This window comes from Acinetobacter sp. AR_0276 (assembly GCF_003000705.1).
Lineage (GTDB): Bacteria > Pseudomonadota > Gammaproteobacteria > Pseudomonadales > Moraxellaceae > Acinetobacter > Acinetobacter nosocomialis.
In genome coordinates this window covers 1-115,343 of sequence record NZ_PSQO01000001.1, presented here as the reverse complement: position 1 = coordinate 115,343, position 115,343 = coordinate 1, and the positions used below count along the sequence as shown (strand labels likewise).

At 41.0% G+C, this 115,343-nt stretch carries 104 protein-coding genes, 29 pseudogenes and 3 other annotated features; of the genes and pseudogenes, 60 read left to right on the top strand and 73 right to left on the bottom strand.

Annotation, left to right across the window (positions count from 1 at the left end):
* The first annotated feature begins 84 nt into the window (after positions 1-84).
* The 3 genes and pseudogenes from CSB87_RS00680 to CSB87_RS00670 form a co-directional block, all read left to right on the top strand.
* Positions 85-788 (top strand): annotated as a pseudogene (locus CSB87_RS00680) (IS6 family transposase).
* Positions 789-1,114: 326 nt separating this feature from the next.
* The gene (locus CSB87_RS00675; RefSeq protein ID WP_004704328.1) at positions 1,115-1,315 is read left to right on the top strand and encodes a hypothetical protein; all 201 of its coding nucleotides are present in this window, start codon (positions 1,115-1,117) and stop codon (positions 1,313-1,315) included.
* Positions 1,275-1,382 (top strand): annotated as a pseudogene (locus CSB87_RS00670) (IS5/IS1182 family transposase); the annotation flags it as partial. The gene CSB87_RS00675 and the pseudogene CSB87_RS00670, both read left to right, overlap by 41 nt.
* Positions 1,383-1,408: 26 nt before the next feature.
* Here CSB87_RS00670 and CSB87_RS00665 read toward each other — a convergent pair.
* The 3 genes from CSB87_RS00665 to CSB87_RS00655 form a co-directional block, all read right to left on the bottom strand.
* Complete coding sequence (locus CSB87_RS00665; RefSeq protein WP_004704329.1) at positions 1,409-2,107, bottom strand: hypothetical protein; 699 nt, start codon at positions 2,105-2,107, stop codon at positions 1,409-1,411.
* 903 nt (positions 2,108-3,010) lie between these two features.
* On the bottom strand, positions 3,011-3,910 hold the full coding sequence (locus tag CSB87_RS00660; RefSeq protein WP_004704331.1) for a ParB/RepB/Spo0J family partition protein: 900 nt from the start codon (positions 3,908-3,910) through the stop codon (positions 3,011-3,013).
* Positions 3,911-3,928: 18 nt separating this feature from the next.
* Positions 3,929-4,714 carry a ParA family protein gene (locus CSB87_RS00655; RefSeq protein WP_005137482.1) on the bottom strand — a complete coding sequence of 262 codons (786 nt, stop codon included), beginning with the start codon at positions 4,712-4,714 and terminating at the stop codon, positions 3,929-3,931.
* A 903-nt stretch (positions 4,715-5,617) separates the two neighbouring features.
* Between CSB87_RS00655 and CSB87_RS00645 the strand changes: the two genes are divergently transcribed.
* The 7 genes and pseudogenes from CSB87_RS00645 to CSB87_RS00615 all read left to right on the top strand — a co-directional run.
* Positions 5,618-6,787, top strand: a complete 1,170-nt coding sequence (locus CSB87_RS00645; RefSeq protein ID WP_031953664.1) for a replication initiation protein — start codon at positions 5,618-5,620, stop codon at positions 6,785-6,787.
* Between the two features lie 238 nt (positions 6,788-7,025).
* Positions 7,026-7,746 (top strand): annotated as a pseudogene (locus CSB87_RS00640) (N-6 DNA methylase); the annotation flags it as partial.
* Positions 7,747-7,914: 168 nt separating this feature from the next.
* Complete coding sequence (locus CSB87_RS00635) at positions 7,915-8,379, top strand: hypothetical protein (protein ID WP_171063680.1); 465 nt, start codon at positions 7,915-7,917, stop codon at positions 8,377-8,379.
* A 12-nt stretch (positions 8,380-8,391) separates the two neighbouring features.
* On the top strand, positions 8,392-10,731 hold the full coding sequence (locus CSB87_RS00630) for a hypothetical protein (protein ID WP_004704345.1): 2,340 nt from the start codon (positions 8,392-8,394) through the stop codon (positions 10,729-10,731).
* A 4-nt stretch (positions 10,732-10,735) separates the two neighbouring features.
* On the top strand, positions 10,736-13,936 hold the full coding sequence (locus CSB87_RS00625; RefSeq protein WP_031953662.1) for a site-specific integrase: 3,201 nt from the start codon (positions 10,736-10,738) through the stop codon (positions 13,934-13,936).
* 182 nt (positions 13,937-14,118) lie between these two features.
* Positions 14,119-14,376, top strand: a pseudogene (locus CSB87_RS00620) (transposase); the annotation flags it as partial.
* An 89-nt stretch (positions 14,377-14,465) separates the two neighbouring features.
* Positions 14,466-14,992, top strand: a pseudogene (locus CSB87_RS00615) (transposase); the annotation flags it as partial.
* Positions 14,741-14,857 (top strand) — a sequence feature (AL1L pseudoknot). (Overlaps the previous pseudogene by 117 nt.)
* Here CSB87_RS00615 and CSB87_RS00610 read toward each other — a convergent pair.
* Positions 14,985-16,143: pseudogene (locus CSB87_RS00610) on the bottom strand (IS3 family transposase). The pseudogenes CSB87_RS00615 and CSB87_RS00610 sit on opposite strands and share 8 nt — an antisense overlap.
* 68 nt (positions 16,144-16,211) lie before the next feature.
* Between CSB87_RS00610 and CSB87_RS20220 the strand changes: the two are divergent.
* Positions 16,212-16,283 (top strand): annotated as a pseudogene (locus CSB87_RS20220) (IS3 family transposase); the annotation flags it as partial.
* A pseudogene (locus CSB87_RS00605) lies at positions 16,278-16,611 on the top strand (transposase); the annotation flags it as partial. The pseudogenes CSB87_RS20220 and CSB87_RS00605, both read left to right, overlap by 6 nt.
* 196 nt (positions 16,612-16,807) lie before the next feature.
* Here the strand turns inward: CSB87_RS00605 and CSB87_RS00600 are convergent.
* The 3 genes from CSB87_RS00600 to CSB87_RS00590 all read right to left on the bottom strand — a co-directional run bounded on the left by CSB87_RS00600 (position 16,808) and on the right by CSB87_RS00590 (position 18,384).
* Entirely contained in the window at positions 16,808-17,209 is a 402-nt protein-coding gene (locus CSB87_RS00600; protein ID WP_004704357.1) for a helix-turn-helix domain-containing protein, read from the bottom strand.
* A 1-nt stretch (position 17,210) separates the two neighbouring features.
* Positions 17,211-17,501: a type II toxin-antitoxin system HigB family toxin gene (locus CSB87_RS00595; protein WP_004704358.1), complete on the bottom strand. Its 291-nt coding sequence runs from the start codon at positions 17,499-17,501 to the stop codon at positions 17,211-17,213.
* Positions 17,502-17,679: 178 nt separating this feature from the next.
* Complete coding sequence (locus CSB87_RS00590; protein ID WP_031953658.1) at positions 17,680-18,384, bottom strand: IS6 family transposase; 705 nt, start codon at positions 18,382-18,384, stop codon at positions 17,680-17,682.
* A gap of 64 nt (positions 18,385-18,448) precedes the next feature.
* Between CSB87_RS00590 and CSB87_RS00585 the strand changes: the two are divergent.
* The 4 genes and pseudogenes from CSB87_RS00585 to CSB87_RS19940 all read left to right on the top strand — a co-directional run.
* Positions 18,449-18,712: pseudogene (locus CSB87_RS00585) on the top strand (integrase core domain-containing protein); the annotation flags it as partial.
* A gap of 34 nt (positions 18,713-18,746) precedes the next feature.
* A pseudogene (locus CSB87_RS00580) lies at positions 18,747-19,067 on the top strand (GIY-YIG nuclease family protein); the annotation flags it as partial.
* Positions 19,068-19,140: 73 nt separating this feature from the next.
* Positions 19,141-19,551, top strand: coding sequence for a transposase family protein (locus tag CSB87_RS00575; RefSeq protein ID WP_000551741.1), 411 nt, complete (start codon positions 19,141-19,143; stop codon positions 19,549-19,551).
* Positions 19,499-19,969: an IS5/IS1182 family transposase gene (locus tag CSB87_RS19940; RefSeq protein ID WP_005134503.1), complete on the top strand. Its 471-nt coding sequence runs from the start codon at positions 19,499-19,501 to the stop codon at positions 19,967-19,969. The genes CSB87_RS00575 and CSB87_RS19940 overlap by 53 nt, the downstream gene beginning before the upstream one ends.
* A gap of 217 nt (positions 19,970-20,186) precedes the next feature.
* Here the strand turns inward: CSB87_RS19940 and CSB87_RS00565 are convergent, their stop codons facing one another.
* Positions 20,187-20,837 carry a CynX/NimT family MFS transporter gene (locus CSB87_RS00565; protein ID WP_223155745.1) on the bottom strand — a complete coding sequence of 217 codons (651 nt, stop codon included), beginning with the start codon at positions 20,835-20,837 and terminating at the stop codon, positions 20,187-20,189.
* 88 nt (positions 20,838-20,925) lie between these two features.
* Between CSB87_RS00565 and CSB87_RS00560 the strand changes: the two genes are divergently transcribed.
* The 3 genes and pseudogenes from CSB87_RS00560 to CSB87_RS00545 all read left to right on the top strand — a co-directional run bounded on the left by CSB87_RS00560 (position 20,926) and on the right by CSB87_RS00545 (position 25,803).
* Positions 20,926-22,134 carry an IS256 family transposase gene (locus CSB87_RS00560; protein WP_031953649.1) on the top strand — a complete coding sequence of 403 codons (1,209 nt, stop codon included), beginning with the start codon at positions 20,926-20,928 and terminating at the stop codon, positions 22,132-22,134.
* A gap of 40 nt (positions 22,135-22,174) precedes the next feature.
* Positions 22,175-24,841: an excinuclease ABC subunit UvrA gene (locus tag CSB87_RS00555; RefSeq protein ID WP_025469209.1), complete on the top strand. Its 2,667-nt coding sequence runs from the start codon at positions 22,175-22,177 to the stop codon at positions 24,839-24,841.
* Positions 24,842-25,002: 161 nt separating this feature from the next.
* Positions 25,003-25,803 (top strand): annotated as a pseudogene (locus CSB87_RS00545) (IS5 family transposase).
* 9 nt (positions 25,804-25,812) lie between these two features.
* On the opposite strand, the gene CSB87_RS00540 reads toward CSB87_RS00545, so the two are convergent.
* The gene (locus CSB87_RS00540) at positions 25,813-26,328 is read right to left on the bottom strand and encodes an IS630 family transposase (RefSeq protein WP_031953551.1); all 516 of its coding nucleotides are present in this window, start codon (positions 26,326-26,328) and stop codon (positions 25,813-25,815) included.
* Positions 26,325-26,651 (bottom strand): IS630 transposase-related protein, encoded by a 327-nt coding sequence (locus tag CSB87_RS00535; protein WP_004703692.1) that lies wholly within the window; start codon positions 26,649-26,651, stop codon positions 26,325-26,327. Before CSB87_RS00535 ends, CSB87_RS00540 begins: the two co-directional genes overlap by 4 nt.
* Positions 26,652-26,687: 36 nt before the next feature.
* On the opposite strand from CSB87_RS00535, the pseudogene CSB87_RS00530 reads away from it, so the two are divergent.
* A pseudogene (locus tag CSB87_RS00530) lies at positions 26,688-26,828 on the top strand (IS5/IS1182 family transposase); the annotation flags it as partial.
* Positions 26,829-26,961: 133 nt separating this feature from the next.
* On the opposite strand, the gene CSB87_RS00525 reads toward CSB87_RS00530, so the two are convergent.
* From CSB87_RS00525 to CSB87_RS00505, 4 genes and pseudogenes are all read right to left on the bottom strand, one after another.
* Entirely contained in the window at positions 26,962-28,125 is a 1,164-nt protein-coding gene (locus CSB87_RS00525) for a zinc-dependent alcohol dehydrogenase (RefSeq protein WP_001202406.1), read from the bottom strand.
* 1,650 nt (positions 28,126-29,775) lie between these two features.
* Positions 29,776-30,480 carry an IS6 family transposase gene (locus CSB87_RS00515; RefSeq protein WP_004704254.1) on the bottom strand — a complete coding sequence of 235 codons (705 nt, stop codon included), beginning with the start codon at positions 30,478-30,480 and terminating at the stop codon, positions 29,776-29,778.
* Positions 30,413-31,030 (bottom strand): annotated as a pseudogene (locus CSB87_RS00510) (cation:proton antiporter). Before CSB87_RS00510 ends, CSB87_RS00515 begins: the two are co-directional and overlap by 68 nt.
* 39 nt (positions 31,031-31,069) lie before the next feature.
* Positions 31,070-32,289: pseudogene (locus CSB87_RS00505) on the bottom strand (IS3 family transposase).
* Positions 31,898-32,014, bottom strand: a sequence feature (AL1L pseudoknot). Its footprint overlaps the pseudogene before it by 117 nt.
* Positions 32,290-32,364: 75 nt before the next feature.
* On the opposite strand from CSB87_RS00505, the pseudogene CSB87_RS00495 reads away from it, so the two are divergent.
* The 6 genes and pseudogenes from CSB87_RS00495 to CSB87_RS00470 all read left to right on the top strand — a co-directional run.
* Positions 32,365-32,589, top strand: a pseudogene (locus CSB87_RS00495) (IS1 family transposase); the annotation flags it as partial.
* A gap of 14 nt (positions 32,590-32,603) precedes the next feature.
* Positions 32,604-32,754 (top strand): annotated as a pseudogene (locus CSB87_RS20215) (RNA-guided endonuclease TnpB family protein); the annotation flags it as partial.
* 268 nt (positions 32,755-33,022) lie between these two features.
* On the top strand, positions 33,023-33,298 hold the full coding sequence (locus tag CSB87_RS00485; protein WP_001133624.1) for a metal/formaldehyde-sensitive transcriptional repressor: 276 nt from the start codon (positions 33,023-33,025) through the stop codon (positions 33,296-33,298).
* Positions 33,299-33,319: 21 nt separating this feature from the next.
* Complete coding sequence (locus CSB87_RS00480) at positions 33,320-34,432, top strand: S-(hydroxymethyl)glutathione dehydrogenase/class III alcohol dehydrogenase (protein WP_000842147.1); 1,113 nt, start codon at positions 33,320-33,322, stop codon at positions 34,430-34,432.
* A gap of 228 nt (positions 34,433-34,660) precedes the next feature.
* Complete coding sequence (gene fghA, locus CSB87_RS00475; RefSeq protein ID WP_031953638.1) at positions 34,661-35,500, top strand: S-formylglutathione hydrolase; 840 nt, start codon at positions 34,661-34,663, stop codon at positions 35,498-35,500.
* A gap of 323 nt (positions 35,501-35,823) precedes the next feature.
* Positions 35,824-36,126, top strand: a complete 303-nt coding sequence (locus tag CSB87_RS00470; protein ID WP_031953631.1) for a putative quinol monooxygenase — start codon at positions 35,824-35,826, stop codon at positions 36,124-36,126.
* Positions 36,127-36,211: 85 nt separating this feature from the next.
* On the opposite strand, the pseudogene CSB87_RS20005 reads toward CSB87_RS00470, so the two are convergent.
* A pseudogene (locus CSB87_RS20005) lies at positions 36,212-36,537 on the bottom strand (IS3 family transposase); the annotation flags it as partial.
* A gap of 183 nt (positions 36,538-36,720) precedes the next feature.
* On the opposite strand from CSB87_RS20005, the gene CSB87_RS00465 reads away from it, so the two are divergent.
* From CSB87_RS00465 to CSB87_RS00455, 3 genes are all read left to right on the top strand, one after another.
* Positions 36,721-37,878: an iron-containing alcohol dehydrogenase gene (locus tag CSB87_RS00465; RefSeq protein ID WP_004704243.1), complete on the top strand. Its 1,158-nt coding sequence runs from the start codon at positions 36,721-36,723 to the stop codon at positions 37,876-37,878.
* Positions 37,879-37,962: 84 nt separating this feature from the next.
* Positions 37,963-38,640, top strand: coding sequence for a type 1 glutamine amidotransferase domain-containing protein (locus CSB87_RS00460; protein WP_000699624.1), 678 nt, complete (start codon positions 37,963-37,965; stop codon positions 38,638-38,640).
* 200 nt (positions 38,641-38,840) lie between these two features.
* Positions 38,841-39,968 (top strand): alkene reductase, encoded by a 1,128-nt coding sequence (locus tag CSB87_RS00455; RefSeq protein WP_000655271.1) that lies wholly within the window; start codon positions 38,841-38,843, stop codon positions 39,966-39,968.
* An 83-nt stretch (positions 39,969-40,051) separates the two neighbouring features.
* Here the strand turns inward: CSB87_RS00455 and CSB87_RS00450 are convergent, their stop codons facing one another.
* Positions 40,052-40,282, bottom strand: coding sequence for a hypothetical protein (locus tag CSB87_RS00450; protein ID WP_001087973.1), 231 nt, complete (start codon positions 40,280-40,282; stop codon positions 40,052-40,054).
* 104 nt (positions 40,283-40,386) lie between these two features.
* Positions 40,387-40,995, bottom strand: a complete 609-nt coding sequence (locus tag CSB87_RS00445) for a TetR/AcrR family transcriptional regulator (RefSeq protein ID WP_000804053.1) — start codon at positions 40,993-40,995, stop codon at positions 40,387-40,389.
* 143 nt (positions 40,996-41,138) lie between these two features.
* Here CSB87_RS00445 and CSB87_RS00440 point away from each other — a divergent pair, with 143 nt between their 5' ends.
* From CSB87_RS00440 to CSB87_RS00425, 4 genes are all read left to right on the top strand, one after another.
* Positions 41,139-42,158 carry an NADP-dependent oxidoreductase gene (locus CSB87_RS00440; protein ID WP_000859511.1) on the top strand — a complete coding sequence of 340 codons (1,020 nt, stop codon included), beginning with the start codon at positions 41,139-41,141 and terminating at the stop codon, positions 42,156-42,158.
* Between the two features lie 16 nt (positions 42,159-42,174).
* Complete coding sequence (locus CSB87_RS00435; RefSeq protein WP_000593330.1) at positions 42,175-42,813, top strand: glutathione S-transferase family protein; 639 nt, start codon at positions 42,175-42,177, stop codon at positions 42,811-42,813.
* Between the two features lie 401 nt (positions 42,814-43,214).
* Complete coding sequence (locus CSB87_RS00430) at positions 43,215-43,913, top strand: MBL fold metallo-hydrolase (RefSeq protein ID WP_228131601.1); 699 nt, start codon at positions 43,215-43,217, stop codon at positions 43,911-43,913.
* A 48-nt stretch (positions 43,914-43,961) separates the two neighbouring features.
* Positions 43,962-44,840, top strand: a complete 879-nt coding sequence (locus tag CSB87_RS00425) for a DMT family transporter (protein WP_031953629.1) — start codon at positions 43,962-43,964, stop codon at positions 44,838-44,840.
* Positions 44,841-44,949: 109 nt separating this feature from the next.
* On the opposite strand, the gene CSB87_RS00420 is transcribed toward CSB87_RS00425, so the two are convergent.
* Complete coding sequence (locus CSB87_RS00420) at positions 44,950-45,882, bottom strand: IS5-like element ISAba13 family transposase (RefSeq protein WP_032051938.1); 933 nt, start codon at positions 45,880-45,882, stop codon at positions 44,950-44,952.
* 186 nt (positions 45,883-46,068) lie between these two features.
* A pseudogene (locus CSB87_RS00410) lies at positions 46,069-46,416 on the bottom strand (IS630 transposase-related protein).
* A 59-nt stretch (positions 46,417-46,475) separates the two neighbouring features.
* Between CSB87_RS00410 and CSB87_RS20145 the strand changes: the two are divergent.
* From CSB87_RS20145 to CSB87_RS00390, 4 genes and pseudogenes are all read left to right on the top strand, one after another.
* Positions 46,476-46,807: pseudogene (locus CSB87_RS20145) on the top strand (GGDEF domain-containing protein).
* Between the two features lie 5 nt (positions 46,808-46,812).
* Positions 46,813-47,202 (top strand): annotated as a pseudogene (locus CSB87_RS20140) (phosphate-starvation-inducible PsiE family protein); the annotation flags it as partial.
* 27 nt (positions 47,203-47,229) lie between these two features.
* Positions 47,230-47,665 (top strand): annotated as a pseudogene (locus tag CSB87_RS20135) (M48 family metalloprotease); the annotation flags it as partial.
* Positions 47,666-47,684: 19 nt separating this feature from the next.
* A complete protein-coding gene (locus CSB87_RS00390; protein WP_000221973.1) occupies positions 47,685-48,836 on the top strand; it encodes a S1C family serine protease in 1,152 nt (383 codons plus the stop codon).
* 581 nt (positions 48,837-49,417) lie between these two features.
* Here CSB87_RS00390 and CSB87_RS00385 read toward each other — a convergent pair.
* Positions 49,418-49,546: pseudogene (locus CSB87_RS00385) on the bottom strand (IS5/IS1182 family transposase); the annotation flags it as partial.
* A gap of 116 nt (positions 49,547-49,662) precedes the next feature.
* Here CSB87_RS00385 and CSB87_RS00380 point away from each other — a divergent pair.
* Both CSB87_RS00380 and CSB87_RS00375 read left to right on the top strand, forming a co-directional pair.
* Positions 49,663-50,595, top strand: coding sequence for an IS5 family transposase (locus tag CSB87_RS00380; protein WP_002122868.1), 933 nt, complete (start codon positions 49,663-49,665; stop codon positions 50,593-50,595).
* Between the two features lie 63 nt (positions 50,596-50,658).
* The gene (locus CSB87_RS00375) at positions 50,659-50,913 is read left to right on the top strand and encodes a hypothetical protein (protein ID WP_033856686.1); all 255 of its coding nucleotides are present in this window, start codon (positions 50,659-50,661) and stop codon (positions 50,911-50,913) included.
* Here CSB87_RS00375 and CSB87_RS00370 read toward each other — a convergent pair.
* The 3 genes and pseudogenes from CSB87_RS00370 to CSB87_RS19990 all read right to left on the bottom strand — a co-directional run.
* A pseudogene (locus CSB87_RS00370) lies at positions 50,881-51,426 on the bottom strand (IS5-like element ISAba13 family transposase); the annotation flags it as partial. The gene CSB87_RS00375 and the pseudogene CSB87_RS00370 overlap by 33 nt on opposite strands.
* Positions 51,354-51,560: an AAA family ATPase gene (locus CSB87_RS00365; protein WP_235824376.1), complete on the bottom strand. Its 207-nt coding sequence runs from the start codon at positions 51,558-51,560 to the stop codon at positions 51,354-51,356. The pseudogene CSB87_RS00370 and the gene CSB87_RS00365, both read right to left, overlap by 73 nt.
* Positions 51,561-51,613: 53 nt before the next feature.
* On the bottom strand, positions 51,614-51,742 hold the full coding sequence (locus tag CSB87_RS19990; protein WP_002123981.1) for an AAA family ATPase: 129 nt from the start codon (positions 51,740-51,742) through the stop codon (positions 51,614-51,616).
* A gap of 187 nt (positions 51,743-51,929) precedes the next feature.
* Here CSB87_RS19990 and CSB87_RS00360 point away from each other — a divergent pair, with 187 nt between their 5' ends.
* From CSB87_RS00360 to CSB87_RS00345, 4 genes are all read left to right on the top strand, one after another.
* Positions 51,930-52,250 (top strand): type II toxin-antitoxin system Phd/YefM family antitoxin, encoded by a 321-nt coding sequence (locus CSB87_RS00360; RefSeq protein WP_004704395.1) that lies wholly within the window; start codon positions 51,930-51,932, stop codon positions 52,248-52,250.
* 276 nt (positions 52,251-52,526) lie between these two features.
* The gene (locus CSB87_RS00355; protein WP_079270855.1) at positions 52,527-52,700 is read left to right on the top strand and encodes a type II toxin-antitoxin system RelE/ParE family toxin; all 174 of its coding nucleotides are present in this window, start codon (positions 52,527-52,529) and stop codon (positions 52,698-52,700) included.
* A complete protein-coding gene (locus CSB87_RS00350; protein WP_004739252.1) occupies positions 52,697-53,629 on the top strand; it encodes an IS5-like element ISAba13 family transposase in 933 nt (310 codons plus the stop codon). The genes CSB87_RS00355 and CSB87_RS00350 overlap by 4 nt, the downstream gene beginning before the upstream one ends.
* A 132-nt stretch (positions 53,630-53,761) precedes the next feature.
* Positions 53,762-53,989: a hypothetical protein gene (locus CSB87_RS00345; protein WP_025469214.1), complete on the top strand. Its 228-nt coding sequence runs from the start codon at positions 53,762-53,764 to the stop codon at positions 53,987-53,989.
* A 109-nt stretch (positions 53,990-54,098) separates the two neighbouring features.
* Here the strand turns inward: CSB87_RS00345 and CSB87_RS00340 are convergent, their stop codons facing one another.
* The 13 genes and pseudogenes from CSB87_RS00340 to CSB87_RS00280 all read right to left on the bottom strand — a co-directional run bounded on the left by CSB87_RS00340 (position 54,099) and on the right by CSB87_RS00280 (position 64,190).
* A complete protein-coding gene (locus CSB87_RS00340; RefSeq protein WP_000069471.1) occupies positions 54,099-54,308 on the bottom strand; it encodes a hypothetical protein in 210 nt (69 codons plus the stop codon).
* Entirely contained in the window at positions 54,301-54,603 is a 303-nt protein-coding gene (locus CSB87_RS00335) for a helix-turn-helix domain-containing protein (protein ID WP_001140619.1), read from the bottom strand. Before CSB87_RS00335 ends, CSB87_RS00340 begins: the two co-directional genes overlap by 8 nt.
* Positions 54,596-54,952, bottom strand: a complete 357-nt coding sequence (locus CSB87_RS00330; RefSeq protein WP_000269903.1) for a type II toxin-antitoxin system RelE/ParE family toxin — start codon at positions 54,950-54,952, stop codon at positions 54,596-54,598. Before CSB87_RS00330 ends, CSB87_RS00335 begins: the two co-directional genes overlap by 8 nt.
* Positions 54,953-55,502: 550 nt before the next feature.
* Positions 55,503-56,828: pseudogene (locus CSB87_RS00325) on the bottom strand (ISNCY family transposase).
* A 129-nt stretch (positions 56,829-56,957) separates the two neighbouring features.
* On the bottom strand, positions 56,958-57,848 hold the full coding sequence (locus tag CSB87_RS00320; RefSeq protein WP_031953705.1) for a metal-dependent hydrolase: 891 nt from the start codon (positions 57,846-57,848) through the stop codon (positions 56,958-56,960).
* Between the two features lie 50 nt (positions 57,849-57,898).
* Complete coding sequence (locus tag CSB87_RS00315) at positions 57,899-58,282, bottom strand: cupin domain-containing protein (protein WP_004704382.1); 384 nt, start codon at positions 58,280-58,282, stop codon at positions 57,899-57,901.
* Positions 58,283-58,359: 77 nt separating this feature from the next.
* Positions 58,360-59,661 carry an MSMEG_0569 family flavin-dependent oxidoreductase gene (locus CSB87_RS00310; RefSeq protein ID WP_004704381.1) on the bottom strand — a complete coding sequence of 434 codons (1,302 nt, stop codon included), beginning with the start codon at positions 59,659-59,661 and terminating at the stop codon, positions 58,360-58,362.
* 10 nt (positions 59,662-59,671) lie between these two features.
* On the bottom strand, positions 59,672-59,962 hold the full coding sequence (locus CSB87_RS00305) for an MSMEG_0570 family nitrogen starvation response protein (protein ID WP_004704380.1): 291 nt from the start codon (positions 59,960-59,962) through the stop codon (positions 59,672-59,674).
* Entirely contained in the window at positions 59,955-61,001 is a 1,047-nt protein-coding gene (locus CSB87_RS00300; protein WP_004704379.1) for a sll0787 family AIR synthase-like protein, read from the bottom strand. Before CSB87_RS00300 ends, CSB87_RS00305 begins: the two co-directional genes overlap by 8 nt.
* Positions 61,001-61,564 carry an MSMEG_0567/Sll0786 family nitrogen starvation N-acetyltransferase gene (locus CSB87_RS00295; protein ID WP_004704378.1) on the bottom strand — a complete coding sequence of 188 codons (564 nt, stop codon included), beginning with the start codon at positions 61,562-61,564 and terminating at the stop codon, positions 61,001-61,003. Before CSB87_RS00295 ends, CSB87_RS00300 begins: the two co-directional genes overlap by 1 nt.
* 10 nt (positions 61,565-61,574) lie before the next feature.
* A complete protein-coding gene (locus tag CSB87_RS00290; RefSeq protein ID WP_004704377.1) occupies positions 61,575-62,654 on the bottom strand; it encodes an MSMEG_0568 family radical SAM protein in 1,080 nt (359 codons plus the stop codon).
* A 36-nt stretch (positions 62,655-62,690) separates the two neighbouring features.
* Entirely contained in the window at positions 62,691-63,683 is a 993-nt protein-coding gene (locus CSB87_RS00285; RefSeq protein ID WP_005137459.1) for a Nit6803 family nitrilase, read from the bottom strand.
* Positions 63,684-63,707: 24 nt separating this feature from the next.
* Positions 63,708-64,190 (bottom strand): MSMEG_0572/Sll0783 family nitrogen starvation response protein, encoded by a 483-nt coding sequence (locus CSB87_RS00280; RefSeq protein WP_004704375.1) that lies wholly within the window; start codon positions 64,188-64,190, stop codon positions 63,708-63,710.
* Between the two features lie 216 nt (positions 64,191-64,406).
* Here CSB87_RS00280 and CSB87_RS00275 point away from each other — a divergent pair, with 216 nt between their 5' ends.
* Positions 64,407-66,344, top strand: a complete 1,938-nt coding sequence (locus CSB87_RS00275) for a sigma 54-interacting transcriptional regulator (RefSeq protein WP_031953700.1) — start codon at positions 64,407-64,409, stop codon at positions 66,342-66,344.
* Between the two features lie 761 nt (positions 66,345-67,105).
* Here the strand turns inward: CSB87_RS00275 and CSB87_RS00270 are convergent.
* Complete coding sequence (locus CSB87_RS00270; protein ID WP_031953658.1) at positions 67,106-67,810, bottom strand: IS6 family transposase; 705 nt, start codon at positions 67,808-67,810, stop codon at positions 67,106-67,108.
* A gap of 405 nt (positions 67,811-68,215) precedes the next feature.
* On the opposite strand from CSB87_RS00270, the gene CSB87_RS00265 reads away from it, so the two are divergent.
* On the top strand, positions 68,216-69,451 hold the full coding sequence (locus tag CSB87_RS00265; protein WP_031953699.1) for an ATP-binding protein: 1,236 nt from the start codon (positions 68,216-68,218) through the stop codon (positions 69,449-69,451).
* Between the two features lie 45 nt (positions 69,452-69,496).
* Entirely contained in the window at positions 69,497-70,201 is a 705-nt protein-coding gene (locus CSB87_RS00260) for an IS6 family transposase (RefSeq protein ID WP_031953658.1), read from the top strand.
* 52 nt (positions 70,202-70,253) lie between these two features.
* Here CSB87_RS00260 and CSB87_RS00255 read toward each other — a convergent pair.
* Together CSB87_RS00255 and CSB87_RS00250 are read right to left on the bottom strand one after the other, a co-directional pair.
* Positions 70,254-71,215, bottom strand: a pseudogene (locus CSB87_RS00255) (IS3-like element ISAba19 family transposase); the annotation flags it as partial.
* Positions 70,824-70,940, bottom strand: a sequence feature (AL1L pseudoknot). Its footprint overlaps the pseudogene before it by 117 nt.
* Positions 71,184-71,774 (bottom strand): hypothetical protein, encoded by a 591-nt coding sequence (locus CSB87_RS00250; RefSeq protein WP_079377875.1) that lies wholly within the window; start codon positions 71,772-71,774, stop codon positions 71,184-71,186. The gene CSB87_RS00250 and the pseudogene CSB87_RS00255, both read right to left, overlap by 32 nt.
* A gap of 191 nt (positions 71,775-71,965) precedes the next feature.
* Here CSB87_RS00250 and CSB87_RS00245 point away from each other — a divergent pair, with 191 nt between their 5' ends.
* The 5 genes from CSB87_RS00245 to CSB87_RS00225 all read left to right on the top strand — a co-directional run bounded on the left by CSB87_RS00245 (position 71,966) and on the right by CSB87_RS00225 (position 73,882).
* Positions 71,966-72,268: a type II toxin-antitoxin system RelE/ParE family toxin gene (locus CSB87_RS00245; protein WP_000286963.1), complete on the top strand. Its 303-nt coding sequence runs from the start codon at positions 71,966-71,968 to the stop codon at positions 72,266-72,268.
* Entirely contained in the window at positions 72,269-72,550 is a 282-nt protein-coding gene (locus CSB87_RS00240; protein ID WP_000985610.1) for an addiction module antidote protein, read from the top strand.
* Between the two features lie 107 nt (positions 72,551-72,657).
* Positions 72,658-73,185, top strand: coding sequence for a plasmid pRiA4b ORF-3 family protein (locus tag CSB87_RS00235; RefSeq protein ID WP_002124964.1), 528 nt, complete (start codon positions 72,658-72,660; stop codon positions 73,183-73,185).
* Between the two features lie 108 nt (positions 73,186-73,293).
* A complete protein-coding gene (locus CSB87_RS00230; protein WP_004647749.1) occupies positions 73,294-73,590 on the top strand; it encodes a type II toxin-antitoxin system RelE/ParE family toxin in 297 nt (98 codons plus the stop codon).
* A gap of 1 nt (position 73,591) precedes the next feature.
* Positions 73,592-73,882: an addiction module antidote protein gene (locus CSB87_RS00225; protein WP_031953691.1), complete on the top strand. Its 291-nt coding sequence runs from the start codon at positions 73,592-73,594 to the stop codon at positions 73,880-73,882.
* Between the two features lie 95 nt (positions 73,883-73,977).
* Here the strand turns inward: CSB87_RS00225 and CSB87_RS20210 are convergent, their stop codons facing one another.
* A complete protein-coding gene (locus CSB87_RS20210) occupies positions 73,978-74,238 on the bottom strand; it encodes a helix-turn-helix transcriptional regulator (protein ID WP_079377198.1) in 261 nt (86 codons plus the stop codon).
* A 264-nt stretch (positions 74,239-74,502) separates the two neighbouring features.
* Between CSB87_RS20210 and CSB87_RS00215 the strand changes: the two are divergent.
* Positions 74,503-75,198: pseudogene (locus CSB87_RS00215) on the top strand (IS256 family transposase); the annotation flags it as partial.
* Here the strand turns inward: CSB87_RS00215 and CSB87_RS00210 are convergent.
* The gene (locus tag CSB87_RS00210; protein ID WP_031953687.1) at positions 75,155-75,613 is read right to left on the bottom strand and encodes a hypothetical protein; all 459 of its coding nucleotides are present in this window, start codon (positions 75,611-75,613) and stop codon (positions 75,155-75,157) included. The pseudogene CSB87_RS00215 and the gene CSB87_RS00210 sit on opposite strands and share 44 nt — an antisense overlap.
* 41 nt (positions 75,614-75,654) lie before the next feature.
* Here CSB87_RS00210 and CSB87_RS00200 point away from each other — a divergent pair, with 41 nt between their 5' ends.
* Positions 75,655-76,587 carry an IS5-like element ISAba13 family transposase gene (locus CSB87_RS00200; protein WP_031953685.1) on the top strand — a complete coding sequence of 311 codons (933 nt, stop codon included), beginning with the start codon at positions 75,655-75,657 and terminating at the stop codon, positions 76,585-76,587.
* Positions 76,588-76,616: 29 nt separating this feature from the next.
* On the opposite strand, the gene CSB87_RS00195 is transcribed toward CSB87_RS00200, so the two are convergent.
* The 6 genes and pseudogenes from CSB87_RS00195 to CSB87_RS00170 form a co-directional block, all read right to left on the bottom strand.
* A complete protein-coding gene (locus CSB87_RS00195; RefSeq protein ID WP_223155715.1) occupies positions 76,617-77,009 on the bottom strand; it encodes a hypothetical protein in 393 nt (130 codons plus the stop codon).
* A 379-nt stretch (positions 77,010-77,388) separates the two neighbouring features.
* Positions 77,389-77,484: pseudogene (locus tag CSB87_RS19925) on the bottom strand (DNA-binding protein); the annotation flags it as partial.
* Positions 77,482-77,652 (bottom strand): annotated as a pseudogene (locus tag CSB87_RS00185) (IS3 family transposase); the annotation flags it as partial. The pseudogenes CSB87_RS19925 and CSB87_RS00185, both read right to left, overlap by 3 nt.
* A 201-nt stretch (positions 77,653-77,853) precedes the next feature.
* A pseudogene (locus CSB87_RS19920) lies at positions 77,854-78,138 on the bottom strand (putative quinol monooxygenase).
* A gap of 20 nt (positions 78,139-78,158) precedes the next feature.
* Complete coding sequence (locus CSB87_RS00175; RefSeq protein WP_000649019.1) at positions 78,159-79,157, bottom strand: zinc-binding alcohol dehydrogenase family protein; 999 nt, start codon at positions 79,155-79,157, stop codon at positions 78,159-78,161.
* A gap of 70 nt (positions 79,158-79,227) precedes the next feature.
* Positions 79,228-79,968 (bottom strand): SDR family oxidoreductase, encoded by a 741-nt coding sequence (locus tag CSB87_RS00170; RefSeq protein WP_031953684.1) that lies wholly within the window; start codon positions 79,966-79,968, stop codon positions 79,228-79,230.
* A 135-nt stretch (positions 79,969-80,103) separates the two neighbouring features.
* On the opposite strand from CSB87_RS00170, the gene CSB87_RS00165 reads away from it, so the two are divergent.
* Positions 80,104-81,003 (top strand): LysR family transcriptional regulator, encoded by a 900-nt coding sequence (locus CSB87_RS00165; protein WP_021511106.1) that lies wholly within the window; start codon positions 80,104-80,106, stop codon positions 81,001-81,003.
* Between the two features lie 50 nt (positions 81,004-81,053).
* Here the strand turns inward: CSB87_RS00165 and CSB87_RS00160 are convergent, their stop codons facing one another.
* The 10 genes from CSB87_RS00160 to glnT all read right to left on the bottom strand — a co-directional run bounded on the left by CSB87_RS00160 (position 81,054) and on the right by glnT (position 91,898).
* On the bottom strand, positions 81,054-82,070 hold the full coding sequence (locus CSB87_RS00160; protein ID WP_031953682.1) for a zinc-dependent alcohol dehydrogenase family protein: 1,017 nt from the start codon (positions 82,068-82,070) through the stop codon (positions 81,054-81,056).
* Positions 82,060-83,055, bottom strand: a complete 996-nt coding sequence (locus tag CSB87_RS00155) for a zinc-dependent alcohol dehydrogenase family protein (protein ID WP_006582121.1) — start codon at positions 83,053-83,055, stop codon at positions 82,060-82,062. The genes CSB87_RS00160 and CSB87_RS00155 overlap by 11 nt, the downstream gene beginning before the upstream one ends.
* A gap of 329 nt (positions 83,056-83,384) precedes the next feature.
* Complete coding sequence (locus tag CSB87_RS00150; protein ID WP_079282246.1) at positions 83,385-84,287, bottom strand: IS481 family transposase; 903 nt, start codon at positions 84,285-84,287, stop codon at positions 83,385-83,387.
* A 60-nt stretch (positions 84,288-84,347) separates the two neighbouring features.
* Positions 84,348-84,563 carry a hypothetical protein gene (locus CSB87_RS00145; RefSeq protein WP_004704274.1) on the bottom strand — a complete coding sequence of 72 codons (216 nt, stop codon included), beginning with the start codon at positions 84,561-84,563 and terminating at the stop codon, positions 84,348-84,350.
* A 371-nt stretch (positions 84,564-84,934) separates the two neighbouring features.
* The gene (locus CSB87_RS00140; RefSeq protein ID WP_004704276.1) at positions 84,935-85,144 is read right to left on the bottom strand and encodes a hypothetical protein; all 210 of its coding nucleotides are present in this window, start codon (positions 85,142-85,144) and stop codon (positions 84,935-84,937) included.
* Positions 85,145-85,197: 53 nt separating this feature from the next.
* A complete protein-coding gene (locus CSB87_RS00135) occupies positions 85,198-86,397 on the bottom strand; it encodes a tyrosine-type recombinase/integrase (RefSeq protein ID WP_031953678.1) in 1,200 nt (399 codons plus the stop codon).
* 1,001 nt (positions 86,398-87,398) lie between these two features.
* Complete coding sequence (locus CSB87_RS00130; protein WP_004704280.1) at positions 87,399-88,733, bottom strand: FMN-binding glutamate synthase family protein; 1,335 nt, start codon at positions 88,731-88,733, stop codon at positions 87,399-87,401.
* Positions 88,734-88,760: 27 nt separating this feature from the next.
* Positions 88,761-89,486 (bottom strand): hypothetical protein, encoded by a 726-nt coding sequence (locus CSB87_RS00125; RefSeq protein WP_004704281.1) that lies wholly within the window; start codon positions 89,484-89,486, stop codon positions 88,761-88,763.
* Positions 89,487-89,519: 33 nt separating this feature from the next.
* A complete protein-coding gene (locus CSB87_RS00120; RefSeq protein ID WP_004704283.1) occupies positions 89,520-90,434 on the bottom strand; it encodes a class II glutamine amidotransferase in 915 nt (304 codons plus the stop codon).
* Positions 90,435-90,500: 66 nt separating this feature from the next.
* Positions 90,501-91,898, bottom strand: a complete 1,398-nt coding sequence (gene glnT, locus CSB87_RS00115) for a type III glutamate--ammonia ligase (protein WP_004704285.1) — start codon at positions 91,896-91,898, stop codon at positions 90,501-90,503.
* 294 nt (positions 91,899-92,192) lie between these two features.
* On the opposite strand from glnT, the gene CSB87_RS00110 reads away from it, so the two are divergent.
* The 4 genes from CSB87_RS00110 to CSB87_RS00095 all read left to right on the top strand — a co-directional run bounded on the left by CSB87_RS00110 (position 92,193) and on the right by CSB87_RS00095 (position 97,423).
* A complete protein-coding gene (locus CSB87_RS00110; protein WP_004704287.1) occupies positions 92,193-92,792 on the top strand; it encodes a helix-turn-helix domain-containing protein in 600 nt (199 codons plus the stop codon).
* 304 nt (positions 92,793-93,096) lie between these two features.
* Positions 93,097-94,410 carry an ammonium transporter gene (locus tag CSB87_RS00105; protein WP_004704288.1) on the top strand — a complete coding sequence of 438 codons (1,314 nt, stop codon included), beginning with the start codon at positions 93,097-93,099 and terminating at the stop codon, positions 94,408-94,410.
* Between the two features lie 414 nt (positions 94,411-94,824).
* Positions 94,825-96,138 carry an ammonium transporter gene (locus tag CSB87_RS00100; protein ID WP_004704289.1) on the top strand — a complete coding sequence of 438 codons (1,314 nt, stop codon included), beginning with the start codon at positions 94,825-94,827 and terminating at the stop codon, positions 96,136-96,138.
* Between the two features lie 133 nt (positions 96,139-96,271).
* Positions 96,272-97,423: an IS4-like element ISAbe18 family transposase gene (locus tag CSB87_RS00095; RefSeq protein WP_004704290.1), complete on the top strand. Its 1,152-nt coding sequence runs from the start codon at positions 96,272-96,274 to the stop codon at positions 97,421-97,423.
* A 620-nt stretch (positions 97,424-98,043) separates the two neighbouring features.
* On the opposite strand, the gene CSB87_RS00090 is transcribed toward CSB87_RS00095, so the two are convergent.
* The 8 genes from CSB87_RS00090 to CSB87_RS00055 all read right to left on the bottom strand — a co-directional run bounded on the left by CSB87_RS00090 (position 98,044) and on the right by CSB87_RS00055 (position 105,963).
* The gene (locus CSB87_RS00090) at positions 98,044-98,709 is read right to left on the bottom strand and encodes a sarcosine oxidase subunit gamma (RefSeq protein ID WP_004704291.1); all 666 of its coding nucleotides are present in this window, start codon (positions 98,707-98,709) and stop codon (positions 98,044-98,046) included.
* A 2-nt stretch (positions 98,710-98,711) separates the two neighbouring features.
* Positions 98,712-101,624 (bottom strand): glycine cleavage T C-terminal barrel domain-containing protein, encoded by a 2,913-nt coding sequence (locus CSB87_RS00085; protein ID WP_004704292.1) that lies wholly within the window; start codon positions 101,622-101,624, stop codon positions 98,712-98,714.
* Positions 101,621-101,956, bottom strand: coding sequence for a sarcosine oxidase subunit delta (locus CSB87_RS00080; protein WP_004704293.1), 336 nt, complete (start codon positions 101,954-101,956; stop codon positions 101,621-101,623). Before CSB87_RS00080 ends, CSB87_RS00085 begins: the two co-directional genes overlap by 4 nt.
* An 11-nt stretch (positions 101,957-101,967) precedes the next feature.
* Positions 101,968-103,206, bottom strand: a complete 1,239-nt coding sequence (locus CSB87_RS00075) for an FAD-dependent oxidoreductase (protein ID WP_004704294.1) — start codon at positions 103,204-103,206, stop codon at positions 101,968-101,970.
* Positions 103,207-103,244: 38 nt separating this feature from the next.
* Complete coding sequence (folD, locus tag CSB87_RS00070) at positions 103,245-104,144, bottom strand: bifunctional methylenetetrahydrofolate dehydrogenase/methenyltetrahydrofolate cyclohydrolase FolD (RefSeq protein ID WP_004704295.1); 900 nt, start codon at positions 104,142-104,144, stop codon at positions 103,245-103,247.
* Positions 104,141-105,007 (bottom strand): formyltetrahydrofolate deformylase, encoded by an 867-nt coding sequence (gene purU, locus CSB87_RS00065; protein ID WP_004704296.1) that lies wholly within the window; start codon positions 105,005-105,007, stop codon positions 104,141-104,143. The genes folD and purU (CSB87_RS00065) overlap by 4 nt, the downstream gene beginning before the upstream one ends.
* Before the next feature lie 231 nt (positions 105,008-105,238).
* Positions 105,239-105,472, bottom strand: a complete 234-nt coding sequence (locus CSB87_RS00060; RefSeq protein ID WP_004704298.1) for a hypothetical protein — start codon at positions 105,470-105,472, stop codon at positions 105,239-105,241.
* Positions 105,473-105,642: 170 nt separating this feature from the next.
* Positions 105,643-105,963, bottom strand: a complete 321-nt coding sequence (locus tag CSB87_RS00055; protein ID WP_031953676.1) for a DMT family transporter — start codon at positions 105,961-105,963, stop codon at positions 105,643-105,645.
* A gap of 254 nt (positions 105,964-106,217) precedes the next feature.
* Here CSB87_RS00055 and purU (CSB87_RS00050) point away from each other — a divergent pair, with 254 nt between their 5' ends.
* Positions 106,218-107,084, top strand: a complete 867-nt coding sequence (purU, locus tag CSB87_RS00050; RefSeq protein WP_004704301.1) for a formyltetrahydrofolate deformylase — start codon at positions 106,218-106,220, stop codon at positions 107,082-107,084.
* Positions 107,085-107,270: 186 nt separating this feature from the next.
* The gene (locus tag CSB87_RS00045) at positions 107,271-107,609 is read left to right on the top strand and encodes a P-II family nitrogen regulator (RefSeq protein ID WP_004704302.1); all 339 of its coding nucleotides are present in this window, start codon (positions 107,271-107,273) and stop codon (positions 107,607-107,609) included.
* Between the two features lie 436 nt (positions 107,610-108,045).
* On the opposite strand, the gene CSB87_RS00040 is transcribed toward CSB87_RS00045, so the two are convergent.
* From CSB87_RS00040 to CSB87_RS00005, 8 genes are all read right to left on the bottom strand, one after another.
* On the bottom strand, positions 108,046-109,176 hold the full coding sequence (locus CSB87_RS00040) for an aminomethyltransferase family protein (protein ID WP_004704305.1): 1,131 nt from the start codon (positions 109,174-109,176) through the stop codon (positions 108,046-108,048).
* 62 nt (positions 109,177-109,238) lie between these two features.
* Positions 109,239-110,267, bottom strand: a complete 1,029-nt coding sequence (locus CSB87_RS00035; protein ID WP_031953674.1) for a heme-dependent oxidative N-demethylase family protein — start codon at positions 110,265-110,267, stop codon at positions 109,239-109,241.
* Between the two features lie 15 nt (positions 110,268-110,282).
* A complete protein-coding gene (locus CSB87_RS00030) occupies positions 110,283-111,227 on the bottom strand; it encodes a PDR/VanB family oxidoreductase (protein WP_031953670.1) in 945 nt (314 codons plus the stop codon).
* Positions 111,224-111,763 carry a dimethylamine monooxygenase subunit DmmA family protein gene (locus tag CSB87_RS00025; RefSeq protein ID WP_004704312.1) on the bottom strand — a complete coding sequence of 180 codons (540 nt, stop codon included), beginning with the start codon at positions 111,761-111,763 and terminating at the stop codon, positions 111,224-111,226. Before CSB87_RS00025 ends, CSB87_RS00030 begins: the two co-directional genes overlap by 4 nt.
* A 240-nt stretch (positions 111,764-112,003) precedes the next feature.
* On the bottom strand, positions 112,004-113,368 hold the full coding sequence (locus CSB87_RS00020) for an NAD(P)-binding domain-containing protein (protein ID WP_004704315.1): 1,365 nt from the start codon (positions 113,366-113,368) through the stop codon (positions 112,004-112,006).
* A 147-nt stretch (positions 113,369-113,515) separates the two neighbouring features.
* The gene (locus tag CSB87_RS00015; RefSeq protein WP_004704317.1) at positions 113,516-114,295 is read right to left on the bottom strand and encodes a PAS domain-containing protein; all 780 of its coding nucleotides are present in this window, start codon (positions 114,293-114,295) and stop codon (positions 113,516-113,518) included.
* 25 nt (positions 114,296-114,320) lie between these two features.
* Positions 114,321-115,037, bottom strand: a complete 717-nt coding sequence (locus CSB87_RS00010; RefSeq protein ID WP_004704319.1) for a response regulator — start codon at positions 115,035-115,037, stop codon at positions 114,321-114,323.
* 1 nt (position 115,038) lies between these two features.
* Positions 115,039-115,343 (bottom strand): ATP-binding protein (locus CSB87_RS00005; RefSeq protein ID WP_265735302.1); only part of this gene is annotated, 305 nt, incomplete at its 5' end.

The window sequence follows — 115,343 nt, the reverse complement described above, 5'->3', positions numbered from 1 at the left end:
CGTTTAAAAGCTTTCGATACTGGCACTGTTGCAAATAGGCTGACATGATAAGCTAAATATCTTATTTATTTCGAGATACAGCAGATGAATCCCTTCCACGGTCGGCACTTTCAAGGTGAAATCATTCTTTGGGCTGTTCGTTGGTATTGTAATATGGCATCAGCTATCGTGAACTTCAAGAAATGCTCGCTGAACGAGGCATAAATGTGGATCACAGTACAATTTATCGTTGGGTTCAGCGTTATGCTCCAGAAATGGAAAAACGGTTACGCTGGTATTGGCGTAATCCTACAGATTTACATTCATGGCATATGGATGAGACTTATATCAAAGTGAAGGGGCGATGGACTTACCTGTATCGTGCAGTTGATCAACGGGGTCATACGATTGACTTTTACCTTTCCGCTAGACGGAACAGTAAATCAGCCTATAGTTTTCTAGGAAAGTTCTTCAATACGGTGAAAAAATGGCAAATTCCACGGGTCATCAATACAGATAAAGCAGCGACCTATGGCCATGCTTTATCACGATTAAAGCGAGAAGGAAAATGTCCAGTAGATATTGAGCACAGGCAGATTAAGTATAAAAATAATGTCATTGAATGTGATCATGGTAAGTTAAAGCGAATCATCAGGGCCACATTAGGATTCAAATCTATGAAGACTGCTTATGCCACAATTAAAGGTATTGAAGTCATGCGTGCACTACGTAAAGGACAAGCATCGTCATTTTATTATGGTCAGCCTCAGGGTGAAGTGTGTCTAATCAACAGGGTTTTCGGTCTCTAAGCACTTTTTAAAGGGAACATCATCGACTCAAATCACTATTTGCAACAGTGCCGCTAGCTCCTTACCCATCTATCTAAGCCACCTGATTTTTGTTTCCACGTTTTTTTAACCAGGGACTAAACACACCAGATAATGGCTTGCACAACGCCCCTGCTTCTAAAGCCTTTTTTCTATGTAAAAGGTGGCATTATGCGTAATTTAAGCATTAGTTTCTTTCAGCTTAGGCTATTTCCAGCAATCTAGTGAATGAAAACAATCATTTTGGCACCCATTTTGCTTAATCAGTATTACGTTTTATAAAAATTGTAATATTGAGGGGCAACACTATGGGTTACGTTGCACGTGAACTCAGTCAAAGAAATAAACTACTGTTTGGCTTGGGGTCTTTTTTAATACCGGTCTTGATTTGGTGTGCAGTCAGCTATTTACCTTTTATCTGGCATCCACAAGTCCAAATTGCCGATTCAGGCAGCGTGAACTATTTACAGGCTCAAACATTTCCGTGCTATTGCAACTCGATTCGATAAACTAGCACGCAATTATAAATCTATGATCCGTATAGCCTGCATATTTATTTGGTGCAAAGCCAAATGAGGACACCCCCTAGTAGACTACTTTTTTTATTTCAGCAATGCGGGCTTAATTTCAGGTAAAACTTCAGACCATCGGTTTGCAAAAGTTTTTTCATTCGAGTCAAAAAATTTCTTATAATCTTCTTCAGAGATTAAAAGTCGTATCTCTTTTTTTAAACCTCTTTTCCCTTTTTCAACTTTTAACAGTTCTTTTTGTTCTACTTCGGGAATTAAGGCTAATGTTTTAAAAATTAATTGCCGCGCCTTATCGGCTTGATCTCTTTTCGAAATAGGACTGTAACTATTCTTATTTTTAGAATCTATATCTCTTTTTAATTTAAAAATATTTCTAGAATGAATTCTAAACATAGAAAAATTATTTAAGAAATTAATCCATTCTCGTAATGTTTTTATACTTTTAAAATCATAATTATCTAAACTTTCTAAAAAATCTTTGCTCTCAATAGGCCCAAATTTATTTGGTTCAAATTTAATAATATTTTTATCATTTTTTAAATCATTTTTAATTGTGATTAGTGTATTCACATACTGAGCTACTAACTCATATTCTGAACATGCATGTAATTCATCGTTATCTGATACACAACTAAGCAGTAATTGAATTGCTGATAATATGGGTAAAGAACCATTCAAAGTTTTAGCTTCCAAAATTTGCTTAACATGAGTAGAAGCAAAAAATTCAGGAGGTACGTATTCATGTAAAAATGGGAATAAATGTGTTGTCATTTTTGCTACCTATTTGCTACCTTTTTTGTTTTAATTAAAAAACCCCTTACGATTAATACACGTAAGGGGTTGTTTTATATGGTAGGCCCAGACGTTACTATACTTTTGACTTAAATCATTGTTTTATATTATGTCAACGGCATTAAAACCTCATCCCCCCTTTTTGTTTGTCTGCATATTGGCAAATAGCATCCAGATCTTTCTGAAGAGAATTGGCCACGATATTTGGCAAACAGAGTCGAAGAAAGTTCACAGACCGAGGCCTGATGGACTTGACGGCATTCATCACGGATAAATTTTTTCAATATGTGCTGTTCAGTGATCTCACTTCGTTGCAGGGTTTTCAGCATGAGGCGAAATGACGAATTTTTTAAGACCACAACAGGAGGAAATAGAATAATTTTTTGTTCTAAAAGTTTTTGATTATAGAGTTTTTTTAAATTTTAATGGATGGATATTGCGATCCAAATAGTAGGTTTACTAAATGAACGATTATCCAAACTGAATTTCCTCATTCTCTTTTCACCCCACATAAACAGCTGAGTGATCACCCTAGGTCTGTAAACTAAAAAAACACTTAACACTATCGAAGGAGTATTTTTAAGCAATTTCAGGCTCTAAAAGTTGAGCTATAGAATGAATCAGAGTCAAATTAAAGCAGATTATGCATCGTGAAATCAGTGTTTATCTTTGACTTTTAAACAGTCAATTTAAATCTTGATGATTCTTTTTTACTACTTAACGTTTTGTTGTTTCTGCTTTATTAAGACGTGTCATTAATTAAGCCATATCAGGATTGAGTCAATAATTATTTAGTTTGAGTACTGCTTGTCGTGATTGAGGCGGAAATTGTTCATGACTTAATGAGAAAAAGGTGTAGCAAATTGCTACACTTTTTTTCTATTACTGATTTAGCATTTTTTTCAACAGGTTTTCCAGCTCCTGTAAGTTTTGATCATCAAATTCACTTATCTTTAATGACACTTTTAAAGTATTGTGATCAAACTTGATATTGCCGGCGACTTTCCCATCATATTCAATTTTATGCACAATTGACGTTTTAATGGGTTGTTTGGTTTCTTTCGATTTGAGAATTTTTTCTGCCAAGACTGCCAGTTTTGTTTGCTCTACTTCTTTTTTCAGTAATTTCGCCCAGGCTTCTAGCAGTGCTTTTTTAGCATTGCTGTAATTTTCTTCATAATCAGAGAGAAACTTTTTGACTGCTGTTGCGGCAGTTCGCGCCAGCAATGCAGGTTGTTGCTCTAAATCTTCAATCAGCTCTTGAGGTAATTTTTCGAAAGATAAATATTTATACATATCTTCCCGGTTCATGCCTAAGGATTTTGCAAGTTTTTGCTTGTTCTTTTTTAGTTTCTCATCCAGTGAACTTAAACCCACATAAATTTCATAATCAGTTAAGTCTTCCCGTTTTAAGTTTTCCGCTAGCGTTAACAATGCTACTTCTTCATCAGATGCATCAATGACAATTACTTCAATGGTGTTTTTATTGAGAATTTGATGCGCTTTCAAGCGTCTTTCACCAGCGATTAATTCATATTTGTCCTGGATCCGCCGCACTGCAATTGGTTGTAACAAGCCAATTTCTTCAATCGATGCCGCCAAGTCTTCTATATCTTGTGGATTAAATATTTTTCTTGGCTGATTTGGACTTGGCTGGATATCTGTAATTTGTACATTACGACGCAATTCTTTCACATCATTAACATGCTCTTGCTGAGCTTGTTGATGCTTTTGAGTATTTTGCTGTAAACGTTGTGCCAGCAATTCTTTTGTACTTACCATAATATTCTCAGCAGGCTTTTATTCAACACGATTGATGATTTCTTTGGCTAAATCTTGGAAAGCTTTACGAACTTTAGCGTTTTTATCTACACTGAATAAAGGCTGTTGTAAAATTGCGGCCTGATTCACTTTAGTACTCATAGGAATGGTGGTTTTTAACAGTTCACCGACTTGGCTTAAAGCTTCATCTCTAATCAATTTACAGACGTTTTGACGTTCATCATGTTTAATCAACAATGCGCCTAAAAGTTTTAACTCAGGATTGACCCGTCTGATTTTACTTAAATGGTTAATCAAGTCAGTTACTCCATACAAGCCATATTGTGAACCTGACTCAATTGGTACCATCACATGGGTAGAGGCTGCCAATGCATTACTGGTGAGCAGTTTTAGGCTTGGAGGACAGTCAATCAGAATGAAGTCATATAATCCTTTTAATAATTCTAACTTATTGGAGAGTTCTTCAGATGGTCTTGGGGCATCATCTTTGAGTTGATCTTCAGCTTTACCTAAATTGAGTGAACCATAAATTAAAGAAACGTTTTTGAAATTGGTTTCTTCTTCCAGAGAATCTGATAATAGGCTTAAATCACCCAACAGTAACTCAGCAGAGGTGGTTTCCACTTCACTTGGATGTCTTGATCCAATATGTAAGCTTGCATTGGCCTGAGGATCTAAATCTATCACCAATACTTTATTACCCAAGTCGGCTAGTTCGGATGCCAGATGAACGACTGTGGTTGTTTTTCCACAACCACCTTTATGATTTGCCACCGCAATGATTTTAGTTGACCGAGTTGTCATAATTATCCTCACTTGAGTTATTGTAATATAAAGAACTTTGTAGCAAGTTGCTACACCTTGTTGAGCTTAGTTTGAAGTTATAATCTGAATCTGGATAAAAAACAAACACATTGGTTTTTTTATAAAATATAGCTAGCTAATTATAATTAGTATTAATTAATATAATTAGTTAATTATAATTAAAGCACTTTTTTATTTTTTAAAATCAATATCTTATCGATTTAAAAGTGGAAGGTTTGTCACCGAAAAGTGGAAGGTTTGTCACCGAAAAGTGGAAGGTTTGTCACTGAAAGGTGGAAGACTTGTCACTGAAAGGTGGAAGGTCTGTCACTGAAAGGTGGAAGGTTTGTCACTATGGTGGAAGGTTTGTCACGGGTTTAAAAAAAAACTTAAATTTATCTTACAAAATTATTTAAATTCAATATTTTAATCTGTTGATAAGTTGAATTATTTAACCTTAAAGGTGGAAAGCTTGTCATTTTGATATTTTTATCCTGTGGATAAACTGTTTGTTGCTAATTTCATCAAGGTGACTGTACATTTTCACTTCTGGACTGGCTAAAAGTGGAAGCTTTGTCACTATTAAGGTGTATTTTTTATTATTCTTTCCACTTTATTACAGGGCTTAATGGTTTTTTTCCCTTTTTAGCTGACTTAAGAATCTCTGAAAAATATTAAAAGTGGAAGCTTTGTCATTAAAAAGTGAATTTTTAATATGGCTTTCCACTTCATGTTTAAAAAGTGTTTTAAATGGCAAAACAGAGTGACAAGCTTTCCACTCTTAGCTTGGGATGTAAGAGTTTCTTGGCCAAGGATCGGTTTGCCTGAGTTAAAATGGTGGATAATTTGCATGAGATTGCACTTTTGTGTATAACATGTAGAAAATAACTTTTTTTTCCACCTATGAACAAGCTGAATGAACAAGAAGAAATAGAATACTTACCGTATTGTATTGGCAATATTCGACATAATGGCGTGGTCAGTACCAGCAATCGCCTGATCCGACCGATCGAACTGTCATCCAATGAGTACAAAGCATTACTTTATGCGATGGCAGTGGCCAACTATGGTGAAAAAAATAATCAAGATCGTGAAATTACCGAGCAAACCTATATTTATTTGCATAAAGATGATCTAGGCGAATTGCTGGGTCTGGATAAAAAGAATTCCATTAATGTCGCGATTGACCGGATCTATAAAGAACTATCCTCTCGGGTGGCCCATTTTGTCATTGAAGAACCCGTAGATGAAAGCAAGCGCAAGGTTAAAAAAGTCCATTCAGTAGTCCCGATTATTCGAGAACTGCGTTGGGAAGATGATGCTAAAAATGCCTTGCAGATTCGTTTTACCAGTGAAGTGCTGCCTTATTTTACTCGTCTGGCAAGCGGCAATTTTACTACTTACCAATTAAAGGATTTATTTGCTTTAGACTCGGTAACCAGTATGAGCTTGTATTCCTACTTTATTAAAAACGAATTCAAATATGCCAATCAAGACTGCTATGAAGTTGAACTATCACTAGAAAATATTAAGGCACTTACCGACATTGGCGAAAAAAAATATGATCGCTGGGTAGACTTCAGGCGTTATGTGCTGGATAAGATTATTGAAGAAATTAATCAAAGAACCAGCCTTAAACTCGAATATGACACCATCAAGAAAGGCCGTCCTGTGGTGGGTGTGCGCTTTAAAATTGTGAATGGACATACTGAGGCGGTGATCCCACACAGCAACGAAAAGACCCAGATCTACCTGGATGTCGATTTTGATGATAATGCTATTGTGAAAGAGCTTGGGGCAAAGTTCGATCTGACAGTCCGTTCTTGGTATATCTATGCCAATGATCCGAATTATAAACAGTTCAGCAAATGGTTTAAGCCCGAAGGCTGCTTAACCGATTCTCAGGCCAACGTGATTGTAAACGATATTATGTTCCAAATGGATTTTGCTGTGGCGGGTGCTTCCATGAGTGACTTCAAGAAAGAGATGAAATATAAACTGAAAAATGATCCTGATTTCGTTCAGCAAAATCGCGCGCGTTTGAATGAGATTTTTGGTAAAGAAATTATTTAAAAAGTGTAGCAACTTACTACAGCTTTTATGTATGACTATGCTTTAAAATGGATTTTTTCATCAGCGCTGATTTAAAGCATGTAGCAACTTGCTACATTTCTTATCCGGGACCGGATTTAATGCAATATTTGAAAAAGTACAATCGCAGTGACAAATAAAGTCCCATCACTCTGGAAGTTTTTGATCATCAAACTAAACTATACTTATGATTATAAAAAAATAGACTGATGGATTCTGCATGACCCTGGTGTCACTGCAACAGCTACAAAAACAACTTTGGAATATTGCCAATATGTTGCGTAGCAGCATGGTGGTAAACGAATTTCGAGATGACATCTTGGTTGTTATTTTCTTTAAATACCTGTCAGAAAGCGGTGAACTTTGCCGATGAGCTGTTAGCCGGTGAAGATGTTATATCCTTGAGCTGGATGAAAACAATCTTGAGCATGTGACATAATCGAAGAAATTAAAAAGAACACTATTTGAAGAAGCGTGCTATGCCTTAACCCTAAAACAACTATTTTATAGCCTTGTGCATCGTGGCTGTAGGGCATTCATTCTGGATGATTTACTGCACCCTTAAGTCAATTAAACAAAGTAATCTGGGCACTGATTCTGCCGATGACTTTCCCACCTATTTGAAGACCCAGGATCTGAACTTTACTAAACTCGGCAATAATACCAGTAACCGTAATTAACTGGTGGTAAAAGTTCTCAGTCATTGAGATGATATTGATTTTGATATTTTCAATTCCGAAGCTGATGTAGTGGGGTATGTCCACGAATACCGGATTGGCGAGTCTGCTTCCGGTGCTGGAAAGAAACCCGGCGAGTTCTATACCCCGCAAAAAGTGTCAACCTTATCGTCCAAGATGGTCACCCAAGGTAAAGAGCGCTTACTTCTCGTGTATGACCCGACCTGCGGTTCAGGTTACTTGCTGCTGTGGGTGAAGAATGAAGGTAATAACAGAAAACTAAAAAAAAGTGGAAGAATATTTGAAATTTAGATCAACTTTAATAAGAAAAACCTATGTATTTGTTGATAATTGTAATTTTAAGAAGATTTGATTGATTAATTAAATGAATTTTCATATACAAAGATATGCTCATTTTTTATATCGATAAAAATGTTAAAATTTGACTATTTAGTAAAAAATATAGAGATTTTTATGGGGCAATTTATAATGCCCTTTTGCTTTGGTCGAAAAAATGTTCAACTTGAGATAGTAAAAATCAACTCAGAATTACTGAAAATCAAAAAGATTAAACAGAGTCAGAAAGCCGTAGTACAAGCAAAGTTCAAAGCAATCTACGTCAAAATTTGGCAAAAAATCTTGCTATTGATGCAAACGGAGCCTGGCTTACGTGTGCATTCTAATTATGTTGCAATCTTACAGTTGATACATAATCTTGATGATTTTATCGAAAAATCACAGCAACACTTGTGCTTTGAAAGGAAAGCTCAGAAAGAGCTGGATGCTAAATTTTTTGCTCGATTTTTTAAGCTAACAAAGAATTCAATAAAAGATCAACTTTTACAAAATTGTTCAGATCGTAATGAATTTAGACAATGCAATGTGATAAAAAATTAAGCGAAAATGAATATGCCGAAGATTGACGCAGAAGAGCACTTTTTAGATTTAGCAGAAAAATTCCAAAAAGATTATTGTCTGTTACGTGATCTTGTTGTGAATACACAATTTATTGATCTATCAGATGATTTGTATAAAGAAGTCTACGCGCTATACAAATTAGCACAACAAATTTATAGCTATATATCAGGCTCCAGACAGATCGGTAAGTATTCTTTTTTGGCTGCTTTGAGTTATTTTTCATGTCCGAATATTAGTAATACTCAAGAGTTGTCGTCTGTACGTTATTTGATTTTGCAAGCGAGTTTTTTAACATATCGGCAGTATCAAGAATTTGCAAAAATTGATAAAGCTGAGAATAAGCAAAAACATGTTTGTGATCTCTTTCGCTATGTATCACGATATGTTCTGGATTCTAATCATGCTGAATTATTTCAAGAATGCAGTGAGCTACTAAATCGCTATGTCATGTACGAACGTAACTTGAAAAAGGAGGATCGTAATCAACTTTTTAATATTAAAGATTTCAAACAAGTACAAGCCATAGAGTATTTATCGGCTCTATTAATAATTTTTAAAAGACTTGATGATCGTCGTGTTGTTCATCGTCAGCGTAAGTCAAAAAAAAGTAAAGTTTTGCAATGGCCGACGAAAAATGAACTCAAAAAATTTCGTGAAATTAAAACGGGTAAGCAAGTAGATATTGGACATAACGCAAAGATCAGTATTTATGATGCCGCTCTTCACAAAGATGAAGAGGGTGAAGTTGATCTATTAGATCCTGAAATGGAGTTTTATTCAGAAGATGAAAAGTCTAAAAATTTAAATTATATACTCAGCGATAATGCGACGCATCTAATGCGGCATCGCCAGCGCCGTCATGCTCCTTTTGTTACAAATCCACATTATTTGGCGCCAGATATACTGAAGCAAATTGTTTATGTGTTGAGAACCGAGTTATCCGGGCACTGGAGGGATGCTGCAATCGCTGCAGCATGTTTATTGTCACTTTTGACGGGATTATCACCCGTCGCACTGATGGATTTTAACGAGCTTATTCAAGATGGAATTTTGATCCAAAATGGTTCAAGTAGACGTCGCGAATATTTACTCAAATTAAATCTTAAAATTACAGAGCAGAAGATTAAGAGCTTAAATCATGTGCGGTGGAATGAAGTGATGACACATCAACTACATTTACCTTCTGCTTGGTTTGACTATATAGAACAAGCATCGAATCCACTAATTTCATCAACACACATTAATACGAAACTTAAGAATTGGCTTGATAATCGGTTTGTAGGTTCGATCACTGTAGAAAAACTGCAGGCTCAATTATATTTTCATATATATTATGAAACATATAATGAATATCTTGCTCATGTAATTGCTGGGCGGGATAGTCAGCATCACATGCCTGGTATCTATTATGGCGGGCTACCGAAAACTCAACTCAGTAGCACATATCTAGCCTTTTTAGAAAAAGCACTTACACCACATTCCACACATTTTACTGAAGACACGGCTGAACTAAAAATATTGCAACAACAATTCAAAGTGCAATCTGCATTATCTATAGGAAGGATAGGGAGCCAACTGGCACTTGAACCCAATTTTGTGAAAGAGCAATTCCATATTTTACATAGACATTGTCACGAAAACATCCAAGAAGATAAGCACATTATTAATCAACTTAATGCATATGCGTGTTGGATGTGGCATATCAGTTTGTTGAGTTTGGCAAGTCGGCCTAAAAAAAACCTGTTGGGGAATTTGGATGATTATTGTGTTGAGCTCAAGCTTTTATATGTGAATGATAAAAAAAATAGTAAAGCAAGAAAAGATGGTCGTTTTATCCCTTTATCTGATTTTTTCATAAAAACACTGCAAAATTACACTGCCTTTTTAGAACAAATTATTGAAGCGTACGGTTCATTTTTTAGACAAGTCTTTGCAAAGAAGAAGATAACTGTAAATGATCTTTTTGGTAAGGTCATTTTTAGTAAAGATATCTTGCCGATAACTGTCAAAGAATGGCAGAGCAGGAAAATTAAGTTAATCCCTTTATCGAGAAAATGGGTGAATTCATATATGCAAGGAGTCTTTCCAAAGAATATGTATTCGAATTGGTTACGTCATTTTGACATGAACTTTTTGATGCATGAGCAGCAAGAGGGTAAACCAGCATTAGCTTTTCACTTAATTCAGGCCCTGTATGGTCATGACCAACGTGACCGAGAGGCTTTTCATCCGCATTCTTCACTTATCCCGAATGTCTATGTACAGCAAGCCCGCCAGCAATTGCAAGATAATGTCAAATCTTTATCGATTAAACACTTAGAGCGAAAATAGTTGTATGCAAAAAATCAAAGAACTAATAAAACCACAACTAGATGATCTATTTGTTGATATTCATAAAATGGTGAAAAAGTCGCTAGATAGACAGCCTTCTCCACCTGAAGTATTGACGAAAGAAATGCAGCAAAAACTTGATCAGCAGATCGCTGAAAAATGGCATGACATTAAAGATAGTGTTGATTGTTTGAGTCAAAAGTTGAGCCGAGACGAACAATCAAAACTGATGCAATTTACTGAAGATGAATTTAATAAAAGAAGGAAGCAATTCAACCAGAATGTAGATAAAAAATCATACAGAATTAAGCTAAATCCACATACTAAACGGATCGTACTGCCTAGAAAAATTGAGAGTACAGAGTCACGGTTAGAACAGGGGCATCTACATATCCATGTACTTAAGGAATTAAGGCAGTATTGGCAAGATTCATTTGAATATTGGAATGAACCAAAGTACTTATGGGGAAATTTATGCTTAAGTTTTATATATATTTCAGGCTGTGCAGATGAACAGCATTTGATTGCTATTCAGAAGCAATTGCAGGAGGCCATTGAGCTTGGTACAGATCTGAATTGTTTTCGGTTATACCATTCGGACTACAAAAAAATCACTAATCCATTGTTACTACATTATCGTGTTGAAAACTCTCAATATGGCAACGATGTAGAACAGGGAAAGTTGTACCAATGGAAACATGTTTTTTTAAACCCATATGCGCAGTTCATTTTGCAATATTTAAAAAAGTTGAAAGCTACTCAGAAAGAATTTTGTCTGCAACATTCAGTTGAAGATTGTATTTTAGAAAGCTTGAGTAAGATAGGCAGGAAAAAAAGTCTTGGGGATCTGCAATATCAAATTAAACGCCGTGGATTTCGTGCATTTAATGATGTGCAAATGGTACTCGAATTTAATCCAAACCTCAGCATAGATATATTTTTGAGTAATGTGCTTCAGCAAGAGATTAATACTGTCGCTTTAAGGCCATCCGAATTTAGATTGCTGTGGAATAATGATTACAATCAAGTCACAGAATCAGATAATCGCCCTATTCATTTTGAACAAGAGCAGTTACTTCCTGAAGTTCCGACTGTTCAAAGCAAATTACAAACGATTCCGTATGAGTTGATGTTGTTTGGTCAAAAGAAACGTAAAGGTCAAAAAGTTGAGCGTTTAGATAAAAAGAGGAATAAAGAAGAACGCACGCTACGTTTTTGGCAAGAAACTAGAAGGGTGTTAGAGGAGAAGATAGTTGATGCTAATACGGAGGAAAAGTCTTTAATTGATGCTCAACTACGCTTAATTCACTGGTTAATGCATTTAAAAAAACGAGGGCTTCAATTATCAACTATTGAAAGCTACTTAGGATCGTTTGGCAAAGAATTTATATTTGAGATTTGGCTCAATAAATTAGATTTAAAGCAACAATCCATAGATGACTATGAGGATTTATATCGGCAGCTATTGAAATACAGCAGTGAACGTGATGAAAAAGCAGTTCAACGAGATTCGGTGAAAGGAAAAACCTCTCGTAAGATGCACCAAAGCGCAGAATACCGTTTTGGTCGCCTAAAAGATTTTCATCAATTCTGTATAGAGAATTATGATGCTCCAGGGGTATTGGTGTTACAGAATTCAAGTTTTAAGCATTTACAAATTTGCAATGCACGGCTAGTGAGTCCTTTGCTATTTGGCAAATTATTGGAAAAACTAGAAAATTTAAGTCAAGAGCCAACGGCATCAGAGTGGGTCGATCATCTGAGTTGTTTAAAGCTGATGTATTTACTAAGTTATAGAACTGGACTTCGATTAAATGAAGTTCGTTGTCTTAAAATACAAGATATTATTTGCCCAGAGCTACTTTATAAAGAAAAAGAAAATACAGTTTTTAATAATATCACGCTTCATATCCAAGACAATTCATATCGCCGTCTGAAAACGCGAAGTGCGAATCGTCAAATACCATTGAAAATTGCATTGTCAGAACATGAGTTTTTAGTAGTACAACGTTACATACAACATCGTTATGAGCAATATTTGGTTAATCAGCAGGATGATCTACTTTTTAGTGTGAATCATCGTGTATTAACTGATCAATGTATCAGCAAAATTACAGTAGATTTGTTTAGTCAAATATTAGGTATGCATCATGGCTTTAGTTTTCATACATTACGCCACAGTGCTGCTAACTATCTAGCAATAACTTTGCTCGGTTCAAAAGAAATGATCAAGACCTACACAGATTGTCCTTGGGTAAAAGCAAAAAAGATGAGGGATTTATTGTTTGGTATGAAAGCACGTGCTCAAGAAGAGATTATTCAACATAAATGGCAGGTGCTCGCCTCTTGGATGGGGCATAGCAGTATTGAGCAAACGGCTTCAAATTACCTTCATGTTTTGGATTTATTAGCAGTCGATCGAATTTATAATTCGCCGTGTATCATTTCAAAAAAAGTATTAGAACAGTGTTTTAGTCCAGTGAAGTCAAGTACAGACTACATAAACCTAAATCGTTATACTCAGCAGCAGAAATGGTTTAATTCTTATCAGCAAACACAGCCAGTTCCGATGGCTGGCCGACAAGAAAAGAAGTTTAGTATAGAGAAGAGTACTCTGACACCTTTTCAACGTTTGATAAGTTTTAGAGAAGGTCGTTTAAGCGAAGATACCCAAGCTCAAGAATGGATGCAACGATGTCAATGGATGAGCACTAAATGGATGGATCGCCAAAAATTTAATTTAAAAACGAATTATGTTTATAGTAAGAATTTAGAAGAGAGTTGGTTTGATGAACTTTACGAAAAGGCTAAAAAACTGACTCGTCCAGATGAAATAATTCCTCTCCTTGATTTTCATTATAAAGATGATAGGCAGCAAGATGCACTGAAAGAAAAGAACATGGTTAAGGCGCTTAAAATATTATTATTATTTGGAAAACTGCGTAAGAATTTTCTACATTTTCAATGCCGAATGAAAGGTGATGAGCAACAAATTGTTAATTTTATTACTGGTATAGAGCCAATGTTAGGAGATCATCTATATTTAGAAAAACAAAACTACCCAGTTAATTTGGATGCTCCTGAGCGAACCGTTAAATTTAGTTTTCAAAGAGTTGTCGGCTCTAACAAAAAAAATGTTACTCCGCTGGTTATATTTAATTTAATGTTAAAAATGATGCAAAAAGATGAACTCTGGATCAAATAGCCTAAGCATCTTAAAAAGGGGAAATTTAAAAGCTTTAGCATGACAGTTTCGTCACTGGATTTTAAACAATAGTGTAAATTGGTAAATCGCTGAGCTAAAGTGTTGTAGTCCGGTAATCCCCCCCAAAAATAATCGAGTTTAAAAGTAGAAAATCCAATAAACTTGATTTAAGGAGATTTTCTATGAAAACATCTAAGTATTCAGACAGCCTAATCATGAATATTTTGAAGCAAGCTGAAGCAGGAACCCCCATACCGAACTTTTGCCGCGAACATGGTATGAGCTCTGCTACATTCTACAAGTGGAAGTCCAAACATGGCAGTATGGATCTTTCAATGATGACGCGACCTAAAGAACTTGAGGCTGAAAATGTCCGTTTAAAACGCATGTATGCTGATGAGCGGCTCAAGTCAGACATCTTGCAAGATGCGCTTTTAAAAAGTTGAACCGTACCGCGGGTTTGTCTGAGAGTCAATATTCTGAGATGAGAAGCATTGCTTCGTAAGACGTAGCGAAGCGTAGTGTCCCGATGACAAAATTAAAATATACCCCTGAAATCAGAGAAAGAGCGGTTCAATTATTGATTGAATCTGAAAAAGATTATCCATCGAATTGGGCTGCGATCACCGCTATTGCTCCCAAGATAGGTTGTACTCCTGAAACACTACGTGTTTGGTATCAAAAATATTTAGATAAACAAAATCCAGTTAAAGTACAGCAGCTTTCAGACCAAGAACGTATCAAACAACTCGAACGCGAAAATAAAGAACTGCAACGCGCCAATGAGATTCTACGTAAAGCAGCCGCTTTTTTCGCCCAGGCGGAGCTCGACCGCCCACACAAATAATGGTGGATTTCATCCATAACAATAAAGACTTATATGGTGTTGATGGGATTTGTAGAATTTTACCGATCGCACCTTCAACCTATTACCGGACTCTAGATCTCTGCGAAAATCCAGAACATCGAGCAAAGCGAGATTTACATGACTTGCATCATGCTGAGGAGATTAAACGAATTTGGAAGGAAAGTTCAGGTCGGTATGATCCTAGACAGTATCGTGGACAACCGATCCCTCTAAATTCTTGAAATATTTCTGTTCAAAGGCTTCTGGGCTTAACCAATCGTTTGCAGAATGCCTTCTGACCCGATTGTAATAAATCTCTATATAGTCAAACAAGACAGCATTCGCCTCTTTTCGAGTAGCGAACACACTGCCATGTATCACATGACCTTTCAATGTATGGAAGAAGCTTTCGGTCACTGCATTATCCCAACAGTTTCCCCTGCGTGACATACTTTGAATACAGTTATTCGTTAATAATAGCGCCCTAAAATCACGACTACAGTACTGTGAGCCTTGATCCGAATGGACCATGACGACCATTGGATAACCCTGACGAGCCATTGCATAATTAAATGCATCACACACCAATTGACGATCTATTCGATGGCTAGTTTGCCAACCGACTATACGACGACTAAATAGATCTAACATCACACATAAATACAACCAACCTTGCTTGGTACGGATATAAGTAATATCTGTTGTCCACACCTTATTCGGCTGAGTGACTGAAAATTGGCGATCCAACAGATTTGGTGCTGTAGGCAAACGATGGTTTGAATCAGTCGTATGCTTGTATTTACGCGAAATCCTGCTACGTAAACCAAGCTTTTTAAGCATTCTTCCAACGGTTCGTTCGCTCATGCTGTAACCTAAATCATGCATGTCATATACCATGACGGTGCACCGAATCGTGCATGATGCTGCCAATATACGGCTTTTAAATCCTTATATTTCTGCGCTGTATAGGCCTGACGTTTTCGCCAGGTATAATAGCCTGAAGTGCTGACACCCAGGCATTTACAGGCAGAAGACACGGTGACTTCATCCACATCCAGATCTTGAATTACCGTGTACTTTTCTTGGCATGATCTGTTAGAAAGTACACATGCGCTTTTTTTAAGATGTCATTGGCTTCCCTGAGCTGTTTGACTTCTTTCTCTAATTCCAAGATCCGCTGTTGTTCTGGTGAAAGTTGACGTTTGCTTGAACCCACTGGATTGGCTTCACGAATCCATTTTTCTAAGGTTGAATAACCCACACCTAATTTCTGGGCGATTGCAGCGATAGGCTCGTGTGAGTTTGAAAGTGCATAATCAATTGCTTGCTGTTTAAATTCAGGATTGAAGCGTTTAGCCATTTCGATCTCCAAAGATTAAAGTTACGTTATCTTTAGAGGGAAGTGCTGTCCATTATTTTGGCTAGGATCAGTATGGTGTACGTAAAGTCTGGCAAAAACTGAAACGTGAAGGCTATATTGTTGCACGTTGTACAGTTGCACCTGATTTAATATCAACATTAGATTTAAAAGAGACAAAAGTGGTGTGCGCAGATAAAGGCTATGATTCAGAACCACTGCGTGAACAGATCAGGAAAACAGGGACTAAAGCGAATATACCAAAGAAAACGAATAGCCAATCGAACAATGACCATATGGACTGGTATTTATATAAAATCAGGCATTTAGTTGAAAATATGTTTTGTAGATTAAAGCAATTTAGAGGAATAGCTACTTGATATGACAAGCTCAAAAGAAATTATCAAAGTTCTGTTACTTTAACCTGTATATTTTTATGGCTACCTTTATAGGGTTAATTATGAACAGTAAATGTCAACAGACCCTAATTTATCAAAAAAAATATTTGGCTATGAATTAAAGGCTACTTAATCGTATAGATTTATTAATGAAAAGAATATATTAGGACTTACGCACTATCACTTATAGATTCTCTGGGCTTTGTTGCACAAAGATTTGAAAGGCAAAGAACCCCTAATTGAGCCAAATTTCCTGATCCATCTCTCTTTTAGAAAAACGTATCTGCCGATACATTAAACCGCTCAGACAATGCCTTAATATGACGAATATTCAGTTGGCGTTTACCACTTAAAATCTCAGAAATCACTGATTGGGTTGCAACCTCTGTTAAGTCAGACTGACCTAAACCATGTTGCTCCATCAGAAAAGCCAAAGCAGCACGACCATCCCTTTTAGGTATAGGAAGATGCTCATTTTCATAATCAGAAACCAAATCACCAAGCTGATGAATAAGCCCCATTAAAGGATGGGACTCGTCATCACCAACAGTATCTAAAAGTTCATCTAAAGCTTCAACAAGTGTATGAAAGTCGTCTTCATTTTCTGGCTTGCTGAGCAATGGTGCAACGTAGTGCCAGTGGTCTACGGCCTGTTTAATCATCGCGTTCATACTAACCTTCCTTCCAATGACCTTTGTCATATTCTTTATGGGACAAGACATCACGGATATACACACGTTTTGCTTGATACATCACGACTGCAATAAGTCGGATCTTGTTCCCGCCAATATCGAATACATGGAGCTTTCCAACTTTATCGACCGCTGGAAAGAGATGTTTCATCTCAGCAAAATCTTTCAGATCGTTTGCCTTTATGGTTCGATACCAACCATCTAATGCCGTTTCAGCCTGTGGCCACTTTTGCATTGCTTCTATAATTCGAGCGTGGGTGATCACATGCATAACATTTTATCGCATTTTGCTATAAATCAAGTATAAACCATTTATCGCATTTTGCAATATTGAAGGGCTAGGATGAATAAAGCCACACGGAGCTTTATTCATTATCAGAATGCACTTAATCTGATGGGCACTGTTGCAAATAGAAATTTGAGTCGATGAAGTTCCCTTTAAAAAGTGCTTAGAGACCGAAAACCCTGTTGATTAGACACACTTCACCCAGAGGCTGACCATAATAAAATGATGAAGCTTGTCCTTTACGCAGTGCACGCATGACTTCAATCCCTTTAATTGTGGCATAAGCCGTTTTCATAGATTTGAATCCTAACGTGGCCCTGATGATCCGCTTTAACTTACCATGATCACATTCGATCACGTTATTTTTGTACTTAACCTGCCTGTGCTCAATGTCTGGTGGACATTTTCCTTCCTGTTTTAACCGTAATAAAGCACCTCCATATGTGGGTGCTTTATCCGTATTGATCACTTGTGGAATTTGCCACTTTTTCACATTATTTAAGATTTTTTCAAGAAAACAATATGCTGATTTGGTATTACGTCTAGAAGAAAGATAAAAATCAATCGTATAGCCACGTTGATCGACTGCACGATACAGATAAGACCATTGTCCATTTACTTTTACATAAGTTTCATCAATATGCCATGAGCTCAGATCTGTAGGATTACGCCAATACCAGCGTAAGCGTTTTTCTATTTCAGGGGCGTAGCGCTGAACCCAGCGGTAAATAGTCGTGTGATCAACATTCACACCACGTTCGGCAAGCATTTCCTGAAGTTCACGATAGCTGATGCCATATTTACAATACCAGCGCACAGCCCAAAGAATGATTTCGCCCTGAAAATGTCGACCATGGAAAGGATTCATATGCTGCACCTTTAGCTAAAACAGTCTTCAGCTTACCATTCGTGGTTATTTGCAACAGTGCCCAGCAAATTTACGAGCATCAGTCGGTACAACGGGTGATTCATACGATAATGCTCTGGCTGAAACGGTGAATGGCTTATACAAAACAGAGGTGATTGAATATTTAAAAGCAGATTGGCAAGGTTTAGCAGATGTACAACTTGCGACACTAAACTGGGTAGATTGGTTCAATAAAAAGCGTGTACACAGTGCACTGGGTTATGTATCGCCTTTTGAGTTTGAAGCAATGTACTATGATAAGATTAACCCGTTAGGTCAGGTGGCTTAACTTAAATAAAAAAGTCTCCGACAAACCCGGTACGGTTCAAACAGACTCTTGGAAGACTGCATTACAGAATCAAAAGGCAGTTTATTTAATTACAGATATTTCTAATGGGAAAAAGTATGTTGGTTCAGCTTATGCTGAAAATATGCTTCTTAATAGATGGCAAAACTATGCACAAAGTCGTCATGGGGGAAATGTTCAATTACAGCAATTGCCGTTAGAGCATATTGAAAATAACTTTTATTATTCAATTCTTGATATTTTTAAAGCTAAAACAGACGATAAAGTTATATTGAGTCGAGAGAGTTGGTGGAAAAATACGTTATTAACAAGAAGATTTGGCTATAACTCCAATTAATTAGATCTCTTTCATAAATCAGAAAACGATCTATCTTTTGCTGATTATTTGTACCGAAAAATTTTCAATATTCATGCATAATCTGCGGATGAAATACATCGATTCAAAGAAGCTTTCTGAAACACAGTTTAAACGATATACAGGCATCTCATGGTCAACCTTTGATTTAATGGTTGAGCAATTGAAAATGCATGTACCCGCCAAAGGCAGACCACCTAAATTGAGCATAGAGGATCAGATTCTTCTATGCTTAAGTTATTGGCGTGAATACCGAACATTGTTTCATGTGGCAACAAGTTATGGCGTGTCAGAGCCCACTGCTTCAAGAATTGTCCGCCATGTAGAGGATTGCCTGATCAATTCCAATCTATTCAATCTACTGAAGCATTTGCCCGAAGGTGAAGGCATTGACTGGAATGTGGTGATTGTAGATGCCACAGAAATTCCAATACAAAGACCTAAAAAAACAGAAGAAAAGCTATAGTGGCAAAAAGAAGACACATACTTTCAAAGTACAGGCCATCATTCATTATCAAACTCGAAAAATCCTAAGTTTATGCACGAGTCGTGGTGCCGTACATGACTTCGAACTCTTCAAACGCAACTTGAATCAGATTCCTACAGGTGCCTTTATCCTTGCTGATAAGGGTTATCAAGGAATTTATACAGTGTATCCAAACAGCTTGTTGCCATTAAAAGCAAAGAAGCGCTGTAAACTGGATCCTGAACTCAAAATTTATAATCAGGAAATTAATAAAAGAAGAATAGGGATTGAGCATGTATTTGGCCGTTTGAAAACCTTCAAAATCCTTGCTGTGCGATATCGTAACCGTGGCAAAAGATTGGGCTTAAGATTCAATTTAATTGCGGGAGTCTATAATATGGAACTGAGTGAAAAATGACTTATGAAAGAAGTCTACTATTTATTTAATATTTCTAAAATTAACATAATGGGCATTATGCGAAATTAGAAAAATGAGTTTATTGAACTGATATTTATCTGTTTTTTAAATTTTAGACCTGGGTTGGTGCCCAGGTTTTTTTATTGCGTATAACAGCCATTATGTTAAATGGAATTAGTTTTAGTAGTTTTAAAATCGGATATAAGATGTTTTTTATTCATACATTAGAATATTGACTGAACATATATTTCATATGATATGAAGTAATTCCTAAACCTAAAGCCATGAGCATGGTTAGAGAAGTTAGACCCACCATAGAACCAAATTTATCTATTATAATTCCACCAACCCATGGCATGATCCCAGCCAATAAGTATCCAAAGGACTGGGTTATTCCACTTAGCCGTGTTGCTAATTGAGTACTAGAGGCGAACTCAATAGGTAAAATAAGGGCTATAGGAAATAATCCTCCTGTAGCAATGCCTAAGCTAATTACAGCCCACCATTGAATCTGTGATATGAATAATAAGAATAAAGCACTGATAATTGTCAAACCGGTAAAGAAGAATAATGCACCTCGAATCTTGATTTTAAGTACTCGTAGACTTAAAGGGAAAAAGAGGCTAGTAAATGTCTGTAATATTAAGAATATTCCAATAGCGTAACTGGCCTCATATTGGCTATATCCAGCATCAAGATAAAACTTAGGAATCCAAGCCACCATCGTATAATTTATGCCTGCTTGTAACCCAAAAAACAATGTTAAGTTTAAAACTCCTATACGCTTTAATTTGTACTTAAGGAATATCATACTATTTGGTCTTTTTATGAAAGTGCTTTTCCATACTCCCCAAAAAATAGCTGTCATTAAAATAGGAATTGGGACTGTTCTAAATTTTGTGTAAGTACTTAATTTTCATTTATCCTACTGAGGATAATAAAAAGAGGTACTTCACATGGATGAAGCTACAATCAAAAGTATGGCAGCTGAATTAGCTAAAGGTTTAAAAACTCCTGAAGATTTAAACCAAATGACAGCCATATTTAAAAAGTTCATGATCGAAACCGCTCTGAATACTGAGCTTTCTGAACATTTAGGCTATGAAAAGCATCAACCTAAGAAAGGATCTAATGCACGTAATGGTTTTAGCTCCAAAACAGTTCTAACACAAGATGGGCAGCTTGCTTTAGATATCCCTCGTGATCGTGACGGCTCTTTTGAACCACAGATTATTAAGAAGCATCAAACGCGCATTACTAGCATGGATGATCAAATTCTTTCGCTATATGCGAAAGGAATGACAAATAGAGAAATTGTTGCTTTTTTTAAAGAAATGTACGATGCCGATGTATCTGCCTCCCTTATTAGTAAGGTAACGGATGCTGTCATTGAACAAGTGACAGAATGGCAAAATAGAACACTCGATAGTCTTTATCCTGTTGTCTATTTAGATTGCATTGTTGTTAAGGTTCGTCAGCATTCAACAGTAATCAATAAATCAGTTTATTTAGCATTAGGCATTAACTTGGATGGCCAAAAAGAACTTCTTGGCATGTGGCTTGCTCAAACAGAAGGTTCCAAATTCTGGCTGTCAGTCATGACAGAGCTTAAAAATCGAGGAGTGCAAGATATTCTTGTTGCCTGTGTAGACGGGCTAAAAGGCTTTCCTGATGCGATAGCTTCTGTCTACCCTCATACTGACATCCAGCTGTGTATCGTGCATGTTGTACGCAATAGCCTGAGATTTGTGAGCTGGAAGGACTACAAAGCTGTAACAGCAGGATTGAAGGCGATCTATCAGGCAAGTACAGAAGAAAATGCTTTAAATTCCCTAGGTATCTTCTGCGATCAATGGAATCATCAGTATCCAAAAATTGGAGAATCCTGGCGGGCAAATTGGGAAAATATCCGAACGATCTTTAGCTATCCTGCTGAAATAAGTCATGCGATTTATACAACAAATGCAATTGAATCATTGAATAGTGTGATCCGCCATTCAACTAAAAAGAGAAAGATCTTCTCTTCTGATGATTCAGTGAAAAAGGTCATTTATTTAGCAACTTCAAATGCTGCTAAAAAATGGACCATGCCAATTCAAAATTGGCGTTTAGCAATGAATTGGTTTACGATTCAGTTCGATGATCGATTAAAAGATCATTTATAAAAAATGGGACTAACACAAAATAATTTACAGGCTCAGAAACATGAAAATACATTCTTTTGGTGAACACAATAACATTACTTTATCTAATAATTGTATTGAAGTTCGAGGTGCACGTGAGCATAACCTTAAGGATGTAGATGTTTCTATCCCAAGAAATGCACTTGTTGTTTTCTCAGGTGTATCGGGTTCAGGAAAATCATCACTTGCTTTTGGAACTATTTTTGCTGAAGCACAAAGAAGATATTTCGAATCTGTTGCACCTTATGCAAGACGCTTAATAGATCAGGCCGGAGTACCAGATGTTGATGCTATTGATGGTCTACCACCAGCAGTAGCATTGCAACAACAACGTGGTGCAAGTAATACCCGTTCTTCTGTTGGAAGTGTAACAACTTTATCAAGTCTCGTGCGAATGATTTATTCGCGTGCTGGTGCATATCCTGCCGATCAGCCAATGTTATATGCCGAGGACTTTTCACCGAACACTCCTCAAGGTGCTTGTCCTACCTGTCATGGTTTAGGTCACATTTATGAAGTTACAGAATCGACAATGGTTCCTGACCCAACACTCAGTATTCGTGAGAGAGCTATCGCATCATGGCCACCTGCTTGGCACGGGCAAAACTTACGCGATATCCTAGTAACCCTAGGGTATGATGTTGATCGACCATGGAAAGATTTACCGCAATCGGATAGAGACTGGATTTTATTTACTGAAGAAACCCCAACAGTTCCTGTCTATGCTGGTTTAAGCCCCGCTGAGACTCAATCTGCACTTAAACGTAAACTAGAACCCAGCTATATGGGCACTTTCACTGGTGCTCGTCGCTATGTCCTTCATACTTTTGCTAATACCCAAAGTACGTTGATGAAAAAACGTGTTTCACGTTTTATGGAAGGAAAAATATGCCCTTCCTGTCATGGTAAACGCCTTAAACCAGAAGCCTTATCTATTACCTTTGCTGGAGTAGATATTGGTGAGTTTATGCAACTTTCTTTGGATAAGTTAACTTGCCTGCTTGAGCCCATTGTTCTAGGCAATTTCGACGCTCATGATGCTGGAGAAAAGACTAATAATAAAGTAACCCAACTTGATAGATCTGAACGAGCAACAACAGGTAGAGCAGTGCATTCTGTATCTCCAGATGTAAGACGTACGTCAGCACTTTCAGATGAAAAGAAAATTGCTGCGCAGCGTTTAGCAAATGGTGTGGTGGGGCGTTTAAATCAATTACGCCAGTTAGGTCTTAGTTATCTAACATTAGATAGAGCCACACCGACTCTTTCAGCGGGAGAGTTACAACGTTTGCGTTTAGCAACACAATTAAGTTCTATGCTATTTGGTGTAGTTTATGTACTGGATGAACCGTCTGCTGGATTACATCCTTCAGATAGTCAGTCATTATATGATTCTCTCGATAAATTAAGAGACGCTGGAAACTCCGTATTTGTTGTAGAGCATGATTTAGAGCTCATGCGTCGTGCTCAATGGTTAGTGGATGTTGGACCAGATGCAGGAGAGCAAGGTGGTAATATTTTATATAGTGGAGTACCTCAGGGTTTAAGTGAGATTTCAGCTTCACGTACTGCAAGTTATTTATTTAATAAAATCCCAGTTACTCAAAGTTATGGACGTACACCCTCTGGTTGGCTTGAACTTAACAATATTTACCGACATAACCTGCATAATATTGATGCTCGTATACCTCTTGGTGTACTTACAGCAGTTACAGGTATTTCAGGTTCAGGTAAATCTAGTCTCGTTTCTCAAGCTTTACCCGAGTTAGTACTTTCATATTTAGGCAATGAATCTGAAACTGAAAACAATAATGAAAATAATCCTTTAAATGAAGGAATGTTGGTTACCGAGGTTACACAGGGTTCTCTGGCTGGTGATGTGGAGGCTATACAGCGTCTGGTACAGGTTGATCAAAAACCAATTGGCCGTACTCCACGTTCTAATCTGGCAACTTATACGGGTTTATTTGATCATGTTAGAAAGTTATTTGCTGGGACTCCTGAAGCTCGCCAAGCTCATTATGATGCTGGACGTTTTTCGTTTAATGTGGCTAAAGGGCGATGTGAAACTTGTGAAGGTGAAGGCTTTGTCAGTGTAGAATTATTGTTTATGCCAAGTGTATATGCCCCTTGTACGACATGTCATGGTGCTCGATATAATGATGACACTCTGAAAATTCGCTGGAATGGACGTAATATTGCTGAAATATTAGGAATGACCGTCAATGAAGCACGTGATTTTTTTGATGGAGAGGTCTCGATTGCTCGTTCACTACAATTATTAAAGGAAATTGGCCTTGGTTATTTACGTTTAGGGCAACCAGCGACTGAACTATCTGGTGGAGAAGCGCAACGTATTAAATTGGCGACCGAGCTGCAACGCAATCAGCGTGGAAATACACTGTATATACTTGATGAGCCAACTACAGGTTTGCATCCATCAGATGTAGATCGATTGTTAGTTCAATTGCAGCGATTAGTCGATGCGGGTAATACCGTGGTTATGATTGAGCATGATATGCGTGCCGTTGCACAAGCAGATTGGATGATTGATGTGGGACCAGGTGCTGGAAATGCTGGTGGGAATATTGTTGTGGCAGGAACACCAAAACAAATAACAGAAAATCAAGATAGCCGTACTGCTCCATATTTAGTTAATGAGTTAGTGAGTCGTGATACTAAACATTGATATTGCGAGTGGGTAGAATAAAACCTTAAATTAAAAGCCTGTAAAATCAATCAGATATTTTTTTAGGTGGTGTGTGAGCATGAAATCTAAAATTTTTTTCAACTAAGGGCTTTGTTGCACAAACCTATTTCTAAAGGCTTATTCCACAATATAATTTTCAAATGAATAAGCCCGCACCTAAAATCTACCGCACAACCAATTGGCCCGCATATAACCGAGCACTCATGAGTCGCGGAAATATTGCCATTTGGTTTGATCCTGCTAAGCAATGGTATGCGCCATCAAAAGGCAAACAAGGGCGAAATCAAACCTACTCCGACGCAGCCATCCAATGCTGCTTAATGATTAAATCCTTATTTCGTCTGTCTTTACGTATGGTTACTGGCTTTGTGCAAAGTCTGATTAAACTTTGCGGATTAAATTAGATAGCTCCAGATTACACTACGCTTTGTAGAAGACAAAAGCATATTGATATTGTAATCAGCTACCAAAAAAGTAGAGATGGGCTGCATCTACTCATGGGCTCTACAGGCATGGAGTTTCTAGGTGAGGGTGAATGGAAGCGCAAGAAACATGGACCTGAATATCGTCGCCAATGGCGTAAACTACATATTGGTATAGATGCCAAAACCCTGCAAATACGAGCATTTCAGCTTACAACCAATAATGTCAGTGATTCACAGGTGCTTGGTGATTTACTTAATCAGATTCCACAAGATGAGCGGATTGACTCTGTTTATACCGATGGAGCTTATGACACCAAGCAATGCCGTCAGGTCATTGCAATTGCAGATCGGCAAGCGCATGCGGTGATTCCACCTAGAAAAAATGCGAAACCATGGAAAGATAAAAAGATGAGCTCGCTAGAACGAAATGAATTACTTCGAACAGTTAAACGTTTAGGCAGGATACTATGGAAAAAATGGTCAGGCTATCATTGGCGAAGTTGGTTGAAACTATAGTCAAACCGCTTAATTACCCATACACTCGTTAAAAAAACGACTAAAAAGCTTATCTATTGAGTTAACCAACCACTTTTTCCTTTTTGCTTTCACCCATGCCCACATTTTTTCAATAGGATTAAGGTCAGGACTATACGGTGGTAACCAAAGTATTTGATGCCCATGTTGGGCTAATAGATCTTGTATATCTTGTCGTTTATGGAAGGCTGCATTGTCCATGACAATTACACTATTCGAGGGTAATTCTGGTAATAAAAACTGATCTACCCAAAAATGAAATATATCCGAATTTACTTTGCTATCAAATAAACCAACTGCAAATAACTTACCCTCATGGATTGCTCCTATTGCATTGGTTTGATTTTTTAATTGCCAATTATATGTTCCATAACAAGGAGTTCCCTGTTTTGAATAACCCTGAGGTCTATGTTCATGAGATTTAAATCCACTTTCATCTAGATAGATGATCGGGTGTTTACACCCTAATCGGTTTAAATCTTTTAAATACTGCTCTCTGAGTTCTATTTTTGTTTCCGGGTGCCGTAAGGTCTTTTTTTAACTGTGATATTTAGACGCTTGAGCGCATCTCCAATTGTAGAATTACCACAACCAAAACGAGCAGCGCGTTCATATTGATAATCATCAGGATATTGCTCAACATCTGCACGTAAGGCATCATCATCAACTTTAGATGGTTTTCTTGGTCGAGTTCTTTTTATTTCGATTCGCTTTTTCCATTCGACAATTGTGTTTTTATTAATTTCGAAGTGCTGAGCAACCGCTCGGATAGATTGACCTTCTTCAAGCTTGGCTAATATTTTCTTTCTAAAATGTATTGGATAACTCATATCGGTATTGTATTGGTTTTTTGACGTGCGGACTATAAGATGCATTGCATCAAATTATTAGGAGATAAACTCAGTGCAAGGAGTTTTGATAGCCAAGTCAATGAGATTCATGCACGTGTAGCAGTGCTCAACAGATTTACGGAATCAGGTCGACCATTTACCCAAGTTACGCCTTAAATTTGGCTCAATTAGGGGCGCTTTGCATTTCAAATCTTTGTGCAACAAAGCCCTTAAAAACAAGAAAAAGAGGATTGATAAAATGATGATAAAAAATAAAAAAGCGCCTGATGGCGCTTTCCTTTAATCATATTTATGGCGTCAGAATTACTTTACGACAGTCTTCTTCTTTTTTATCAAAAATACGGTAACCTTCCGCAGCATCTTCCAGTTTCATGCGATGGGTAATAATCAGATCTGGAGACAGATCTCCATTTTCGATATGTTCTAGCAACTGCGGCAAGTAATTATGCACATGAGTTTGTCCCATTTTAAAGGTTAAACCTTTGTCAAAGGCATCACCAAACAGGAAGCCGTGAATTGGACCGGCATAAACTCCAGGTACACTCACCACACCGCCGCGGCGGACCGCTGCAATACATTGTCTTAACGCTGAACCACTCGAACCTTCTAATTTCAGGTTAGTCATTACAGTTTCCAGCATGCTGCCTTTGGCTTCAAAACCGACCGCATCAATGACGGCATCGACTCCACGATAACCCGTGGTATTTTGAATGATAAATTCAGCGGCATCGACTTCATCAAAATTGACCGGAATCACCCCATAGGTTTGATGTGCGAAACTCAGACGATAAGGATGGTGATCGACCATAAAAATCTGCTCGGCACCGAGCATCCGCGCACAGGCAGCAGCCAGCAGACCGACTGGGCCAGCACCATAAATCGCCACACTGGAACCTCGACCAACTTGGGCATTGTTCACTGCTTGCCAGGCGGTTGGCAGAATATCAGTCAGGAATAATACTTTTTCATCAGGCAGGGAACCTGGCACTTTAAATGGTCCGATATTGCCCTTGGGAATCCGTACATATTCAGCCTGACCACCCGGTATACCACCATACAGATGGCTAAAGCCAAATAAAGCTGCCCCTGGTGGAATCTGTTTTTTATTGAGAATTGCACCACGGCCGGTATTGGTATTTTCACAGGCAGCCATTAGTTCATGTTCACAGAAAAAACAGTGACCACATGCAATCACGAAAGGAATAATTACCCGGTCGCCTTTTTTGACTTCTGTGACTTCAGGGCCGACTTCTTCTACAATTCCCATAAATTCATGGCCGAAAATATCGCCATCTTCAGTGGCCGGAATTTTACCCCGGTATAGGTGCAGATCTGAGCCACAGATGGCAGTCGCTGTCACCCTTAAAATGACGTCATCTGGTTCCTGAATCACTGGATCTGGAACGGATTCAACTCGTACATCCCGAGCACCATGATAGGTAAGAGCACGCATGCGGATTTCCTCTTTCTAGTTCAACATTAAACAGACTCGTATCAAGGCTGCCAAAAATAAAAAACACTTTTATTAGAGCCTTATGCACCAAGAAATCGCTGTAAATTAATGTATGAAATAAGACATCCGAGTGTATAAAAAATAAACTTATATAGGGTTTACGTAATTCGTGACCTTATGTGTCGAATGAATAGAAAAGAACAGAATTAAAGAAACATCTAGTAATTTCTATAACTTATAGATTGTTAATTCTGTGCTATCTATTATTTTTAGAAATAAATGTCCCTAACATAATCATAGAGGTACTAACTCCTCCTATTACTAAACTCATGAGTATTATTTCTATACTTAATATCTCTGTCCAATGGCTATGGTCACTCCACGGAATATATATGCCATGTCCAAATAAAAAATTTATAGTGCATAAAATAAGGAAGCTAATGAGAGTGGATATTATCAAGGTAACTATAAGATTTTTCCAAACCTCCTTATTTTTAGAAAGAGTTATTACTTTAATCGTTATACTCTGTAAATAAATATCGTAGATTTCAGCTCTAAAAATTTGATTTATTTAACAATATTTTAGTATTTGGCGTATTTTGCCACTGAATATTATTTGATTAGTACACAAAATAGTGAACAGAAACTAGCTGTGGTTTCTTGTTGGCTTTCAAAGATCTTTAGTTTATAAGCCCACCTCACTTTCCTTGAGTGGGCTTTTTTTTATGCTATTGCTTCGCTCGGCAAATATTTTTTAAACAAAAAAATGATAAAGAAGCCTTTTAGATACATCTTTTAAACATTTTGATTCATATTGCATTTATAATAAATATGCTAACTAGTTGTTCCATTCCCTCAGAGGTTAGTAAAAACTATTGTTTCAGCATGAAATAATGATTTGGCCCACTTCTGTGGGTTTTTTAATGCCTTAAAACGCTCTCGTTTGCCCTCTAAGGTCTTTTTCATTTCATATTTTTTACAATTATGATTAGTCAAGAAATGGATCAGATATGAAGTTAACGCGCTTAAATGGTTTAATCACTTATAATTGATTCATGAATCCTTTGTTTTTCCTTGTCATTTTCTATCTTAACGGCTAAGGCTAATACAATTATCATTGTGATGAGACAGATTATTTTGATCTTCATTTTTCTGCCTCCACTTAGAAATAACTTAATGAATATTAGCATTTTAACTCGATACTTTGAAGTATGATTAAGCCTTGTTTCAAAGTCGAGTTATTTTGCGAGGCGGTGATCTCATTAGTAATGATAAAAAATAAGTAAAGTACCACTCACCTGATATTTTTTAGGGTCGATTAGGTACCAGTCATAGGTTTTTTCTTTAATGTTATTCGGTTCAAATAAGTACACAGCTTTTTAGTCATAATTCTGATTAATATTTTTCCATCACACTCTTTGATTTGTAGCGGATATTTTTAAGTATAGTCATATCAACTCTATGTTCGTCTAGTTCATCTTTGCTTGGTACATACAGGAATATTGCCAAAAAGAACACCATAAGAGAGCTTGTAATCAGAGAAAAGGTAAGGGCAAAATTTTAATGCCAGTTGATCGCTCGTAGATACTCGCTCGGTTCGGCACTGTTGCAAATAGGGATCTGAGTCGATGATTTTCCCTTCAAAAAAGCTTAGAGACCGAAAACTTTATTTACTAGCCAAACTTCTCCTAGAATATTACCGTTATAAAATAATGAAGCTTGTGCTTTGCGTAGAGCACGCATAACCTCAATACCTTTAATTGTGGCATAAGCCGTTTTCATAGACTTGAATCCCAACGTAGCCTTGATGATCCGTTTAAGCTTGCCATGATCACATTCAATCACGTTATTCTTGTATTTAATCTGTCGATGCTCCAGATCTTCAGGACACTTTCCTTCGTGTTTTAGTCGCGACAAAGCACGGCCATAGGTATGAGCCTTATCAGTGTTTATGACTCGTGGAATCTGCCATTTTTTGACATGATTCAAAATCTTACCAAGAAAACAATAAGCTGAATGGGTATTTCGTCTAGCAGAAAGATAGAAATCAAGAGTATGGCCACGTTGGTCAACTGCTCGGTATAGATATGCCCATTTGCCATTCACTTTTACGTAAGTTTCATCCAGACGCCATAAATGTCGATCTTTAGGATTACGCCAATACCAACGTAAACGTTTTTCCATTTCAGGAGCATAACGCTGAACCCAACGATAAATCGTGGTGTGATCGACATTTACTCCCCGTTCAGCGAGCATTTCCTGAAGTTCACGATAGCTGATGCCATATTTACAGTACCAAAGGACGGCCCAAAGAATGATTTCGCCCTGAAAATGACGACCATGGAAAGCATTCATCTGCTGATCCTTTAGCTAAAAGAGTATTTAGCTTACCATCAGCAGCTATTTGCAACAGTGCCACAATTGCCAATAAAGGGACAATCAACAAGTCTTCAAACAGCAGAATCGAGACAATTTTTTGTCCGCGTGGTTGAGCAATGTCTCCACGATCTCCCAAAAGTTGCATTACAATTGCAGTCGAGGTGAGTACAAAGCCTGCAGCACACACAAAACTCACTTGCCAAGAATAGCCTTAGACCAAGCCTACAGCCGTTAGCCCCAATGAACAGGCACTAATTTGTAATGTACCTAATCCAAAAATTTCTTTTCTTAAACTCCATAAATACGATGGACGCATTTCTAGTCCAATCACAAACAGATACATCACAATACCAAGCTCAGCGATATGCAGAATAGACGCAGAATCGTAGAAAAATGCCAGTCCAAATGGACCAATAATTAATCCTGCAATTAAATATCCCAATACCGAGTTTAATCCTAGGCGCTTGATTAAGGGGACTGCGATCACTGCAGCCGTGAGCAATATGACAGGGGATAGAAGGCTGATTGAAACGTACCGGGTTTGTCGGAGACTTTTTTATTTAAGTTAGGCCACCTGACCTAACGGGTTAATCTTATCATTGTACATTGCTTCAAACTCAAAAGGCGATACATAACCCAGTGCACTGTGTACACGCTTTTTATTGAACCAATCTACCCAGTTTAGTGTCGCAAGTTGTACATCTGCTAAACCTTGCCAAACTGCTTTTAGATATTCAATCACCTATGTTTTGTATAAGCCATTCACCGTTTCAGCCAAAGCATTATCGTATGAATCGCCTGTCGTACCGACTGATGCTCGTAAATTTGCTGCTTCTAAACGATTGGTATAGCGAATGGAAAGATATTGCACACCTCTGTCGGAATGATGAATCACATTCTTTGGCATGCCTCGATCATGCAATGCTTGCTCCAATGCATCGAGCAACATATCTGTATTCATCCGTGTAGATACTTTCCATCCAACAATTGCTCGTGAAAACACATCAATAATAAAGGCGGTATAGACCCAGCCTGAATGAGTTTGAATATACGTAAAGTCACCGACCCATAGTTGGTTTGGATGATCAGCACTAAAATTACGTTTCACTAAATCATCTGCCCGTTTTTGGTCATCTCGGCTACGGGTAGTTTGTTTATTCTTACCACGCCAAACACCTTGTATACCTAGCTTCTGCATCAATCGAGCAACTGTACAACGTGCAATCACATAGCCTTCACGTTTCAGTTGTTGCCAGACCTTACGCACACCGTATCGACCTGAACTTTCTTTCCAAATTCGCTTGATCTCCTCAGCATGATGCAAGTCATGTAAATTTCGTTTCGCTCGATGTTCTGGATTTACTGTGAGATCTAAAGTCCGGTAATAGGTTGAAGGTGCGATCGGTAAAATTCTACAAATCGCCTCGACTCCGTACAGCTGTTTATTATTATGGATAAAATCCACCATTATTTGTGTGGGCGGTCGAGCTCCGCCTGGGCGAAAAAAGCGGCTGCTTTACGTAGAATCTCATTGGCGCGTTGCAGTTCTTTATTTTCGCGTTCGAGTTGTTTGATACGTTCTTGGTCTGAAAGCTGCTGTACTTTAACTGGATTTTGTTTATCTAAATATTTTTGATACCAAACACGTAGTGTTTCAGGAGTACAACCTATCTTGGGAGCAATAGGGGTGATCGCAGTCCAATTCGATGGATAATCTTTTTCAGATTCAATCAATAATTGAACCGCTCTTTCTCTGATTTCAGGGGTATATTTTAATTTTGTCATCGGGATAGTCTCTCAGAATATTGACTCTCCGACAAACCCGGTACGGTTCACTACTTTGAAAAGTGATATGTGCTGAAAAAAACAGGAGAAATTGTTACTTATGTTTGGGGTAAAAGAGATATAGCTATAGTCCAACGACTAAAGGAAAAGTTGAAACAGTTAAGTATTCACTATACCCGAATTTCAAGTAATCAATGGGATAGTTTTATCACTGCATTTAAAGACTGTCAGCAAAGTATTGGTAAGTTTTTCACTATAGGTATTGAGGGAAATAATTGCAAAATAAGGTATCGGATTAGATGTGTTAGTTCAGTATTGAGTGTGGCTTTAGCAAGAATACGGATATTAATGCTTCTCGCAATATTCTAGCGGTAGGACATACCACTTTGTCTGTGGAGGAAAGATGCGGTAAAGGTCGCTTTGTGAAGCAGAAAGCATGCCTAAATCCGTGAGGAAGTCGCCTAAGAGCTTTTGCTTTTAAAATCCCTGAGAAACATGTTTCGTAAAGAGTTAGTTGAAAGTGGGGGGATTATGTTAGAAGTTTAATTTTATAAGCTATTGTAAAGATTCGGAAAGTTAATTATAGCATCCAGTTGCAGAGCCAATAGTGACTTCATTTAATCTCAGCATACTTTTTGAAACACTACCTAAATTTTTAAGGTTTATAAAAAATATTGTTCTTTTTTATACTATGGGGTACTATAGTATCAATGCTAGCAAATAAGGAGGTCTGATGCCTAATCAGGTCGAAGACAAAAAAAAGATTCTTCTACGCGTCAGAAAGATCAAAGGTCAGACACAAGCGATTGAAAAAGCGCTAGAAGACAATGTGGAATGTGGTGCGATTCTGCAACAAATATGCTCTGTGCGTGGTGCTATTAATGGTCTAATGAATGAGATGTTAGAGGTTCATTTAAAGGACACTTTAGTATCAGGTGAAACCACAGAACAACAACGAAAAGAAGAATTGGCTGAAATCGCCAAGATTCTAAAATCATATTTAAAATAGATCTGTATAAGGAATTATTCCATGAAGTCACGTGCTGCCGTTGCGTTTGGTCCTGGTCAACCTCTTCAAATTGTTGAAGTTGATGTTGCACCACCGAAGAAAGGTGAAGTATTAATCAAGATTTCCCATACCGGTGTGTGTCATACAGACGCATTTACTTTATCTGGCGATGATCCTGAAGGCGTTTTTCCGGCTATTCTCGGGCATGAAGGTGCTGGTGTCGTAGTTGAGGTTGGTGAAGGCGTGACTAGCGTCAAACCAGGTGATCATGTAATTCCACTTTACACCGCTGAATGTGGCGAGTGCCTATTCTGTAAATCTGGAAAATCGAACTTGTGTATTTCCGTTCGAGAAACTCAAGGTAGAGGCGTAATGCCAGATGGCACCACTCGTTTTTCTTACAATGGTCAACCGATTTACCACTATATGGGCTGCTCAACGTTCAGTGAATACACGGTAGTGGCAGAAGTATCATTGGCTAAAATCAATCCTGAAGCCAATCACGAACATGTCTGCTTACTAGGTTGTGGTGTAACAACGGGTATCGGTGCAGTACACAACACGGCTAAAGTACAAGAAGGTGATAGTGTTGCGGTCTTTGGTTTAGGTGGTATTGGTCTAGCAGTCGTACAAGCCGCACGTCAAGCTAAAGCAGGACGTATTATTGTGGTTGACATGAATCCAGATAAATTTGTGCTGGCAAAAGAGTTTGGCGCAACGGACTTCTTGAACCCTAAAGACTACGATAAACCAATCCAGCAAGTAATTGTCGAAATGACTGGTTGGGGTGTAGATCATTCATTTGAATGTATTGGCAACGTGAATGTAATGCGTGCAGCCCTTGAAAGTGCACACCGTGGCTGGGGACAATCTGTAATTATTGGTGTAGCTGGCGCAGGTCAAGAAATCTCTACCCGTCCATTCCAACTGGTTACTGGTCGTAAATGGCTAGGTTCTGCGTTTGGTGGCGTAAAAGGTCGTACGCAACTTCCAGGAATGGTTGAAGATGCCATGAAAGGTAAAATTCAATTAGAACCATTTGTGACACATACGATGGGCTTGGATCAGATCAATGAAGCCTTTGATCTAATGCATGAAGGTAAGTCAATTCGTACTGTAATTCATTACGAATAATTCCGTCAGACCTTATAGTTTTCCATGCATGTGCATCATGAATGACATGCATGGAATCCTCTAAAACGGCACATTATCTGTAAAACCCATCTATCTGTGTAGGCATCGTGTATAGGTTCAACAAACCTGCCTACATTTTAAATCTTAATCACTATTCTCTGTGGAGAATGACAGACTCTTTGTTTACTCGATTTCTCATGAAGTCTTGCTCAACATAGGTAATTGATTATGGAAATAATTGAGAAACATGCTTCTTTTGGTGGATCGCAAGAAGTGTATTGCCATCAGTCAACAGCATTAAACTGTTCAATGAAATTCTCAATATATCTGCCACCTCATGACAAAGATGAGCGGTTGCCAGTTTTATATTGGTTATCAGGGCTGACTTGCAACGAACAGAACTTTATTACTAAAGCCGGAGCACAAAAGTATGCGGCTGAACATAAAGTCATTATTGTTGCACCAGATACCAGCCCACGTGGAGAAGATGTACCAGATCATGCAGATTATGATTTAGGCCAAGGTGCAGGATTCTATGTGAATGCAACACAAGCACCCTGGTCACAGCATTTCAAAATGTATGATTATATTGTGGAAGAGCTCAGAAATCTGATTGACCTGAATTTTCCGACCAACCAAGTCCAAAGCATTATGGGGCATAGCATGGGTGGTCATGGTGCATTAGTCATTGGGTTAAAAAACCCTGAGCTGTATAAAAGTATTTCTGCTTTTGCACCAATTGTTGCACCTAGCCAAGTACCTTGGGGGGAAAAGGCTTTCACACACTACCTAGGTGAAAACGAAACTTTATGGAAAAGCTATGATGCGATTGAATTAATCAAAAACGCGGAAGTTCATTTACCTATTTTAGTCGATCAGGGAACAGCTGATGATTTTCTTGAAGAACAGTTAAGACCTAAGCTGCTTAGTGATATTTGTTTGGAACAAGAATATCCTCTTACACTTAACCTAAGAGAAGGGTATGACCATAGCTATTACTTCATTGCGAGCTTTATAGAGAAACATATAGAGTTTCACAGCAAATTCCTAGCAAAAAAACTTTCATAGATATGAGGATATACATGTTGTTCTTGAATGCTTCTTGAGCAATATAATCTCCAGATGAAGAGGTCAGCTTATAAATCTAAGGTAGAGTCAATTGATCCTTATATAACTAAGATTGAATTTAATCATCTCATATCTTGATTTTTGATTCAAATGTTAATGATATTAACTTGAATAAATTCATAGCATTATGTCGAAATAAAAACCTAAATTTTGGCTCAGCTATGGGAAATTTATTTAACTTTTATACAACAAAACTTTCTGACATGCATACATTAGCAATGTCAGAATCAGTTTGAATTCTAATCAATTGTGGAGTTTTAGTCATGCTTAAAACAGCTTTATATGTGCGTCTTGAAGCTAAACCGGGTAAAGAAGAAGAAGTGGAAGCTTTCCTTAAAGCCGGTTTACCTATTGTAATGGAAGAACCTGCGACCGTTGCGTGGTTTGGCCTACGTCTTGGACCTACAACATTTGGTATTTTTGATGCATTTCCTGATGAGGTGGGTCGCCAAGCGCATTTATCTGGCAAGGTTGCAGCTGCTTTGATGGCTCGGGCCGAAGAGCTATTTTCAGAGCCACCGTCTATTGAAAAAGTAGATGTTTTGGCGAGTAAACTACCAGCTTAAACCGACGCTTAAATGTATGAGTGTGCTGCCTGAAATTTTGAATGAAAGGCAGCACTTCAACCCTGTGAGGTTTGTCAGAGGCTTTTTATTCAAGTTGGGCTACTTTATTTATTGGCTTAATCTCATCGTTTACATGGGTCAATATCCAAAACAGGGTAAATAAACGAATGAATCCACATGCCTTATATTGAACCAATCTATCTAATTTAGCGCTGCATTTGTACATCTGCTAAACCTTGCCAATCTGCTTTTAAAATATTTAATCATTGCTATTTTCTATGAGCCATTCACTGTTTCAGCCAATGCGTTCACGACCATGTCAATAGTCATACGTGTTGATATCTTCCATCCAACAATCGCTCGTGAAAATACATCAATAATAAAAGTGGTATAGAACAAGCCTGAATTTGTTTAAGCATCACTCAAGTTGGCAAGCTGAAATAATTTTTTAAAAAATAGACGACTGGTCTATTTTTATGTATAGTTAGCACATGGTGTAGGCAAAAGCCGCAGTATTGTCCAATTTTTTAAAGTTTATTTGATGAATAACGGTGGCTTTTCAAATCAATTAGCTGATCATCCTAGGATAAAAATATGCTGAATTTTAACTTTTATAATCCGACCCGCATTATTTTTGGTGGCGATACAATAGCTGAAATCAATGACTATGTGCCTACAGAAGCAAAAGTGTTAATGTTATTTGGTGGTGAAAGTGCACGTAAGAATGGTACTTTAGCTGAAGTGCGTGAAGCATTAGGTGCAAGAGAAATTCATGAATTTGGCGGAATTGAGCCGAATCCGAGTTATGAAACCCTCATGAAAGCTGTAGAGCTGATTCGAGAACAAAAGATTGATTTCTTGATGGCTGTCGGTGGTGGATCGGTAATTGATGGTACTAAATTTATTGCAGCAGCAGTCAATTATACAGGGGATACATGGGAGATTTTAGAAACCCATGGTACTAAAATTACTCAAGCTTTGCCTTTTGCGAGTGTACTCACCCTTCCGGCAACTGGTTCAGAAATGAATAGCGGTGGTGTAGTAACCAGAAAATCGACCCAAGCCAAATTGTCATTTAGCAGTCCCTATGTTTTTCCGCAATTTTCCGTACTAGATCCGAATAAAACCTTTAGCTTGCCGACGCGCCAGTTGGCTAATGGCGTGGTGGATGCATTTGTTCATGTCATTGAACAGTACTTAACTTACCCTGTGAATGCACAAGTACAAGATCGTTTTGCCGAAGGTCTATTGCAAACTCTGATTGAGATTGGACCGAAAATCTTGGAAGATTCAGCAGATTATGACACGCGTGCGAATTTGATGTGGTCTGCTAGCATGGCACTGAATGGGCTGATTGGAGCTGGTGTACCACAAGATTGGTCAACCCATTTGATTGGACATGAGCTCACGGCTTTACATGGTATTGATCATGCTCGTACCTTGGCCATTGTGTTGCCAGCCAATCTACAAGTGCGTCGTCAAGAGAAGCGAGAAAAATTACTACAGTATGCAGCTCGTGTCTGGCAGATTGTCGAAGGTGATGAAGAACAATGTATTGATACGGCTATTGCTCGTACTCGAGCCTTCTTTGAGCAACTTGGATTGCCGACTCGTCTTAGCGATTATGGACTGGGGGAGACAGATATTGAGATCATCATTACGCAACTTAAATCACACAATCTGACACAGCTAGGCGAACACAAAAATGTTTCATTAGAGATCAGTCGCCAAATTCTTGCGACGAGCATCTAAATAAGCTATCTGGCATGCTCACGCCACACAGCAAGTGATCATGCAACAATGCTCCTCAATCATGAAAATTATCGGAGAAATAACATGAAAATTTTAGTCGTTTTAACCTCACATGATCAACTTGGCAATACTGGTAAGAAAACAGGTTTCTGGCTAGAAGAACTTGCTGCACCGTATTACACCTTTATTGACTCTGGTGCTGAAGTTACGCTGGCGTCGCCTCAAGGTGGGCAGCCACCACTAGATCCTAAAAGTAATTTAGCCGATGCGCAAACTGAAGCCACTCATCGTTTTGAAGCTGATCCAACTGCAATGCAAGCATTGGCACAGACGCATAAACTTAGCGAAATTTCTGTAGCTGATTATGATGCAGTGTTTTATCCAGGCGGGCATGGTCCATTGTGGGATTTAGCAGAAGATCCGATTTCAATTTCTCTGATTGAACAGGCGATTCAGTCTGGCAAACCTGTTGCAGCAGTGTGTCATGCCCCAGGTGTTCTTCGTCATGTGAAAGCGAGTAATGGAGCGCCTTTAGTCAGCGGTAAATTAGTCACTGGTTTTAGCAATACTGAGGAGGCTGCTGTAGGCTTGACTGAAATTGTACCATTTTTAGTCGAAGACATGCTTAAAGAAAATGGTGGTCATTATTCTAAAGTAGATGATTGGCAAGTACATGTTCAAGTAGATGGCTTGCTGGTTACTGGACAAAATCCAGCCTCTTCTGCTGCAACTGCTACAGCATTACTTCAATTGTTGAAATAAAGAGTAGCTAGCGTCTGTTGTGGTGCTTAGCAGTGAATAACTTCTGACTCTGAGCAACGGGCGCAATAAGCAAAATAACCCTCACTTAATGGTGGAGGGTCTGAGTTAATAGCTTTCTTTCCTTTATTTTTCTATATACAGGAAGGAAGGGTATTTTTTAATTTAGATCAATTAAGTCATGATTATTTGGATACAATGAAATGAAAGACAGCATACTTTTTCAAAACTTAAGCTTAGGCCCTTATGTTTTGCGAAACCGTATTGTATTGCCACCATTAACGCGGTCGCGCAGTACTCAGCCAGGGAATATTCCAAATGAACTGATGGCAACCTATTATCAACAGCGTGCCGGGGCAGGATTTATGGTCACCGAAGGTACGCAAATCGAGCCACGTGGTCAAGGCTATGCTTGGACTCCCGGTATTTACAGCCCTGAACAGATTGCTGGATGGCGTAAAGTGACTGAAGCAGTGCATGCTAAAGGAGGCATTATTTTTGCACAACTTTGGCATGTTGGGCGTGTTTCACATACATCTTTGCAACCTAATCATGCATCACCGGTCGCACCCTCGGCTATTAGGGCTGATAGTAATGTTAAAGTGTTTATTGAGACCGGGCCTAATGCTGGGACCTTGGCTGATCCTTCAATGCCACGTGCTTTAAGCAATGCAGAAGTTAAAGAATTAGTGCAACTCTATGCTCAAGCAGCACGCAATGCCTTGGCTGCTGGTTTTGATGGAGTTGAAATTCATTGTGCAAATGGTTATTTGGTGAATCAATTTATCTCTGCACATAGTAACCACCGTGAAGATGAATATGGTGGATCACTAAACAATCGTTTGCGTTTTTTACGTGAAGTAGTAGAGGCAGTTGCTGAGGTGGTTGGTGCAGATCGTTTAGGAGTGCGTTTTGCCCCGCTATTTGAAAGTACAGAGGAAGATCGTGTTTACATAGGGTTGGTTGAAGATGATCCACATGTGACTTATATTGAAGCCATAAAAATACTTGAAGAAGTTGGGATTGCCTATTTATCGATTGCAGAAGCTGATTGGGATAATGCACCAGAACTTCCTCATGATTTTCGTAGAGATGTCAGAGACACTTTCAGTGGTCGGATTATTTATGCAGGTCGATATACGGCAGAAAGAGGGACTCGAATTTTAGAGGCAGGACTGGCCGATTTAATTGCATTTGGACGCCCATTTATTGCGAATCCAGATTTACCCGATCGCATCGCCAATGGCTGGCCATTGAATCCAGTAGATGCAAGCACTATGTATGGTGGGACAGAAAAAGGCTATATTGATTATCCAGCTTACGCAGATTAGTATTGACTAAGTGAGTTATTTTGCCAACCACAACGGTTGGCAAAATAAGGACTTAGGATTGCTGTTGCCAGCATAAATTCTTCTTAAAACAAATTCTTAAAATTTTTTAGCTGTGTAATGAGCCAACCTGCCAGTGGGAAAGAAATCAGTTGCGTTACTGGCACTAATACTATGACTTCAATCAACACCATCATCGGGAAACTTTGATGCTGAGTAATTGGCTTTAATAAAGTGAGTACCAGTAATAGTGTGGGATATAAGCCTAAATATCCGACTAAAATACGAGTCATGAGGGCTTTAGAAGGAGAATTCATTGTGCGCTATACTCATGGATTGTAAATTGATCTAATAACAACACATTAATAAGTAATCATTGGGCTGCTGTCATTAATTATGTAATTGATATTTAATCTAATTTTTACGAAACTTCACTTTTTAATAGAAATTTAGTTGCTCTCAGAGCTTGATGTAATGGTGTTTTATCTTTTTGCAACTTACTCAGTAATGCTGCACCTAACCACATTTGGTAAAGTACTTGTGCCAAAGTCGAGGCCTCAGTATCTGCTTGGATAGACTGATCCTGTTTTCCCAAATCAATTAAACCAGCAATACGCTCGATTACATCATCCACGCCAGCGGACATAATGGAACGCATATCTTCAGATAGATCGGCAACTTCTGCGGCAAGTTTCACAATTAAACAACTATCCGCCCAACCACACTGTGTTTCAGGATCTTCTATCCATAAATTAAAATACTCAATCAGCTTTTGATAAGGAGATTTATCGCTACGCCATACATCATTTAAACGGACTTGGTAATTATCCACATAATGCTGTACCAATTCACATCCGAAAGCTTCCTTGGATTGGAAATAATGATAAAACGAGCCTTTGGGGATCTCACAGCTCTGTAAAATTTCCTGTAATCCTACACCAGTAAAACCTTTATGCAAAATCAGGTCTGAACTGGTGTTAAGAATGTGTAAGCGCTTCGCTTCAGACTTTTTAATAGGATTAGGCTTCATATTAATTATTTACTCTATTATAAAAAATAGACCAGTCGTATTGTTTTTTATTATAACTCCTCTACAATGGATGTAAAGAAATTTTAATCATAATTTTTGATTGTGAAGGGAAGTAATTCTAAATAAAACATGGAGTTATGTGTGTGAAAACAGTTATTAATCAACGCATCGTTTTAGCTAAACGGCCAGTGGGTGAGCCAAAACACAGCGATTTTCGTATTGAACAAGTTGAGCTCAATGAACTTAAACAAGGCGAGATATTGTTAAAAACCATTTACTTGTCACTCGATCCTTATATGCGTGGTCGCATGAGCGATGCTCCTTCATATGCAGCACCGGTTGAAATTGGCGAAGTGATGGTCGGTGGAACAGTCAGTCAAGTAGTGGCCTCTAAAAACCCAAAATTCAAAGAAGGCGAGTGGGTTTTTTCAGGAAATGGCTGGCAGGGCTACGCAATTTCTAATGGGACTGCATGTCAAAGCTTAGGTATGCAACCTGAACATCCATCTTGGGCATTGGGTATTTTGGGAATGCCAGGATTTACTGCTTATATGGGGTTGTTGGACATTGGTCAGCCTAAAGCCGGTGAAACTTTAGTCGTTGCAGCTGCAACGGGACCTGTTGGTGCTACGGTTGGACAGATTGGCAAACTTAAAGGTTGTCGCGTGGTTGGCGTCGCAGGTGGGCCTGAAAAATGCCGTTATGCAGTAGAAGAACTCGGCTTCGACGCTTGTATCAATCATCATGATGAAAATTTTGCAGAACAATTACAACAAGCAGTTCCGAACGGTATTGATATTTATTATGAGAATGTAGGGGGTAAAGTGTTTGATGCGGTATGGCCATTGCTTAACTCTGCGGCACGTGTACCGGTGTGTGGTGTGGTTTCCCAGTATAACGCTACCGAGCAAGTACAAGGGCTAGACCGTTTACCGGGCTTTATTTCCACCCTTTTAAAAAAGCGTATTCGCATGCAAGGCTTTATTATTTTTGATGATTATGGCAGTCAGTATCCGGAATTCTATCAGCAAATGTTTGAATGGTTGAAAGACGGAAAAATCAAATATAAAGAGCATATGGTGCAAGGTTTAGATAACACGATCAATGCTTTCAATGGTATGTTGAAAGGCGAAAACTTTGGCAAAGTGGTTGTAAAAATTTAAAAAAATAGGAATTATCATGATTAAACTACATCATTTAGATCAATCACGTTCTTTTCGCATTTTGTGGTTACTTGAAGAAATCAAGCAGCCCTATGAGCTGAAACGCTATTATCGTGACTCAAGCACGCATTTGGCCCCTGAATCTTTAAAAACCATCCATCCTTTAGGGAAATCTCCAGTATTGGAATGGGATGGCAAAGTTATTGCAGAGTCAGGCGCAATCGTTGAGTTATTAATTCAGAAACTTGCGCCGCATTTAGCACCAGATATGGATGAATCTACTTATGTCGATTATCTACAGTGGATTCATTTCTCAGAAAGCTCTGCCATGCTGCCATTTTTGTTAAAAACGTTTAATGCGATAGAAACCAAGCAAGGCACGAAGTTGGTATTTCTAGAAAATTATACTCAAGTTGAGTTCGATAAGGTATTTGGCCATTTAAATGAATATTTAAAAGATAAAGAATTTCTAGTGGCAGACCGTTTAACCGGTGCTGACTTTATGATGGGCTTTGGACTACATGCTTTAGTTTATCATATGGGACAAGGTGAAAATTATCCCCATATCCAACGTTATGTAGCAGGTTTAAGCCAACTACCTAGCTGGCAAGTCGCAGTACAAATTGAACAAAATGGTGTGAAAAGTCAAAAATAGCAAAATTGTTTTTTTAACGCAATTGAGAAAAAGAATCATGATTGACAAGTACATATAATTATAAAATAACCTGACACTTATTTAAAGTAAACGCCTAATGAATTTCATCGGGCGTACTCTATTTTAAAGATAAGGAATTACCATTATTTAAGACAAGTTTCGCCTATTCTTTCACTGCAAATTCCTATCAAAAGAGCTTGAATATCACGACGGTTACGTTGAAAGATATAATCAACTTTTGAAAGAAAAGTGACTAACGCATAGCAACATTAAATTATTCCTTGGGGTATTAAACAAGTAATCTATATCATTTTAATAACATAAACACATATGCGTAAAAATCACGCCCCGCTTAACTGGCAATAGTTTTTGAACCCTCGTATAAAGAGCCTCTACCGCGTATGAACATTAATGCATTTGTGCTGCAAACTGGTGGTCGCACAATTTTGGTAGATAGTGGTGCGGGTGGTATTAATGGCTGGGGTGGGCGATTACAAGTTGCCTTATCTGCTGCAGGTATTGACCCGCTGGATATTGATACAGTGCTTTTGACTCATGCGCATCCTGATCATGTGGGCGGATTAGCGGCTCCTTTAGCAACTCCGATTTTCCGAAATGTGCAAGAAGTATATGTACATGAAAATGAATTGGGATTCTGGCGCAATGACACAATTTTTGCATCTGCTCCAGATGGATTCAAACCATTTTTTGGTGTTGCAAGAAATGCGTTTGATGCGTATGACGACAAATTAGTTCCATTTAAAAATGAGGCGATCTTACCGGGTATCCAAGCAGTTCCATTATTCGGTCATACACCGGGACATACAGGTTATCTGATCGGTGATGAAAAGGATTCATTACTCATCTGGGGCGATATTGTTCATTTCCCTCATTTACAGATTGCTCAGCCTGAAGTCACGATTGCATTTGATAGTGATCCAAATGAAGCCGCAGCTGTACGTGCAACCTTATTGGATCGTGTGGCAACCGACAAATTATCCATCAGTGGTATGCATTTCAACCTGCTTGCATCTGGACGTATTTACCGTGAAAACAATCAATATGTCTTGAACTATGACGCTTGGTCACCTGCTGTTTAATGTCCACCAATCGCATGGTTCCTCCATGCGATTTTTTAGGTATGTCTTATGAATATGACTAAAAAGGGTGGTATGGGTATCACCTTTTTCGTGCCAATGGTCTTTGTTCTCTTATGGAGCACGGGGTTCATCGCTGCTAAATTTACGATTGCCTACGCACCTCCATTTAAATTGCTTTTTTTACGAGGTTTGTTGTCTTGCCTTGTGTTTTTAGTGATGGTATTGATTGCCCGAGTCAAATTTCCACCTGTAAAAAGTATCATTGAGCAAATGAAAGCTGGTTTGCTGATGCATACGTTGTTTCTCGGTGGTTGCTTTTATGCGATCAATCAGGGGATGTCACCTGCCTTAGTTGCATTAATCACAGGCTTACAACCAATTTTAACCGCCATTATTCTTTCTTTTTCTGATCAAGCCAGTATGAGCCGAATGAAATGGCTAGGTGTAGTCGTTGGTTTTGTTGGAGTTTGTTTAGTTTTATCTCCGAGCAAAACATCGAATCATGTGGAACTGATTCCATTGATATCAGCAGTATTGGCTTTAGTTGGTGTGACCACAGGGGCTTTGTATCAGAAAAAGGTCAATAGCACAGGACATATTCTGTCTTTAACATTCTTTCAATATGTATCCTTAACACTGGTGATGGGCATACTCAGTTACTTTTTTGAATCGGATACAGTAGTAGCATGGTCTCTTTCATTTATTGCGGGTCTCGTCTGGCTTGTGGTCGGTGTTTCAGTCAGTGCCATTTTACTTTTGATTTATCTTCTGAAGATTGGGGAAGCGACTAAGGTTACAACCTATTTTTATTTGGTTCCTGTCGCGACTGCATTAGAAGCATGGTTATTCTTTGCTGAACCAATCACGATGGGTACAGCAGTTGGGATGTTAACAACGATTATTGGAATGGTTCTGGTCATTATTTAAAGGGTCTATCTGTATGCTCATTATTGATTAGATTGAAATGTAGTCCACGATTTTTATGGCTTTGTTGCACAAAGATTTAAAAGTTAAGACTTCTCATATCTACTCAAATTTAAGTGACAACTCGGGTATGTGGTCTGCCTAAATCCGTAAATTTATTTAATACTGCCATACGTGCATGAATCTCATTGACTTGGCTTTGAAAATTTCTCGCACTGAGTTTATCCCCTAATAATTTGATGCAATGCATCTTGGTTTCAACCAAACTTCGCCGATGATAGCCTGACCATTTCTTCCAAATAGTTCTTCCTAAACGTTTAACTGTTCGAAGCAACTCATTGCGTTCTAGCGAGCTCATCTTTTTATCTTTCCATGGCTTCGCATTTTTTCTTGGTGGAATCACTGCATGTGCTTGCCGATCCGCAATGACCTGTCGGCACTGTTTGGTATCATAAGCTCCATCGGTATAGACGGAGTCAACTCTCTCATCTTGTGGAATCTGATCGAGTAAATCACCAAGTACCTGTGAATCACTCACATTGTTGGTTGTGAGCTGAACAGCGCGTATTTGTAAGGTTTTAGCATCTATACCCATATGTAATTTACGCCATTGACGACGATATTCAGGCTGATGTTTTTTACGCTTCCATTCACCCTCACCTAAGAATTTCAGACCTGTAGAGTCAACGATTAGATACAGTCCATCACAACTTTTTTGATAGCTAATCACAATATCAATATGCTGTTGTCGTCTACAAATTGTAGTGTAGTCTGGCGCTATCCAATTTAACCTACAAAGATGGATGAGACTTTGAACAAAGCCTGTGACCATGCGTAAAGACAATCGAAAGAGAGATTTAATCATTAGGCAGCATTGGATAGCTGCGTCGGAGTAAGTTTGATTTCGTCCTTGTTTGCCTTTTGATGGGGCATACCATTGCGTAGCAGGATCAAACCAAATGGCAATATTTCCACGATTAATGAGAGCTCGGTTATATGAAGACCAATTGGTTGTGCGATAAATTTTAGGTGTCGACTTATTCATTTGAAAATTATATTGTGGAATAAGCCTTTAGAGATAGGTTTGTGCAACAAAGCCATTGCCAATTATATGTTCCATAACAAGGATTTCCCTGTTTTGAATAACCCTGAGGTCTATGTTCATGAGATTTAAATCCACTTTCATCAAGATAGATGATCGGGTGTTGATACCTTAATCGGTTTAAATCTTTTAAATACTGCTCTCTGAGTTCTGTTTTTGCTTTCGGGTGCAGTAAGGTCTTTTTTAACTGTGATATTTAGACCCTTGAGCGCATCTCCAATTGTAGAAATACCACAACCAAAACGAGCAGCGCGTTCATATTGATAATCATCAGGATATTGCTCAACATCTGCACGTAAGGCATCATCATCAACTTTAGATGGTTTTCTTGGTCGAGTTCTTTTTATTTCGATTCGCTTTTTTCCATTCGACAATTGTATTTTTATCAATTTCGAAGTGCTGAGCAACCGCTCGAATAGATTGGCCTTCTTCAAGCTTGGCTAATATTTTCTTTCTAAAATGTATTGGATAACTCATATCGGTATTGTATTGGTTTTTTTGCGTGCTTACTATATGGACACGGGTGCGGCGATGAGGTGCTCAAGCACTTTGCTGCACGGTTGAGGGAACACATTCGCGCAACCGACATGGCTGCCCGGATTGGGGGGAGGAATTCGCTGTGTTGTTGGAAGCGGCATCGATTGAAGACGCCCAAGTATGGGCGGAGCGATTTCGTCAAGACGTTGCGACGACAGCGGTGGTGTGTGGAGAGGTGTCGATCAGCTATAGCGCCAGCATGGGGGTGGCCCCCCTTGACGTCTGCTTAAACTCTTCCGAGCAGGTGATGCAGCAGGCGGACAGCGCGCTCTACCAGGCAAAAAGACAAGGGCGCAACCAAGTTGTGGGCGCACAAGTATTTCAGAATTGAGAGGAATGGCGATGAAGGAAAAGCAACTGGACCCGATCAAAACATTTCGTGCCCAATGGGCAGTGATGACGTTCTACGAGCGCTTCGAACAGGTGATCGCGCTCGCGCTGTCCGCAATCATTGCCCTGATCATCGTGGTCTCGCTGCTGCAGCTGATCTCGATCGTCTTCAGCCTGCTGGTCATCGATGCGTTCAATCCGCTCGATCACAAGGTCTTCCAGACCGTGTTCGGCATGATCATGACGCTGCTCATCGCCATGGAGTTTAAGCATTCCATCGTGCGGGTGGCCTTGCGCCGCGATAGCATCATCCAGGTCAAGACGGTGATCCTGATCGGGCTGATCGCCCTGGCGCGCAAGTTCGTGATCCTCGACCCGGAGACCAGCCCCGCCAAGATCGCGGCGCTCGCAGGCGCGATGCTGGCCCTCGGGGCGACTTACTGGCTGGTGCGTAGTCTCACGCTCCGCGAGTTGACCGGCGTGCTCGGCCACGAAATCGCGCATATTGCGAACGAGGATTTGCGTGTCATGGGCCTGGCCGATTCCATCAGCCGGCTCACCCATCTTCTGGCCTTGTTGGGGCAAATCATGCTCCTCTTCAGCCTGCCGGCCTTGCTGTGGGGCACAGTCGCTATCCAGTGGCCGGCGCTGCTGTTGCTGGCCGTTTCGCCACAGCTCGCGCTGCTGGCGCAACTGGGTTTGTCGCGGGTGCGCGAATTCGACGCCAGAGCGCATCCAACGCTTGCGGGAATTGGCTGATTCGATGGCACCGCAACCGCTTCATTCCAGCCCATTTCTGCCGGACATCCCCTTGGCGCCACGCCCACCGCGTTGGCGCGCCAGCGGTGTCTGGCGCTGATTTCAACAAGGAGAATGGCATGACCTACCCCGATCTCAACAGCCGCCCGGCGCCGGACCGATTCATCCGGCGCTGGCTCGTCATCACTGGCTGCATCGCCGCACTCATGCTGCTGTGGCAGTTCTTGCCTGCCATCGAAGCCTGGTTCAGTCCGCGCGAAGCGGCCGAGCGCACGGTGACACCGCGTGGTGATCTGGCGGCAGACGAGCAGACCACCATCCAACTGTTCGAGAAATCGCGCGGGTCGGTGGTTTACATCACCACGGCGCAACTGGTGCGTGACGTCTGGTCGCGCAATGTCTTTTCCGTGCCGCGCGGCACCGGCTCCGGCTTCATCTGGGACGATGCCGGCCACGTGGTGACCAACTTCCACGTCATCCAGGGGGCATCGTCTGCCACGGTCAAACTGGCCGACGGTCGAGATTATCAGGCTGCGCTGGTGGGCGCCAGTCCCGAGCACGACATCGCCGTGCTCAAGATCGGCGTCGGCTTCAAGCGCCCGCCCGCTGTGCCGGTGGGCACCAGTGCCGACCTCAAGGTCGGGCAGAAAGTGTTCGCTATCGGCAATCCCTTCGGATTGGACTGGACGCTCACCACCGGCATCGTCTCGGCGCTCGACCGCACCCTCGACGGCGAAGGGGGCGGGCCTGCCATCGATCACCTGATCCAGACCGACGCCGCTATCAACCCCGGCAACTCCGGCGGCCCGCTGCTCGATTCGGCCGGGCGGCTGATCGGCATCAACACCGCCATCTACAGCCCTTCGGGCGCGTCCGCTGGCATCGGTTTCGCTGTGCCGGTGGATACCGTCATGCGCGTGGTGCCGCAACTCATAAAGACCGGCAAGTACATCCGTCCGGCGCTGGGCATCGAGGTGGATGAGCAGCTCAACGCGCGTCTGCAGGCGCTGACCGGTAGTAAGGGCGTATTCGTATTGCGCGTGACGCCGGGCTCGGTGGCGCACAGGGCCGGGCTCGTCGGCGTCGAGGTCACCGCAGGCGGCATCGTGCCCGGCGATCGCGTTATCAGCATCGACGGTATCGCCGTCGACGACGTCACCACATTACAGGCCCGGCTAGACGACAAGAACGTTGGAGATGTTGTGGTCTTGTTAGTGGAGCGGGCCGGCAAGACTCGCGAGATGCTTGTGGAACTACAACCGGGAGTTTGATGGAAAGTGGGTCATGGATCTGCACAGCGAAGCAGTCAAGCGACTTCAGCCTTGCGCCGAACTACGAGCCCTAGCTAGTGCAGTGGGGGAAGGCTGTTTAGGTTAAATGGATATAAGGGAGTCATTTTTGATTGTGTTTTTAAAAGAAGATGTTGATTTTTTTGGGTAAGCATTTAGGGCGTCCAAGGGTTGGAGCAGTTGGCACGGATGAGAGAGCTCAATGCTCGCTAGGGATTGGATCTATGTGTTTTTTCTGACTGACTGCTTACGTGTTGGAACGGGCAACATCGGAAAAGGATGAATTTTTATTTTCACCATTTACCGTATTTTTCGAGCCTGGGCGAAAATTAGGATGATACTTTAGCGCCCTTAATCATTCTCCCATGAAAGGCAAAACGATCCAGTCTCGGGTGTAAGTGCTCGCAACATACTGATATAAAATGGATTTTTTATGAATAGGAGAGTGCGCGACGTTTCTCTCTGTTTTTAGGGTTAGGATGAAACTTTATTTGCATCCCACAACTGAACGGCTTTGTTGCATAAAGGTTTGAAAGATAGAAGCGATCCTAATTGAGCCAAATTCAAGTGACAACTTGGGTATGTGGTCTGCCTAAGTCCGTAAATTTATTTAATACTGCCATACGTGCATGAATCTCATTGACTTGGCTTTGAAAATTTCTCGCACTGAGTTTATCTCCCAATAATTGAAGTAATACTATATTGCCTGTGAGTTTAGCCACCGCCTAAGGGCGGTTTTTTTTATGGGTAAGAAGGCTTTGTTGCACAAACCTAGCATCAAAAGCTTATTCAGCAATATAATTTCAAAATGAATAAGCCTGCCTCTAAAATCTACCGTACAACCAATTGGTCATCCTATAACCGAGCCTTAATTAACCGAGGTAATATTTCCATTTGGCTTGATCCAAAGACTCAGTGGTATGCACAATCACAAGGCAAGCAAGGTCGAAATCAAACCTACTCCGATACAGCGATTCAATGCTGCTTAATGATCAAATTACTATTCCGACTCTCTTTACGTATGGTCACAGGTTTTGTTCAAAGTCTGATTAAACTCTCTGGATTAGATTGGACAGCTCCGGATTATTCCACCCTTTGTCGTAGACAAAAGCATATTGATATTGCGATTAGCTATCAAAAAAGTAGTGATGGACTGCATCTACTCGTAGACTCTACTGGTTTGAAGTTTCTTGGTGAAGGTGAATGGAAACGCAAGAAACATGGGGCTGAATATCGTCGCCAATGGCGTAAGCTTCACATTGCTATAGATGCTAAAACCCTGCAAATACGTGCAGTACAACTCACCACAAATAATGTCAGTGATTCTCAAGTACTCGAAGATTTACTTGCTCAAATTCCCTTGGATGAACCAATTGATTCTGTTTATACAGATGGTGCTTATGACACAAAGCACTGCCGACAAGTCATTTTAGATCGAGATGCACATGCGATCATTCCACCTAGAAAGAATGCAAAGCCTTGGAAGGATCAGCAAGCGAGGTCTATAGAGCGGAACGAATTATTAAAGACAGTCAAACGGCTAGGCAGATCGCTTTGGAAAAAGTGGTCTGGTTATCACCGTCGAAGTTTGGTTGAAACCAAGATGCATTGCATCAAATTATTAGGCGATAAATTAACAGCGCGGAGTTTTCCAAGTCAGGTGAATGAGATCCATGCACGCATGGCAGTCTTGAATAAATTCACAGAATTAGGTCGCCCTCATACCCAAGTTGTCTCTTAAATTTGAGTAGCTTAAGGGAACTCAGCCTTTCAAACCTTTATGCAACAAAGCCGGGTAAGAATAATGGATTCTACAGAATACTTTTGGCTTACTCGGAAAAAAGAACCTAAAACTAAACCTAAAAGCTGGCCACTGCCAAAGCCTACACAAAAATATCTAGAGGCAGAAGAAGAATTTACTGAAACTTTAGATAATCTGGAAATTAAATATGAAAAGAAATTTCAGTTTAAGTCGGCTTTGTTGCACAAAGATTTAAAAGTTAAGACTTCTCATATCTACTCAAATTTAAGTGACAACTCGGGTATGTGGTCTGCCTAAGTCCGTAAATTTATTTAATACTGCCATACGTGCATGAATCTCATTGACTTGGCTTTGAAAATTTCTCGCACTGAGTTTATCCCCCAATAATTTGATGCAATGCATCTTGGTTTCAACCAAACTTCGCCGATGATAGCCTGACCATTTCTTCCAAATAGTTCTTCCTAAACGTTTAACTGTTCGAAGCAACTCATTGCGTTCTAGCGAGCTCATCTTTTTATCTTTCCATGGCTTCGCATTTTTTCTTGGTGGAATCACTGCATGTGCTTGCCGATCCGCAATGACCTGTCGGCACTGTTTGGTATCATAAGCTCCATCGGTATAGACGGAGTCAACTCTCTCATCTTGTGGAATCTGATCGAGTAAATCACCAAGTACCTGTGAATCACTCACATTGTTGGTTGTGAGCTGAACAGCGCGTATTTGTAAGGTTTTAGCATCTATACCCATATGTAATTTACGCCATTGGCGACGATATTCAGGCTGATGTTTTTTACGCTTCCATTCACCCTCATTTGTGGACGCAATAAAGCAATTTGACCTTCTGCCTCAACTTGATCGTCACCTAGAGTAAAAACTCCTTTAACGGTATTTTCTTGATTGAAATTACGATCAATAAAATCCTTATTATAGACTAGAGTTTTTATTGGTTCTTCACCAAGCCATTGAAGTAAACAATGTGTGTAGCCTAATGGTTGATCTATAATTCTACAATTGTAGTTTTTCCAGACCCATTTGCCCCAAATATAAAATTTATCTGCTTTAAACCATCTAATTGTGTTGGTACACTATAAGTAGCAACATTATTTATATAGACTCCAGTAAGCATAGCTTTCCCTATTTTTAATTTGCACGATTTAAAATTTATTTTTTTAGATTATATAGTTACATACAAATATCATCTACTAATTTTAGAAATATATAATAGCCCCATAATAAATAACGGTCGTTTTCTTACATTCGGAACAATATTCTAAAGTGATTTAATTTTTGCCATCCAGTATAAGGTCTTAGATATGAGTCGATTAACTTTTATAAACGGTGCGATTGTTTCTGCGTCTGATGTTCGCAAATCTTGGAGCAAAATTGTTCAATGTGTCAAAGAAAGTCATAAACCTGTTTTTGTTTATACGAAGAATACGCCCGAAGCTGTTGTTCTGAGTTTTGAAGAATTTCAAAACATGCAGGAAATTGTTGAAGCCGTCCGGCGTGAACAGCTAGGACAACAAATGGTTTATGATCTTTTGGATATTAATCAGCTCACTGGTCAACCGATCAAACACATGCTTTTGAACCACAAAGGTGTATTTGAAGAAGTAAATGGACAAGAAAAATAGCTTTTGAGGATATTAGCGGATTCGAGATTAGAGACAAGCTGATTTAAAAGTCATCTTATATTTATATTCGTTGCACAATGAGCTTTGATTTTCTTGAAATAATAGGAAGTGAAAACATTTTCGTAAGTTAAGTAGCCCTGATGACATAGAGTTGACTAAGTTTATTGAAAATTACAAAGAACGCTTGGATGTCTATAGAACTATATTAAATAATGCACTGGGTAAAGTAATAGACTCACCCCCGGCGCAAACTTAGGAGAATCTCACACATTACCAATGAGTAAAGGACTATTTGAGTTGCGCTTAAAATCTCAAGAAGGTATTGCTCGTGTTATGTGTTGCACACTAGTCGGTAAACGCATTGTAATGCTCCATAGTTTTGTTAAGAAAACGGCTTTGTTGCACAAACCTATCTCTAAAGGCTTATTCCACAATATAATTTTCAAATGAATAAGTCGACACCTAAAATTTATCGCACAACCAATTGGTCTTCATATAACCGAGCTCTCATTAATCGTGGAAATATTGCCATTTGGTTTGATCCTGCTACGCAATGGTATGCCCCATCAAAAGGCAAACAAGGACGAAATCAAACTTACTCCGACGCAGCTATCCAATGCTGCCTAATGATTAAATCTCTCTTTCGATTGTCTTTACGCATGGTCACTGGCTTTGTTCAAAGTCTCATCCATCTTTGTGGGTTAAATTGGATAGCGCCAGACTACACTACAATTTGTAGACGACAACAGCATATTGATATTGTGATTAGCTATCAAAAAAGTTGTGATGGACTGTATCTAATCGTTGACTCTACAGGTCTGAAATTCTTAGGTGAGGGTGAATGGAAGCGTAAAAAACATCAGCCTGAATATCGTCGCCAATGGCGTAAATTACATATGGGTATAGATGCTAAAACCTTACAAATACGCGCTGTTCAGCTCACAACCAACAATGTGAGTGATTCACAGGTACTTGGTGATTTACTCGATCAGATTCCACAAGATGAGAGAGTTGACTCCGTCTATACCGATGGAGCTTATGATACCAAACAGTGCCGACAGGTCATTGCGGATCGGCAAGCACATGCAGTGATTCCACCAAGAAAAAATGCGAAGCCATGGAAAGATAAAAAGATGAGCTCGCTAGAACGCAATGAGTTGCTTCGAACAGTTAAACGTTTAGGAAGAACTATTTGGAAGAAATGGTCAGGCTATCATCGGCGAAGTTTGGTTGAAACCAAGATGCATTGCATCAAATTATTGGGGGATAAACTCAGTGCGAGAAATTTTCAAAGCCAAGTCAATGAGATTCATGCACGTATGGCAGTATTAAATAAATTTACGGACTTAGGCAGACCACATACCCGAGTTGTCACTTAAATTTGAGTAGATATGAGAAGTCTTAACTTTTAAATCTTTGTGCAACAAAGCCATATCAATACCTAATTTAACTTTAGTTCCTATCGCCAACCCTGTATGGTGCCCGTTCAGAAACACTCTATCGAGGCCAATATATATAGTTTTTCTGTAAAAGATTTAGATCAATTAATTGAAACGAATCTCAAAGATGGGAATAAATACAGTAAATTATTGATTGGATATAAATTATTTTCTGATTTGATGAATGATCCTATATTTTATACAGAAGTGTCTAATTCAGCTCTGAGCGCTACGAAAAGAAAATATAAGCAACTAAAAATTAAAATCACCACACATCAATATCAGCTTCATTTGGAATAAATCAATAAAACGAAAGTTCTCAGCTCTCTCTTCGTATATGAGAAAGTCACAATTTATGGCCTTTCTCATATCTATTTAGCATAAAATCTCTTATGCGAATCTGGAAAGATTAAGTTATTTCGTAATATTTTATCCAATAAGCATTGTCGAAAATATCAGTGTAATAGCTTGACTTCTTACAATGTGAAAAATAGTCACAGCATAAATCTCTAATAATTTCAATTTCCTCTAGGCTATCAGCAGCATTGACTAAAAATATAAACTTGTCCAAGTTAACAAGTAATTTACTACTATTTTTCAAAGGTTTATTATTAGACATTGAATCCTATGTGTTTTCCTGTTGGAAGCTCTACATCAATACGAAGTTTTCCGCCCATTGCTTCGACATACTTTTTCATCGTTGAAATTTTAAGATCATGACCACGATTTTCGATTGCTGACAATGAAGGCTGTTTGATTCCAAGGGTTGCAGCCAGTTCTTTTTGAGAAATCTCTAACTCTTCACGAATAAGGTGAAGCTGAGTTTCCAACAATAATTCATCCGCCATTTGTTGAATACGAGCTTGACTCTCTGGAGAGCGATTAGCCAATAATTCTTGTAGGGTCTTAGCCATTAGATTGATCTCCTAAAGTTGAAAGATGAATTTCGTATTGCTGATCGGCAATATCTAACATCTCTTTATAAAAACGCTTTTTACCGCCTTTATCACCGATACACAGCACAATAGCTTGTCGTAAAGGATCAAACGCGAAAAAGGCTCTCAGTGGTTTACCTCGATGCTGAACACGTAGCTCTTTCATATTGGTAAATTTGGAGTCATAGACGGTATCTACTAAAGGACGACCTAAACTTGGTCCCTGTTGCTGTAGAACGACCAACGCTGCGAGTACTTTCTCTTGTGTAGATTGATCTTGCTGTGCAAGCCATTCGTTAAACAGATCCGTTGTAATGACTGTCCACATATTACAACAATAATATAGATTACAATCTATATTTTATGCTTAATTGAATTATTATTCAAATGACAATAAAAAATCCCGACGTCATGTCGGGATTTTTCGGTGTGGAGCGCATAGGTAGGGCTGACTACCTAATGGTCATGGTGTCTGACTGATTATTCTTGTTTTAAGTCATTGAACATCCTGTTCATATAGATCGATCATAGGGACTTCACTGGTGCTTGGATACAAACAATTTCGTAAAATGCTGTAAGCCAAAGCGTACAAAAAATCATCAAAATTATCCCAAAGCTTATCCGCAAGAAATGGGGATAAATTCAGAAATGGAAGCCTTAAGGAATCGGAAGGAAATTACGATTTGATCGTTTTTTAACCAATTTTATTGGCAAAATATATCAAAACTGCTCATAAAAAAGCCGACTTGTTCCCAAGTCGGCTTTTCGACATCGTCGAGCAAATTATTTATAGCATAAGTTTTTGATTTTTATATGTTTCAATTTGTTCTGTTATTCCAAAGTAGAAATGTCCTACCTAATAACCAGATAGAAATGTCCTATATGGACATTTCCAAGTCAAGCACAGGATTTAGATTTAGTTCTTGAATTGCTGTTTTCTGTGCACGTCTGCTTGGCATCTTTTGAGAACGATTGCGTTTGTTTTGCTGTTCCAGTTCTTCATGCTGTTGTTGGATATGATTCAGAACAGCACCCAACCGTTTATTCTCAACAATCTCTCGCTGATTCAGCTGACTTAATTTATCGAAGAGGCTGTAATTGATCTTTCGGCTATTATGCATGATGGCTACAGTACCATCCGGGTATTCCAGGAACTCAAGATACTTACCGATCAACCTTTGATTTTCTTCGGTGTTTTCCAGGAGATATACGCATTTATCATAAGTAATCGTCAGGCTATTCGTGACTCTGCGGGGTTCACGCCAAGTAAAAATATCATCTAACTCTTCGGCTGTTTCAGTGATAGGCCGATGTAGATTCTTAGGATTAAAAGCCATCTTGGCGAACTTCTGATTGAACTGCTCAATGAAGCAGGGTAGCCAGACATTAGCTTGCTCAATCGAACAGATGCCTTTCAGGCGCATCTCCTTGATCAGACGGTCCTGAAGGGTTCTGTTGGCCCGTTCCACACGGCCTTTGGCCTGCGGTGAATTAGCGAAGATGATATCGATATTCAGGGTGCTGAGTACACGTCCAAACTGGGTAATCTTGGTGTCTTTCTTGCTGCTTTGATTCACTCTAAAGACTGAATGTTTGTCGCTGTAAAACGCTAAAGGCTTACCGTGCTGTTCGACATATAAGCGTGTTGAAATCATATAGTCAAAGGTTGATTCTGACTCACAGAAGCGTAAATGCTGCAATTTTCCTGTAGCATCATCGATAAACACCAGCAGACAGCATTTAGCAGCGCGTCCTTCAAACCAGTCATGGTGTGAGCCATCAATTTGGATCAGTTCACCAAAGCAATCCCGGTTGTAACGAGGCTGATACGGGCGTTTCAAGCGCTTGGATCGGGGCATCCATAAGTCAGCTGCAATCATCCAGGAACGCAGGGTTTCTACTGAAAGATCGAATCCATGTACGGTGGTGAGCTTTTCATGCGCTAAAGTGGGTCCGAAACCATGGAGTTGGTCAGAAACAATATTGAGGCACTTGAGTCTGAGTTCTTCAGGAAGTTTAGAATTGCTGATTTGGCCACGACCGGCATGGGCTAATGCAGCTGGACCTTGGGCTTTGTATTTCTGCAGTAAGCGTCTGATCTGACGTTCTGAAATATGAAGTAGCTGAGCAGCCTAGGATTGAGTTATGCGTTGATCGCAGATTTCCTGCAAGACCGACAATCGTTTAAGTTCTTTATCCGACATAGACACCAACATATCAAACCGTCCGCTAAGGAAATTGCAAAAGTGCATATTCTAAAAGCGGACATTTTTACTTTGGAGAAACCGGACATTTCTACTTTGGAATAACATGTTGATTTCGTATAATAGAGATTATGTTAAATCCGATACATCTAACTTTATTTTCTCCTTCCAAATGGCTAGTAACTCTTCATGATCAATTTCATTCGGATGAAAATTAGGTTTTAAAAATGCAAAAAAATCACTAAACGAAGCGAATAGAATACCTTTACTTGGACTAAGGCTATATTGATAAATATCATTTAATGCATTGAGATAATTTATTTTATTATCTTTGACTAGCAGATTCATTAAGCAATATCCATAGCATAAAGAAAGCCCTGTTAAGCTAAATAGATATGTTATACATCTGATGAAATTGAATTTATATGAATCTTTAGAAATTTTCTCTAATAATTCAAAAGCTACGCTTTTATGTTCGATTTCCTCTATCGCATGCCAGACCCAAAACCTTGAAATTTCAGGATCTTGAATCAATTCATTAAATTTTTTGAATTTTAAAAATTTTGCTGCAATCGTTGCTGTGCAATGCTCTAAAGCAACTGTTATTAATAAGTCACTTTCTTGTGTAGAAATACCACATTTACTGGATATATTCGAAACCCATTGACTAAGAAATTGAATGGCTTCTTCAGTTTTCTGCTCTAATTCTGCCATATGTATTTCATTAATTTGATTAAATCGATTGAAGTACATATGTTCGCGAGTATGAATAGCTTCTTGTACCATAAAGTTAGTAATCTGTCGTTGTAAATCAATATCAAGCTTCGCTTCAGGTTTAAAACGAGCCTTTTTTACAGATTGAATAAAAAATCGCTCGCCTGCTGGAAACATGACAGATAAAGCAAGTATTGCATAAGTCAGTCCTGCAGAGTTTCCCATCCAATAGTGAGTCTTTAATAAGTTCTTCTTAAAAAATTTAAGATTACGAACAGGAAAGTGTTTCACTAGTAGCATATTCATAGTACTTAACTCCACTAATGGCATATTGGATAGGATTTCTGTTTAGCTATTTACTCGATAAATTCAGGAAGACCTTCCTCTGCTGTGAAGTGGATATCAAAGTCTTTATTAGTAATAAAAAGAACTAGGGCATCATTGTCACTACGAGCTCCGTGGAACATCACACTCCCTTCTGGAAACCAAACAAAATTCCCTGGTCCAAATTCACCTTGGCTTGTCACCAAGTGTCCTTCTAAGACATACATGCCATGTGCACAATTATGCCAGTGTTCAACAGTTGTAAAACCTGCTGGATAACGTAATTTCCAGATCATCATGCCTGTATCTGGGCATGCCAGACAGGTTTTAACAGGAATTTCACTATTTAAAAATGGAACAGGAAGAAATTCCCATGGTGCAGTATTAGTATTAATTACAAAAGGTTGTTGGTCCATTTGGGCTACCCTATGATTTCTAACTAAATTTGAGGTTTGATGCAGCCGAAAGTTGAGACTATTCAGCTGCCTAGTATTTAAGCCAATGATGCTAATGTTGAGGATATATGCAGAGGTGTAACATTTAATTGTTGAATGAGATGATCCGCAATAAACCCAGCATCTTTAGCAACATCCATAAAACGTCCTGAACCCCACGTGTTTAACCAAGGTAATCCAATAAAGCTTACATCTGGGTCAACCGTAATACCGCGATCATGTTTTGGATATCCATTTGTTTGGAATATATCTAAATCAATCCAAGAATAGTCTGGTCTAAATCCGATACACCAAATGATTGAGGTGATGTTTTCATCAACTAAGTCGATATGGGTAATTTCCTGCTCTGGCCGCCAAAGTGGCTGATATACAGATGCAGGTTCTTCAGTCACAATATTATTTTTCTCTAGATAGTCATCAATAGAGGCATTAATACGGTTATAAGTTGCATCTGCCATATCTAAGTTCTGAATTAAATCTGGACGGAATACAAACTGCCCATCCTTATAGTCCTCAAATCGTCCAAGCAGTCGCATACCTTCTAATGCAAATTTACGTAGATCAATATCACGACCACCATCTCGCCCAGTCACATAATGATTAGTACTGTTACGAACTTCTTCACTGTATCGATGATCTTTGACAGTTGTTTCGTAATAGCCCATTTCATAAAGCCACTTCACTACGTCTTTACCACGATAAAAACGTGCACAGCGTGGTGCATCTCCCGTAGAAAGATAGACCTTTTTACCAGCCAAATGTAGATCTTCAGCGATTTGGGCTCCCGATTGCCCTGAACCGACAACCAAAACATTACCTTCAGGTAACTGTTCCACATTAAAATATTGTTCTGAATGCATCACCAATACTTGTTCAGGTACTTGATCACTTAGTTTTGGATAAATTGGGGTGTGATAACCACCAGCCGCTACAACTAATTGTTTAGCAGTAGTTGTGCCCAAACTGGTTTCAATTTCAAAATGTTGCGGTGCAATTTTTGCCACATGCTTAACTTGAACATTTAATAAAACTGGTGGATTCAGTTTTTCAATGAAGTCGTCGAGGTATTCAACAATTTCATTTTTTTTCATAAATCCATCAGGATCATTACCGTTATATGGATGCTCTGGAAGTAAACATTGCCAATTGGGTGTAACCAAAGTGAAATTATCCCACCGTTTACTACGCCAGCTATGGGTTAACTCTGATTCTTTTTCTAGAATCACATGATCAATCCCTGCTTTTTGTAAATAATGACTGATACATAACCCTGCCTGGCCACCACCCACAATCACGACATCATAATTTGGTTGTAAATCTTGAATTTGCATATTAAGCATCTTGTTCCCCTTATTCATTGTACATTTCAGTAATTTCAATTTGGTCTTCGTCTTTTAAGGCGAATAAGTTAGCTTGGCGTTTGATCGTGGATAGGCTGTCCATGGCTGAACTACATGCAAAGCCATAACGTACCCGTACTCGTTCTGATGCAGCAGATAAGCCATCTTCAGCCAACTTTAAAAACTGTATTGCTGGATATGAATGTCCTTTAGATAGATATTCATAAATCACCGTGGATGGAGAGTAATATTGAATCAGCTCGCCATTCGGCCATTTCACGGTAAAATTCACGCTAGGCATATGCTGCCTCCTTCTCTATCGGCTCAATCGGTTCCGACTGAGCCTTTAACTTTTTTAAAATTTCGACATAGTTAAAACCAGTAAATGTTTGCTGATTAAAATCCCAAAATTGAGCACTTTGCTTCTGATCATGCACATGAACTTTTCCACTGGCATTACTTTCACCAATCACTGCACAGCAAATTCCCTGACTTTCAAATAACTCAATGATCTCTTCGCATTCGCCTTCATCAGCTGTCAGCAAAAATCCATAACTTGGAAATATTTGTAGCCACGTCTGCCAGTCCACATTTTGTGGTTTTGGAATTTTTTGAAGGTCTATGTCTGCGCCACTTTGCGTTGCCTCAAGTAGCATGAGCAAACTGCCTAAAACACCTGCATTACTAATATCTCGTGCGGCATATACCACTCCTTGCTGGGCAAGTTGCGGCATTACTGAGAGCTGTGCTTGCAAAATACGTCCGGATACACGTTCAAAGCATTTCCAATACACAGTGTTGGGATGAAATTGACCTTGTAGATTTAAAGCAATCAAAATTTTTTGCTGTGGTTTAACATGCAAAACCGATAATAATTTTTGTGCTGTACCTTGAATGGCAACCGATAAAGCTGGCTGATAATTTTCAGCAATATTGCTATGTCCACCAATCATTGCCACATCATATGCAGTACAAGCATCTTGCATGCCTTGCATTAATAATTGAGCATGCTCAACATTTGTATGCCAAAAGCTATTCACAACTGACAAGGCACGACCACCCATTGCTGCAATGTCACTGACATTTGCCATGACTGCAGACCAACCGGCAAAATAAGGATGATTAGCAACAAAACTAGGTAACATCCCTTCACACGCATGTAAAATATATTGATCCTGTATGGCAATAGCGGCAGTATCATCTCCAGGATAAGCATACAAAGCTTGCAGAGAGTTCACTTTATTCAAATTTGGGATCACTACACTTTTAGCAATCATTTGTTTTGATTGCATCGCTGGGGTTTGTCTCAAAAATTCAAGAAGTTGATTGAGTGGCATCATCATTCCACCTCTTTTTGCATATAAGCCTGCATGACCACATGCTGTAGCGGATAATGTTCAATTTGAGCTTGCATCATCATATGTGGAATTTCAGCAACCATTAATTCACGGACACTGTTCCAACATAATTTCTGAAAATAACGCTCATTTTGTTGCTGTACTGTCGCTAGGAATGTTTTACATCCTAAATTTTTTGCCGTCGTCACGGCTGCATTAATCAACGCTTTACCAATAGCATGATGATGGCGGTACAAGGGTTCTACACATAAACGCCCGCCCCACCATGTATTTGTTCCGTCTGGGAAGATACGCACAGCACCTATTACACGATCATGCTCACCAAACATTTGCCCAATCGCAACAATACCTAGAGCTTTAAAGTCGTATTCATCACGATCTTCTTTTAGGATTTTTTGTTCATCACGAAAAGTCGCTTCTCGCAGGCGATAATATTGACGACGTTCCCAATCTTCAGTGATCACCTTGATAACAATGTCATCTGTGACAAACTGTTTAAGGCCTTCATTTAACTCTAATAACCATGGATAACCAGAAAGTTGCATACTGTTTCTCCTACTCATAAGCTTTCAGTGAAGAACATGCTCCACATTTGGCACAACCCGCTTGAGTGTCTTCTGAATGCAATCCATTTTTACGAAGTTGCTCTCCAATTTTGGGATAGAGTGCCCGCATAAAGGCTTGCTCAGGTTTTGAATGATGTTCAAGTGCTGTTCCCTGAATTGGTACAAATGGCACTACAAATGGATAAACGCCCATCTCGGTCAATTTAGCGGTCATTTCGATGATTTCATCTTCCGTATCACCTAGCCCAGCTAAGATATAGGTACTGACTTGTCCCCGACCAAATACCTCTACTGCCGCCTTAAATGCTGCAAAATAAGTATTAAGAGGAACCTCTGCTTTACCTGGCATAATTTTGTGGCGTACCCGCTCACTCACCGCTTCAAGATGCATACCAATGGACACCGCACCTGCGTCTTTTAACTTTTGAAACCATGCAAAATCATCGGGTGGCTCACATTGCACCTGTATAGGTAAATTCACTTCAGCCAGAATAGCTTTCACACTGTCATATAAAATCTCTGCTCCACGGTCTGGGGTGCTTGGTGTACCAGTGGTAATGACCATTTGCTGTACACCATCGAGTTCCACAGCTGCTTTTGCAACTTCTGCTAACTGTTCTGGACGTTTCCGAATTAAAGTACGACCACTTTTTAACGATTGGTCGATCGAACAAAATTGACAAGCCGTAGCTTTATCATTCATACGAATGCAATGTTGTAATACAGTTGTTGCCAAGACGTCATGGCTATGCAAAGTTGCAATTTGTTCATATGGAATACCTTCGTCTGTGGTCAAATCATAGAACTTTGGACGAGCTGGGGCTGTTAAAGTTGCTACAGGAATCTGATTTTTAAATACGATCACTTGGTCAGAATCTGGATCAGCTTTAGCACTGTATGGAGACTCTTGTGCAACCAGATTCAACACAGGAATCATCATCGTCTGCCCAGCTAGGCTGAGTGCCTTATGATCACTTGGCCCTGCACCACCCTTACGAGATAGACCAAATTCGCCCTCCCATTTCAGACCGTTACATTGCAAATCAGTTAAAAGTTGTATTGCAGACATACTCACCCCTTCTCTTTAGAATTGATTTGATAAGGTTTAAACCTGCTCTTCTGTAAATCTGGAAATTTTTTCTAGATTTGTTAAATCCGAAGATTCAACTTTAAGTTCATGTAATACCTGCGTCGGACGACGATCAATCAATAAACTTAACAATTCTGGACGGCTATAATGACCAACTGAATCCATCATGCGTTTACGTTTATCAATTAATGAAAAATCTAAGTCAGCGATACAATAACCTTCACCCTGAGTAATAGGTTCGGCTAAAAATTTCCCTTCAGGCGATACAATAGCGGTGAAGCATCCACCTGAAATTGGACCAATTTCACAACCGGTATCTTGCATGATTTGTTGTTGTTGCTCTGGATGTAGCCATGCAGTTGCATTAACCACGAAACAACCTGATTCCAAAGCATGATGCTGAATGGTGGCACTGATCTGGTCAGCGAACACCTGTCCGACTAATGAACCAGGGAACATGGCAGCATGAATCTGTTCTCCATCTGCCATTAAGGCAAAACGTGCCAAAGGATTGTAATGCTCCCAACAAGCCAGTGACCCCACACGTCCCACAGCTGAATCAATTGCACGTAAACCACTGCCATCGCCTTGTCCCCACACCATACGTTCATGATAAGTTGGAGTAATTTTTCGTCGATGTTGAATGATTGAACCATCAGCATCAAATAACAACTGTGCGTTGTAGATTGTTCCACCTGCACGCTCATTAATCCCAATAGAAACCACCATTTTTGCTTCAGCACAGGCTTGACCAATCGCAAAGGTTGCTTCAGAAGGGACAACCACAGATTCATTGAGCAGTTTTAAATGTTCCTTACCCATTGCAAACGGTGGTTGTACAAAAGAAAAGTAAGGGTAATAAGGCACTACTGTTTCAGGAAAAACAGCAAACTGTACGCCTTGTTTACCTAACTCCAAAATCGTATTACAGATTTTTTGTACGGTTTCCTTTTGGCTATAAAGCACTGGACTACACTGTACTGCTGCTGCTTTTACAATCTGATTCATGTCTTATTCCCCTTTCTTAAATCTTTAAACAGTCCAAGTATCAATGATCAGCGCATTGTCACGACGCATCAGTAATTTCAAGTCCATTACATCTAAAGGATTGATTGGACGAATCCCCTGCATTAATGCTTTTTCCGTTTGACCATATAAAGCTTGTAAAGCGAAACGACATGCATAGACTTCTCCACCTTCTTCCATAAAGGCTTTGAGTTGATTATTCACTGCCAAGTGCCCTGGGAAAGCTTCAGCACCTAACGTTGGGAAACCTCGTTGCACACCTAACTGCACACCTGGACCATAAAGCAAAATTTTGGTTTCAAAACCTTTGCGTAATAAACGTTTGGCTTGGAGGACATTTACCAGACCAATAGACCCTTCAAAAGCTACCGTGTGAAATGTCACTAATGCTTTTTCGCCTGGCTGCGCTTTTACATCTTCAAAGACCTTTTCTTCATAATCGACAAGAAAATCACCATCTTTGTATTGTTCAATATCAACTTTTGGCATAGCAGCTCCTCGTTTAATGCTATTTACAATCAACCATTGTTTGGTTTGAATGTTTTATTGCGAGAGCTGTGCCAATTTCTATTTTCTGGTGGGAATTAATTTATATATAATTGAAATATAATAATTAATATTTTTAAAACGACTCTTTTTGATGATAAATATAATGCTGGAAGGTTATGATTTTTCGTAGTATTATGAAATTTCATAACATATTCTATGAAATTTCGTAGCATGAATAATACTGACTTCATTTCCGATTGGGTAACTACTGAGAATTCAATTCGCCCACTTGCCTTTGAACACACCTCACAAGCCTTACTTGTTTTAGACCCACATCAAAATCAGTTTATTGATGTAAATATTAGTGCTACGAAATTACTCCGCTATGAACGCCATGAGCTGATTCAAAAAACTGTCACTTCAATTTTTGGTCATTTTAGTCAACTTCCAGACTTAGTGGCATTTACAGAAGAAACACTAGCTAAAGGCTATGCATGGAATAATGAGCTATATGCTTTTGATAAAAATGGAGAAAAAATTCAATTCGATGTTAGCTCTGTTTCAATCCCATATAAAAATAAAACTTTACTCATTTGGTCTTTAGTCGATGTCAAAGATCTAGAGCTACGCCAACTGAATAAAAATGCGGATAAAGTCATTCGAGCAGGTCTTAAAGAATGGCAAGCTCTACAAGAACTTTTTATCGATTCTGACACTGGTAAGCATTTGCTGTTGAGCTCAGTAGGTGATGGAATTTACAGTATCAATAAACAAGGATTATGTACCTTTATAAATCCCGTTGGCGCGAGAATGCTAGGTTTAAAACCAGAAGATGTACTCGGTAAAAATATACATAAAATACATCATCATACTCATGAAAATGGATCACATTATCCTGTTGAGGAATGCCCAATATATGCGGCTGTACATGATGGTGTAGTGCATGAGGGGATACAAGAGATTTTCTGGCGTCGTGATGGCAGTTTTTTTCCTGTTGAATTTACAAGTACACCAATCATCCGTGATAGCGAGATCATCGGTGCAGTGGTGGTCTTTAGAGATATTAGCGAACGCTTAAATACAGAAAAACAACTCACCCATGCTCTAATCGAGCTACAAGACTTAAAAAGTCGACTAGAACAACAAAATGAATATTTACAGGAAGAGATATTACAAAAGAATCAATATCATGAAATTGTGGGAAATAGTTCCTCAATCTTGCAAATTATTGAAAAAATTAAAGTAGTTGCTTCTACTGATGCCAATGTCATGATTTATGGTGAATCTGGTACAGGAAAGGAACTGATTGCACGTGCAATCCATCAATCTAGTCATCGTAAACACCAACCACTTATACGTGTTAACTGTGCAGCCATCCCCTCTGAATTGTTTGAAAGTGAATTTTTCGGGCATGTAAAAGGTGCTTTTACGGGTGCTGTCCGTGATCGTGCAGGACGCTTTGAGTTGGCAGATGGTGGAACATTGTTTCTAGATGAAATTGGTGAAATACCTTTAGAATTACAAAGTAAGCTATTGAGAGTATTACAAGAAGGAACATTTGAACGAATTGGTGAAGAAAAAACTCGTCACGTCGATGTTAGGATTATTGCAGCGACTAATCGTAATCTCAAAGAAGAAGTTAAGCTCAAAAATTTCCGTGAAGACTTATACTTCCGCTTGAATGTATTTCCAATCTACTCCCCTGCATTACGTGATCGTAAAGAAGATATACCTCTTTTGGTTAGCCATTTTTCGAAACTGCTTTGTGAAAAACGTAAAGTTAATTATTTACCTTTTTCACAAAAACATATTTTAGAATTACAACAATATGAATGGCCTGGAAATATTCGTGAACTGCAAAATGTAATTGAGCGAGCTATGATTACTGCAAAACAAGGCTCAGTTTCATTTAAATATTTACTGGAACAAGATTTACTACAAGGGAAAAAATCATCATCTGATAGTTCAGAAAATCTCTCAACTCAACAAGTCATGACAATCCATCAACTAAAAGATTTAGAAATTAAAAATCTGATTTTGGCCGTTAAACAATGTGATGGAAAAATCTTTGGTGAAGATGGAGCAGCAGTGCTTTTAGGAATTAACCCTACTACACTCATTTCTAAACTCAAAAAACTAGAGATAGAATATTAAGGCAGCGTTGCTTAAATGAAATAACTTAAAAATATTATAATACTAGGTATCTGCAAACCCAATTCATCCCAAATTTAAGCTTTAGCTAATTTAGCTTTAATATCTTCGCCGATTTCCATTTTATCCCTATCCTCTACAACCAAGAATAGCCTGCTTCCATCGGATAACATACAGCAAGATCATGTTCATGGTGTTTTTCCATAAAATCCTAAGGTTACCTTTTGGTAAGTATAGGAATATTTTTACCGTATAAATACGAAATAATAGTAAGTATCATCACCCCATCAAAGGACATTGATTCTTGAATAAATCGATATTTATACTGGCATTCCAACTAATTACCATTCGTAATACTGAATTTAGCAGCCGCATTGTAATATCTCCTCTAAGTATGCTCTCTGCAATAACTTCAATATTTCCAGATGATCTAATGCCATCAACTAAACAATGCCGCATGTCTGTGCATGTAACTTTGGTTGTCATCTGACAAACAAGGATGGAAATACTTATTCAATTTTCTCTCGAACAATAGAGAGTAAGGAATGCTTTTAAAAGCCAGCTTATCAAGCACGTAATGAAATATTTAATTCGAGCAAGAAAAGACGATATTTTTTGATAATTAACTTTTCAATTTTGATAAAAAGAGGAATTGCTAATGCAGTGGAGTTATAGGTTTGTAAGTGGTGTATTAGTACTTGCCAGTATTATTGGCACTGTTGCAAATAGAAATTTGAGTCGATGAAGTTCCCTTTAAAAAGTGCTTAGAGACCGAAAACCCTGTTGATTAGACACACTTCACCCAGAGGCTGACCATAATAAAATGATGAAGCTTGTCCTTTACGCAGTGCACGCATGACTTCAATCCCTTTAATTGTGGCATAAGCCGTTTTCATAGATTTGAATCCTAACGTGGCCCTGATGATCCGCTTTAACTTACCATGATCACATTCGATCACGTTATTTTTGTACTTAACCTGCCTGTGCTCAATGTCTGGTGGACATTTTCCTTCCTGTTTTAACCGTAATAAAGCACCTCCATATGTGGGTGCTTTATCCGTATTGATCACTTGTGGAATTTGCCACTTTTTCACATTATTTAAGATTTTTTCAAGAAAACAATATGCTGATTTGGTATTACGTCTAGAAGAAAGATAAAAATCAATCGTATAGCCACGTTGATCGACTGCACGATACAGATAAGACCATTGTCCATTTACTTTTACATAAGTTTCATCAATATGCCATGAGCTCAGATCTGTAGGATTACGCCAATACCAGCGTAAGCGTTTTTCTATTTCAGGGGCGTAGCGCTGAACCCAGCGGTAAATAGTCGTGTGATCAACATTCACACCACGTTCGGCAAGCATTTCCTGAAGTTCACGATAGCTGATGCCATATTTACAATACCAGCGCACAGCCCAAAGAATGATTTCGCCCTGAAAATGTCGACCATGGAAAGGATTCATATGCTGCACCTTTAGCTAAAACAGTCTTCAGCTTACCATTCGTGGTTATTTGCAACAGTGCCATCTGATGACCTTAAAATAAACCTTTTAGCAATTCATACGCAATAAGGCTGATACCATTAGCACAACAAAAATGAGTTCCACTCTAGTTAACATCTTAGTTCCATTTACTTTTCACTTAATTTACATATCAGTTAAGTCGTAGCATCAATGAAATAACATGACATGGAAAATAATCAAAAAAGATAGAATCTAGATTTTTATTACTTTTACTATCCGTATACTTCAACAGCAGCTTTGAATGTTTCACTTAACCTTTAAACTTTTCTTAAAATTAAATATATTTACATATGCATTCTAAAATTTGATATAATTTATTAAAACTTTAGATTCTAAGTGTAAATAATGAGAAGCGCTAATATTCGACGTGATGGCTACTTAAAATTTCTGAATACATGGCAAGACCGTGATGTCATTAAAGTACTTTCAGGTGTGCGTCGCTCTGGAAAATCCACCTTATTGGCGATGTTTCAACAAGACCTAAAAGCACAGGGTGTACAAGCCGAAAACATCATTGCCATCAACTTCGAATTTATGGAATTTGAAGAACTCACCGATTACCGTAAACTACATGATTATGTATTGTCCAAAGTTGATAAAAGTAAAAAAAACTATGTTTTTTTAGATGAAATACAACATGTTACAAATTTTGAGAAAGTAGTCGACTCCTTATATGTTCGGGATTATATCGATTTATATATTACAGGCTCAAATGCATTCTTTCTAAGTGGAGAACTTGCGACTTTACTTACAGGACGCTATATCGAGCAACACGTTCTACCTCTGTCATTCCAAGAATTTAAACAGTGGCATATTGAAAATAATCCGATCATCCAACAATTATCCAATCGTGATTTGTATGCCATGTATACGCGCAGTAGTTTCCCTTATACGCTTGCCATGACTAGCCAGCAGGAAACTTATGATTACTTGCAAGCGGTCTATGCCAGTGTAATGTTTAAAGATGTTATTCCCCGTTTGAATACTGCCGATATTAACTCTCTCGAGCGTGTCGCAAGATATTTGGCAAGCGTGACAGGCTCACCTATTTCCATCAATAAAATTAAAAATACCTTTGTTTCAAGTGGGGTTAAGATTTCATTTGAAACAGTAAAACGCTATATTCAGGGCTTACAGGACAGTTTGTTATTTTATAGTGCCGCACAATTTAAAGTACGCGGGCGTGAGTTATTACAATCCTCTGAAAAATACTATTTAGTTGATGTGGGATTGCGCCGGATTATGTTGCCTGATGCTAATGCTGATCAAGGTCATATCTTAGAAAATGTAATTTATCTTGAGCTTATCAGACGAGGTTATACGGTCTATGTAGGGCGGGTTGATGAATATGAAATTGATTTTGTTGCTGTCGATAATTTACAGAATTTAACTTATTATCAAGTGGCATTAGAAACGCTCAATGAGGAGACACTCAGCCGAGAGTTACGTCCATTACAGAAAATTTCTGATTCGTATCCCAAGTATTTGCTTACCTTAGACACGATAGGGACTGAAGCGAATTATAATGGTATTGTAAAAATGAACGCTCTCGATTGGTTGCTATGGCACTGTTGCAAATAACCACGAATGGTAAGCTGAAGACTGTTTTAGCTAAAGGTGCAGCATATGAATCCTTTCCATGGTCGACATTTTCAGGGCGAAATCATTCTTTGGGCTGTGCGCTGGTATTGTAAATATGGCATCAGCTATCGTGAACTTCAGGAAATGCTTGCCGAACGTGGTGTGAATGTTGATCACACGACTATTTACCGCTGGGTTCAGCGCTACGCCCCTGAAATAGAAAAACGCTTACGCTGGTATTGGCGTAATCCTACAGATCTGAGCTCATGGCATATTGATGAAACTTATGTAAAAGTAAATGGACAATGGTCTTATCTGTATCGTGCAGTCGATCAACGTGGCTATACGATTGATTTTTATCTTTCTTCTAGACGTAATACCAAATCAGCATATTGTTTTCTTGAAAAAATCTTAAATAATGTGAAAAAGTGGCAAATTCCACAAGTGATCAATACGGATAAAGCACCCACATATGGAGGTGCTTTATTACGGTTAAAACAGGAAGGAAAATGTCCACCAGACATTGAGCACAGGCAGGTTAAGTACAAAAATAACGTGATCGAATGTGATCATGGTAAGTTAAAGCGGATCATCAGGGCCACGTTAGGATTCAAATCTATGAAAACGGCTTATGCCACAATTAAAGGGATTGAAGTCATGCGTGCACTGCGTAAAGGACAAGCTTCATCATTTTATTATGGTCAGCCTCTGGGTGAAGTGTGTCTAATCAACAGGGTTTTCGGTCTCTAAGCACTTTTTAAAGGGAACTTCATCGACTCAAATTTCTATTTGCAACAGTGCCATTTGCTGCTTCTAAACGATTGGTATAGCGAATGGAAAGATATTGCACACCTCTGTCGGAATGATGAATCACATTCTTTGGCATGCCTCGATCATGCAATGCTTGCTCTAATGCATCAAGCACCATATCTGTATTCATCCGTGTAGATACTTTCCATCCAACAATTGCTCGTGAGAACACATCAATAACAAATGCGGTATATACCCAGCCTGAATGAGTTTGAATATACGTAAAGTCACCCACCCATAGTTGGTTTGGATGATCAGCATTAAAATTACGTTTCACTAAATCATCTGCCCGTTTTTGGTCATCTCGGTTACGGGTGGTTTGTTTATTCTTACCACGCCAAACACCTTGTATACCTAGCTTTTGCATCAATCGAGCAACTGTACAACGTGCAATAACATAACCCTCACGTTTCAATTTTTGCCAAACTTTACGTACACCATATCGACCTGAACTTTCTTTCCAAATTCGTTTAATTTGTTCAGCATGATACTCATCATGTAGATCTCGTTTCGCTCGATGTTCTGGATTGTCAGTGAGATCTAAAGTTCGGTAATAGGTTGAAGGTGCAATCGGTAAAATTCTACAAATCGCTTCAACACCATATCGATCTTTATTGTTATGGATAAAATCCACCATTATTTGTGTGGGCGGTCGAGCTCCGCCTGGGCGAAAAAAGCGGCTGCTTTGCGTAGAATTTCATTGGCACGTTTTAATTCTTTAATTTCACGTTCCATTTGCTTCATTTTTTCTTGGTCAGATATCTGTTGTACTTTGGCAGGATTTAGTTGATCCAGATGCTTTAAATACCAAACACGCAATGTTTCAGGAGTACAACCGATTTTAGGAGCAATAGCTGTGATTGCTGCCCAAGTAGAAGGATAATCTTTTTCAGATTCAATTAGTAATTGAACCGCTCTTTCTCTAATTTCGGGGGTATAGTTTGGTTTTGTCATCGGGATAGTCTCTCAGAATATTGACTCTCCGACAAACCCGGTACGGTTCAGTTCTAATTACTCTGGTAAGTTCTTTCCACGATAGATGAACGTTTTCATAGCCAGGAAATTTATCTAGGGAGCCTTTAGGCAATATTTCAATAACTTGTTTATCAGAGGTATAGTGCTGATGCCAAGATAGAGTAGCTCTCCCCCAGTCAACTACCACTCTGAACTTAAGCTCACTAAATTGTGGCATCTCTTCTAGTTCATATTCATAAAGATTATTTTCACTATATTTTTCATTTACGACCTTGAATACTCCCCAAAATAAAGATTTTTGTCCTTCTGTACCCAAAAAAGATATTATGTAATCAATATTTTTAAATACACTTTTACTTTGTATTCTCTGGTATTCCTCTAGCTCAGCAATATTCAAGAATACATTATCAAAAAGTTCTGAAAATTCTCCATTGCTCTTGTGACGTACATATTTAATTTTAGAAGTTTCATTCAGCGGATTATTCTTTATAAGTGACATTAAGCCTTTAAAAGTCAGTCCAATTTCTTGATCTAGCATATAAATAATTTCTTATGTTTCATAAAAAATGTAGTTTAAACAGAAGAATTTTTTACAGCTATAAGAACTTATAAAATAGATGTAATCTCCTCGATTTAACATAATGGCTGTTATATGAAATTCAGTGCCTCAGGCCTAAAGAACCAAGTTTATGTCTTGCAAAAACGTATCCTATAGGATACATTTTGCTTATGTACTCAATATATACCACAGAAGCCTTTGATGATTGGTTTACCAAGTTAAAAGATCAACAGGCAAAAAGACGCATACAAGTCCGAATTGATCGGGTTGAAGATGGGAACTTTGGAGATACTGAACCAGTCGGTGAAGGTGTTTCTGAGTTACGTTTCTTCTTTGGACCTGGCTATAGGATTTATTACTGCAAGCAAGGGCAAAGGGTCGTTATTCTCTTAGCAGGCGGAGATAAGTCTACGCAAAGTAAAGATATAAAACTTGCCCTACAATTAGCACAAGATTTAGAGGAGGAGCTGTAAATGGCTATCAAACTTCGTAAATGGGATAGTGCTGAGCATCTTAAAACAGAAGAAGATATGCAAGCTTACCTACAAGCCTGTATCGATGAATCTAATGGTGATGCTGCATTCATTGCTAAAGCTTTAGGTAACATTGCTAAAGCTAAAGGAATGGCTCAATTATCACGAGATACAGGTCTAGGCCGAGAAAGTCTTTACAAAGCACTTTCTGGTGATGTTAACCCTAGTTTTGATACTGTGATTAAAGTTGTAAAAGCACTGAATTTACGCTTAGCAATTTAAAAAAGTTATTTAAAAATGGAGCTTTAAGCTCCATTTTTAAATTTCATATAAGGTGTATTATGTTAATTTTAGATTTACTAAAACTATTTTTTGAGAACTAGGCTGTTATGGGAACTGTAAAGCTCAAATCTTCTGATGAAGTTTTTCAATTAAAAATTAGTCTGCTAGGCAGTGATCCTGAAATCTGGAGAACTATTCAAATTTCATCGGCAGCTACTTTATCTAGGCTCCATAAGGCAATTCAATCTGCTTTTGATTGGGAAGATAGCCATTTACATGAATTCACGACTATTAAGCATGAAAAGATCAATAAAAGACAAAAATTGAAAGAAGTTCTACGTGTAGGTAAAAAAATTATATATACATATGATTTTGGCGATTGTTGGGAACATTTGATTACTGTAGAAAGCAGACAATCTCCTGATTTAAATAAAAAATATCCATGTTGTATAGATGGTCAAAATCATGCTCCATTTGAAGATATTGGAGGAATTTTTGGATATCTTGATATTTTAGATGCATTACAAGAACCCAAACATCCAAGATATGACGATTACATGCAAATTATCGAGGATGAAATAGGAGAGATAGAGTTTGATCCGACCTACTTTAATTCACATGATATTAAGTTTTAAACCTGATTTAACATAATGGCGGCTATACGAAATTAATGGATGGTCGTATAGATTACTTGCATATTGTATTCGATCGAATACAATATAGTGAGAAGAAAAGAAATCCTCATGATTGAAATTAAACGTCTACCAGAATTTGATGAATGGTTGGATGGCATTAAAGACAATATGACCCGCATTCGCTTGAATCGCCGATTAGATAAGGTTCAACGCGGGAACTGGGGAGACATTAAACCTCTCCAAGATGGTGTTTGGGAAATGAGAGAGTTCTTCGGTTCAGGATGGAGGATGTATTACATCCAACATGGTGACGTAGTGATTGTAATGCTTGGTGGCGGAGATAAATCAACTCAACAACAAGACATCGATCGTGCAGTCAAATTATCGAAAACGTTGGAGGATTAAAATGGTTAAAGTAGCTGATTTACCAAGTTTTGATATGGCTGAGTCACTCAAAACTGAAGAAGACATCGTGATGTATCTCAATATGGTTCTTGAAGATAATGATCCTGCTGAATTAGCTCATGCCCTTGGTGTCATTGCTAAAGCTAGAGGTATGACCCAAATTGCTAAAGAAGCAGGGATCGGACGTGAAGCACTTTATAAAGCACTTCGCCATGATTCAGCACCACGTTTTGATACGATTAATCGTGTAGTAAATGCTTTAGGCTTAAAACTAAGAGTGCAACACGCCTAAGAATTTGAAAGATATATTAAAAATGGGAGCTAAAGGCTCCCATTTTTAGATTCGTATAACGCGTATTATATTAATTTGAGTTTTTATACATAATTTTATTCAGTTTTTATAAATTGATTAGGTGTGGTATTAAATAAAGATTTGAAAGCATGAATAAAAGCTGAAGGCGAGGAATATCCTAAGTCAAATGCGATCTCAGTTACCGTCTTGCCCAATACTAATAATTCTAGAGAATATAATAAGCGTGCTTTTAGACACCATTTAGTATATGGAATTCCTGTATATTTTAGAAATAAACGTGAAAACGTTCGTTCTGAAAGTAGCAAATAATCAGCTGCTTGCTTTAGGGGGATCATTACACAGGGATTTTTTTGGATTTGTAGACATAATTTAAAAAATGCAGGGTTATGAGGAAAGGGAAGATTAAATTGAGCATCTGGCAGAGTAATTAAATCTTCAATTAATACCTTTATCTTACGCCCATCAGTTCCATTCTCATCCTAATCAACAGGAATAGTAGTACAAGCATGATGGATAAATTCAACAAAGAGACTGTAAATTAAATTGTGTAATTGCCTGAATTTGCTATGTTCATATTCACAACGGAGTCAGGCAACATGATGAACGAACAAAAACTAAAAGACCTTGCAGCAGAATTTGCTAAAGGAATCAAAACAGAAGACGATCTCAATCAATTCACCCGATTGTTGACTAAACTCACTGTTGAAACGGCTCTCAATGCCGAACTTACCGAACACCTCGGACATGAAAAGAATGCTCGTAAGAACGGTTCAAATGCCCGTAATGGTTATTCTAGTAAGACAGTGCTTAGCGATGATGGGGAGATTGAGATCACCACACCACGAGACCGTGATGGTACCTTCGAACCTCAATTGATTAAGAAAAATCAGACCCGTATCACGCAAATGGATAGCCAGATTCTATCCCTATATGCCAAAGGTATGACTACCCGTGAAATCGTGGCTACTTTTAAGGAAATGTACGATGCTGATGTATCTCCAACCCTCATTTCCAAGGTGACTGATGCCGTCAGGGAGCAGGTTGCTGAATGGCAAAACCGCCCGCTGGATACGATCTATCCCATCGTCTATATGGACTGTATTGTGGTTAAAGTCCGTCATAATGGCAGTGTCATCAACAAGGCTGTATTCCTTGCCTTAGGCATTAATCTTGATGGACACAAAGAACTGCTCGGTATGTGGATGGCTGAGAATGAAGGTGCCAAGTTCTGGCTGAATGTCCTGACTGAGCTTAAAAACCGAGGATTGCAAGATATTCTGATCGCCTGTGTGGATGAGAAGTCTTAACTTTTAAATCTTTGTGCAACAAAGCCGTTTTAGATTCACTTTTTTTACAGTCTTTTGAAATTTTTTCTAAGGTTTTTAGACTCTTAGTATCATTAAAAGAATTATTTAACATATCAACGCATTTATCGTTATTTTTTAAAGAAGTACAGTATTGATTTAATTTATCTTTTGGTACTATTTTATATAGAATGGAGCTTATTAATTGAATTTCTTTATATTCTTCTGATAACTTAACTTTATCAAAATATTCTTTTGCAGTAGCTTTATCTTTTAATATATAAGCTCCGTAACTCATACACTTTGATGCTGAGTAAGGAGCGAGTATTTTTTTATTGTGTATACCATTAAAACAATATAGGTCTACTTGATCATTTTTCCTTAATTCAGAAGGGCTTTGTTGCACAAACCTATCTCTAAAGGCTTATTCCACAATATAATTTTCAAATGAATAAGTCGACACCTAAAATTTATCGCACAACCAATTGGTCTTCATATAACCGAGCTCTCATTAATCGTGGAAATATTGCCATTTGGTTTGATCCTGCTACGCAATGGTATGCCCCATCAAAAGGCAAACAAGGACGAAATCAAACTTACTCCGACGCAGCTATCCAATGCTGCCTAATGATTAAATCTCTCTTTCGATTGTCTTTACGCATGGTCACTGGCTTTGTTCAAAGTCTCATCCATCTTTGTGGGTTAAATTGGATAGCGCCAGACTACACTACAATTTGTAGACGACAACAGCATATTGATATTGTGATTAGCTATCAAAAAAGTTGTGATGGACTGTATCTAATCGTTGACTCTACAGGTCTGAAATTCTTAGGTGAGGGTGAATGGAAGCGTAAAAAACATCAGCCTGAATATCATCGCCAATGGCGTAAATTACATATTGGTATAGATGCTAAAACCTTACAAATACGCGCTGTTCAGCTCACAACCAACAATGTGAGTGATTCACAGGTACTTGGTGATTTACTCGACCAGATTCCACAAGATGAGAGAGTTGACTCCGTCTATACCGATGGAGCTTATGATACCAAACAGTGCCGACAGGTCATTGCGGATCGGCAAGCACATGCAGTGATTCCACCAAGAAAAAATGCGAAGCCATGGAAAGATAAAAAGATGAGCTCGCTAGAACGCAATGAGTTGCTTCGAACAGTTAAACGTTTAGGAAGAACTATTTGGAAGAAATGGTCAGGCTATCATCGGCGAAGTTTGGTTGAAACCAAGATGCATTGCATCAAATTATTGGGGGATAAACTCAGTGCGAGAAATTTTCAAAGCCAAGTCAATGAGATTCATGCAGGTATGGCAGTATTAAATAAATTTACGGACTTAGGCAGACCACATACCCGAGTTGTCACTTAAATTTGAGTAGATATGAGAAGTCTTAACTTTTAAATCTTTGTGCAACAAAGCCATTCAGAAGCGTAGTCGGTTTGTTCTGTATAGGCTCTAAAAGTATGGTATTTGCTATTTAAATTGATAAAAACTTCATTATTTTCTATTTGTACATTTTGTACTGATCCTTTAATTCTGAACCATTTATTACTATATTTTTTATAAAATAAGACCTGATTTTCTTCAAAATCTTTTTGAACTTCGTCTGGAGTTACAGCATTTTCAGGAGATTTTTTTATAATTTCATCCCATTTAATGAATGTTTTTCCTTTATCTAACCATGCATTGTAATCATTCTGAATAAGTGAGATTTCAATTGTATTGTCCTCAGTTGCGTTTGAATAATTTGACATCATTAGCATTAGTAAAGGAAAGATCCAATATCTCATATTCAGTTATTCTCAATAAGTAGAGTTTATTATATTAAAAATTTATTTAAATTACTAATATATATAGTTTATTTTATATGTTTTCGTTTTTTTTAAGTTTTTTATCCTAACTCTTTCCAAATTTTCCATTTAATATCATTTGGGTCTATTTCAGTAGTTTTAAAAAGAACTCCAAGTAATGGCATTTTACAGTTTTCCTAAAATTAACATAATACACCTTATACGAAATGCGTTATAATTCTCTTGAAAATTCAACGCTGTAGTTTCTTTTTTGCCCAACCTCCCCAAGGTGGGCTTTTTTTTTATGATTTTTCACGTTCCACGCTTATTATTTAATCAAAGTTTCACGACTTTATTCATATTAATTAAACAATCGTGGTTAATCATAGGGTTTAAAAAAACGGCTCCAAAAGCCTCTTTTTTCCGTTTCAGGCTGTACGTGTTCAGGAATAGGAATTCGCTTATTCTCGATTACCCAGTTTAGTGTCGCAAGTTGTACATCTGCTAAACCTTGCCAATCTGCTTTTAAATATTCAATCACCTCTGTTTTGTATAAGTCATTCACCGTTTCAGCCAAAGCAATATCATATGAATCACCAGTCGTACCGACTGATGGTCGTAAATTTGCTGCCTCTAAACGATGACATTGTTGTCAAAATGCAGGGTACTGGTGGCTCCCCTTAGGGGCATAATTTGTTGAAGCCTAGGTTACTACTAAAAAATTAAAAAATTAAAAAATTAAAAAAATATTAAAAAATAGGAGCTTAGAGCTCCCATTATTATGTTAGCTTTCTAAGTCTCTATGTTAATTTGAAGAATACTTCATCATAATGTCCGAATACAGCTATATTTTTTTGATTTCTATAATATCACTTGATTCAATTAACGAATGGATATTACCAAATAAACTTTGAATATAATCAGAGGCTATATGGATATCTAAATCCTCCCTGCTACGCCATTCTTCTAAGAAGAAATATCTACTCGAGTCATTTTCGCTAATATAAAGCTCATATTACAAGCATCCTTCTTCTTGAAGCGTAAGCTCTATTACACTTTTTAAAAGCGCTTCTAACGTCTCTTTTTGATCTGATTTTGCCTTAAAGTTCGCAATTATTGAAATAGTCATTATTTCACCTTGAATTTGTTTTAGAAGTTTTCTAGTACAATTTTGCCTTTTGACTTGCCTGATTCAAGTAACTTATGCGCCTTCTCCAAGTTTGCAGCGTTAATTTTGCCTAGATTTTGGTTGAGGGTACTTCTAATTTTTTGCTGGTCAACTAATTGGGCAACCTGTTGCAATAGATCACCTTGCTTTTCAATATCATCGGTTTCATACATTGAACGGGTGAACATCAACTCCCAATGGATAGAAATAGATTTAGTCTTAAACGGCATAATATCAAATGTTTGTGGATCATCGATCAATCCAAGCTTGCCTTGTGGTGCAATCAGAGAAACTATTTGGTTGATATATGTTTCTGTATGATTTGTAGAGAATACGTATTTTGGTTTTGCAATGCCTAGTGTCTCGATTTGTGCATTTAAATCTTTGCTATGATCAATGACATGGTCGGCACCAAGTGATTCCACCCAAGATTTCGTTTCTTCACGCGAAGCAGTTGCTATAACCGTCAGATTTGTTTTTGCTTTTAGGAGTTGGATAGCGATTGATCCTACACCGCCTGCACCACCAATAATTAAAATACTGCCAACTTCTGTTTCTGAAATTTGAAACCGATCAAAAAGCATTTCCCATGCCGTTATTGCAGTTAATGGCAATGCTGCTGCTTCTGCATTAGATACTGTAATTGGTTTAAGACTGATAATTCGTTCATCGACTGCTTGAAACTCAGCATTACTACCATCTCGGGTTAAATCGCCAGCATACCAAACAGAATCTCCTACTTTAAACGAGGTAACTTTTGAGCCAACTTCGATAATTTCCCCAACGGCATCCCAACCTAAAATACGATTATTTGCTTCAGACGAATTTTTTCTCACTTTGGTATCAACTGGATTCACAGAGATTGCCTGAACTTTTACCAGTACATCACGCTCCTTAAGCGTAGGCTTTGCTTTTTCAATATCTACCAATGAATTTTTAAAATCATCATGGTTATTTATAACATACGATACGGCTTTCATAGATTTGTCCTTAACTTTAAAAATATAGTAAAAATGGGAGCGAGGTGCTCCCATTTTTTTTATTCAATTATTAAAACTCTTGGCTCGTTGGGCGTAAAACTATTTCATTAATATCTACATCCGCAGGCTGCTCAATTGCATAAGCAATTGCTCGAGCGACTGAGTCAGCTGGTATAGCTTGTTTGTAGAAATCAGTAACAAACTCTGAACTTTCTTTATGAGAAGAACCAAATTTTAGTTCTGACTCAACTGCACCAGGCTCAATAGTCGTCGTTCTAATTGTTCCCCCAACTTCATGACGAAGTCCTTCAGAGATGGCTCTTACAGCAAACTTAGTACCGCTATAAACAGTACCTCCTGGACTAAATACTTTTATCCCTGCAACAGATGCGAGATTAATAAAGTGTCCAAAGTTTTGTTTTTGGAAAACAGGTAGGGCAGCTGCTATACCATAAAGAACACCTTTAATATTAATATCGATCATACGATCCCATTCATCAACTTTTAGCTCACTTAATGGTGCAATAGACATTAATCCAGCATTGTTTACCAATACATCGATTTGACCAAATGCGCTTAATGCCTTTTCAATAAGTGCTTGTACTTCATGTGGTTTGGTTATATCCATACCAATAAATTCAGCTTGACCATCTTCAGCACGAATATCCTGAACAATAGCCTCTAATTTTTCAGTACGTCTAGCACCAAGTACAACCTTTGCACCTTTTTTAGCAAGGAAGCGAGCAGTAGCTTCACCTAAACCACTACTTGCACCAGTGATAACAACAACTTTATTTTCTATATTATTCATACAAGTAACCTTCAACCTATCTGTCAATCATATTTGATGGGTTAAGTATTACAGCCTTGTTAGGTATAATAAATGAATAATATTATCTTTCAGAATTCCTATTTACGGAATAATTGCCATAACACAGGATTGGACATGCATAACAAATTGGAAATGATGCGTATCTTTTGTGTCGCATCAGAGTCTCGAAATTTTAAAGAGGCAGCAACTCAGCTGGGTATTTCCCCACAGGCAGTGACACGGGCAATAAAAGAACTAGAAGAGCAGCGCGGAGAGATTCTGTTTTACAGGAGTACTCGACAAATTAAAATTACCGCTGATGGTGAGCGTTTGGCAAAGCAAGCACGTTTTGCGGTGGGATCGATCGATGCTTTGTTCGTAAAAGACACCAAGGAAAAACGAGATGAAATGCGTGGGACTGTCCGTCTTACTGTGTCGTCTGTGTTAGGGCGCAAATTGGTAGTACCCGCACTAGCAGAATTTGCCACACGTTATCCAGATATTGTCGTGGATTGTGTGCTAACCGATTCACACTCGGATGTGATCGATGAGCGAATAGATATCGGGATCAGATTTGGATTTTTGCCGGACAATCGATATGTGGCAAGGGAATTGGCGAAAGTGAACTTTTATTCTGTGGGTACGCCAGAGTTAATTGATAAGGTTGGAATGCCCAAAAAAATTATTGACCTAGATAAATACCCTCTAACAGCATTAGTCGATCATAAAACAGGACGTTACTGGCCATGGACATTCACCGAAAGTCGAAGCTTTACGCCATCAAAGCCCCGTTTTATTACAGATGATCTAGAAGCTGAATTTCAAGCGATTCTCGCTGGAGTTGGATTCGGACACATGCCTGGATTTCTAGTTTTGCCGTGGCTTAGGAGTGGTAAGCTCATTCAGATACTTCATGAGGAAACCTCTCCTGTTTGGCGCCTGTATTTATATCGTCCACAGCGGGGCCCGACACCTTTGCGAATCCGAGCATTGTTTGATTACTTAGTGGAAGTGCTGGGCCATATAGAAACTTGAATCAGATGGAACTAACCTTATTTCTAGAAAGTAGAAATCAGATAAGACCATCATGTATTCAGAGTAACTACAATTTTTCCTATTTGCTGATTTGATTCAAGATAGCGCTGAGCGTCATGCATGTCCTCAAAGTTAAAGCAACGGTCGATCACTGGACGAAGATATCCTGCACCTATACTGCTAAGAATAAATCGTCTGGCTTGCTCCCTTAGAACAGGGTCATGCAGAACCTCAAGGAACAAAAAACCTCGCATGGTTAAGCTCTTGCGTAATGCAACTTTAAGGGGAAATGGTGTGATCTCAGGGCTAAGCGCACCATGCATAACCATCGTTCCTCCTACCGACATCGCTTTTGCAATCTGTTCAATATGCGGCCCTCCTACAGCATCGAAGGCGACATCAAGATGTTCTCCCCCCAAACGTGAAACAAGCGCCTCATACAAATCTGGTTCATCTTCACTGGCTATAACATTTTTAACACCGAAATCCAGTAAACGTTGCTTTTTCTCTGTCGTTTGTGTACTTGCAATGACCTTTGCACCGGCTGCTTCAGCGATCTGTATCGCAGCTAGTCCTACGCTACTTGAAGCTGCTGTGATCAAGATCGTTTTTCCTTTCGAAACTCCACCAGCATGGATTACACCACCCCAAGCCGTCAAATACTGCATCCAGATTGAAGAAGCTTCTTCCCAGCTTAAACTATCGGGTTTGTGAACTAAAAAAGTTTCTGGAATCAGAAGCTTGTCCGCATATGTCCCATATTTGGCTAGATTGTCAGTCGGAAGAATCGATACTGCATCTCCTGGAGAAAATTGGCGTACACCTTCACCTATCGCCAGAACTACGCCTGCTCCCTCATATCCCAGACGAGAAGGGAATACTGCCTTTTGAATATAAGTACCACGCCGAAACATTACATCAGCCCGGTTGAGTCCGATCGTTTTCATCTGGATTAGAACTTCTCCTGCGGCTGGTAAAGCAACAGGAAGTGTTTCTAATGTCAGAACATCTGTATCTCCAATACTATTGAAGCGCCAAGTCTTGGCCTGAAGTGCATTAAATGACATCTATAACTACCTTAATATTGGCAGAGCGATCTTGAACAGCATCATGAGCCTCAATCGCTTGGTCTAGAGTAAAATGACGAGGATCAACAATAGGACGCAGTTTACCTTCCTCAACAAGACGAGTAGCGATCTTAAGGATATCACCATGATGAGCACGGCGATTGCCTGTTAACATCGGCATTAGGACGAATACGCCAGACACTGTGGCACACCGTAGAGATGAACTCGCTAAATTATGATTACCAAATGCAGCACAGCTGGTAATGTGGCCATAGTGAGTTGTCATGGAAAGTGAAGCATCGAGTACTGGACCACCCACAGTGTCGTAAACAATGTTAAAACCTTGACCCTCAGGGCTTGCAGCAATAATGTCATCGGAAGATGCTGTTGTGTAATCGAGAGGTGTTGCACCGAGTTCTGAAATCAGTGATTGATCAGCTGTACGACCAGTCGCCCAAACATTTGCATCAAGTGCTTTTGCAAGCTGAACAACCATATAACCAACGCCACCAGCACCACCCTGAACCAGTACAGTTTGCCCTGGTTGGACCTTCGCATTATCCACTAAACCTTCCCAAGCGGTGAGGAACGTCAATGGTAGTACTGCTGCCTCGCGCATAGAGATATTTCGTGGCTTTAATGCGATCAGATCAGCATCTGCTACAACATATTCTGCTAAAGATCCTTGAAGACCACGAACGCCACCAATCAGACCGTAAACTTCATCTCCGACGTTGAAGTGGGTGACACCTTCACCAACAGCAGTGACAACCCCAGCCATATCTGTTCCCAACACGGCAGGAAGCTCTGGCATAGCATATGGTGCTTCACCAAGACGAATTTTATAATCAATAGGGTTTACACCACTAGCATGAATACGTACTAGAACTTGCCCAGCCTCTGGTTGAGGTATAGGGAGTTCTACACGTGTAAATTCATGATCACCAAAATTTTCTAAGATAAGAGCATTCATCATCTTATTCATAATTGTTCCTTATTTTTAACTGGAGGATGATGTGCACAGTACCAAAGTAAATTAATCCAATAAATGATATTTATAGGATTTAATAATTCCTAAATAATGAATAATAAATATCATCCGCTCACTAAAGATATGCTAGTACAGTACCTAAACCGGACATTTCTATTTTGGGCTTACACGACTTGTTATTCCAAAGTAGAAATGTCCGGTTTCTCCAAAGTAGAAATGTCCGCTTTTAGAATATGCGTATTTGCGATTATTGAAGCGGACTGTTTGATATGTTGGTGTCTATGTCGGATGTGAATACTATTACCTCCACTGACACCAAGATTTTAGCATAACTTTTCTTTTAATCGTTCATAGGGTGTTTTGCCATTCATAGCTGCATGAGGTCGGGCATAATTGTAAAATGCCTCCCATTCGGCTAGCTTGGCTTTTAAATCAACATCATCGGTATAGTCTAATAACTGGTAGAACTCCATTTTCTCCGTCTTATGAGATCGTTCGACCTTACCGTTATGTTTGGGTGTTCGGGGTTTAATATAGCGATGATGAATGGCCAGATCATTCAGATGCCAATGGAATTTGGATTGAAATTCATGACCGTTATCAGTCTGAATGGTATGGATACGGAAAGGAAATTTGTCTATCACATCATTGACGAAATCAATAGCATTGGCTTGATTATGTCTATCGTAAATCTTTAATGCCCTAATTCTAGTTGCATCATCAATAGCGGTATATTGATAGCGTTTGACCTGTTTTCCCTTCTGATCTTTAAAAAAAAGAAACTTTACATCAACTTGCACATGATGCCCTGGTACTTGTTTTTCATAACGTTGATGAGTAGGAATAGAACGTTTACGCTGATTTTGGGGTAACCGATTCATGCCATGCCGTTTTAAAACATGGTATACGCCAGCTGCTGAAATCTTAATTTGGTGATAACGCCATAAATACCAACTGATCCGTAGCCGTCCAAAATGATAGTGTTGACGTAAATGAATAATCTTCTCTTCGATCTCAGCAGGGGTGCGTAATTTAGGGTTCTGTGGGCATGGCTTACTGTTGACTAATCCTATCTCTCCTTTGGATTTATAATTCTTCTTCCAACGATAAAAAGTATCTCGTGAAATACCAAAATATCGACAAGTCAATGCAACATTGCCATTTTGTTCAGCATGAGCAAACACTTTTAATTTATGGGCAATTTCCCGTTGGGCTTTTGTACTCAAAATTGAAACTCCTTTGACATGATATAAAATTTACCAAAATGTCAGTAGAAGTCTCAATTTTCACACATTATATTCCCCGTACTTAAATTCTTTATGATTAATCGCTTTATTGTATTGTTCTGAAACATCACGCCCTCGCAGACTAATATCATCGAGTGTTAATCCATTTTCAGCTAAGTAGGCTTCCGCATAACCCGCACAGAACTCTTTACGGCACTTTTCTAAAATTAGGGTTTCATATTCGATCTGATGCTCATCAAGATCACCTATTGGCAAATCATCAGGCTGTACTTATTTGGACATTTCAACTGCTTGACAGGGAACCTGTTTTAAATGAATTAGCAGAAATTAAAAAATATTTTCTTTTAATCTTTCCAGATAGTGTTTATCAATTAGCCTAAGTTGTTTTTAAAATTTATTTTTTAAATATAAAAGCTCTAAACCAAAGAAAGTTTTTCCATAAAAATATCAATGAATTAAAAATTATACGATTTATTGAACTGAATATATGGAGCATGAATTCTTATTTCTGGTCTATCAGACAAGCCGATCCTAATAGACCACTAGCACAGACTAAAATTACATAGGTCATTCAGTCGCTTCAAAGGCTAGTTTTTGATTAACTATGATGACATACAAACAGCCAGCTATATTCTCTCGGAAAGTGATGCAGGAACTTTTTCATTCTTGCTAATCATATCATCGACAACATCAGCAATGAGCTCTACTATTCCTGAAAGCGCTTTAGGCTGATCCGCATCAAGCCAAGACAATAATGGAAACTCAGCACACAATCCAACATATTCATTATCTTCTGCTGACCATATAACACGGTAAGTATATTGTTTGCTATCCATTTGACACCTCACAATTTTTTAAGTTTATGTTTTTCTGTATAAAAGTACGATTTTCACTTAGTAGTACTTAAATAATCACCCCACCACTGCATCATTTCAGTCCGTTGAGCTAAATAGTCAGCGTGATTATAGCTGGCACGGGTACGGTTCTTATCAATATGTGAAAGTTGTGCCTCAATCCAATTATCTTGGAACAAACCTGAGTCATTCAAAATGGTACTAAAAGTAGAACGTAATCCATGAGAAGATAGTTGATGTTTGCCATACCCCATCTTACGTATGGCCATATTTAGAGTATTAAAATGAATCGGTTGATTGTGTTTGCGAGGGCTAGCAAAAAGGTATTTTTCACCGTATGACCACTGCATGACGTCTTTCAAAATCTCTAAAGCCTGATTTGAAAGTGGAACTAAAAAATCTGGAATCTCATGGCCTAATATAACTTTTCGTCGAAACTGTTTAATATGCAAGGCAGGTATTTTCCAGATTTTTTCATTTAAATCAAAATGATGAGGCTCAGCCAATAACAATTCGGCCCCTCTCACGCCAGTATGTAATTTGAACATCAGTGCTTTTTTAATAATGGGATGGGCATCCAATTTTTGTAATTTATTCTTAAAATCAGATATTTCCTCCGCTTTCAAATACGGATAATTTTTCTTGATTTTGCTGTTAATGGTGATTTTATTTAAACCATGAGCGATGTTGAACTCACAATAACCCATCGCTACAGCGTAGTCATAAATTTGGTTCAAATAACTACAAGCTTTTTTGACAGGTTCTTTTACTTGGCGTCCCTCTATTTTTTTGATTACTGAAACCAGGTCATAGCGCTTGATGTTTTGAAAAGGTAAATCCTGAAGGTCTGGATAAATATCTTGCTGTAAGCATCTTTCTGCTAACTGTAGTACACCACAGCGGGGTAGATCGTTGAAGGCATTCTTCAGTTTGAACTGTAACCACTCCTCCCCGACCTTACCAAAGGTGATAAGATTAGAGGCAGTATCATGTTCAAAACAGAAATTATTGTCTTTAAAGTCATCTCTGACTTGTCGTGCCTTTTTCAGCGATAAATTAGGATAAAGACCTAACTGAATGCGTCGACGTTTTTTAGTTTGTGGATCTGTATAGCGATAGCACCAAGATTTTCTTCCACTCGGCTCAATCTTCAGGCTAAGCCCATCTTCATCGGATAAAAAACGCGTTTTTTCCTTGCAATGAGCTTGGCGAACTTTAATTTCAGTAAGACTCATGAAATTTAAATAAAACCTATCAGAGGATTGATTGCATCAATTATATCAAAATAGAACGCTTTATATATGATGCGTACCATACGCATCATACTATTTTTTAATTTATTGTTTTATATTAATTTAATTTTTAGTATTTCATTTTTAGTTACCAGCTTAAGTACCACCAATATTACTTGCAAGATATCTGAAACTGCTGCTCTAGGAATTTAATGCCGAGAAAGAGTTAAATTAACTTGATCAGCGAGTTTTTTATGTATCCAAATATGCCCCCCCAACGAAGACAATAAGACAGTCAAACGGTCAGGCAACAGGAGTATGATGTGAATGAATAGAATATTGGCAAAGAACCACTGAATTTGGCAACCGTTCTAGGGAGGCTATTACAGGGGATAATACAGCCTAAAACCTTGGACGGCTTTAAGCCGCTTACGATGTCACTTTCTGTGAAGATCCCGCTGGATATCAGCAAATGGAGATTATGATAAGGCGCTGGATCTTAGCCAACCAGTGATGGTCAAACGGGGTTCTTGGCAAGCCGAGCTTTTCTGTGCCAGTCGCCGATGAAATTGTGATTTCGATTTCTGAGAGGTTGTGCACTAATTCAATCAGATCGCGGATGATCTGTTGACTGAGCAGATTCGATCAGAAATGCTCCATATGATTCAAAGCCGGATTGAACAGAATATTGATTTATTACATGCAAGATAAACATCTGTATGAGGATAGATAGAAATTTTATCCTTCCCTGTATGTTCCTGTGGCTTAAAAATCAGTCTTGAAATATGACTAAATTTGGAAAATTCTTATTTTAAAATAAATGGGCCAAGATCATTGCAAATGACCTGATGGAGAAATATTTATCTATGTAATTGTATTTATTACAAATAAAATATTTAAAAAAGATTTAATCTAATAAGTTTCAGCAACCTTGCAAGATTTAAATCAGGTTATCGATGAGATCATCAGATGGAGATGCATCATCTCCATCTGATGAGGGTTTATTAATACTGCGTTTGACCTGGAATCCAATTGGTTCCAGCAAGCGGTACACGAGCCATTGCCGCCGCCTCGACATTCAGTGCCACCAGATCTTCCGGATCCAGATTATGCAAATGCGATTTACCGCAGGCACGTGCCATGGTTTGTGCTTCCAAGACTAAAACACGCAGGTAATTGGCCAAATGGCGTCCACCTTCAACCGGATCGAGACGTTTTGATAGTTCTGGATCCTGGGTCGTAATCCCTGCAGGGTCACGGCCATTTTGCCAGTCATCATAATAACCCGCTGCTGAACCAATTTCTTTCAGTTCTTTATCTAGACGCGGATGGTTATCTCCGAGCGCAATCAGCGCTGCTGTACCAATTGCTACCGCATCTGCTCCCAATGCCATCGCTTTGGCCACATCGGCACCTGTGCGGATACCACCAGAAACAATCAGCTGAACCTTACGGTGCATGCCCATTTCCTGCAAGGCTTGTACCGCTTGCGGAATGGCAGGAAGAATAGGAATACCGACGTGCTCAATAAATACTTCCTGGGTCGCTGCTGTACCGCCTTGCATACCATCCAGCACGATCACATCTGCACCCGCTTTCACCGCCAGTTTTACGTCATAATATGGACGGCTGGCCCCGATTTTGACATAAATTGGCTTTTCCCAATCGGTGATTTCACGGATTTCGGCAATTTTAATTGCCAAGTCATCTGGACCCGTCCAGTCCGGATGACGGCAAGCACTGCGCTGATCGACACCCACTGGCAAAGTACGCATGCCTGCCACACGTTCCGTCACTTTCATGCCCAGCAGCATACCGCCACCGCCGGGTTTAGCGCCTTGTCCGAGTACGATTTCAATCGCATCTGCTTTACGCAAATCGTCAGGATTCATGCCGTAGCGTGATGGCAAATATTGATACACCAATGTTTGCGAATGACCACGTTCTTCAGGGGTCATGCCACCGTCACCGGTGGTGGTAGATGTGCCGACCATAGAGGCACCGCGGCCTAAAGATTCTTTGGCATTGGCAGATAATGCACCAAAGCTCATACCGGCAATCGTTACAGGAATTTTTAAATGAATCGGTTTTTTCGCAAAGCGTGTACCCAGTACCACATCAGTACCGCATTTTTCACGATAGCCTTCCAGCGGGTAGCGTGACATGCTTGCACCAAGCAGCAGCAAATCATCAAAGTGTGGCACTTTACGTTTGGTACCACCGCCACGGATGTCATAGATGCCGGTTGCCGCTGCACGCTGGATTTCTTGAATGGTTAAACGGTCAAACGTTGCAGATTCACGTAACACGGGTTCAAATTCTTGGATAGTTTGAGTCATGATTGATTGCTCCATTATTACGCTTGATTAGTATGCAGATGCATTGTCGACTTTGAAGTTGTACAGTTGGCGTGCCGAACCATAACGTTTGAAAGAAGCAGGATCTTCATCAAATCCGGCTTTAGACAGCAGTTCTGCCAGTTCTGCCAGATGTTCCTGACGCATTTCTTTTTCAATACAGTCTGAACCTAGAGACTTCACCACACCTTTGACATAAATTCTGGTTTCATACAGCGAGTCGCCCAACGCGTCGCCTGCATCACCACAAACCACCAGACGGCCAGCCTGTCCCATGAAGCAGCTCATGTGTCCAATACTGCCGCCTACCACAATATCGACGCCTTTCATTGAAATGCCACAGCGTGCCCCAGCATCCCCTTCAATGACCAGCAGACCACCATGCGCTGTTGCGCCTGCTGCTTGAGAGGCATTGCCTTTGATATACACTGAACCTGACATCATATTTTCAGCTACGCCCACCCCAACATTACCGTTGACGATGACATGAGCTTCTTGATTCATGCCGGCGCAGTAATATCCGGCATGGCCGTCAATGGTGACATTCACAGGGGCTTTAATGCCAACTGCAATATTATGCTGGCCGCCTGGATTGCTGACTTTCCAGTCTACAATGCTGTCGGTCAGTTCTTTGCTATGCAGGGCCTGGTTTAAATCACGGATGCTGTCTACGCTTAAATCAAATTCATCTTTTAAAATTGAAGTGCTGATTTTTTCTGCAAATGCTGTATTCATAGGGTTATTCCTGTTTTCTATTCTGGGTCATTCTTAGGCGGCTTGATCTGCACTGCGTTGCCAAACATATAAGGTGGCTGGTTCTGGTTCCCAAACCTTGGCTTTGTCAATATTCGGCAATGATGCCAAGGCTTGATATTCGGAGGCCATGGCCACATAGTCATCGGTTTCTGCCAACACTGCCGGTTTACAGGCAATCGGATCACGGATCACGGCAAAACCGTTTTTGGTGCCAATGGCAAAGGTAAAGAAACCGTCCAGATCATCCAATGCGTTGTTCAGTGCTTCTGCCAGAGAATCCCCTTGCTGTAAACGCCAAGTCAGATAGCCTGCAGCCACTTCGGTATCGTTATCTGTTTCAAAGCTGATGCCTTCACGTTTTAACTCCTGGCGTAAACGGGCATGATTAGACAGAGAACCGTTATGCACTAAACATAAATCAGCGCCGGTAGAAAATGGATGACTGCCTTCCATAGTCACTGCACTTTCAGTGGCCATCCGGGTATGACCGATAATGTGACTGCCTTTCATATTCGCTAAACCGAAACGCTCAGAAATTTCGACCGGCAAACCCATACCTTTAAGAATTTCAATACTTTGACCGACACTCATGATCTTGAGCTGTGGGGCAATTTTGCCAATCGCCGCGCGCACTGTTTGTTCATCAGATTTTGCTTTAATGACTGCAGCCGTGGCGTTTTGGAACCAGTCCATGTCGGTGTTCAGTTCCGCTTTCAGTGCTTCTGCAAATGCAGACCAGTCAAATTCATCTTCAACCGACTGCAAGGTGAGTTTGACCCAGCCCTCAGACACTTCGTCACCATAAATGGCAAAGCCTGCGCTGTCAGGACCACGCCCGGTCATCGACTCCAGCATCGGTTCAAACAGTTTACCGAGTTGTGATTCCAAAGCTGGATTTTTTAAGTATAAGCCTACGATTCCGCACATAATTGTTCTCCGCTAAATGCTCTTTTTAATTCATGTCCTAGGGACGCTATGGGGTGAAAATAAAGTTTAGAAAAATTCGGTATAGCGCTGAATTTCCCAATCTGAAACATGGCGGCTGTATTCAACCCATTCCATGCTTTTTTGCAGGATGAATTCGTCAACTATTTCAGCACCGAGAGTTTCTCTAAACAGCGGATCTGCTTTTAGAGCCTCGACAGCTTCTTTCAGGGATTGAGGCAGGGTGCCAATACCACGTGCAGCAATTTCTTCCAAACTCAAGGTATACAGGTTTTCATTGCATGCAGGTGGCGGGGTCAGTTCACGTTCAATACCGTCTAAGCCGGCAGCAATAATCGCTGCAGAAACCAAATAAGGGTTGCAACCGGCATCCGGCAAACGCAGTTCAATACGGCCATAAGGGATACGAACCATGGCGGAGCGGTTATTTGAACCATAGGCAATAAATGCCGGTGCCCAGGTCGAACCTGAAAGGGAGCGACCCACCACCAGGCGCTTATATGAGTTCACAGTTGGGGCACAGAAGGCACACAGGGCCGGACCATGCTCAAGCAACCCTGCAATAAAGTGATAGGCCATTTTTGACAAGCCCATGCCTTGCGGATCACTGTCATCATTAAATAGGTTGCTGGATTCTGCACTGCCTATCGACAAGTGGAAATGCATGCCATTGCCGGCACGTTTCGGGTCTGGCTTGGGCATAAATGAACAGACCATGCCCAAATCATTGGCAATTTCACCGGCCGCCATACGGAAGAACGTGAACATATCCGCCGAGTTCATGGCATCACTATAGGTATAGTTAATCTCAAACTGGCCGTTTGCATCTTCATGGTCAATTTGGTAAATATCAAAACCGACTGGAATTAAAGCCTCGGTAATCCGTTCCAGGAACTGGCGTGAACGGGATAGACCTTTATAGTCATAGCAGGGCTTGTCCAGATTGTCTGACTCATCGACTGCTTTCAGTTTGCCGTCTTCACCACGGCGGAACAAGCTGAATTCAGGTTCCAGGCCGGTATTGAGGGTCCAGCCTTTAGCCGACAGGCGCTCAACTTGTTTGCGCAGTACATAGCGAGAATCGTAGGGATGCGGTTTGCCGTTGACATAGCCCTCACAGACCACACGGCCATAACCGGGCTGCCAGGGTACCGGTGTTAAAGAAGATAAATCACCTTTCACCATAAAGTCTGGACCATGCGGCTGCATTCCCATCCCTGAAATGGCAAAACCGGCAAAACCTACCCCTGCACCTTCAATGGCTTTGAGACCCGAAATCGGTACAGATTTCGTTTTTGCTGACCCATGAATATCGACAAACTGAGCCAATACATATTTTAATTGATGATCATCAATGACTTTCTGTACTTCTGCACGGTACTTGGGCTTGCTAATGATGTCCTGTTCTTCTTCAAAGAACTCTTTTACGATGGCCTGCTGGAACATATTTGACATACTCCCGATATGACAAAAAATGATATTTGGCTCGAATAATGCACAGATATTTGATTCAATGTATTATTCAGCAGAAGAAACTTTCTTTCCTAAAGAGAAAGCAATTCTCTTGCCAACTTTTTTAGATCGGTTAAAAAATTTGTGCTTGGGGCCTAAAAGCCTTAATATTCCTAAAGAGAATAAAAGTTTCATAAGATAATACTTTCATTCCACATCGGGGCTGCTTTTTAATTTTGATTAAGAGTCAGCAGAATTTAGATTCAAAACAGTGCGAGTTGATCCATAATGAGACAAAACAAGAACAGCCTTAAACTGGAACAGTACATTGGCATTCAAATCAAACGCTGCCGTCAGGAACAGGGCTTGAAACTGGCGGAAGTCGCACAGACTGCTGAAATCAGTCAGGGTATGCTGAGTAAAATTGAGAATGCCCAGGTCTCGACCAGCCTTGAAACGCTAAGCCGCCTATGTGAAGTACTGGGAATCCCCTTATCCACCTTATTCAGTCAATATGACCATCAGGAAAGCCGGGCAATGATTGTGAAATCAGGCGAAGGAATGGAGGTGGTGCGTCGTGGTACCGAAAAAGGGCATACGTATCATCTGCTGACCCATTCTCGCGGGCCGCGCAAAAACTTTGAAGCCTATTTGGTCAGCATGGATGATGCCAGCGAAGAATTTCCCACCTTTGCCCACCCGGGAACAGAGATGCTGTATCTGATTGAAGGTGAAATCATGTACCGTCATGGCGATGAAGTATTTCATATGCAGCCAGGCGACTGCTTGACTTTAGATGGTGAAATTCCGCATGGCCCAGAACAACTGATTAAAGTCCCGATCCGTTTGATCTCTATGGTGAACTATGGGGATAACCAGGCCGAATAAAGCGGCCCTGTTTTTATAAAAAAGATGGCAGTGCCATCTTTTTTGTTTATATGCTTCGAATAAACCGTGCGGTAGCGTATCAAAGTTTATCTTGCCCTACCCTTATTGCCCCTTCGCCATCTCAACAGCCCCCTCCTTTACGACAACAGTCCTCCGCTGTTGCAGAGATCAAAATTCAACTCTGGTATAAGAATTGCTTTGCTTAAAAATAAATAAATATTCCCAATAAGAATATATTATTGCAACGAATTGATTTTGGGATATTGATCTTTACAGCCTAGTAAAAAAATCCGGAGTACAACCTATGTGGGTAAATCATTTAAAAAGAATTGTCGCAGCGATCCTGCTGCTGCCTGGCTTGGCCTTTGCAGGTGAAACTGATCTGGATAGCGCCTCCACCGTATGGATGATGCTGTCCACACTGCTGGTACTGCTGATGTTTGTTCCCGGCTTGGCACTGTTTTATGGCGGTATGGTCCGTGCCAAAAATATTCTGTCCATTTATACCCAGTTTTTTGCTGTGGCAGGCGTGGTTTGTGTACTGTGGCTGACTGTGGTTTATAGCATGAGTGCAGACAAAACCCATATGCAAGCAGGGGTAACCAATCTCTACAGCTTTGTCGGCAGTTTAAATAAGGCCTTTCTGGTGGGTATTGATGAAAATACTCTGCTGGGCGGTGTACCTGAATATATTCTGATCATTTTTGGCATGACTTTCGCAATCATTACCCCCTGTCTGGCCATAGGTGCTTTTGCTGAACGCATGAAGTTTGGCGCGGTGGTGTTGTTTTCTGCTCTGTGGCTGGTTTTGGTATATGGACCAATGACTCATATGGTCTGGGGCGGTGAAGGTGCAATCATGCACACCTGGGGAGTTCTGGACTTTGCTGGCGGTACCGCGGTGCATATTAATGCCGGCATTGCCGCCTTAGTCGGCGCAATTGTATTAGGCAAGCGTAAAGGCTGGCCGGCTGCACCCGTTCCCCCGCACAATGTGGTCTATACCATGATCGGCGCAGCATTTTTATGGGTAGGCTGGTTCGGCTTTAACGTCGGTTCTGCATTCGCGGTAAATGCATCGGCCACCATTGCCATGATGACCACTATGGTGGCGACCTGCGGCGGCATCTTAGGCTGGATGGTGATTGAAAAAATGCATACCCATCATGTCACGGCTTTGGGCCTGGCTTCAGGTGCGATTGGCGGATTGGTGGGCATTACCCCTGCAGCAGCTTATGTCGGACCTTTTGGTGCGTTGGCGATCGGCTTTATCACCGCCATCTGCTGTTTTTATGCCGTGACCAAGCTGAAGCATAAAATGGGGATTGATGATGCCCTGGATGTCTTTGCTCTGCATGGCATAGGCGGCATGGTCGGCTGTATGCTTACCGGTATTTTCTGCATCCCGCAACTGGGCGGCAAAGTGGCCGACATTTCCCTGCTGAACCAGTTGGCTGCACAGGCAGGCAGTATTGTACTCACCGTAATTTATTGTGGCGTGCTGACCTGGCTGATTATGAAGTTCGTCGATAAGACCATCGGTTTACGTGTAACCCCGGAACAGGAAGAGCGCGGTCTAGATGTCAGCGATCACAACGAACGTGCATATAACAATTAACGCCACGGCCAGCTTTCAACTGATAAATTAAAATTTCATTTTAGTCCATTTAAAATTCTTCAACTTCACCAAGCAAATGCTTCAGGGCATTTGCTTTTATTTTTGCAAGTACAATGCCGAGACTGGCAATTCCCATCTGCTTTCCCGGGGTGAAAACACCTGACCATGGCTAAAGGACTACTTCTTTTGAGATATAGACGTCCTAGCTTTAAAATGATTATGATAGATCGTTTAACTGTAAATTAAGTAAAAATATATACTTGAAAAATAATAAAATAATTATTAATTACAGACTAGTGGTATAAGAATTGCATCTTGAATCATGAAAGAAATATTCCCTTTAGTAATACCAATTCCCACCAAAAAATGGTCAAGCTAATGTAAATCCATATTCATGAGATTCAGGAGCAATTCATGATAATGAACAATGTGAAGAAGTTACTCATGCTGAGTGTACTGCTGTCGCCTAGCGCAGTTTTTGCCGCTGAGGGAACGATTGATGGACCTGCCACTGTATGGCTCATGGTTTCTATTGTTATTGTCCTGCTGATGTTTATTCCAGGACTTGCGCTGTTTTATGGCGGTATGGTCCGCGCCAAAAATATCCTGTCTTTATTTACCCAGTTTTTTGCGATTGCCGGGATTGTCGGCATTTTATGGGTGGCCGGGGTATATAGCCTGGCAACCGATACCACTAATATGCAAGAGGGCGTTTATAACCTGAACAGCATTGTCGGTGGCCTGGATAAACTGATGCTGCAGGGCATCACCGCAGAAAGTCTGGCAGGTGGCATTCCTGAATATATCTTGATTGTGTTCCTGATGACCTTTGCCATGATAACGCCGTGTATTGCACTGGGTGGCTTTGCGGAAAGAATGAAATTCCGGGCAACGGTTATTTTTTCATCTCTGTGGATAGTGCTGGTCTATGGCCCAATGGCGCATATGGTATGGGGCGGCAAAGGTGCATTATTCCATAACTGGGGAGTATTGGACTTTGCCGGCGGTACTGCGGTACATATTGCCGCCGGGGTCACGGCATTTGTTGGTGCCATAGTGGTGGGCAAACGTAAAGGCTGGCCTGCTACGCCGATGCCGCCGCACAATGTAGTATTTGTGATGATTGGCGCAGCATTGCTCTGGGCCGGCTGGTTCGGTTTTAACGTGGGTTCGGCTCTGGCCATCAATTCTTCAGCCGCACTGATTTTGATGACCACCATGCTGGCAACCTGCGGTGGTATTGTCGGCTGGATGTTTGCTGAAAAAATGTATTCCGGCCATGTCACAGCCTTTGGTCTGGCTTCAGGTGCCATTGGCGGCTTGGTGGGCATTACCCCGGCGGCCGCTTATGTTGGCCCTTTTGGTGCAATTGTGATTGGCCTGCTCACCAGTATGGCCAGCTATTACGCGATTATGATACTAAAGAAAAAGCTCGGCGTAGACGACGCGCTGGATGTATTTTCATTACATGGCATTGGCGGTATGGTTGGCTTCCTGCTGACCGGTATTTTCTGTATTCCGGAGTTGGGCGGCAATGTTGAAGGCATTTCCCTGCTCCCGCAATTCTTGGCACAACTGGCCAGTATTGCGATGACCTTTGCCTATGTCGGCATCTTGAGCTGGATCTTGCTGAAAATCATTGATAAAACCGTGGGGCTACGTGTCACGGCAGAACAGGAACAACAAGGCCTGGATGTCAGTGATCATAACGAACGTGCTTATAATTAAAGGCCGTGGAAAATCAAGTAACAAGGGCTTCGGCCCCACTGCTGTCCCATAGTTTGCTTTAAATAAAAAAACCTGAGTCCTAACAGTTAAAATATGAGTGCAAACAAACACTTTAACGACCAGGATTCAGGTTTTGTCACATCAGAATACCGTATTTCATGAGCTAATTAAACCTGTTGTGCGACAGGATTTTGAACAACTTGCTAAAGTACACCATGTTGGACAGAAATTTAGAGCGGCTTCCCGGTGGGATCAGTTTATTGCCATATTGATGTCTCAATTCTCTTGTAGGCAAAGTCTGAGAGATATTCAATCCAATTTGGAGTGCCAACAGGAAAAGCTAAGTCATCTCGGAGCAAAATCTATTCCCCGAAGCACGCTGGCACGAATCAATGAGCAGCAGCCTGCTGCCTTGTATCAACAGCTATTTTACAAGTTGCTTAAATACTATGAACACTCAAAAGTAGCTCATAAATTTCGCTTTAAGAATCCCTTGTATTCCTTGGATGCCAGTCATATTGACCTGTCGCTTTCCTTAAGTGAATGGGCCAAAGTTCATGACTCAAAAGCCAGCATGAAACTCAGCATAGGATTGAATCACAGCAATGATATTCCTGAGTTTGTTGCAGTTGAAAATGGCAAAGAAAATGACATGGTACAAGGCCGCAAATTCCAGTTTCCTGCTGGCAGCATTGTAGTTTTTGATAAAGGCTATGTCGATTACCAATGGTATGCAAATCTGACTGCTCAAAACATTGGATTTGTCACACGTTTTAGGCCTAAATCTGTGTATCAGGTGATCCAGCAACATCCAGTGCTTGAATCCAAAGGTATTCTAAAAGATGAAACCATTCAGCTGAATAGCGCACATGCCCTAAAAAGAAAAGCCCCAGTGTTAAGAAGAATTGAATATAGAGATCAGCAAAGTGGCAAGCACTTTAGCTTTCTCAGCAATAACTTTCATTTAGCCGCCTCCACCATTGCGGCGATTTATAAAGATCGTTGGAAAGTTGAGCTGTTCTTTAAGGCGATTAAGCAGAATCTCAAATTAAAAGCGTTTCTAGGCCGCAGCAGGAACGCAATTCAGACACAAATCTGGATTGCGATGATCGCCTATTTATTGGTGAGTTTCGCTCAACATTTAGGGAAAACAGGTTGGACAGTTCAACGTTTACTCAGAATAATTCAAGTGAATTTGTTTGAAAGAAGAACTTTAAAAGCTTTATTTTCACCCGATAAAATACCCATAAAACAACAGGAAGCTCAAATGAGCTTCCTCTTGTGAAAAATTGTGGGACAGCAATGGCTTCGGCCCTTGTTTTTTTATGGCGGCTTGGGATAAACATCGCTTTGCATCATTTGCATACATGGCTATGCTGCCCTTTGCGGATTAAATCCCGCTACTGCCCATCTGCGGATTTTAACTGCTGAGTACCCTGTCAACGGGTTAACAATTATTCTCTCTTATGAGCAAAACAGGGATAGATAGCTTGCTGACGGCTTCCTTTCGGTCATTTCCCAGAGCACATCTTTGAGATTGTATGATCGAATGCCGAGTGCTCCAGCACTATAGGTTGCTGAACATTCCCAAAAAACCACAAGGAAAATTTTCTATACAGGGTCATCATTATAGAGAAATCGGGTAGCGCGATCATGTAGCCATGGTGGCAAGAACAAACGACGGATTTCGTCCTATTGCTTTGAAGCATTTAATTTTTTTCTTGATCAAAACGATGCTTTAGTAAATGGTGAATGCTTAAAAGCATAGTGCTGGAATGGGCGGCTGTACGCTCTTATGATAAAGGTTGATTGCTGTCCTGACTCTAGGGCATAAAGCAAATGGCTGCCAGCTTACGCTAACAGCCATTCAGGGGGATTACAGTTGGGGGAAAACAGAATTGTTATTTATGCAATGCTGAGCAGCCCGTCAATACCGACAGCCTGACCATCAAATTCTGCAATGGCATCCAGCAGGACATTCCACAAATACAGTGCAGAAGCCCGGTCACACAAGAGATTGAATTTCGGCGCCTGGGCATCGCTGACATTCATCACCACAGCATTAATGCGCGCCACCGAGGTCTGTGCAATCTGACCTGCAGCAAAAGCTTCTGCGGACAAATCGACGGCACACAGCTTAGCCATGATGAAAGCCACAGATTGCCCAGTTAGCTGAATCCAGGCATGGCTATCCTGACGCGGCAGCAGATAGTTGGCGCGGTCACTCAGCTCCCAGCTCTGTTCCAGTGCGGCTATACTTTCACCAAAATCCTGCATTGCACCCAGCACTAAATATTCGGTCGCAGACAGCCGTGCCACAATGCTGCCATTGGCCTGATGACACAATCGATTGGGTTCATCCGGCAATCTAAAACCCGCTGCAGTTAAATAGCTGGCACTGTCGGTTCCCCGGAAACCGACGCGTGGCATATTGGTTAAATCCACCACTGCACATTGCTGAATGTGCTGGGACTTACCGCCTGCAAGAAACATGCGTCCTGCGCCATAAGACTGATAGGCCGCACAGGTTTTTTGAATGGGACTGCGTTCTGCTTGAGGTAAAATACTCATGATCAGATCTCCTGACGGGCATTATTAGGGTCATAGAAAGGCGCTTTTACTACTGTGGCGTAGACACTTGCACCTTTTTCCACACGAATCTGGAACTGCTGGCCCACTGCGCTTTGCTCGATACCGACATACGCCATGCCAATAATTTGGTCCAGAGTGGGTGAATATTCACACGAAGTTACGTTTCCTGTAATTTTGTCGCCATTCAGCACAATATGGCCTTCCAGCGGTTTTTGCTGCTGTTTGTCCAGCACAAAAGACACCAATTTGCGTTTCATGGGCTGCTGTTCCAAAATGGCAATGGAACGCTTGCCCACGAACCATGGCTTGCTTTTCGCTACAGCCCAGCCTAAGTCCACTTCTTTAGGATGCGACATGCCATCGGTATCCTGACTGATAATGATATGACCCTTTTCCAAACGCAGTAGTCGCTGGCTTTCCACCCCAAAAGGCTTCATGGAGAACTCTTGACCCGCCTGCATCAGCAGATCCCACATGAACTCGCCATAACGTGCAGGGAAGTGAATTTCATAGCCCAATTCGCCTACAAAGCCAACGCGCAAGATACGCACAGCAATGCCCTGAATGGTTCCGGTGCGCAAACCCAGGTAGGGAAATGCTGCTGCACTGAAGTCCACGTCCTGACAGACCTTTTGCAGCACTTTGCGGGAATTCGGACCGGCAATATTCACCGCCGCAAATGCCGACGTGACATTGGCTATATCGACATTTAAGCGCCACTGCGCATTCCATTTCAGCATTTGCTGGTAAATGCGGTCTACCCCACTGGTGGTTGCGGTAACATAAAAGTGGTTTTCACTTAAACGCCCGGCAACACCATCGTCTATCACCACGCCATCTTCGGCAGTCATGACTGCATAACGGGTTTTACCCACCGGTAATTTTACAAAACCAAAGGTATATAATCGGTTGAGGAACTCGCCGCTGTCAGGCCCGCGAAGATCTAATCCGCCTAAAGTAGATACATCAATCATGCCGACATTCTGACGTACATTGCGCACTTCGTTTTCAATATGCTGCAAACGGCCAGAGACGTCACCATAATAGGCCGGACGCTGCCAGTTGCCTGCTGGCATCATTTGTGCACCGGCCTCAATATGGCGTTGATGCATGGCGGTCTGACGGAAAGGATCAAAACCGCGTCCCGCAATATGCGCCAATTTTTCTGCAGTGAACGGTGGACGGGCGGTCGTCACCCCGGTTTCGCTCACTGTGCGGTCTGTATATTTTGCCACGAGACGCGCAGTAGGCAAGGCTGAATGACGGCCTTGAGAAGGTCCCATACCCACAGTAGAAAAACGCTTGACCAGCTGTACATCACGGTAGCCCGATTTGGTGGCATTAATAATGTCGCGGATTTGCAGGTCTTCATCATAATCGACAAATTCTTTGCCCTTAGGATGCGCGAAAATTGGCCATGGGAAATTCACCGCTGCTTCGACAACAGGTTTTTTCGCTGCTGTAGCAGCATTGCCCAAAATGGCATTCACTGCATCCGTGGCGGTTTGCACTGCATCATGCAGAACATTGTCCAGCTGATGCACACCGGCAACAGAGCCGCTAATGTGCAATCCCTGAGGTAAACCGGAAATGCTGAACTGTGCCTTTTTGTCGTTATAGTTCAGTTTGGCACCGGCTTGACACAGCAGCTGGTACACCGGCATATAACCGGATGACATGGCCAGCACATCACAATCAATTTTCTTGCTGTGTGTACCCACCTGGCCTTCTGCAACAATACTGCGTATATCGACTCCGGTCAGATGCTGCATGTCCTTGCTATGCAAGGCTTCATACACGGTACTGCTGAGATAGACCGGAATGTGGTGCAGTTCAACCGCTTTTTGCAAAGCGGGATCTTCTGCACCGGCGCGCATGTCGACTAGGGCGGCCACAGAGATACCGGCTTCGGCCAGATCTAGGGCGGCCAGATAGCCGTCATCGTTACCGGTTAAAATAACCGTTTTCTGGCCGGGCCGTACCCCATACAGTTTGACCAGACGCTGTACGGCACTGGTCAACAGCACACCGGGCAAGTCGTTGTTGCGGAACACCACTGGCTGGTCAAAACTGCCGCTGGCCACAATGCATTGCTTGGCACGGACTTTATACATACGCTTGCCTTGAATGACCGGTAAATAATGATCGGTAAACCAGGCATTACAAATGGCTTGTTTCAGCACGCTAATGTTTTCATGCTGTTCTACTTGCGCAATCAGTTTGGCTGCACATGCAGCGGCTTTTTTACCCTCGGCATCAAAACGCGCATAATGCAGGCTACCACCCAGTATTTTATCCTGTTCAATTAACAACACTTTCATGCCGGCATTCGCGGCGGTTAACGCTGCCTGCAAGCCGGCCGGACCGGCACCAATAATGGCAATATCTGTAAATAGATAGGCTTTGTCATAGTATTCAGGCTGAAAATTCAGATCCAGCACCCCCAGCCCGGCTTTTTTACGGATCATGGTCTCCCACAGCTTCCAGACCCCTTTAGGCTTGTAGAATGAGCGGTAATAGAAGCCGACAGGCATAAATTTTGAGAATTTGCCTAAAAACGCATCGCTGTCTTTCATTAACGAGCCAGCATAGTTTTGCCCCATTGCCGACAGATGCGCTGCAATCTCGGTGCTATCTGCCAGTACATTCGGCTCCTGCGGCAATTGAATCAGCGTATTGGCATCTTGTCCCGCCATGGTTAAAGGTGCACGCGGACGGTGGTATTTAAAAGAGCGCGACATAATCCAGCGCTGATTGGCAATCAAGGCACTGGCAATACTGTCGCCCGCATAGCCCTGAAAAGTCTGCTGATCAAACTGAAAAGTCACAGGCTGGTTGCGGTCAATCAAAATGCCATACGGCAAAGGCAGTCGGTTTAAATCTAGATTGCTCATGCGGATACCTCCTGTTTAGCAGCCTGTTCTGCTGTTTTTTCTGTAGCTGGCGGATTTTCAAAATCGATGCGCTGGCTAAACATTTCCTTGGCATCAAAGGTACGCAGAATTTCATCGCTCACTGTATGGCGCTCGGCAATAAACCAATAACTGCTTGGGGTATGCATCCACCATTCCAGTACCACACCGGCAATATTGCTTTTATTGAACACATAATCTGCCCATTCTTCATTGCTGCAGGTGTTCTGGTCCGGCATGGTTTTCAGCTCGCCGCCATAACTAAATTCACTGATATTTCTTGGACCATTTAAAGGACAAATCATTATTTTCATGGGTTTACTCCTTAATGGCTCGCCGCAGTGGCGCCCATTTCATTGACTTGCTGGAAGCGGCTGAAACGCGACAATTCAAATGGCTTGATCAGATCCGGCGTACGGCCAGTCGCCACAAGTTCCGCCATGGTCTTGCCACAGATCGGGGTGGATTTAAAGCCCCACGTGCCCCAGCCTGCATCCAGGTAATAATTGTCATAAGGCGATTTGCCCATAATCGGGCTGTAGTCAGGCGTCATGTCGGTCATGCCAGCCCATTGGCGCATGAGTTTGACATTGGCCATAAACGGGAACATTTCAATGGCATGAGCCAGCAGGCTTTCTTTTAAATCCAGGGTAGAACGGGTGTTGTACAGCGGATAAGGGTCTGAACCGCCACCAAAGACAATTTCACCGCGGCTGGTTTGCTGCACATAGCAGTGCAAAGCAGATGAACTGACCAAAGGATTGATAAACGGTTTAAACGGCTGGGACACCATGGCTTGCAGCGGGAAGGTATGAATCGGCGACTTGATATGCAGCTTGTTCATTAAAATGCTGGAAGCGCCGGCAATCGCCTGTACCACGCAGCCACACTTGATGCTGCCACGGTTGGTTTTTACCGCCGTGACCTGGTTTTTTTCAGTCACAAAATCCTGTACTTCAGTCAGCTGGTGGATTTCCACGCCGCGTTTCGCCGCTTCCTTGGCATAGCCCCAGGCCACGGCATCATGCCGTGCTGTGGCACCATCCATATGCCAGAGTCCTGCCAGAACAGGCAAATGCGCGGGATCAAGATTCAGACACGGTACCAGCTCCTTAATTTGCTGGCGGTCAATCATTTCGGTACGACCACCAAAATGCTTGTTCACTTCGGCACGCTGGCGGAAGGCACGCACAGTAGAATCGGTATGCGCCAAAGTCAGCTGGCCGCGCTCTGAATACATGATGTTGAAGTCAAATTCATTGGACAGGTTTTTAAATAAATCAACCGATTCTGAATAGAACTTCACTCCTTCTGAGGTCAGATAGTTGGAACGGATCACCGCAGTATTACGCGCCGTATTACCACCGCCAAGATAGGATTTTTCCAGCACAGCAACATTGGTGATGCCTTGATATTTTGCAAGATAATATGCGATTGCCAAACCATGACCGCCAGCGCCAATAATCACTACGTCATAGTGTGATTTCAGCTCCTTCGGTGGAGGCAAATCAACTTCAACAGGATATTCACTGCTTAATCCGTATTTGAGCAAACCAAGTGGCATAATTTCTTCTCCAAGGCATCTTTTCCAATGCCGCTAGCTTATTTTTTAAAAATGTTTGCCTGCATACGCGCAGCATCAAGGGTATTTTTCATCAGGTAGGCAATGGTCATGGGACCGACACCACCCGGAACAGGCGTGATGGCTTTGACCACAGACAGCGCATCGTCATAATCGACATCTCCGACCAGACGGTTTTTGCCGTTTTCCTGAATGCGGTTAATCCCCACATCAATGACCACTGCACCCGGTTTTAAATAGGATGCATCGATCATTTTCGGCCTACCGACCGCTGCCACCAGAATGTCGGCATTTTTGCAAATGTCGCGAATATTCTGGGTGCGTGAATGGACAATGCTGACGGTGCAACTTTCTTTTAATAACAGCGCCGCCATCGGCTTGCCGACAATGTTGGAACGACCCACCACCACAGCATGCAGTCCGGACAGATCCGGCCCCAAGGTGTCTTTCAGCAGGCGAATACATCCGGTCGGTGTGCATGGGGTTAACACCTCACGGCCCTGACTCAGACCGCCGACATTTTCACTGTGGAAACCGTCAACATCCTTAAGCGGATGAATGCGCTGCAACACCGCCGTTTCATCAATATGTGCCGGCAACGGCAGCTGCACCAGGATGCCATGCACGGTGGCATCTGCATTCAGTTCATCAATTTTCTGCAGCAGCGTGTCAGCATCTGTATCTGCTGACATGCGGTATTCCAGTGAGCGGATGCCGACATACAGCGCTTTTTCAACCTTGTTGCGCACATAGACATGACTGGCCGGATCATCTCCGACCAGGACTACTGCAAGGCAAGGCTCAATACCTTGCGCTTTCATCTGCTGCACTTCGCTTTTGATCTCGTCCAAAACGGTTTGTGCAGTTGCTTTGCCGTCAATAATCAGCGGCTGTGAATGTTCTTGAATGGCTATGTTCATTTAAATACCACCGTACGGTCATCATTAAGGAATACGCGGTGTTCGACAAAGTATTTCACCGCTTTGGACAGCGCGACTGTTTCGGTATCACGCCCCACCGAGACCAGGTCATCCGGCAAATAGGCATGGTCGACCCGCTGCACTTCCTGCTCGATAATCGGACCTTCGTCCAGATCACCGGTGACAAAATGTGCCGTGGCCCCGATCAGTTTGACGCCACGTTCAAAAGCCTGGTGATAAGGCTTGGCCCCTTTAAAGCCAGGCAGGAATGAATGGTGAATATTGATGGCGCGTCCTGCCAGCTGGCGGCACAGGTTGTCTGACAGGATCTGCATATAGCGCGCCAGAATCACCAGTTCGGTACCGGTTTCATCCACAATTTTCAGCAGTTCCTGTTCCTGCTGTGCTTTGGTCTCTTTGGTCACCGGCAGATAGATAAAGCGCAGGCCTTCACGTTCTGCAATCGGACGTAAATCCAGATGGTTGGACACCACTGCAGTAATCTGGAAATCCAGTTCGCCTTTATGATGGCGATACAGCAGGTTGAGGAAACAGTGATCAAATTTGCTGACCAGGATCATGACTTTCATCGGTGCGCTGCAGTCATAGAAGGTGGCCTGCATCGCGAACTGCTGTTCGACTTCGGCAAAGCTGGCTTTCAGGCTGTCAATATCGCCACTGGCGTCATTGAAACGGAAGACAATACGGGTAAAGAAATAGCCGGTGGTCTCGTCATCATACTGTGCCATTTCACTGATATAGCAGCCGTTCTGGGCAAGGCAGCCGCTGATGGCGGCAACGATGCCGGATGCAGCCGGGCAACGGATTTTTAGAATATATTGGGCTGGAGCGTTCTGGGGCATAGGGGTGCTTCCTATAAATTCTCAATCTTTAAAATGAGTTTCTATGCGATATTTAATTTTCTCTTTAGGAAAATTTTTTTCTCTGTGAGAATTTATATAGGATTTTTTTTCAGCCGTCTACGGCTTTAGGAAAGTTTTTTTATTTTTAGGAAAGTTTTTTAAATTATTGATTTTTATTAATATGTGCGAAAGCACCAGCAGGAAATTAATCTCCTGCTGGCTAGATTTGGCTTAACATAAAACCTCTACCCGATGAAACTGCTTCAGCTGTAACAATGCCTGAAAAGGCTGGGCAGACTGCATCAAATGATTCATCTGTTCATGAAACTGCTGAACCAGACCCTGATTGCATCGAATCAGCCAGCCTTTCATAAACTTTTTGTTCATATTCAGCATATACACCTCACAGGTGGTCGGTGTTAATAAGCGAATTTTCTTAATCACAAAGTGTTCCGGATAGCTCATCGCATTCTCCTTTTACAAAGTTCAATTGATAAAAAGCAAATACCGCGCCAAGTTTGCCAATAACCGATTTGGCCTGTTTGATGCCGGCTAAATCCGGTATTTATTCCTGATATGAATATTTTATGCATTAAAACTGCGCATCTGCTTGATGGCCTGCACCAAATTGCAGATCAGGAGAGCTCGGAAAATTTCATCAATAGCAGTCCAGCCGTAATCAAAACGGCGGCTAAAATACGCATCAAGGTGGCCTGCTCGCCCAAGATCAAGATGCCCAGCAAAAATGCCCCGACCACACCTATGCCCGACCAAATGGTATAAGCCGTGCCTAGGGGCAGCGTACGCATGGCATAGCTCAACAGCAGAAAGCTTAAAATTACAAAAACCACTGTCATGAGGGTGGGGATCGGTTTGCTAAAACCGGCTGAAAGTTTCATGGAATAGGCCCAGATAATCTCAAAAATACCGGCCAGAACTAAAACTATCCATGCCATCTGTATTGACTCCCTGAATTAAGTTTTATGCCGGATCAGCTCAGCATACGGCTGATTTTAATACTGCGATGGCTGGCCAATTTTACCTATACCTCTAAAGGCATACTCATAAAAAGTAGCTGAATTTAAACAAGAAATATGGACAACGGCGTGTGTTTTTATATAAATTTTTACAAGAAATTAAATTTACTCTTAAGAATATCCATCTTGAGCACCTGAGTTTTGACTGCCTTAAATACCGGAGCAAATCGACCATGACGCAGCACACTTCAGCCCAATATATTCTAAAAATCCGTTGCCCGGCTGCATCCGGCATCGTTGCCGCCATCAGCGGCTGCCTTGCCCAGAACGGCTGCTATATCAGTGAAATGGCACAGTATGATGACGAGACCACCGGCTATTTCTTTACCCGTATTGTCTTCCGTTTCAATGACGCCAGTGGCGATATTGACAGCCTGAAAGCCAGCTTTGCCGAAGTCGAACAGCAGTTCGCGATGCAGGCCACCTTCTATGACTGCAGCGCACCGATGAAAGTCATGATCCTGGTCAGCAAATTTGATCACTGTTTCCTCAACCTGCTGTATCGCCATCATAAAGGCGAACTGGATTTCCAGATTACTGCAGTGGTGTCCAACCATCTGGATTTACGTCCGATTGCAGAACGTGAAGGCCTGCGCTTTATCTATCTGCCGGTGACCAAAGAGACCAAAGCACAGCAGGAACAGGAACTGCTGAAAATTGTGGATGAAACCGGTACCGAACTGGTGATTCTGGCGCGCTATATGCAGATCCTGTCAGACAACCTGTGCCGCCAGCTGGCAGGACGCGCCATCAATATTCACCATTCATTCCTGCCTGGCTTTAAAGGGGCCAAGCCTTATCACCAGGCTTTTGAACGTGGCGTCAAACTGATCGGGGCCACGGCACATTTTGTCACCGGTGATCTGGACGAAGGTCCGATTATCGAGCAGGAAGTGCAGCGGGTCGACCATGCCTATTTGCCGGATGACCTGGTCTCGGTGGGGCGTGATACCGAAACAGTCGCGCTGTCCAAAGCGGTGAAATACTTTGTCGAACACCGCGTATTCCTTAATGATGACCGTACGGTGGTATTTAAATAAGGCCTAAGTGAAAGCTAAGCGCATCACCAGCGCAGCTGTACGGCCACTCAGGTGGAAAAACCAGACTGGCCGTACAAATGTATCGATTGCTATTGATATGATTTTAAAATGAAAAATGGCATCATTCTTGCAAAATAAAACTTGTTCAAGAATGAAAATGAATACAATAAAATTAAGAGGTACTGTATGAAACTAATCACCGCCATTATCAAACCATTCAAATTGGACGATGTCCGTGAAGAGCTCAACAAACACAGCATTCATGGTATGACCGTGACCGAAGTCAAAGGCGCAGGCCGTCAAAAAGGCCATACCGAAATGTACCGCGGTGCCGAATACAGGGTCGATTTTTTGCCGAAAGTGAAATTGGAAGTGGCCGTCCGGAGCTATCAGGTCGAATCAGCAATTGAAATTATCAGCAAATTTGCCGCTACGGGCAAAATTGGCGATGGTAAAATTTTTGTCAGCGCGCTGGAACAAGTGGTACGTATCCGCACTGGTGAAACCGGTATGGACGCCATTTAGTGTTATGCTCAATCCTATCCCCCCACCCTTTGGTTTGATCACCCTCGCAAAAGTTAAACACTGAATTACCCGGCAAGTGGGGTTTGGGGACACATAAGACTGAACTCAACGCTTTTATTGCCAGCCGGGTACAATTCTGACTACCCCTCTGAAAGCCTGTTGCAGCGTTTCTGCCCTTGTTCAAGGATTCTAAAATACCTTCTACGACTATGACCTATGCCGCTATTCTCGAGATGTGTTGCAACTTGCTACATGTCTACATCGCAGGTCATGTCCATGCGCGTCATTCAAATAAAAGGGAATAGGAAAACGGCTTCCCATCAATTTAAAGCAGGCTCAGCTCCAGACTCATCGGCTGCTCAAACGGGTCAAATAGAACACCTAAAAAAATCCTGCAGTTAGCAGGATTTTTTAGGCTGAGTGGATTGCTGGCTACTTAGCCTTTTGCGGTACGTTTTAATTTCTCGGGATCATCAAATGGCAAGGTATGCGCGATTGCATTTACCTCCAGGCTGCCTTTGACCTGCAGGGCTTTACCCTGCTCTGCATAAGGCACATCCAGACGTGCGATGGCCACGGTTTTACCGGTCAGCGGCGAATGCATACCGCAGGTAATGACCCCCACTTGCTGATTGCCGTCCCATAAGGTATCTCCCATTGCAGGCACCTGATCGCCTTCCAGCAATACACCGAAGATTTTAAAGCGTTCTTTGCCTTTTAAACGGCGATGCTCATAGCAGCCGCGGAATTCGCCTTTATGCGGTGAAACCGTGAAATCCAGGCCGAGTTCCCACAAGGTGTCGCCGCAGACATCATTCTCGAAGGGGAAATATTCTGAATTATCATACGGAAAGAAGAGTAAATAACTTTCTGTACGCAGCCAGTCCAGCGTGGTAAATGAACAGGGAATAATGCCATATTCAGCGCCGGTACTGAGAATGGTTTCCCAGATCATCGGTGCATCGGCCGCCTTACAGAAAATTTCATAGCCGCGTTCGCCGGTATAGCCGGTACGTGAAATCATGACAGGCGCACCAAACAGTTTGGTTTGCAGATGGTGAAAATAGGGCAAATCACGAATGCCCGCGACATGTTGAGCTAAATAGTCCACGGCCAATGGCCCTTGCAGCGATAAATCATGCAGGTCATCATCAAACAGTACCGCAACCTGACGCCCAGCCGCTGAGCGAATCAGCATTTCATAGCCAATGCCTGTGCCATGCACCACCATAAAGGCATTTGGTCCGGTACGGTAAATCACGCAGTCATCCACAAATTTTCCTTGCTCATTCAGCATGGTCGCATACACGGATTTGCCGGGATACAATTTGGAAATGTCGCGGGTGGTTGCATATTCCAGCAGGCTTTCCGCATGCGGGCCGACATAATGGACTTTTTTCAGGCCCGAAACATCCATCAATCCGGCTTTGGTGCGGATAGCCGTATAGTGATCTGCAATATCCGAATCATAGGTCCATGCTGTTCCCATGCCGTTCCAGTCTTCTAATTTTGAACCGAGCTGACGGTGGTGGGCTGCCAATGCAGAAATGCGCCAAGAGTTTGCCATACAGGTCTTCCTTATTGAATATTTTAAAATGTGCTGATTACTTAATTTTTGAAACTGAGCTGTTATTCATCTACGCCATCGAAGCCATCGAACTGGCTGAGCCATTGCACCAGCGGTTCACGATATTCACTGATGCCCTTGTATTCTGCGATCGGCTCAGGCAAATCGCGGATTACGCGGTATAGCCGCTTGGCCCATGCCGGGTTGCGGGTCAAATCATTCAGGCTAATCAGATAAGTGCGGATACTGAACAGCAGTGCATTGCTGCGTGCCAGACGCGGCATTGTTTGTAGCTCCACCCGCAAATGCACCAGTTCACCGGCATTTTCCGCAGTGACCAGACCGCGTTCATGTCCCCATAAATGATAGGTTTCCGAGGAAGTATCCATACGCGGATTGATGGTCATTGTCCAATTCAGACGTCGGTAGGGCTGGCCAACCTGAATGTTGAGCAGGAATTTGAGTGCGCGCTCAAACACCCCCAGGTTATGTGCCAGTTTTGGTACAGGGGCGTGCCATTGCTTAAAACTCATGCCGGCATCAAAATTCAGTGACCAGTCTGCAGGGCCGGTGATCATGCCGGTATCCATAAACAAATCGCCATCACGCTGATCCAGCAAGGCAACATCGCCCTGGAACTGACGGCTGATAAATTCAAACGGCTCCATCGGCAAGCTGTCTGCCTGACCAAAAATAAAATGGACGTCGATATTTAATGGTTGATTGACCCAGTGCCAGTTCAGGCCATCACGCTCCAGCTGGAAATGTTCAGGGTAGTCTTCCGCATAATGCAGCATCACCATTTCCAAAAAGTCCCAGCTTGCTTGACGCATGTGAGGCATGATAATGCAACGTTTCGGATCCTTTTCCAGGGTTAAACGGCGCTCGTTCATTTCCGTTACATAATGTTCATCTACATCGAACCAATGCTCAAAAATGCTATCCGGCCTTGAAACAACAGGCTCAATATTCACCGAATACATATACTGGTCTTCGGGAAATGGAAAAGGAAAACGGGCAATCGCCTTTGCACTGTTATGGTAGTGAAACTGATCATGCATATTTTCATTGGGGTTAAATTGAACCGTCATCGTAATCTCCCAAAGCTATAGGTCTAAATGCAGGCAATGGCCTTGTTTGGCACGCGAAACGCAAGGCATCAACTGCGCCGAGCGCTCCTGCACCGTTAAATAATGATCCAGATGTTCTACCTCGCCTTGGCTGTAGGACGTGGCACATTGACCGCATACGCCGCCGCGGCAGAGATTGGGTACCTCAATGCCTTCTTGTTCCAGTGCTTCCAGCAGGCTAAAATCGCCGGGCACATGAATACGGCGCTGGCTTTTACTGAGCACGGCATCAAATGCGACTCCCGGTGCAGGCGAAGAAAAAGCTTCCCAATGCACACGTTTTTTTGACCAGCCCAGCATTTGTGCACAGTCAACAACAGCATGAATCAGACGCTCTGGCCCGCAAATATAGACATGGCTGCCGAGGGACTGCTGGCTCAGCAATGCGTTTATATCCAAACGGCGCTGGGTTTTTTCCGAATAAATATGTACCTGGTCATGAAACAGCTGCATCAGCATATCTTCATAGGCATTGCTGATGCCGTCACGACAGGCATAGTGCAGTTCAAAACTGTGCCCGGCATGCAGCAGGTATTTCATATGCGACAGGAACGGGGTAATGCCGATGCCGCCGGCAATAAATACATGATGCTGGGCCTGAGAATTGAGGGAAAATAAATTCAGCGGCGCAGAAATATTTAGGGTATCGCCCACCTGGATGTTTTCATGCAGGTATTGCGAACCGCCACGCGAGTTCTCCTGCAAGCGCACCGCAATTTGATACTGGTGCTGCTCATACGGGGCATTCAGCAATGAATAGGCATTGCGGATGATGCGGCCTTCAACTGGCAACTGTACAATCACATGACTGCCGGAAGAAAACGGCTGCAAGGGGGCATCTAAAGCGGCCAAGGTAAATTCGCGAATCATCGGGGTAACTTGATAAATTCGGGTTACATGGACAGGAACGGTTGGGTTCATGCGCTGAGTGCTCCCATAGGTTGATGCGCATTGGCACAGACTCCCATATAGGCGCCAAGGCGTTCAGAAAAATGACTGCGGATCAGCAGTTCGACCTGACACTGCTCACAGCTACAAAGCTCGTCTTTAACGGTGTTCTGGGTATGACCGCAGTGCACGCAGTAGACTTTTTTACGCGGGTTTTGCAGGCTGGAGCTATCCGCAATCAAGCTGATTTCCTCATCTAGGCAGCCCGTACCCACCAGGCACTGCTGTACTGTCCAAACAAAGGATTCATCACCGCAGACCACGGTACGCACGCCGGCCTTTTCCTGCTGCAGCACTGTCTCTAGTTCATGCAGCAGGCCAGCCAAGGCTGGATCTTGTTGACTGTCCAGCATCAGCTGCACCGTTTGCGGATGCTGTTTGCTCATTTCGGTTAATTTCCGGGTCACTGCCGATGCTGCATGCTGCAACACCAGAACATACTTGGGTGCATTCCAGTGCAGCGTTTCAACAGTGTCATATCTGGGGGTACTGTGCATGGCTTCCATCATTTGAGAAACCTCATATAAGAACTACATAATCAAATATTTAAAGGTTTTTACGCCGCCTGGCCATTCCCTCTAAATCATACCCACTAAGGGGTAAAGCACGATATGCGGGGGAGATTTTTAAGCTAATGCGGAAATAAAAAAAGCAGCTGGAAACCAGCTGCTGCAGAAGAAACGTATGCCAGGTTGTTACTATGTGTTATGGGGCTGCCCGGCAGTGTTACGGGTCAAGCATTGACCGTGCTAACCTGCCTTTTGCTGTAGGTTGGCCTCGGTCTGTAAATAGGCCTCCAGGGAGTCATCCAGGGCATCAATCCAGGGCGTATGATGCGGCGTTGCCATCGTCCCGGTCATCAATGAACGGTAAGTATTGTCACGGAAGGCCATAATGTTTTCTTGCTTGTGTTTTTTCCATTGCAAAAAGGTCAGCCGCACCGCTTCAATATCAAAGCTTGGATAATCGGTCTGATCAATCAGGCGCATAATATAGTCGCCTTGAAATTTGAACATGGCTGCTGCATCCTGCAGGGTTTTTTCTTCCTCATGCCAGGCTTGGGTGTCGGCCTGCATCTCGGCAAAACTCGGCAAGGCAATTTTACCCAGCATCACATCGCGCGCATACCAGGCCTGTGCATCAAACATATTGAAGGAATACCACTGATCCTGCATGCCTAAATAAAATAGCTGCGGATTGGCTTCCCAGACCACACCCTGATACAGGTGCAGCGGATAGAGAATGTTATCGGTTTTTAGACGTAGGCTTTCCGACATGAAAGGGAAACTGTGCAAATAGCCAGTACATAAAATAATGGCATCAATCTCGGCCGAACTACCATCGGCAAAATAGGCATGGGTCTGATCGACCCGCAGCAGTTGCGGACGCTCTGACCAATTTTCAGGCCAGTGATAGCCCATCGGTGAACTGCGGTAACAGCTGATAATCTGCTTCGCACCATATTTATAGCATTGTGAACCGATATCTTCAGCAGAATAGCTGCTGCCGACCAGCAGTACATTTTTCCCTTTAAATTCCAGTGCATCGCGGAAGTCATGGGCATGTAAAATCCGCCCACCAAAACTGCCGAAACCTTCATATTCAGGAATTTTGGGGGTAGAAAAATGTCCAGAAGCCACCACCACAAAATCAAAAGTCTCGGTATACATCTCGTCGGTGACATGGTTATGCACCGTCACTGAAAACTGTTTGCTGTCCGGGTGAAACTCGACATGGCGCACCGCACTGTTGAAGCGGACATATTTGCGTACATCGGCTTTTTCTACCCGACCTTTGATATAGTCCCACAGCACGGCACGTGGCGGATAAGAACCAATCGGCCGGCCAAAATGCTCATCAAAGGTATAGTCTGCAAATTCCAGACATTCTTTCGGGCCATTCGACCATAGATAACGGTACATGCTGCTATGCACCGGTTCACCATGTTTATCCAGGCCGGTATGCCAAGTGTAGTTCCATTGACCACCCCAGTCGGCCTGCTTTTCAAAGCATACCATTTCCGGAATTTCGATGCCCTTGCTTTGCGCAGATTGAAAAGCGCGCAGTTGCGCCATCCCGCTTGGCCCTGCCCCAATAATTGCAACTCGTTTCATGGTGAATCTCCATGTGATCTGTTTTAAACAAAACTGCCGTGATGCCATTACCTTAGACAGGCCTAGATCTTTTCGAAATTCCTCAGATGGGGTATGCACAATGGGATACTGACCTGGGGTCATGCCGCTTTAGCGGCTTGCATTCCCTCAGTTTTGGATAAATACAGCGCCTTCAAGACCCAGCACCATGTCGCTTTGCGAATATAGACCCTGTCCGATTTCCTGTACCCGCTGTATGCTGTTCTGGGCAGTAATAATGCGGTAGTGCAAATGAAATACGCGATGATGCTGCACAGCCAACTGGATACTGTCCCAGACGTACTGCTGGTCATCGGGATGAATCAGCTGTCCGTAGCGCGGCGTATTGATCAGCAGCTCACTGTGATAACCGGTTATCTGCTGACAGCCGCTGCTGACATAATCCATAGTCCAGTTCCAGTCATTGCGTGAACGGTACAGCATGACCGGCAGGCGCGAAAGCAAATCATGCAGACTGCGCTGCTGTGCATCCTGCAGTTCTTGCTGCCGGATTTTTTGCGTCTGCTCCGTGCCTAAAATGCACCATCCCCGCAACTGGTTTTTTCCGGCACCGGCACAGATCGGCTGCAGCGACAGATCAAACCATACCAAGGGCTGTTCCGGGATTAACAGGCGCAGTGCTAGCTTACACGGCCGTCCGGCCATGAGGGCACATTGGAAGGTCAAACTATCTTCGGAATACAGCCAGTAGCTCAAGGGTAAGCGCTGTGCTGCAGCATCCGGTTGCAGCTGTAGCAAGTTGTGCCAGGTACGATTACTGCGCTGAATCACGCCATGACTATCCAGCAATAGTGCAATATCGGCAAACTGGTCAAACAGTTCAGGCCAATCCTGATTCAAGTCCATATTCAGCCCATCTTTGCTGGAAGGCAGCGCTATTTTCGACATATCAGCATTACTCGCACGGTGAACCTTAAACGGAAGAAGAGGGATAAATATCAAAATCTGCAGTGTTAAGCTGCTGATGCACCCACACGGAAAGCTCCAGCCGTGAATGCACATTCAGTTTGCGTAGCAGACTTTTCACATAGACTTTTACCGTACCGTCACTGATGCCTAATTCACGGGCAATCAGTTTATTGTTCAAGCCTTTTGCGATCAGCTTTAACGTTTCCTGCTCCCGCTGTGTCATTTCCGACAGAAGTTTACGCTGCAATAGCACCTGTTCAGAGGTTTTATGCAAGGCAGCGGCTAAGGGTGACGTCTGCTGCCGGACTTGCTGCGCCAGCAAAGCTACCCCATCGGCATGCAGTACGGTCCTGCCCTGTATGACTTGATGCAGTTGTAGCAGAATATCTTCCGGCAAGGTATCTTTGGGCAAAAAGCCATTGGCACCCAGACGAATGGCATCCAATACAATGCTGTCCTCCAGGCTGGCAGTTAAAATAATCACTTTAAGATCGACATTGCGTTCACGGATGCATTTTAGTACCTCAATGCCGCTCATCTGCGGCATCTGTACATCCAACAGCAGCAATTCAATGTTCGCGGTGTCCAGTGCTGACAAAAATGCTGATCCGCAGCTGTATTCCTGCTGTACATCAAAATGCTCGGACTGGCGGATAATATCCGCCACACCGCGCCTGAACAGCGCATGGTCATCTACAATACTGACTGCAATTTTATTCATCTCACTTCCCTCCAGTGCTCAGGTCTAATATCAGTTCAACGCAGGTGCCGCAGGGACGATTCGGGCGGATACTGAGCACAGCACCAATCCGTTCGGCTCGTTCCTGCATAATTTCCAGTCCGAAACTGTCCGGCCGTTTCCGTCCTGCCTGTATGCCGCGGCCATTATCTGCAATCTGAATGTGCAGCTGCTGAGTGAAATTGCGCTTTACAGAAATGACGGCTGTACTGGCGTGAGCATGACGTACAACATTGCTCAGGCTTTCACGGATGATATACAGCAGCTGTACCGACTGTCTGGCACTGA

Bases quoted from the DNA above. Each gene is read 5' to 3' on its own strand.
- CSB87_RS00195 (WP_223155715.1), bottom strand. From the start codon at position 77,009: ATGAGATATTGGATCTTTCCTTTACTAATGCTAATGATGTCAAATTAT.
- CSB87_RS00535 (WP_004703692.1), bottom strand. From the start codon at position 26,651: ATGAGTTATCCAATACATTTTAGAAAGAAAATATTAGCCAAGCTTGAA.
- CSB87_RS00305 (WP_004704380.1), bottom strand. From the start codon at position 59,962: ATGCCTAGCGTGAATTTTACCGTGAAATGGCCGAATGGCGAGCTGATT.
- CSB87_RS00630 (WP_004704345.1), top strand. From the start codon at position 8,392: ATGCCGAAGATTGACGCAGAAGAGCACTTTTTAGATTTAGCAGAAAAA.
- CSB87_RS00575 (WP_000551741.1), top strand. From the start codon at position 19,141: ATGCATAATCTGCGGATGAAATACATCGATTCAAAGAAGCTTTCTGAA.
- CSB87_RS00460 (WP_000699624.1), top strand. From the start codon at position 37,963: ATGAAAATTTTAGTCGTTTTAACCTCACATGATCAACTTGGCAATACT.
- CSB87_RS00025 (WP_004704312.1), bottom strand. From the start codon at position 111,763: ATGATGGAAGCCATGCACAGTACCCCCAGATATGACACTGTTGAAACG.
- CSB87_RS00470 (WP_031953631.1), top strand. From the start codon at position 35,824: ATGCTTAAAACAGCTTTATATGTGCGTCTTGAAGCTAAACCGGGTAAA.
- CSB87_RS00375 (WP_033856686.1), top strand. From the start codon at position 50,659: ATGGATTCTACAGAATACTTTTGGCTTACTCGGAAAAAAGAACCTAAA.
- CSB87_RS00155 (WP_006582121.1), bottom strand. From the start codon at position 83,055: ATGAATAAGATGATGAATGCTCTTATCTTAGAAAATTTTGGTGATCAT.
- CSB87_RS00655 (WP_005137482.1), bottom strand. From the start codon at position 4,714: ATGACAACTCGGTCAACTAAAATCATTGCGGTGGCAAATCATAAAGGT.
- CSB87_RS00090 (WP_004704291.1), bottom strand. From the start codon at position 98,709: ATGAGTATTTTACCTCAAGCAGAACGCAGTCCCATTCAAAAAACCTGT.
- CSB87_RS00455 (WP_000655271.1), top strand. From the start codon at position 38,841: ATGAAAGACAGCATACTTTTTCAAAACTTAAGCTTAGGCCCTTATGTT.
- CSB87_RS00270 (WP_031953658.1), bottom strand. From the start codon at position 67,810: ATGAATCCTTTCCATGGTCGACATTTTCAGGGCGAAATCATTCTTTGG.
- CSB87_RS00555 (WP_025469209.1), top strand. From the start codon at position 22,175: ATGAAAATACATTCTTTTGGTGAACACAATAACATTACTTTATCTAAT.
- CSB87_RS00335 (WP_001140619.1), bottom strand. From the start codon at position 54,603: ATGGCTAAGACCCTACAAGAATTATTGGCTAATCGCTCTCCAGAGAGT.
- CSB87_RS00435 (WP_000593330.1), top strand. From the start codon at position 42,175: ATGATTAAACTACATCATTTAGATCAATCACGTTCTTTTCGCATTTTG.
- CSB87_RS00110 (WP_004704287.1), top strand. From the start codon at position 92,193: ATGAGACAAAACAAGAACAGCCTTAAACTGGAACAGTACATTGGCATT.
- CSB87_RS00320 (WP_031953705.1), bottom strand. From the start codon at position 57,848: ATGAATATGCTACTAGTGAAACACTTTCCTGTTCGTAATCTTAAATTT.
- CSB87_RS00480 (WP_000842147.1), top strand. From the start codon at position 33,320: ATGAAGTCACGTGCTGCCGTTGCGTTTGGTCCTGGTCAACCTCTTCAA.
- CSB87_RS00465 (WP_004704243.1), top strand. From the start codon at position 36,721: ATGCTGAATTTTAACTTTTATAATCCGACCCGCATTATTTTTGGTGGC.
- CSB87_RS00525 (WP_001202406.1), bottom strand. From the start codon at position 28,125: ATGCGTGCTCTTACCTATCATGGTGCTCGGGATGTACGAGTTGAATCC.
- CSB87_RS00200 (WP_031953685.1), top strand. From the start codon at position 75,655: ATGAATAAGTCGACACCTAAAATTTATCGCACAACCAATTGGTCTTCA.
- folD (WP_004704295.1), bottom strand. From the start codon at position 104,144: ATGAACATAGCCATTCAAGAACATTCACAGCCGCTGATTATTGACGGC.
- purU (WP_004704296.1), bottom strand. From the start codon at position 105,007: ATGCCCCAGAACGCTCCAGCCCAATATATTCTAAAAATCCGTTGCCCG.
- CSB87_RS00390 (WP_000221973.1), top strand. From the start codon at position 47,685: ATGACCTACCCCGATCTCAACAGCCGCCCGGCGCCGGACCGATTCATC.
- CSB87_RS00100 (WP_004704289.1), top strand. From the start codon at position 94,825: ATGATAATGAACAATGTGAAGAAGTTACTCATGCTGAGTGTACTGCTG.
- CSB87_RS00295 (WP_004704378.1), bottom strand. From the start codon at position 61,564: ATGCAACTTTCTGGTTATCCATGGTTATTAGAGTTAAATGAAGGCCTT.
- CSB87_RS00420 (WP_032051938.1), bottom strand. From the start codon at position 45,882: ATGAATAAGTCGACACCTAAAATTTATCGCACAACCAATTGGTCTTCA.
- CSB87_RS00360 (WP_004704395.1), top strand. From the start codon at position 51,930: ATGAGTCGATTAACTTTTATAAACGGTGCGATTGTTTCTGCGTCTGAT.
- CSB87_RS00315 (WP_004704382.1), bottom strand. From the start codon at position 58,282: ATGGACCAACAACCTTTTGTAATTAATACTAATACTGCACCATGGGAA.
- CSB87_RS00160 (WP_031953682.1), bottom strand. From the start codon at position 82,070: ATGTCATTTAATGCACTTCAGGCCAAGACTTGGCGCTTCAATAGTATT.
- CSB87_RS00085 (WP_004704292.1), bottom strand. From the start codon at position 101,624: ATGAGCAATCTAGATTTAAACCGACTGCCTTTGCCGTATGGCATTTTG.
- CSB87_RS00635 (WP_171063680.1), top strand. From the start codon at position 7,915: ATGTTAAAATTTGACTATTTAGTAAAAAATATAGAGATTTTTATGGGG.
- CSB87_RS00260 (WP_031953658.1), top strand. From the start codon at position 69,497: ATGAATCCTTTCCATGGTCGACATTTTCAGGGCGAAATCATTCTTTGG.
- CSB87_RS00565 (WP_223155745.1), bottom strand. From the start codon at position 20,837: ATGACAGCTATTTTTTGGGGAGTATGGAAAAGCACTTTCATAAAAAGA.
- CSB87_RS00045 (WP_004704302.1), top strand. From the start codon at position 107,271: ATGAAACTAATCACCGCCATTATCAAACCATTCAAATTGGACGATGTC.
- purU (WP_004704301.1), top strand. From the start codon at position 106,218: ATGACGCAGCACACTTCAGCCCAATATATTCTAAAAATCCGTTGCCCG.
- CSB87_RS00430 (WP_228131601.1), top strand. From the start codon at position 43,215: ATGAACATTAATGCATTTGTGCTGCAAACTGGTGGTCGCACAATTTTG.
- CSB87_RS00355 (WP_079270855.1), top strand. From the start codon at position 52,527: ATGAGTAAAGGACTATTTGAGTTGCGCTTAAAATCTCAAGAAGGTATT.
- CSB87_RS00170 (WP_031953684.1), bottom strand. From the start codon at position 79,968: ATGAATAATATAGAAAATAAAGTTGTTGTTATCACTGGTGCAAGTAGT.
- CSB87_RS00275 (WP_031953700.1), top strand. From the start codon at position 64,407: ATGAAATTTCGTAGCATGAATAATACTGACTTCATTTCCGATTGGGTA.
- CSB87_RS00350 (WP_004739252.1), top strand. From the start codon at position 52,697: ATGAATAAGTCGACACCTAAAATTTATCGCACAACCAATTGGTCTTCA.
- CSB87_RS00015 (WP_004704317.1), bottom strand. From the start codon at position 114,295: ATGTCGAAAATAGCGCTGCCTTCCAGCAAAGATGGGCTGAATATGGAC.
- glnT (WP_004704285.1), bottom strand. From the start codon at position 91,898: ATGTTCCAGCAGGCCATCGTAAAAGAGTTCTTTGAAGAAGAACAGGAC.
- CSB87_RS19990 (WP_002123981.1), bottom strand. From the start codon at position 51,742: ATGCTTACTGGAGTCTATATAAATAATGTTGCTACTTATAGTGTACCA.
- CSB87_RS00425 (WP_031953629.1), top strand. From the start codon at position 43,962: ATGAATATGACTAAAAAGGGTGGTATGGGTATCACCTTTTTCGTGCCA.
- fghA (WP_031953638.1), top strand. From the start codon at position 34,661: ATGGAAATAATTGAGAAACATGCTTCTTTTGGTGGATCGCAAGAAGTG.
- CSB87_RS00595 (WP_004704358.1), bottom strand. From the start codon at position 17,501: ATGCATGTGATCACCCACGCTCGAATTATAGAAGCAATGCAAAAGTGG.
- CSB87_RS00080 (WP_004704293.1), bottom strand. From the start codon at position 101,956: ATGAAAATAATGATTTGTCCTTTAAATGGTCCAAGAAATATCAGTGAA.
- CSB87_RS00300 (WP_004704379.1), bottom strand. From the start codon at position 61,001: ATGATGCCACTCAATCAACTTCTTGAATTTTTGAGACAAACCCCAGCG.
- CSB87_RS00060 (WP_004704298.1), bottom strand. From the start codon at position 105,472: ATGAGCTATCCGGAACACTTTGTGATTAAGAAAATTCGCTTATTAACA.
- CSB87_RS00280 (WP_004704375.1), bottom strand. From the start codon at position 64,190: ATGCCAAAAGTTGATATTGAACAATACAAAGATGGTGATTTTCTTGTC.
- CSB87_RS00250 (WP_079377875.1), bottom strand. From the start codon at position 71,774: ATGCTAGATCAAGAAATTGGACTGACTTTTAAAGGCTTAATGTCACTT.
- CSB87_RS00135 (WP_031953678.1), bottom strand. From the start codon at position 86,397: ATGAGTCTTACTGAAATTAAAGTTCGCCAAGCTCATTGCAAGGAAAAA.
- CSB87_RS00245 (WP_000286963.1), top strand. From the start codon at position 71,966: ATGTACTCAATATATACCACAGAAGCCTTTGATGATTGGTTTACCAAG.
- CSB87_RS00380 (WP_002122868.1), top strand. From the start codon at position 49,663: ATGAATAAGCCTGCCTCTAAAATCTACCGTACAACCAATTGGTCATCC.
- CSB87_RS00450 (WP_001087973.1), bottom strand. From the start codon at position 40,282: ATGAATTCTCCTTCTAAAGCCCTCATGACTCGTATTTTAGTCGGATAT.
- CSB87_RS00485 (WP_001133624.1), top strand. From the start codon at position 33,023: ATGCCTAATCAGGTCGAAGACAAAAAAAAGATTCTTCTACGCGTCAGA.
- CSB87_RS00600 (WP_004704357.1), bottom strand. From the start codon at position 17,209: ATGAACGCGATGATTAAACAGGCCGTAGACCACTGGCACTACGTTGCA.
- CSB87_RS00590 (WP_031953658.1), bottom strand. From the start codon at position 18,384: ATGAATCCTTTCCATGGTCGACATTTTCAGGGCGAAATCATTCTTTGG.
- CSB87_RS00125 (WP_004704281.1), bottom strand. From the start codon at position 89,486: ATGAATACAGCATTTGCAGAAAAAATCAGCACTTCAATTTTAAAAGAT.
- CSB87_RS00035 (WP_031953674.1), bottom strand. From the start codon at position 110,267: ATGACGGTTCAATTTAACCCCAATGAAAATATGCATGATCAGTTTCAC.
- CSB87_RS00310 (WP_004704381.1), bottom strand. From the start codon at position 59,661: ATGCTTAATATGCAAATTCAAGATTTACAACCAAATTATGATGTCGTG.
- CSB87_RS00560 (WP_031953649.1), top strand. From the start codon at position 20,926: ATGGATGAAGCTACAATCAAAAGTATGGCAGCTGAATTAGCTAAAGGT.
- CSB87_RS00625 (WP_031953662.1), top strand. From the start codon at position 10,736: ATGCAAAAAATCAAAGAACTAATAAAACCACAACTAGATGATCTATTT.
- CSB87_RS00030 (WP_031953670.1), bottom strand. From the start codon at position 111,227: ATGAACCCAACCGTTCCTGTCCATGTAACCCGAATTTATCAAGTTACC.
- CSB87_RS00290 (WP_004704377.1), bottom strand. From the start codon at position 62,654: ATGTCTGCAATACAACTTTTAACTGATTTGCAATGTAACGGTCTGAAA.
- CSB87_RS00675 (WP_004704328.1), top strand. From the start codon at position 1,115: ATGGGTTACGTTGCACGTGAACTCAGTCAAAGAAATAAACTACTGTTT.
- CSB87_RS00340 (WP_000069471.1), bottom strand. From the start codon at position 54,308: ATGTCTAATAATAAACCTTTGAAAAATAGTAGTAAATTACTTGTTAAC.
- CSB87_RS00140 (WP_004704276.1), bottom strand. From the start codon at position 85,144: ATGGATAGCAAACAATATACTTACCGTGTTATATGGTCAGCAGAAGAT.
- CSB87_RS00665 (WP_004704329.1), bottom strand. From the start codon at position 2,107: ATGACAACACATTTATTCCCATTTTTACATGAATACGTACCTCCTGAA.
- CSB87_RS00055 (WP_031953676.1), bottom strand. From the start codon at position 105,963: ATGGCATGGATAGTTTTAGTTCTGGCCGGTATTTTTGAGATTATCTGG.
- CSB87_RS00330 (WP_000269903.1), bottom strand. From the start codon at position 54,952: ATGTGGACAGTCATTACAACGGATCTGTTTAACGAATGGCTTGCACAG.
- CSB87_RS00010 (WP_004704319.1), bottom strand. From the start codon at position 115,037: ATGAATAAAATTGCAGTCAGTATTGTAGATGACCATGCGCTGTTCAGG.
- CSB87_RS00645 (WP_031953664.1), top strand. From the start codon at position 5,618: ATGAACAAGCTGAATGAACAAGAAGAAATAGAATACTTACCGTATTGT.
- CSB87_RS00075 (WP_004704294.1), bottom strand. From the start codon at position 103,206: ATGCCACTTGGTTTGCTCAAATACGGATTAAGCAGTGAATATCCTGTT.
- CSB87_RS00165 (WP_021511106.1), top strand. From the start codon at position 80,104: ATGCATAACAAATTGGAAATGATGCGTATCTTTTGTGTCGCATCAGAG.
- CSB87_RS20210 (WP_079377198.1), bottom strand. From the start codon at position 74,238: ATGATCCCCCTAAAGCAAGCAGCTGATTATTTGCTACTTTCAGAACGA.
- CSB87_RS00105 (WP_004704288.1), top strand. From the start codon at position 93,097: ATGTGGGTAAATCATTTAAAAAGAATTGTCGCAGCGATCCTGCTGCTG.
- CSB87_RS00225 (WP_031953691.1), top strand. From the start codon at position 73,592: ATGGTTAAAGTAGCTGATTTACCAAGTTTTGATATGGCTGAGTCACTC.
- CSB87_RS00040 (WP_004704305.1), bottom strand. From the start codon at position 109,176: ATGGCAAACTCTTGGCGCATTTCTGCATTGGCAGCCCACCACCGTCAG.
- CSB87_RS00235 (WP_002124964.1), top strand. From the start codon at position 72,658: ATGGGAACTGTAAAGCTCAAATCTTCTGATGAAGTTTTTCAATTAAAA.
- CSB87_RS00230 (WP_004647749.1), top strand. From the start codon at position 73,294: ATGATTGAAATTAAACGTCTACCAGAATTTGATGAATGGTTGGATGGC.
- CSB87_RS00175 (WP_000649019.1), bottom strand. From the start codon at position 79,157: ATGAAAGCCGTATCGTATGTTATAAATAACCATGATGATTTTAAAAAT.
- CSB87_RS00240 (WP_000985610.1), top strand. From the start codon at position 72,269: ATGGCTATCAAACTTCGTAAATGGGATAGTGCTGAGCATCTTAAAACA.
- CSB87_RS00660 (WP_004704331.1), bottom strand. From the start codon at position 3,910: ATGGTAAGTACAAAAGAATTGCTGGCACAACGTTTACAGCAAAATACT.
- CSB87_RS00020 (WP_004704315.1), bottom strand. From the start codon at position 113,368: ATGAAACGAGTTGCAATTATTGGGGCAGGGCCAAGCGGGATGGCGCAA.
- CSB87_RS00120 (WP_004704283.1), bottom strand. From the start codon at position 90,434: ATGTGCGGAATCGTAGGCTTATACTTAAAAAATCCAGCTTTGGAATCA.
- CSB87_RS00130 (WP_004704280.1), bottom strand. From the start codon at position 88,733: ATGACTCAAACTATCCAAGAATTTGAACCCGTGTTACGTGAATCTGCA.
- CSB87_RS19940 (WP_005134503.1), top strand. From the start codon at position 19,499: ATGCCACAGAAATTCCAATACAAAGACCTAAAAAAACAGAAGAAAAGC.
- CSB87_RS00445 (WP_000804053.1), bottom strand. From the start codon at position 40,995: ATGAAGCCTAATCCTATTAAAAAGTCTGAAGCGAAGCGCTTACACATT.
- CSB87_RS00515 (WP_004704254.1), bottom strand. From the start codon at position 30,480: ATGAATGCTTTCCATGGTCGTCATTTTCAGGGCGAAATCATTCTTTGG.
- CSB87_RS00265 (WP_031953699.1), top strand. From the start codon at position 68,216: ATGAGAAGCGCTAATATTCGACGTGATGGCTACTTAAAATTTCTGAAT.
- CSB87_RS00285 (WP_005137459.1), bottom strand. From the start codon at position 63,683: ATGAATCAGATTGTAAAAGCAGCAGCAGTACAGTGTAGTCCAGTGCTT.